The 115,343-nt window shown below is 45.7% G+C and carries 109 protein-coding genes, 1 tRNA gene and 2 pseudogenes (1 of these 112 running past the window's edge); 65 read left to right on the forward strand and 47 right to left on the reverse strand.

Going from position 1 to position 115,343, the window contains the following annotated elements; all coding sequences use genetic code 11:
• Together ICN21_RS05000 and mscL are read right to left on the reverse strand one after the other, a co-directional pair.
• Window positions 1–485: tetratricopeptide repeat protein (locus ICN21_RS05000; protein WP_216177145.1), on the reverse strand; the 485-nt coding region annotated here is incomplete at its 3' end.
• Window positions 486–705: 220 nt separating this feature from the next.
• Window positions 706–1,128, reverse strand: coding sequence for a large conductance mechanosensitive channel protein MscL (gene mscL / locus ICN21_RS05005; protein WP_216177146.1), 423 nt, complete (start codon window positions 1,126–1,128; stop codon window positions 706–708).
• A gap of 137 nt (window positions 1,129–1,265) precedes the next feature.
• Here mscL and petA point away from each other — a divergent pair, with 137 nt between their 5' ends.
• From petA to ICN21_RS05040, 7 genes are all read left to right on the forward strand, one after another.
• Entirely contained in the window at window positions 1,266–1,868 is a 603-nt protein-coding gene (gene petA / locus ICN21_RS05010; protein WP_216177147.1) for a ubiquinol-cytochrome c reductase iron-sulfur subunit, read from the forward strand.
• A 10-nt stretch (window positions 1,869–1,878) separates the two neighbouring features.
• Window positions 1,879–3,279 (forward strand): cytochrome bc complex cytochrome b subunit, encoded by a 1,401-nt coding sequence (locus ICN21_RS05015; protein ID WP_216177149.1) that lies wholly within the window; start codon window positions 1,879–1,881, stop codon window positions 3,277–3,279.
• 41 nt (window positions 3,280–3,320) lie between these two features.
• Window positions 3,321–4,094: a cytochrome c1 gene (locus ICN21_RS05020; RefSeq protein ID WP_216177150.1), complete on the forward strand. Its 774-nt coding sequence runs from the start codon at window positions 3,321–3,323 to the stop codon at window positions 4,092–4,094.
• A 95-nt stretch (window positions 4,095–4,189) separates the two neighbouring features.
• A complete protein-coding gene (locus tag ICN21_RS05025; protein WP_216177152.1) occupies window positions 4,190–4,801 on the forward strand; it encodes a glutathione S-transferase N-terminal domain-containing protein in 612 nt (203 codons plus the stop codon).
• Between the two features lie 29 nt (window positions 4,802–4,830).
• Window positions 4,831–5,238, forward strand: a complete 408-nt coding sequence (locus tag ICN21_RS05030; protein ID WP_216177154.1) for a ClpXP protease specificity-enhancing factor — start codon at window positions 4,831–4,833, stop codon at window positions 5,236–5,238.
• Between the two features lie 17 nt (window positions 5,239–5,255).
• Window positions 5,256–5,331: transfer RNA gene (locus ICN21_RS05035), tRNA-Thr, on the forward strand.
• Window positions 5,332–5,445: 114 nt separating this feature from the next.
• On the forward strand, window positions 5,446–6,360 hold the full coding sequence (locus ICN21_RS05040; RefSeq protein WP_216177156.1) for a glycosyltransferase family A protein: 915 nt from the start codon (window positions 5,446–5,448) through the stop codon (window positions 6,358–6,360).
• Here the strand turns inward: ICN21_RS05040 and ICN21_RS05045 are convergent.
• From ICN21_RS05045 to ICN21_RS05090, 10 genes are all read right to left on the reverse strand, one after another.
• On the reverse strand, window positions 6,357–7,727 hold the full coding sequence (locus ICN21_RS05045) for an MFS transporter (RefSeq protein ID WP_255534214.1): 1,371 nt from the start codon (window positions 7,725–7,727) through the stop codon (window positions 6,357–6,359). The two genes, ICN21_RS05040 and ICN21_RS05045, sit on opposite strands and share 4 nt — an antisense overlap.
• Entirely contained in the window at window positions 7,702–8,976 is a 1,275-nt protein-coding gene (gene rmuC / locus ICN21_RS05050) for a DNA recombination protein RmuC (RefSeq protein WP_216177158.1), read from the reverse strand. Before rmuC ends, ICN21_RS05045 begins: the two co-directional genes overlap by 26 nt.
• 14 nt (window positions 8,977–8,990) lie before the next feature.
• Window positions 8,991–9,299: a Grx4 family monothiol glutaredoxin gene (grxD, locus tag ICN21_RS05055; RefSeq protein ID WP_215296161.1), complete on the reverse strand. Its 309-nt coding sequence runs from the start codon at window positions 9,297–9,299 to the stop codon at window positions 8,991–8,993.
• A gap of 90 nt (window positions 9,300–9,389) precedes the next feature.
• Window positions 9,390–10,241: a peptide chain release factor N(5)-glutamine methyltransferase gene (gene prmC / locus ICN21_RS05060; RefSeq protein ID WP_216177160.1), complete on the reverse strand. Its 852-nt coding sequence runs from the start codon at window positions 10,239–10,241 to the stop codon at window positions 9,390–9,392.
• Window positions 10,242–10,258: 17 nt separating this feature from the next.
• A complete protein-coding gene (gene prfA, locus ICN21_RS05065; RefSeq protein ID WP_216177162.1) occupies window positions 10,259–11,338 on the reverse strand; it encodes a peptide chain release factor 1 in 1,080 nt (359 codons plus the stop codon).
• Window positions 11,339–12,655 carry a glutamyl-tRNA reductase gene (gene hemA, locus ICN21_RS05070; RefSeq protein ID WP_216177164.1) on the reverse strand — a complete coding sequence of 439 codons (1,317 nt, stop codon included), beginning with the start codon at window positions 12,653–12,655 and terminating at the stop codon, window positions 11,339–11,341.
• 229 nt (window positions 12,656–12,884) lie between these two features.
• Window positions 12,885–13,718, reverse strand: coding sequence for a uracil-DNA glycosylase (locus tag ICN21_RS05075; RefSeq protein ID WP_216177166.1), 834 nt, complete (start codon window positions 13,716–13,718; stop codon window positions 12,885–12,887).
• On the reverse strand, window positions 13,718–15,514 hold the full coding sequence (locus ICN21_RS05080; RefSeq protein WP_255534216.1) for a M61 family metallopeptidase: 1,797 nt from the start codon (window positions 15,512–15,514) through the stop codon (window positions 13,718–13,720). Before ICN21_RS05080 ends, ICN21_RS05075 begins: the two co-directional genes overlap by 1 nt.
• Window positions 15,515–15,525: 11 nt before the next feature.
• The gene (locus ICN21_RS05085) at window positions 15,526–16,254 is read right to left on the reverse strand and encodes a DsbC family protein (protein WP_255534217.1); all 729 of its coding nucleotides are present in this window, start codon (window positions 16,252–16,254) and stop codon (window positions 15,526–15,528) included.
• Window positions 16,247–17,521, reverse strand: a complete 1,275-nt coding sequence (locus ICN21_RS05090; RefSeq protein ID WP_216177168.1) for an FAD-dependent monooxygenase — start codon at window positions 17,519–17,521, stop codon at window positions 16,247–16,249. Before ICN21_RS05090 ends, ICN21_RS05085 begins: the two co-directional genes overlap by 8 nt.
• A gap of 40 nt (window positions 17,522–17,561) precedes the next feature.
• Here ICN21_RS05090 and ychF point away from each other — a divergent pair, with 40 nt between their 5' ends.
• Window positions 17,562–18,656 carry a redox-regulated ATPase YchF gene (gene ychF, locus ICN21_RS05095; RefSeq protein WP_216177170.1) on the forward strand — a complete coding sequence of 365 codons (1,095 nt, stop codon included), beginning with the start codon at window positions 17,562–17,564 and terminating at the stop codon, window positions 18,654–18,656.
• An 81-nt stretch (window positions 18,657–18,737) separates the two neighbouring features.
• Here ychF and trpC read toward each other — a convergent pair whose 3' ends face one another.
• The 5 genes from trpC to rpe are packed head-to-tail and all read right to left on the reverse strand — an operon-like array spanning window position 18,738 to window position 23,381.
• Window positions 18,738–19,541, reverse strand: a complete 804-nt coding sequence (gene trpC / locus ICN21_RS05100; protein WP_216177172.1) for an indole-3-glycerol phosphate synthase TrpC — start codon at window positions 19,539–19,541, stop codon at window positions 18,738–18,740.
• A gap of 10 nt (window positions 19,542–19,551) precedes the next feature.
• Window positions 19,552–20,577, reverse strand: coding sequence for an anthranilate phosphoribosyltransferase (trpD, locus tag ICN21_RS05105; protein ID WP_216177174.1), 1,026 nt, complete (start codon window positions 20,575–20,577; stop codon window positions 19,552–19,554).
• A 23-nt stretch (window positions 20,578–20,600) separates the two neighbouring features.
• Entirely contained in the window at window positions 20,601–21,167 is a 567-nt protein-coding gene (locus ICN21_RS05110) for an aminodeoxychorismate/anthranilate synthase component II (protein WP_216177175.1), read from the reverse strand.
• Window positions 21,151–22,656 (reverse strand): anthranilate synthase component I, encoded by a 1,506-nt coding sequence (gene trpE / locus ICN21_RS05115; RefSeq protein WP_216177177.1) that lies wholly within the window; start codon window positions 22,654–22,656, stop codon window positions 21,151–21,153. Before trpE ends, ICN21_RS05110 begins: the two co-directional genes overlap by 17 nt.
• The gene (gene rpe / locus ICN21_RS05120) at window positions 22,656–23,381 is read right to left on the reverse strand and encodes a ribulose-phosphate 3-epimerase (RefSeq protein WP_216177179.1); all 726 of its coding nucleotides are present in this window, start codon (window positions 23,379–23,381) and stop codon (window positions 22,656–22,658) included. The genes trpE and rpe overlap by 1 nt, the downstream gene beginning before the upstream one ends.
• A 49-nt stretch (window positions 23,382–23,430) precedes the next feature.
• On the opposite strand from rpe, the gene apaG reads away from it, so the two are divergent.
• The 3 genes from apaG to ICN21_RS05135 all read left to right on the forward strand — a co-directional run bounded on the left by apaG (window position 23,431) and on the right by ICN21_RS05135 (window position 25,875).
• Window positions 23,431–23,805 (forward strand): Co2+/Mg2+ efflux protein ApaG, encoded by a 375-nt coding sequence (gene apaG / locus ICN21_RS05125; RefSeq protein ID WP_215296174.1) that lies wholly within the window; start codon window positions 23,431–23,433, stop codon window positions 23,803–23,805.
• Window positions 23,806–23,942: 137 nt separating this feature from the next.
• The gene (locus ICN21_RS05130; RefSeq protein ID WP_216177181.1) at window positions 23,943–25,073 is read left to right on the forward strand and encodes a murein transglycosylase A; all 1,131 of its coding nucleotides are present in this window, start codon (window positions 23,943–23,945) and stop codon (window positions 25,071–25,073) included.
• A 25-nt stretch (window positions 25,074–25,098) separates the two neighbouring features.
• On the forward strand, window positions 25,099–25,875 hold the full coding sequence (locus tag ICN21_RS05135; RefSeq protein ID WP_215296176.1) for an enoyl-CoA hydratase: 777 nt from the start codon (window positions 25,099–25,101) through the stop codon (window positions 25,873–25,875).
• A gap of 12 nt (window positions 25,876–25,887) precedes the next feature.
• Here ICN21_RS05135 and ICN21_RS05140 read toward each other — a convergent pair whose 3' ends face one another.
• From ICN21_RS05140 to bioA, 4 genes are all read right to left on the reverse strand, one after another.
• Window positions 25,888–27,084, reverse strand: a complete 1,197-nt coding sequence (locus ICN21_RS05140; protein ID WP_216177183.1) for a M20 aminoacylase family protein — start codon at window positions 27,082–27,084, stop codon at window positions 25,888–25,890.
• Window positions 27,085–27,164: 80 nt separating this feature from the next.
• Entirely contained in the window at window positions 27,165–27,884 is a 720-nt protein-coding gene (bioD, locus tag ICN21_RS05145) for a dethiobiotin synthase (RefSeq protein WP_216177185.1), read from the reverse strand.
• Window positions 27,884–29,116 (reverse strand): 8-amino-7-oxononanoate synthase, encoded by a 1,233-nt coding sequence (locus ICN21_RS05150; protein WP_216177187.1) that lies wholly within the window; start codon window positions 29,114–29,116, stop codon window positions 27,884–27,886. The genes bioD and ICN21_RS05150 overlap by 1 nt, the downstream gene beginning before the upstream one ends.
• Entirely contained in the window at window positions 29,109–30,458 is a 1,350-nt protein-coding gene (gene bioA / locus ICN21_RS05155; RefSeq protein ID WP_216177188.1) for an adenosylmethionine--8-amino-7-oxononanoate transaminase, read from the reverse strand. The genes ICN21_RS05150 and bioA overlap by 8 nt, the downstream gene beginning before the upstream one ends.
• 89 nt (window positions 30,459–30,547) lie before the next feature.
• Here bioA and bioB point away from each other — a divergent pair, with 89 nt between their 5' ends.
• The 19 genes from bioB to lpxC all read left to right on the forward strand — a co-directional run bounded on the left by bioB (window position 30,548) and on the right by lpxC (window position 51,557).
• Window positions 30,548–31,585, forward strand: a complete 1,038-nt coding sequence (bioB, locus tag ICN21_RS05160) for a biotin synthase BioB (RefSeq protein ID WP_216177189.1) — start codon at window positions 30,548–30,550, stop codon at window positions 31,583–31,585.
• A gap of 10 nt (window positions 31,586–31,595) precedes the next feature.
• Window positions 31,596–32,228, forward strand: coding sequence for a 2-polyprenyl-3-methyl-6-methoxy-1,4-benzoquinone monooxygenase (coq7, locus tag ICN21_RS05165; RefSeq protein ID WP_216177190.1), 633 nt, complete (start codon window positions 31,596–31,598; stop codon window positions 32,226–32,228).
• Window positions 32,229–32,526: 298 nt separating this feature from the next.
• Window positions 32,527–32,955, forward strand: coding sequence for a division/cell wall cluster transcriptional repressor MraZ (mraZ, locus tag ICN21_RS05170; protein ID WP_215320707.1), 429 nt, complete (start codon window positions 32,527–32,529; stop codon window positions 32,953–32,955).
• Between the two features lie 12 nt (window positions 32,956–32,967).
• Complete coding sequence (gene rsmH / locus ICN21_RS05175; RefSeq protein ID WP_216177191.1) at window positions 32,968–33,918, forward strand: 16S rRNA (cytosine(1402)-N(4))-methyltransferase RsmH; 951 nt, start codon at window positions 32,968–32,970, stop codon at window positions 33,916–33,918.
• Entirely contained in the window at window positions 33,915–34,181 is a 267-nt protein-coding gene (ftsL, locus tag ICN21_RS05180) for a cell division protein FtsL (protein ID WP_215296187.1), read from the forward strand. Before rsmH ends, ftsL begins: the two co-directional genes overlap by 4 nt.
• Window positions 34,178–35,950, forward strand: a complete 1,773-nt coding sequence (locus ICN21_RS05185) for a penicillin-binding protein 2 (RefSeq protein ID WP_216177192.1) — start codon at window positions 34,178–34,180, stop codon at window positions 35,948–35,950. The genes ftsL and ICN21_RS05185 overlap by 4 nt, the downstream gene beginning before the upstream one ends.
• A 14-nt stretch (window positions 35,951–35,964) precedes the next feature.
• Window positions 35,965–37,497 (forward strand): UDP-N-acetylmuramoyl-L-alanyl-D-glutamate--2,6-diaminopimelate ligase, encoded by a 1,533-nt coding sequence (locus ICN21_RS05190; protein ID WP_255534218.1) that lies wholly within the window; start codon window positions 35,965–35,967, stop codon window positions 37,495–37,497.
• A complete protein-coding gene (gene murF, locus ICN21_RS05195; protein WP_370624061.1) occupies window positions 37,494–38,936 on the forward strand; it encodes a UDP-N-acetylmuramoyl-tripeptide--D-alanyl-D-alanine ligase in 1,443 nt (480 codons plus the stop codon). The genes ICN21_RS05190 and murF overlap by 4 nt, the downstream gene beginning before the upstream one ends.
• A complete protein-coding gene (mraY, locus tag ICN21_RS05200; protein ID WP_215319530.1) occupies window positions 38,927–40,096 on the forward strand; it encodes a phospho-N-acetylmuramoyl-pentapeptide-transferase in 1,170 nt (389 codons plus the stop codon). Before murF ends, mraY begins: the two co-directional genes overlap by 10 nt.
• Window positions 40,097–40,110: 14 nt before the next feature.
• Complete coding sequence (gene murD / locus ICN21_RS05205) at window positions 40,111–41,733, forward strand: UDP-N-acetylmuramoyl-L-alanine--D-glutamate ligase (RefSeq protein ID WP_216177194.1); 1,623 nt, start codon at window positions 40,111–40,113, stop codon at window positions 41,731–41,733.
• A complete protein-coding gene (gene ftsW, locus ICN21_RS05210) occupies window positions 41,730–43,001 on the forward strand; it encodes a putative lipid II flippase FtsW (RefSeq protein WP_216126262.1) in 1,272 nt (423 codons plus the stop codon). Before murD ends, ftsW begins: the two co-directional genes overlap by 4 nt.
• On the forward strand, window positions 42,998–44,071 hold the full coding sequence (gene murG, locus ICN21_RS05215) for an undecaprenyldiphospho-muramoylpentapeptide beta-N-acetylglucosaminyltransferase (protein ID WP_370624050.1): 1,074 nt from the start codon (window positions 42,998–43,000) through the stop codon (window positions 44,069–44,071). Before ftsW ends, murG begins: the two co-directional genes overlap by 4 nt.
• Window positions 44,068–45,504 (forward strand): UDP-N-acetylmuramate--L-alanine ligase, encoded by a 1,437-nt coding sequence (murC, locus tag ICN21_RS05220; protein ID WP_216177196.1) that lies wholly within the window; start codon window positions 44,068–44,070, stop codon window positions 45,502–45,504. The genes murG and murC overlap by 4 nt, the downstream gene beginning before the upstream one ends.
• On the forward strand, window positions 45,497–46,504 hold the full coding sequence (locus tag ICN21_RS05225; RefSeq protein WP_216177198.1) for a D-alanine--D-alanine ligase: 1,008 nt from the start codon (window positions 45,497–45,499) through the stop codon (window positions 46,502–46,504). Before murC ends, ICN21_RS05225 begins: the two co-directional genes overlap by 8 nt.
• Complete coding sequence (locus ICN21_RS05230; RefSeq protein WP_216177200.1) at window positions 46,501–47,358, forward strand: cell division protein FtsQ/DivIB; 858 nt, start codon at window positions 46,501–46,503, stop codon at window positions 47,356–47,358. Before ICN21_RS05225 ends, ICN21_RS05230 begins: the two co-directional genes overlap by 4 nt.
• Window positions 47,359–47,368: 10 nt before the next feature.
• Window positions 47,369–48,598: a cell division protein FtsA gene (ftsA, locus tag ICN21_RS05235; RefSeq protein WP_216177202.1), complete on the forward strand. Its 1,230-nt coding sequence runs from the start codon at window positions 47,369–47,371 to the stop codon at window positions 48,596–48,598.
• Between the two features lie 47 nt (window positions 48,599–48,645).
• The gene (ftsZ, locus tag ICN21_RS05240) at window positions 48,646–49,986 is read left to right on the forward strand and encodes a cell division protein FtsZ (RefSeq protein WP_216177204.1); all 1,341 of its coding nucleotides are present in this window, start codon (window positions 48,646–48,648) and stop codon (window positions 49,984–49,986) included.
• Window positions 49,987–50,098: 112 nt separating this feature from the next.
• The gene (locus ICN21_RS05245; protein ID WP_216126270.1) at window positions 50,099–50,599 is read left to right on the forward strand and encodes a peroxiredoxin; all 501 of its coding nucleotides are present in this window, start codon (window positions 50,099–50,101) and stop codon (window positions 50,597–50,599) included.
• Between the two features lie 43 nt (window positions 50,600–50,642).
• The gene (gene lpxC / locus ICN21_RS05250) at window positions 50,643–51,557 is read left to right on the forward strand and encodes a UDP-3-O-acyl-N-acetylglucosamine deacetylase (RefSeq protein WP_216177206.1); all 915 of its coding nucleotides are present in this window, start codon (window positions 50,643–50,645) and stop codon (window positions 51,555–51,557) included.
• Window positions 51,558–51,565: 8 nt separating this feature from the next.
• On the opposite strand, the gene ICN21_RS05255 is transcribed toward lpxC, so the two are convergent.
• Complete coding sequence (locus ICN21_RS05255; protein ID WP_255534219.1) at window positions 51,566–52,099, reverse strand: hypothetical protein; 534 nt, start codon at window positions 52,097–52,099, stop codon at window positions 51,566–51,568.
• 24 nt (window positions 52,100–52,123) lie between these two features.
• Here ICN21_RS05255 and secA point away from each other — a divergent pair, with 24 nt between their 5' ends.
• From secA to ICN21_RS05275, 4 genes are all read left to right on the forward strand, one after another.
• Entirely contained in the window at window positions 52,124–54,889 is a 2,766-nt protein-coding gene (gene secA / locus ICN21_RS05260) for a preprotein translocase subunit SecA (protein WP_216177207.1), read from the forward strand.
• A 143-nt stretch (window positions 54,890–55,032) separates the two neighbouring features.
• Window positions 55,033–56,268 (forward strand): bifunctional glutamate N-acetyltransferase/amino-acid acetyltransferase ArgJ, encoded by a 1,236-nt coding sequence (argJ, locus tag ICN21_RS05265; RefSeq protein WP_216177210.1) that lies wholly within the window; start codon window positions 55,033–55,035, stop codon window positions 56,266–56,268.
• Between the two features lie 13 nt (window positions 56,269–56,281).
• On the forward strand, window positions 56,282–57,139 hold the full coding sequence (locus ICN21_RS05270; protein WP_216177655.1) for an ATP-binding protein: 858 nt from the start codon (window positions 56,282–56,284) through the stop codon (window positions 57,137–57,139).
• Between the two features lie 15 nt (window positions 57,140–57,154).
• Window positions 57,155–57,571 (forward strand): NUDIX domain-containing protein, encoded by a 417-nt coding sequence (locus ICN21_RS05275; RefSeq protein WP_215296207.1) that lies wholly within the window; start codon window positions 57,155–57,157, stop codon window positions 57,569–57,571.
• Here the strand turns inward: ICN21_RS05275 and zapD are convergent.
• From zapD to ICN21_RS05305, 6 genes are read right to left on the reverse strand one after another with little or no spacing between them, the layout of a single operon-like run.
• Window positions 57,568–58,320 (reverse strand): cell division protein ZapD, encoded by a 753-nt coding sequence (gene zapD / locus ICN21_RS05280; protein WP_216177213.1) that lies wholly within the window; start codon window positions 58,318–58,320, stop codon window positions 57,568–57,570. The genes ICN21_RS05275 and zapD overlap by 4 nt on opposite strands.
• A gap of 32 nt (window positions 58,321–58,352) precedes the next feature.
• Entirely contained in the window at window positions 58,353–58,997 is a 645-nt protein-coding gene (coaE, locus tag ICN21_RS05285) for a dephospho-CoA kinase (RefSeq protein ID WP_216861660.1), read from the reverse strand.
• On the reverse strand, window positions 58,973–59,473 hold the full coding sequence (locus ICN21_RS05290; protein WP_216177216.1) for an A24 family peptidase: 501 nt from the start codon (window positions 59,471–59,473) through the stop codon (window positions 58,973–58,975). The genes coaE and ICN21_RS05290 overlap by 25 nt, the downstream gene beginning before the upstream one ends.
• Window positions 59,473–60,519 (reverse strand): type II secretion system F family protein, encoded by a 1,047-nt coding sequence (locus ICN21_RS05295; RefSeq protein WP_216177219.1) that lies wholly within the window; start codon window positions 60,517–60,519, stop codon window positions 59,473–59,475. Before ICN21_RS05295 ends, ICN21_RS05290 begins: the two co-directional genes overlap by 1 nt.
• Window positions 60,510–61,592, reverse strand: a complete 1,083-nt coding sequence (locus ICN21_RS05300; protein ID WP_216177222.1) for a GspE/PulE family protein — start codon at window positions 61,590–61,592, stop codon at window positions 60,510–60,512. The genes ICN21_RS05295 and ICN21_RS05300 overlap by 10 nt, the downstream gene beginning before the upstream one ends.
• Window positions 61,589–62,878 (reverse strand): HlyC/CorC family transporter, encoded by a 1,290-nt coding sequence (locus tag ICN21_RS05305; protein ID WP_216177225.1) that lies wholly within the window; start codon window positions 62,876–62,878, stop codon window positions 61,589–61,591. Before ICN21_RS05305 ends, ICN21_RS05300 begins: the two co-directional genes overlap by 4 nt.
• Before the next feature lie 130 nt (window positions 62,879–63,008).
• Here ICN21_RS05305 and ICN21_RS05310 point away from each other — a divergent pair, with 130 nt between their 5' ends.
• Entirely contained in the window at window positions 63,009–63,521 is a 513-nt protein-coding gene (locus ICN21_RS05310) for a methylated-DNA--[protein]-cysteine S-methyltransferase (protein ID WP_216177228.1), read from the forward strand.
• Window positions 63,522–63,524: 3 nt separating this feature from the next.
• Here the strand turns inward: ICN21_RS05310 and ICN21_RS05315 are convergent, their stop codons facing one another.
• Window positions 63,525–64,505 (reverse strand): squalene/phytoene synthase family protein, encoded by a 981-nt coding sequence (locus tag ICN21_RS05315; protein ID WP_215319544.1) that lies wholly within the window; start codon window positions 64,503–64,505, stop codon window positions 63,525–63,527.
• A gap of 107 nt (window positions 64,506–64,612) precedes the next feature.
• Between ICN21_RS05315 and ICN21_RS05320 the strand changes: the two genes are divergently transcribed.
• Together ICN21_RS05320 and ICN21_RS05325 are read left to right on the forward strand one after the other, a co-directional pair.
• Entirely contained in the window at window positions 64,613–66,028 is a 1,416-nt protein-coding gene (locus tag ICN21_RS05320) for a sodium:solute symporter family protein (RefSeq protein WP_215296215.1), read from the forward strand.
• Window positions 66,029–66,131: 103 nt separating this feature from the next.
• Entirely contained in the window at window positions 66,132–67,151 is a 1,020-nt protein-coding gene (locus ICN21_RS05325) for a 2-dehydropantoate 2-reductase (protein WP_216177232.1), read from the forward strand.
• Between the two features lie 77 nt (window positions 67,152–67,228).
• Here the strand turns inward: ICN21_RS05325 and ICN21_RS05330 are convergent, their stop codons facing one another.
• Window positions 67,229–67,996 (reverse strand): fumarylacetoacetate hydrolase family protein, encoded by a 768-nt coding sequence (locus tag ICN21_RS05330; protein ID WP_216177235.1) that lies wholly within the window; start codon window positions 67,994–67,996, stop codon window positions 67,229–67,231.
• A 55-nt stretch (window positions 67,997–68,051) separates the two neighbouring features.
• Here ICN21_RS05330 and ICN21_RS05335 point away from each other — a divergent pair, with 55 nt between their 5' ends.
• On the forward strand, window positions 68,052–68,987 hold the full coding sequence (locus tag ICN21_RS05335; RefSeq protein ID WP_216177238.1) for a hypothetical protein: 936 nt from the start codon (window positions 68,052–68,054) through the stop codon (window positions 68,985–68,987).
• A gap of 6 nt (window positions 68,988–68,993) precedes the next feature.
• Here ICN21_RS05335 and ICN21_RS05340 read toward each other — a convergent pair whose 3' ends face one another.
• A complete protein-coding gene (locus ICN21_RS05340) occupies window positions 68,994–69,998 on the reverse strand; it encodes a polyprenyl synthetase family protein (RefSeq protein WP_216177240.1) in 1,005 nt (334 codons plus the stop codon).
• 76 nt (window positions 69,999–70,074) lie between these two features.
• On the opposite strand from ICN21_RS05340, the gene rplU reads away from it, so the two are divergent.
• From rplU to proB, 4 genes and pseudogenes are all read left to right on the forward strand, one after another.
• On the forward strand, window positions 70,075–70,386 hold the full coding sequence (gene rplU / locus ICN21_RS05345; RefSeq protein ID WP_215296220.1) for a 50S ribosomal protein L21: 312 nt from the start codon (window positions 70,075–70,077) through the stop codon (window positions 70,384–70,386).
• Between the two features lie 19 nt (window positions 70,387–70,405).
• Complete coding sequence (gene rpmA / locus ICN21_RS05350; protein ID WP_216177243.1) at window positions 70,406–70,666, forward strand: 50S ribosomal protein L27; 261 nt, start codon at window positions 70,406–70,408, stop codon at window positions 70,664–70,666.
• Between the two features lie 87 nt (window positions 70,667–70,753).
• Window positions 70,754–71,848, forward strand: a complete 1,095-nt coding sequence (gene cgtA, locus ICN21_RS05355; protein WP_216177245.1) for an Obg family GTPase CgtA — start codon at window positions 70,754–70,756, stop codon at window positions 71,846–71,848.
• Between the two features lie 26 nt (window positions 71,849–71,874).
• Window positions 71,875–72,645 (forward strand): annotated as a pseudogene (gene proB, locus ICN21_RS05360) (glutamate 5-kinase); the annotation flags it as partial.
• A 26-nt stretch (window positions 72,646–72,671) separates the two neighbouring features.
• On the opposite strand, the gene ICN21_RS05365 reads toward proB, so the two are convergent.
• Window positions 72,672–73,235 (reverse strand): CNP1-like family protein, encoded by a 564-nt coding sequence (locus ICN21_RS05365; protein ID WP_216177250.1) that lies wholly within the window; start codon window positions 73,233–73,235, stop codon window positions 72,672–72,674.
• Window positions 73,235–73,834 carry an RNA pyrophosphohydrolase gene (locus ICN21_RS05370; protein WP_215296226.1) on the reverse strand — a complete coding sequence of 200 codons (600 nt, stop codon included), beginning with the start codon at window positions 73,832–73,834 and terminating at the stop codon, window positions 73,235–73,237. The genes ICN21_RS05365 and ICN21_RS05370 overlap by 1 nt, the downstream gene beginning before the upstream one ends.
• A 48-nt stretch (window positions 73,835–73,882) precedes the next feature.
• Here ICN21_RS05370 and ICN21_RS05375 point away from each other — a divergent pair, with 48 nt between their 5' ends.
• Entirely contained in the window at window positions 73,883–75,631 is a 1,749-nt protein-coding gene (locus tag ICN21_RS05375) for a proline--tRNA ligase (RefSeq protein ID WP_216177252.1), read from the forward strand.
• Window positions 75,632–75,639: 8 nt separating this feature from the next.
• On the opposite strand, the gene ffh is transcribed toward ICN21_RS05375, so the two are convergent.
• Window positions 75,640–77,022, reverse strand: a complete 1,383-nt coding sequence (gene ffh / locus ICN21_RS05380) for a signal recognition particle protein (RefSeq protein WP_216177254.1) — start codon at window positions 77,020–77,022, stop codon at window positions 75,640–75,642.
• Window positions 77,023–77,042: 20 nt separating this feature from the next.
• Here ffh and ICN21_RS05385 point away from each other — a divergent pair, with 20 nt between their 5' ends.
• The 5 genes from ICN21_RS05385 (at window position 77,043) to ICN21_RS11130 (ending at window position 83,741) form a co-directional block, all read left to right on the forward strand.
• Window positions 77,043–77,894, forward strand: coding sequence for an inner membrane protein YpjD (locus ICN21_RS05385; protein ID WP_215297250.1), 852 nt, complete (start codon window positions 77,043–77,045; stop codon window positions 77,892–77,894).
• A gap of 3 nt (window positions 77,895–77,897) precedes the next feature.
• Entirely contained in the window at window positions 77,898–78,716 is an 819-nt protein-coding gene (ampD, locus tag ICN21_RS05390; protein ID WP_255534220.1) for a 1,6-anhydro-N-acetylmuramyl-L-alanine amidase AmpD, read from the forward strand.
• 330 nt (window positions 78,717–79,046) lie between these two features.
• On the forward strand, window positions 79,047–81,974 hold the full coding sequence (locus tag ICN21_RS05395; RefSeq protein ID WP_370624062.1) for a ribonucleoside-diphosphate reductase subunit alpha: 2,928 nt from the start codon (window positions 79,047–79,049) through the stop codon (window positions 81,972–81,974).
• Window positions 81,975–82,019: 45 nt separating this feature from the next.
• The gene (locus ICN21_RS05400; protein ID WP_216177259.1) at window positions 82,020–83,201 is read left to right on the forward strand and encodes a ribonucleotide-diphosphate reductase subunit beta; all 1,182 of its coding nucleotides are present in this window, start codon (window positions 82,020–82,022) and stop codon (window positions 83,199–83,201) included.
• A 333-nt stretch (window positions 83,202–83,534) separates the two neighbouring features.
• Window positions 83,535–83,741 carry a hypothetical protein gene (locus ICN21_RS11130; RefSeq protein WP_304609660.1) on the forward strand — a complete coding sequence of 69 codons (207 nt, stop codon included), beginning with the start codon at window positions 83,535–83,537 and terminating at the stop codon, window positions 83,739–83,741.
• Between the two features lie 205 nt (window positions 83,742–83,946).
• Here the strand turns inward: ICN21_RS11130 and ICN21_RS05410 are convergent, their stop codons facing one another.
• From ICN21_RS05410 to ICN21_RS05435, 7 genes and pseudogenes are all read right to left on the reverse strand, one after another.
• The gene (locus tag ICN21_RS05410; RefSeq protein WP_216177262.1) at window positions 83,947–84,906 is read right to left on the reverse strand and encodes a carbohydrate kinase family protein; all 960 of its coding nucleotides are present in this window, start codon (window positions 84,904–84,906) and stop codon (window positions 83,947–83,949) included.
• Window positions 84,907–84,954: 48 nt separating this feature from the next.
• Window positions 84,955–85,593, reverse strand: coding sequence for a DUF3426 domain-containing protein (locus ICN21_RS11090; RefSeq protein WP_255534237.1), 639 nt, complete (start codon window positions 85,591–85,593; stop codon window positions 84,955–84,957).
• Window positions 85,585–86,502: pseudogene (gene prmA, locus ICN21_RS11095) on the reverse strand (50S ribosomal protein L11 methyltransferase); the annotation flags it as partial. The gene ICN21_RS11090 and the pseudogene prmA, both read right to left, overlap by 9 nt.
• A gap of 27 nt (window positions 86,503–86,529) precedes the next feature.
• Window positions 86,530–87,894, reverse strand: coding sequence for an acetyl-CoA carboxylase biotin carboxylase subunit (accC, locus tag ICN21_RS05420; RefSeq protein WP_215296233.1), 1,365 nt, complete (start codon window positions 87,892–87,894; stop codon window positions 86,530–86,532).
• Window positions 87,895–87,941: 47 nt separating this feature from the next.
• Entirely contained in the window at window positions 87,942–88,403 is a 462-nt protein-coding gene (accB, locus tag ICN21_RS05425) for an acetyl-CoA carboxylase biotin carboxyl carrier protein (RefSeq protein WP_216177267.1), read from the reverse strand.
• A gap of 35 nt (window positions 88,404–88,438) precedes the next feature.
• Entirely contained in the window at window positions 88,439–88,888 is a 450-nt protein-coding gene (gene aroQ / locus ICN21_RS05430) for a type II 3-dehydroquinate dehydratase (RefSeq protein WP_216177270.1), read from the reverse strand.
• 259 nt (window positions 88,889–89,147) lie between these two features.
• Window positions 89,148–89,675 carry a TlpA disulfide reductase family protein gene (locus ICN21_RS05435; RefSeq protein WP_216177272.1) on the reverse strand — a complete coding sequence of 176 codons (528 nt, stop codon included), beginning with the start codon at window positions 89,673–89,675 and terminating at the stop codon, window positions 89,148–89,150.
• Window positions 89,676–89,701: 26 nt separating this feature from the next.
• On the opposite strand from ICN21_RS05435, the gene mpl reads away from it, so the two are divergent.
• The 6 genes from mpl to mtgA are packed head-to-tail and all read left to right on the forward strand — an operon-like array spanning window position 89,702 to window position 96,542.
• Entirely contained in the window at window positions 89,702–91,099 is a 1,398-nt protein-coding gene (mpl, locus tag ICN21_RS05440; RefSeq protein WP_216177274.1) for a UDP-N-acetylmuramate:L-alanyl-gamma-D-glutamyl-meso-diaminopimelate ligase, read from the forward strand.
• 43 nt (window positions 91,100–91,142) lie between these two features.
• A complete protein-coding gene (fabG, locus tag ICN21_RS05445) occupies window positions 91,143–91,877 on the forward strand; it encodes a 3-oxoacyl-ACP reductase FabG (protein ID WP_216177276.1) in 735 nt (244 codons plus the stop codon).
• A 2-nt stretch (window positions 91,878–91,879) separates the two neighbouring features.
• Window positions 91,880–93,916 (forward strand): ribonuclease catalytic domain-containing protein, encoded by a 2,037-nt coding sequence (locus ICN21_RS05450; protein WP_216177278.1) that lies wholly within the window; start codon window positions 91,880–91,882, stop codon window positions 93,914–93,916.
• Window positions 93,900–94,787: an energy transducer TonB gene (locus ICN21_RS05455; RefSeq protein ID WP_216177280.1), complete on the forward strand. Its 888-nt coding sequence runs from the start codon at window positions 93,900–93,902 to the stop codon at window positions 94,785–94,787. The genes ICN21_RS05450 and ICN21_RS05455 overlap by 17 nt, the downstream gene beginning before the upstream one ends.
• Window positions 94,788–94,838: 51 nt before the next feature.
• Entirely contained in the window at window positions 94,839–95,744 is a 906-nt protein-coding gene (gene aroE, locus ICN21_RS05460) for a shikimate dehydrogenase (protein ID WP_216177282.1), read from the forward strand.
• Between the two features lie 30 nt (window positions 95,745–95,774).
• Complete coding sequence (gene mtgA / locus ICN21_RS05465) at window positions 95,775–96,542, forward strand: monofunctional biosynthetic peptidoglycan transglycosylase (protein ID WP_216177284.1); 768 nt, start codon at window positions 95,775–95,777, stop codon at window positions 96,540–96,542.
• Here the strand turns inward: mtgA and pyrF are convergent.
• The gene (gene pyrF, locus ICN21_RS05470; RefSeq protein WP_216177287.1) at window positions 96,535–97,374 is read right to left on the reverse strand and encodes an orotidine-5'-phosphate decarboxylase; all 840 of its coding nucleotides are present in this window, start codon (window positions 97,372–97,374) and stop codon (window positions 96,535–96,537) included. The genes mtgA and pyrF overlap by 8 nt on opposite strands.
• Window positions 97,375–97,447: 73 nt before the next feature.
• On the opposite strand from pyrF, the gene corA reads away from it, so the two are divergent.
• Window positions 97,448–98,413, forward strand: a complete 966-nt coding sequence (gene corA, locus ICN21_RS05475; RefSeq protein ID WP_215296244.1) for a magnesium/cobalt transporter CorA — start codon at window positions 97,448–97,450, stop codon at window positions 98,411–98,413.
• A 1-nt stretch (window position 98,414) separates the two neighbouring features.
• Here the strand turns inward: corA and ICN21_RS05480 are convergent, their stop codons facing one another.
• Genes ICN21_RS05480 through thiL form a run of 3 tightly spaced genes read right to left on the reverse strand, consistent with a single transcriptional unit; the run spans window position 98,415 to window position 100,497 of the window.
• On the reverse strand, window positions 98,415–98,909 hold the full coding sequence (locus tag ICN21_RS05480) for a CinA family protein (protein ID WP_216177290.1): 495 nt from the start codon (window positions 98,907–98,909) through the stop codon (window positions 98,415–98,417).
• Window positions 98,910–98,911: 2 nt separating this feature from the next.
• Entirely contained in the window at window positions 98,912–99,481 is a 570-nt protein-coding gene (locus ICN21_RS05485) for a phosphatidylglycerophosphatase A (protein WP_215296246.1), read from the reverse strand.
• Window positions 99,478–100,497: a thiamine-phosphate kinase gene (gene thiL / locus ICN21_RS05490; RefSeq protein WP_216177294.1), complete on the reverse strand. Its 1,020-nt coding sequence runs from the start codon at window positions 100,495–100,497 to the stop codon at window positions 99,478–99,480. The genes ICN21_RS05485 and thiL overlap by 4 nt, the downstream gene beginning before the upstream one ends.
• A 94-nt stretch (window positions 100,498–100,591) precedes the next feature.
• Here thiL and ICN21_RS05495 point away from each other — a divergent pair, with 94 nt between their 5' ends.
• Together ICN21_RS05495 and ICN21_RS05500 are read left to right on the forward strand one after the other, a co-directional pair.
• Entirely contained in the window at window positions 100,592–102,913 is a 2,322-nt protein-coding gene (locus ICN21_RS05495) for an NADP-dependent malic enzyme (RefSeq protein WP_216177298.1), read from the forward strand.
• Window positions 102,914–103,041: 128 nt separating this feature from the next.
• Window positions 103,042–103,662 (forward strand): barstar family protein, encoded by a 621-nt coding sequence (locus tag ICN21_RS05500; RefSeq protein WP_216177302.1) that lies wholly within the window; start codon window positions 103,042–103,044, stop codon window positions 103,660–103,662.
• A gap of 32 nt (window positions 103,663–103,694) precedes the next feature.
• Here ICN21_RS05500 and ICN21_RS05505 read toward each other — a convergent pair whose 3' ends face one another.
• On the reverse strand, window positions 103,695–104,456 hold the full coding sequence (locus ICN21_RS05505) for a 16S rRNA (uracil(1498)-N(3))-methyltransferase (protein ID WP_216177304.1): 762 nt from the start codon (window positions 104,454–104,456) through the stop codon (window positions 103,695–103,697).
• 44 nt (window positions 104,457–104,500) lie between these two features.
• On the opposite strand from ICN21_RS05505, the gene tkt reads away from it, so the two are divergent.
• Window positions 104,501–106,513, forward strand: a complete 2,013-nt coding sequence (tkt, locus tag ICN21_RS05510) for a transketolase (protein ID WP_216177660.1) — start codon at window positions 104,501–104,503, stop codon at window positions 106,511–106,513.
• A gap of 40 nt (window positions 106,514–106,553) precedes the next feature.
• Entirely contained in the window at window positions 106,554–107,582 is a 1,029-nt protein-coding gene (gene gap, locus ICN21_RS05515) for a type I glyceraldehyde-3-phosphate dehydrogenase (protein ID WP_216177307.1), read from the forward strand.
• A gap of 113 nt (window positions 107,583–107,695) precedes the next feature.
• Here gap and fur read toward each other — a convergent pair whose 3' ends face one another.
• Window positions 107,696–108,151, reverse strand: a complete 456-nt coding sequence (fur, locus tag ICN21_RS05520) for a ferric iron uptake transcriptional regulator (protein ID WP_215297255.1) — start codon at window positions 108,149–108,151, stop codon at window positions 107,696–107,698.
• 124 nt (window positions 108,152–108,275) lie between these two features.
• On the opposite strand from fur, the gene ICN21_RS05525 reads away from it, so the two are divergent.
• From ICN21_RS05525 to ICN21_RS05550, 6 genes are all read left to right on the forward strand, one after another.
• Window positions 108,276–108,926 carry an outer membrane protein assembly factor BamE gene (locus tag ICN21_RS05525; RefSeq protein WP_370624052.1) on the forward strand — a complete coding sequence of 217 codons (651 nt, stop codon included), beginning with the start codon at window positions 108,276–108,278 and terminating at the stop codon, window positions 108,924–108,926.
• Between the two features lie 79 nt (window positions 108,927–109,005).
• A complete protein-coding gene (gene dapB, locus ICN21_RS05530) occupies window positions 109,006–109,806 on the forward strand; it encodes a 4-hydroxy-tetrahydrodipicolinate reductase (protein WP_216177662.1) in 801 nt (266 codons plus the stop codon).
• Window positions 109,807–109,854: 48 nt separating this feature from the next.
• Window positions 109,855–112,527, forward strand: a complete 2,673-nt coding sequence (gene leuS / locus ICN21_RS05535; protein ID WP_216177314.1) for a leucine--tRNA ligase — start codon at window positions 109,855–109,857, stop codon at window positions 112,525–112,527.
• A gap of 32 nt (window positions 112,528–112,559) precedes the next feature.
• Window positions 112,560–113,087, forward strand: a complete 528-nt coding sequence (gene lptE, locus ICN21_RS05540) for an LPS assembly lipoprotein LptE (RefSeq protein ID WP_216177317.1) — start codon at window positions 112,560–112,562, stop codon at window positions 113,085–113,087.
• 17 nt (window positions 113,088–113,104) lie between these two features.
• Complete coding sequence (gene holA / locus ICN21_RS05545) at window positions 113,105–114,166, forward strand: DNA polymerase III subunit delta (protein WP_216177320.1); 1,062 nt, start codon at window positions 113,105–113,107, stop codon at window positions 114,164–114,166.
• 17 nt (window positions 114,167–114,183) lie between these two features.
• Window positions 114,184–115,343, forward strand: partial view of a glutamate-5-semialdehyde dehydrogenase gene (locus tag ICN21_RS05550; protein ID WP_216177323.1) — the 5' portion only. It continues 118 nt past the right edge of the window; only the first 1,160 of its 1,278 coding nucleotides appear in the window; its start codon is at window positions 114,184–114,186; its stop codon lies beyond the right edge, outside the window.

Below are 115,343 nucleotides of genomic sequence, written 5' to 3' on the forward strand. Positions count from 1 at the left end.
GCCTCTTCGTACCGCTTGAGCTCATTGAGAGTCGCACCTTTATTTGACCAAGCCTCTGCATAGTCGGGTTTGAGACTTAGGGCTTTATCAAATGCAGTAATTGCTTCTTCATAGCGCTTGAGTTCATTGAGAGTCGCACCTTTATTTGACCAAGCCTCTGCATAGTCGGGTTTGAGACTGAGGGCTTGATTAAAAAACTGAATGGCAGATTCAAATCTCTTGAGTTCCCTCTCTATGAGACCCAAATTTAAATATGCTTCACTACTGCAACCCTCTAATAAGATTGCTTGATTTGTACTGATCTGAGCGTCAGAATATTTTTTTTGTTTCAATTGTGCTACGGATAAGTTTATTAAAGTTGAAGCCCTATCAGGGATGAGCTCAAGAGATTTTTTAAATTTATTTTCTGCCTGACAAAAATTTTCTGCTTCTAAAAAAATGCAACCATCTAAAAAATATTCTTTTGCTAATTCAAAATTATTCATAGTGGTCAATTTTTATGATTTAAATATGAAGCTGGGATACTAGATGCATCTGATATTTTTCCTAAGGGGCAGATTAATTATTTGCTAAAGAAATACTATGAATATTTGCTTGCACTTAGTTAGTGTGCCGATATGTCCTAATTAAACTAACCTTGCTGACGATTTGTAATTTATTAAGTTGCAAAGAGAGATTTTTTGCTGAAGGTTGGCTTGGGCTAAATTATTTTTTAAGACTGTCTCGTATTTCGCGAAGTAAAGTCACTTCTTCTTGAACCGGAGGTGTGGACGGTAAATCCAAAATCCGCACCCTATTCACAAGCTTTACCATTTGAAAAATTACGAAGGCTAGTAGGATGAAATTAATTGAAATAGTGATGAAATTTCCATAGGCAAAAATCGGCACCCCTGCCTTTTTCAGGGCGTCAAAGGTTCTCGGTACCCCCTCCGGAATATGTCCAAGTACGACGAAGAGATTGGTAAAGTCAATATGACCTCCCAAAAGGGTAGAGATGACCGGCATAACGATGTCATTTACGAGGGAATCCACGATTTTTCCAAAAGCGCTGCCAATAATGACGCCTACCGCCAAATCAATCACGTTACCCTTGACTGCAAAATCCCGAAACTCCTTTAAAACGCTCATAAACGCTTCCTTTTATAGTCGAACACTAGTTAACCCGAGATTAACCCCATAACTTTCTTGCTTACCCCACTTTTTACTTTAAAATACTAGGTTTAAGCAATTTCCACCTCTAAATACCCTTTCTAGGAATTTTGTAAATGAGTGACAAGCCCTGTATGGACAAGGATCGCCGTAACTGGCTAATCGCCACATCGGCGGTTGGTGGCGTAGGTGCAGCCGCAGCCCTTTACCCTTTTGTGGACAGTTTTGAGCCTTCCGAGCGCGCTAAGGCTGCTGGCGCCGCTGTTGAGATTGATATTTCAGGAATGAAGCCAGATGAAATGCGCATGGTTGAGTGGCGCGGCAAGCCAGTGTGGGTTGTGCGTCGTACTCCAGAGCAGGTTGCTGAATTGTCAAAAATTGATAGTGAGTTAGCTGATCCAGATTCATTGCGCGACCCAGCGCAATTTACCCCTTCTTATGCCCAAAACCAATGGCGCTCAATCAAACCTGAGTACCTGGTAGTGGTGGGTATCTGTACTCATTTAGGTTGCTCTCCAACGCCTAAATTTGAAGCAGGTGCACAACCCTCTTTACCAAATACTTGGCCGGGCGGCTTCCTTTGCCCTTGCCATGGTTCGACTTTTGACATGGCAGGCCGTGTCTATAAAAACAAACCAGCCCCAGACAATCTTGAAGTTCCGCCACATATGTATTTGAGCGATACCAAGATTCTGGTTGGCGATGATAAGAAGGCCTAAGGAGAAATAAATGGCATTTCAAGAAAAACAAGTCCCAGCAAACGCTCCTGTAGCTCAGAAGCTGTTGGCATGGGTTGACTCCCGTTTGCCCGTTACTGAGGCGTTTAAGCGTCATATGAGTGAGTATTACGCTCCGAAGAATCTGAATTTTTTCTACATCTTTGGAGCTCTAGCTATTGTTGTTTTGGCGATTCAGATTATTACCGGCATTTTCTTGGTCATGAACTACAAGCCTGATGCTGCAAAAGCATTTGAGTCTGTTGAGTACATCATGCGTGAAGTGCCGTGGGGCTGGTTGATTCGCTATATGCATTCCACTGGTGCTTCAATGTTCTTCGTAGTGGTGTATCTGCATATGTTCCGTGGCTTGATCTACGGCTCATATCGCAAGCCACGTGAGCTTATTTGGATTTTCGGTTGTGCGATCTTCTTGTGCTTAATGGGCGAAGCTTTCTTTGGCTATCTACTCCCATGGGGGCAAATGTCATATTGGGGTGCCCAAGTCATTGTGAACTTGTTCTCTGCGATTCCACTCATTGGTCCAGACCTCTCATTATGGTTACGGGGCGATTATGTTGTGGGTGACGCAACGCTTAATCGCTTCTTTGCATTCCACGTGATTGCGATCCCATTGGTATTGATTGGCTTGGTTGCAGCCCATATTCTTGCGCTACATGAAGTAGGCTCCAATAATCCAGATGGCGTAGAAATTAAAAATACGCTGGATGAGAATGGGCATCCTGTGGATGGTATTCCATTCCATCCTTTTTATAGCGTACACGATGTGATGTATCTGGGTGGCTTCTTGATGGTGTTTGCTTGCATCGTATTTTTTGCGCCGGAAATGGGCGGATATTTCCTAGAAGCAAATAACTTCATACCAGCAAACCCATTTGTGACCCCAACGCATATTGCACCAGTTTGGTATTTCACGCCGTTCTATTCGATGTTGCGTGCTACTACTTCGAACTTCCTATTGCCTTTATGGATCTTCTTAGCCGTCATTCTTGGAATGTTTGCTATGAGCGCCAAAGATATCAAAATCAAAGGTATTTGCGCTGCTATTGCAGTGGTTTTGGCTGCAGGTTTCTACGCGCTTGACGCAAAATTTTGGGGTGTGGTGATCATGGGCGGCTCAGTAGTGATTATGTTCTTCTTGCCATGGTTAGATCATTCTCCTGTGAAGTCGATTCGCTATCGCCCTCAGTTTCATAAATACATCTATGGCATCTTTGTCGTGACCTTTGTGATCTTGGGTTATCTAGGAATCCAGCCACCATCACCAGTATTTGAAAAGATTTCTCAGATCTGCACGATTTATTATCTGGGCTTTTTCTTGGCAATGCCTTTCTGGAGCAAACTTGGCACATTTAAGCCAGTTCCAGACCGCGTTACTTTTGAGTCCCATTAATTCACGCCTGAGATATCAGCTAAGAGAAATTAGGAACTAGTATGAAACGAATTCTGCAAACTTTGATGGGCATCTGCCAAGTAACAGTATTGGTTACCGCCTTTGGCTTTAGTCTTAACGCCAATGCAAATGAAGGTGGCTTCCCATTGGATACTGCCCCTAACCGTGTCAGTAGCAATGCCTCTTTGCAAAATGGTGCGAAGATATTTGTGAACTATTGCTTGAACTGCCATGCAGCTGCGAGTATGCGCTATAACCGTTTGCGCGATATAGGTCTGACCGATCAACAAATTAAAGATAACCTGATTTTGACTGATGCAAAGGTCGGTGATTTGATGACTATTGCAATGACGCCAAAAGAAGGTAAGACTTACTTTGGTAAGACGCCACCAGATCTCTCTGTTGAGGCTCGTGCGCGAGGTACAGATTGGCTTTATACCTACTTCCGCACTTTCTATAAAGATGATGCTACGCAAACCGGTTGGAATAATATGGTTTATCCAAACGTAGGTATGCCACACGTGCTCTGGCAATTACAGGGTGAGCGTGCTGCTAAGTTTGAGGAGCGCAAAGATCCTCATGACGAGAGTAGAACTGAAAAAGTATTCGTTGGCTTCGAGCAGTTAACTCCAGGTACCATGAAGCCGCAAGAGTATGACGACAACATTGCTGATTTGGTTGCATTTATGTCTTGGATGGCTGAGCCTGTTCAACTCGAACGCAAGCGCCTAGGCGTAGTAGTTCTCTTGTTCTTGGCGATATTCACTATTTTGGCCTGGCGCTTGAATAAAGCCTACTGGAAAGATATTCACTAAATAATTAAATGGGGTTAGATACCCCATTTATAAGTTAAAGCCGCTAGTTGTTGTGCGTTTGTTGTATTGAAATAGAAATTTAAGGAAATAAATTTATGATGGTGTTGTACTCGGGTACTAATTGCCCTTTCTCGCAACGCTGCCGTTTGGTGCTTTTTGAAAAAGGCATGGATTTTGAAATCCGTGATGTTGACTTGTTTAATAAACCAGAAGACATCTCAGTAATGAACCCTTACGGCCAAGTGCCGATTTTGGTTGAGCGCGATTTAATTTTGTATGAATCTAATATCATCAATGAATATATTGATGAGCGTTTCCCCCATCCACAATTGATGCCACCTGATCCTGTGGCACGCGCACGCGCACGCCTTTTCCTCTTTAATTTTGAGAAGGAGTTGTTTGTTCACGTGGCAGCTCTGGAAAATGAAAAAGGCAAAGCTGCTGAGAAAACCCATGAAAAAGCGCGTTTAGCTATTCGTGATCGTTTAACTCAGTTGGCGCCAATATTCGTCAAGAATAAGTATATGCTCGGTGATGACTTCTCAATGCTTGATGTTGCCATTGCTCCGTTGCTATGGCGTCTAGAGCATTACGGTATTGATTTGTCTCGTAATGCAGCAGCCCTCCTTAAATACGCTGAACGTATTTTTAGCAGGCCAGCCTATATTGAAGCATTAACACCGTCAGAAAAGGTAATGCGCCGCTAAGCAGTTCTAGTGGCTCATTTCTAGTCAGCATGCCTGACGTCCCAAGCAATAAACCCTATCTAATCCGTGCGCTACATCAGTGGTGCACGGATTTTGGTTTTACACCCTTCATAGCGGTGTTTGTAGATGCTAGGGTGGAGGTGCCGATGGAGTTTGTGAAGAACGATGAGATCGTTTTGAACCTCTCCTTAGAGGCGTGTCATCAGCTCGAGATCGAGAATGACTATATTGCCTTCCAGGCTAGGTTTGGAGGGGTCCCAAGGAAAATAATGGTTCCCGTAAGTCATGTACTGGCTATTTACGCTCGAGAGAATGGCCAGGGGATGTCATTTCCATTTGACGCCTCAAAAATTGACGATTTAAATCTTACTAATAACTCTGATGGGTCTTCGGATAAGCCTAAAACTGGCAGGCCAAGCTTAAGAGTTGTGAAATAGGCTAAAATATTCCTTGTGCCCCTTTAGCTCATCTGGTAGAGCAACTGATTTGTAATCAGTAGGTGGTCTGTTCGAGTCGGACAAGGGGCACCAATATATTTTATTGCTTGGCAAATAATTTTCTCAATATTTATTGGTGACAATGAACTAATTTACCAATTATAAAAATAACAACCAAGCATTAATTCTCTAAATGAGAATTAATGCTTGGTTGTTATTGAAAAGTTAAAGGGTTTATTTGTTATGCAGAATAGCCGTGATGGGGCAAAAATCATCTTTGCTGGTGTTGGTCGAGATTGTGCAAGGTATTTGCCAAGTGTATTGAGGGGAGTTGATCAAATCTCCTCTAAATTTTCTGAATCAGCATTTGTGTTTATTGAAAATGACTCTAAAGATTCGACTAAATCTATCCTGCAATCATGGGGTTCAAATAAGCAAAATTTTAATCTTATTAATTTAGATGGCTTAGCTAGAATACCCCAGAGAGGTTTGCGACTAGAAGTTGCTAGAAACACCTATTTAGAATTTATTAGGGGGCATAGTTTTTTATCTGGGTATGATTACTTAGTTGTTTTGGATATGGACGATGTCAATACTAGGGGCGTATGTCCAGAGAAGTTTAAAGATGCTTTAGATTTTTTGGCTAGCGAACCACAAAACGCTGCAGTTTTCTCAAATCAAGAGGGAACTTACTATGACATGTGGACCTTGAGACACAAGGATTTATGTCCTGGTGACCTTTGGGAGGATGTTTTGAGTTATGTTCACAAGCATAAGGTATCTGATCAAGAGGCATTTAACAATACATTTGCCAAGCGTATTATTTCTTTGGAGCAAACTGGGGAAATGCTCGAGGTTGAATCAGCTTTTGGTGGATTTGGAGCCTATAAATTAAACTATGCATTAAGAAATCAACATTCATATTTAGGTTCAAAAGTAAAAGTGTTGCCTGAAGACAATTCTCAAGTCATCGTATATAGACAGGAAGTCTGTGAGCATGTTCACTTTAATATGGGCATTCGAAATTTAGGGGGGCGTCTTTTTATTAAGACAGATATGATAAATGCCTCTAATACTGGGATGCAATTTTCAGCATCTTTTTTTAGGCAAATTATTTTTTAACATAAAAGGCAATTTTTTGTTTCTGGAAGGTATAGAAATGAAACAATTGCGGCAATCAATAGAAATATAGTTGGATACCAGAGCCCTGCAAGGCCATTGCCCCAAGCTTGGTTTAACCAAGTCACTATGAGTGGCAGCAAACCCCCTATCCAGCCAGCAGCTAAATTATGTGGAAGAGTTGCAGCACTATTTCTATTCTTGGCCGGAAATAGTTCTGCCAAGAGTGCAGTCTGTGGCCCCACTACTAATCCAAGGGATAACGCAAGTACCATCAATATTGATCCTATTCCCAGTAGTGAACTGAAAGCCGGAGACTGAATATATAGATTGCCCAAGACCTGAAGTAATTGAAAGGCGGGTTGTATAAAGATTACTCCAAGAATAATGCCGCTCAAAATAATAGGCTTTCGGCCAACTCGATCCGAAAGCCACCCGGCAAAGATTATTAGAGGAAAAAGCACGATGGTAGCGAAGATGCTGAATTGATCAACTAATGCTGGATTTAGTCCTACAGATATTTTCAAAAAAATCGCTGTGTAAACCTGAACGCAAAAAAATAGAATTGCTCCGCTAGAGGAGATGCAAAAAAATAACAAAAACATTCTCTTGCGTATTTCTGGATCCCTGAAATTATTAATTAGTTGAGATTCATTTTTTGTAGTCTGCTTGGTAAGCTCCAAAAATATAGGGGTTTCTTCTAATGATTTACGAATATAGATGGCAATAATTAGCAGTAACAGCGAAATCCAAAACGGCACCCTCCAACCCCATAGCTGAAATTCTTCTGGTGAAAGCCATTGCTGTAGGAAGGCAATTTGTATTGTCGATACTAAAATCCCCAATGGCCCCATTAGTTGCAGGAAGCTAGTTTTAAATCCCCTATGTTCGTTTCCAGCATGTTCGGTAAGATAGACGGCACTGCCGCCAATCTCACCCCCAGCAGAGAGCCCTTGAAGTAGTCGTAAGCCAACTAAAAGTATGGGCGCCCAAATGCCAATTTGGGCATAGGTCGGTAAAAAGCCCACGCTTACGGTTGCTATACCCATTAAGGCAATTGTGATCATAAAGACCGGTTTTCGGCCTATGCGATCCCCCAAAGACCCAAATATGGCTGATCCAATAGGCCTCACTACCATTCCAACCCCAAAAGTTGCCAGGCTGGCTAAAAGACCCGTATTAGGGTCATTGGAGGGAAAAAATAAAGGACCAAGAACAACTGCTAGGGTTGCAAATGTTAGGAAGTCGTACCACTCTAGAAAAGTCCCAAAACAAGCGGCAATAGCTACCTTTATGTAATGCTGTGAAGCTCTTACTTCTTCTATCTTTTTTAGATTGTTCAATTTATTCAGAATCTGATGAAGATTCAATTAGGGGGGCGGATAGATTTTTGCTGGGTTTAACGCCCAGTTCACGTACCCTCTCTGCAGAGCGAATCAAATTACCTTTGCCAGTCTTCAGTTTATTAAAGGCATCGTGGTAGCTAGTTTGAGCCTGGTCCAATCGCTGACCAAGTTTTTCAAGATCATCTACAAAGCCTACGAATTTGTCGTATAGACTGCCGCATTGTTTTGCTATCTCAAGTGCATTGCGGTTTTGGTGATCCTGCCTCCAGAGATGGGCAACTGTTCGCAGAGTAGCCATCAAAGTGCTTGGACATACCAATACAATATTTTTAGCAAGCGCCTCCTGATATAAATTTGGAGCAGTTTTTAGTGCCAATAAAAATGCAGGTTCAATCGGAACAAACATGAGCACAAAATCTACAGATCCTGCGCCATAGAGAGAGCTATAGTTCTTTCCAGATAACCCTTGGATATGCTGCCGTAACGATTGAATATGAGCAGCTAGCTCTTGCTCTGCAGTATCTGCATCGGTGGTTTCTGCATGGCGGGCATAAGCCGTAATGGACACTTTGCTATCGACTACCAAGCACCTGCCTTCGGGAAGTTTGATTACTACGTCGGGCTGCAGGCGGGAGCCATCGCTTTGCGTATGACTGTCCTGGACTACATACTCTTCACCTTTACGAAGGCCGGATGACTCCAGAATGGATTCAAGCACTAGTTCACCCCAGTTGCCTTGAACTTTGGAGTCACCCTTTAGGGCTTGAGTCAAAGAGCGAGTCTCATCTGACATGCGTAAATTGAGATTTGCTAGGCGCTCAATTTCACTTTTGAGTGCAAAGCGTTCACGGGCTTCATTCCCATAGGAGGTATTAACTTGCTCTTTGAATTCAGTGAGCTTGGTTTGCAATGGTTTTAAAAGAGCATCAAGGCTAGCAGCGTTTTGTTCTGTGAAACGTTTGGATTTGTCTTCCAGAATTTCACTAGCCAAATTTTTGAATTGGCTAGTGAGTGCTTCTTTAGCTTCATTGAGCGACTCAATCCGTCCAAGTCCTTGTTTGCGTTCTGAATCAAGTTCTGCTTCAAGCCGAATGGCGTTTTGTAATGCTTGATCCCGTTCATTTCTGAGGCTTAGCGCTATAGCAATTTCTGTTTTGGCTTGAAGTTCAGCTCTAGCAAGACTGGAGCGCAAATTCAGTGCATAAACCAAAAGGCCTGCACACAATCCGAGTGGCAGGCCAAATAGTAGAAGGGAACTTAGATCAAAGGTCACCAGCAAAAGCGAAATTAAGCTTTAACTAATTTTTGAAGTTCACCAGACTCGAACATCTCTGACATGATGTCTGAGCCACCGATGAATTCACCATTGATATAGAGCTGAGGAATTGTTGGCCAATTGGCAAATTGCTTAATGCCTTCGCGAATTCCGGCATCTTCCAATACATTGACAGTATGGAGTGTTTCAACGCCGCTGGCGCGAAGAATATTGATAGCGTTGCCAGAGAAGCCGCATTGTGGAAATTGAGCGGTACCCTTCATAAATAAAACAACGGGATGGCTAGTAACGATTTCTTTGATTTGAGCTTGAGTATCCATAAATTCTTTCTATAAAAACGATAACGATAGTTTCACGCCTGCTATGGGTTTGATTTTAAGACTTAATGCAAAAAAGGGTGATTTAAGGTCTCATTTTCGGGCTGATACCGCCCGGTTATGACCAGCCAAATCTTGATGGGTTTGAATATCGCGCAATCCTGCATCTTTCATCAGGCTGACCACCGCCTCTGATTGATCAAACCCATGCTCCACGGCAATCAGACCCATGGGTTTTAAGTAACATGAGGCCCTGCGGATGATTGTTTGAAGGCAGGTGAGCCCATTGGCATGGTCGGTTAATGCAGAAATGGGTTCAAAACGCAGATCGCCTTGATTGAGATGGGGATCCTCGTTGGCGATATAGGGAGGGTTGCTCAAGATGACGTCAAACAAGGTGTTATCTCCCAAGGCTTCATACCAGCTCCCTTGGCCAAATTGCACCCGAGATTCAAGATCTAAGTGCTTTGCATTGGCTTTAGCAATTGCGAGGGCCTCAGGAGACTGATCTGTTGCAGTAACGATGGCATCTGGAGCTGCATGAGCAATTGCTAATGCAATCGCGCCAGAACCCGTTCCCAGATCAAGTAACTTAGGGGTGGAAACCTCATTTTCAATTCGCCCAATCTCACGAAGTCCAATGTCTACTAGTAGCTCAGTTTCTGGTCGTGGTATCAATACCCCTGATGCAACCTGTAGTTCAATATTGTGGAAGCCTCGTTTACCGATGAGGTAGGCAATAGGTTCACCTTTTAGTCGCTTCAATTCAAGTACTTTCCAGTCCTCAAGGGCATTGGCATTCAGCTCCATATCATCACGCGATAGCAGGGCAGAGCGCGGAAGTTGGTAGTGCTTATCCAGTACATTTGCCATCAGAATGCGCGCTTCATTTAGGGGAAGAGGCGAAGTGCCCAACAAAGAGCGCAGACTGAAATCTTGACTCATGAAAGTGATGCTATCGCTTAATTGTCACCAAGAGCGGCAAGTAATTCTGCTTGATGCTCAGATGCAAGGGCATTGCAAAGATCATTAATATCGCCATCCATCATGGCATCAATTTTGTAGAGCGTAAGATTAATGCGGTGATCGGTAATACGACCTTGTGGAAAGTTGTAAGTCCGAATGCGGTCACTACGATCGCCTGAGCCAATCAAGGATTTCCTAGTTTGTGCTTCGAGCTGATGTTTCTCGCGCTCACGTGCATCCATGATGCGTGAAACTAATACTTTCATTGCCTGCTCACGGTTGCGGTGTTGGCTGCGATCGTCCTGACATTCCACTACGGTGCCTGTTGGTAGGTGAGTAATACGAACAGCTGAATCCGTCTTATTAATGTGCTGGCCACCAGCACCAGAAGCGCGGAAGGTATCGATGCGTAATTCGGCAGGATTGATTTTGACGGCTTCAAGTTCATCTGCTTCCGGCATGACTGCAACCGTGCAAGCTGATGTATGAATACGTCCTTGGGTCTCTGTTTGGGGTACACGTTGTACGCGATGACCGCCCGACTCAAATTTCAGGCGCGAGTATACAGATTGACCTACCAAGCGCAGGACAACCTCTTTATAGCCCCCTAAATCTGATTCAGCCGCACTGACTACTTCTACTTTCCAGCCTTGGCGTTCTGCAAAGCGGGTGTACATCCGCAAAAGATCTCCAGCAAACAGAGCACTTTCATCGCCGCCAGTCCCTGCACGAATCTCTAAGAACACGTTGCGCTCATCGTTTTCGTCTTTGGGTAATAAGAGCTTTTGCAGTACTGCCTCAAGCTCTTCCATAGTTGACTGAGCTTGTTTCTGCTCTTCGTCCGCAAAGTCCTTCATATCGGGATCTTTGCGCATCTCTTCTGCAGCTTGCGCGTCCGCCTCAGCCTGTTTGTAAAGGCCAAATTGCTCAACGACAGTTGCAATATCTGAATGCTCACGCGTGAGCTTCCGATAAGCATCCATATCTTTGGTTGCTTCTTCGGACGTTAAAAGGGAGTTGAGTTCGGCTAAGCGCGTGTCTAGATGATCTAGCTTAGCCCGCATGCTGGGCTTCATCTAATGGTCTTCTGGTTTGGAATGTGAGGCGAATAGTTTTGGTAACAATTTAATCAAAGCATCACGCTCAGCACCGTTTGAGTGCTGCAAAGCATGGAGTGAGCCATGCAAGAATTTATTGGTAAGACCTTGTGCCATTGCATTAAGGACTTCTTGTGGATCATCACCACGTATTAAGCGTTTCATGGCACGCTCTAACTCAAGTTGTCTTAAACGTTCGCCTTGCTGCTGAATATCTTGAATTATAGGAACGGCATTACGGCCTTGCATCCAATGCATAAAGTTACCAACACGATCTTCGATGATCGCCTCTGCTTGGCTCACAGCCGCTTGGCGCAAACTTGCTCCTGTTTGAATCATGACGCCTAAGTCATCAACTGTATAAAGATACACATCACCCAGTCTAGAAATTTCTGGCTCAAAGTCACGCGGCACTGCTAAATCAATCATCACCATAGGCTTTTGGCGGCGCTGCTTGAGAGCGCTCTCTACCATCCCCAAGCCAATGATAGGCAAAGATGAGGCAGTGCTTGAAACAATAATGTCAAACTCATGTAAGCGGCTAGGGAGTTCAGAAAGCTTAAAAGATTCAGCCTGGATATTTTGCTCAGCAATCGAGTCTGCTAATTCTTGTCCGCGTTCGATGGTTCGATTGGCAATAGCTACATTTTTTGGTTTACGAGCAACAAAGTGAGTTGCGCATAATGTGATCATTTCACCAGCACCAATGAATAAAACTTTTTGATTGGATATTTTTTCAAAGATCCGCTCTGAAAGTCGCACTGATGCAGCAGCCATAGAAATCGAGTGCGCGCCAATTTCAGTAGAGCCGCGAACTTCCTTGGCAACAGCAAACGTTTTTTGAAATAACTGATTGAGGTAAGTGCCCAAAACACCTGCATCATTTGCAGTACGGACAGCATCTTTCATCTGACCCAAAATTTGGGTTTCACCAATCACCATCGAATCTAAACCACAGGCTACTCTAAAAGCATGACGCACGGCATCGGATTGGGGAAGAGAGTAGATGTGCGGTTCAAGACTGCTTGGGGCAAGCTGCTGAGTTTTGGCTAGCCAATCAAACGTCGCTTCGTGAAGAATATCGGCAGCATGAGGATCATTGGCGGCGCAATAGACCTCGGTGCGGTTGCAAGTTGATAGGATGGTGGCTTCGGGCAAGCCGGATTGATTCGCCCCAAGCAAGTGTTGGCGAAGATCGTGCAACGCTTCTTGAAGAAATTCAGGATCAAAGGCGACCTTTTCCCGAATGGCGACCGGCGCTGTGTGATGATTGATGCCGAGTGTCAACAACTTCATAATGGTGATTATAGATTTGATGACGTCATTATTGGGGGTAAGAATGGGGTTTTTGGCTTTTCTGCTAATTGGGGGTTTATCTGGGGCTTCTTCCTGGATTTTTTACCCTGGTCGATCCAGAGGCCCAAACACTTTAGGCTTCCTCATGGCTGCATTGATGGGCTTTATTGCAGCGGCAGCAAGCTCTTACTTGGGTCAATACACCGGTTTTTTTCAATCCGGCCAAATGCTAGAGTGGCTTGTGGCTATCTTGTCCTCTTGCACCATCGGGTGCATCTATACCGCTTTCGCTAAATAGATCGACTTGCCCCCCTCTTCTTGGGGCTTTCGCAGAGCTATGAATCCATTCAATAGGAGCAAGCTTATTTGCTAGTAGCCATTCATTGGTTTTGGTGAAGTGATTACAACTACCAGCGCCACCCGGATCTAAAAACGGCTTATCGGTTTTATAGACCCCTAGCCCTGAAGGATGTGAGGATTGCAAAATCAATTGATCTTTTCCTACTTCAATGAGGGGTAACTTAGATTGAGCATGCCCTCCCCAAAGCATCCAGACTAAGCATGACTTTTCTAGAGCAAGCGACGAAATTAAGCGATCAATTAGATCTTGCCATCCGAGCTTAGTATGACTACCGGCTTCACCTAATTGAACGCTGAGAGCCGTGTTGAGCAGCAGCACTCCTTGCTTGCTCCAAACGTGTAAGTCACCATTGGGGAGGCTACCAAAGCCCTCAAGCATTAGTGCCTTGCTGATATTGCGCAGCGAACTCGGAAACGCACGAGAATTTGTTGGAATGCTCTCGGGAATCGAAAATGCAAGCCCTTGAGCAAGCCCGGGTGAGTGATAGGGATCTTGTCCAATAATCACCACCTTTACTGAATTTAATGGGGTTAACCTGAGCGCTTTAAAAAAATTCTGTGGCTGGGGGCAGACACTTGCAAAATCAACATCTAAGACTGCTTGAATATTTTTTTCTAAATTACTCCAAGCCGGTGAAGCGAAATAGTCACCCAATAATTTACGCCAGTCCTGCGGGATATCATCTTTAGAAAAAGAGGGCATTAGTTTTGTTTGAAGCTAGTGTTCGCCGAAATCAGCTCATATTGTGCTGGGAGCTGAGTAGGTTCTAGAACCAAGATACGTTCATGTTCGAGATCGTCGCGATAAAACGATATGCTGATGCTCTCGTTTTCTGAAAGACCCTGGAGTACCTTATCCCAGCGTGCATTCGTGATGCGTTGACCATTGGTGCTTGCTACTAAGTCACCTGCTGCTAAGCCTGCTGCTTGTGCTGCACCACCATCTAACACATGAGTGACTTTAAGCCAGCCATTGACATCAGTGTGGCGTATACCTAGCTGCAACTTTATTATCTCAAGCTTAGACTGGGTTTTTGGTTTGACTGAAATGATCTTTGAAGTAATCCATGTCTGAATTGGAATATCTTCGACGCCAAAAACGTAGCGAGACTTGATGTCGCTCCATATTTTTCTAAAGTTACTTCCTAGTAGCTCGTATATCAATTCATCTAAACCATCTTCAGAGATACCATCCAGCGTGACGCCATGTCTTTGCCAAATGAGTCGCATGAGATTGTCTAAAGATTTTTTGTTTTTCGAGAATCTGCGAATTTGTAAATCCAAGCCTAGGGCTAGCAAAGCACCTTTGCCGTAATAGCTCACAACAGTATTGGGAGTGTTCTCATCTGCTTGGTAGTACTTGGTCCAAGCATCAAATGAGCTATCAGCCAAGCTTTGCTTTAATCTGCCTGGCCCACGTAAGACGCCGTTCCAATTATCAGAAACCAGCTTCAAATACGTGCTTAGATCAATGCGTTTGCTACGGAATAGTTGCAGATCATCATAGTAGCTAGTAAAGCCTTCAAATAACCAAAGAAGGTGAGTGTGATTTCTATCTCCTAGTGCGTAGGGTTGGAAAGCCTTCGGCTGGATACGCTTTACTAACCATGCATGGAAATACTCATGACTACATAAGCCTAAGAATTCACGATAGCTTGCTTCATCTAAGGGAATATTCTTCTGCGGGATTTGATCTCGACGACACAATAGTGCAGTGCTATTGCGATGCTCAAGACCACCATAAGCATTTAAAACAGCATTGACTAAAAATAAGTAGTTAGTGAATGGCGCCTTTTTTGTTTTGGGCTCGAAAAGATTGATAGTGCAAGAACAAATTGCTTGCAAGTCACTTGCTAGGCGTACTGCATCAATTGGATGTATGCATCCTTGAATCGCCATGCTATGAGACGTATTATTTGATTTCCAGTGCACCATCTGAAACTCGCCCATAGCCACTGGGTGATCAATCAGATCATCATAGTTTTGGGCAAGATAAAACCCAAAACCACGCTCATCAGTTTTTGCAGATCGCAAAGTGGTTTGCACAGTCCAGTGATCAGCAAATCCACCTTCAGGCGACACGATTGCTAAAGAGCAGGGAATATTTTCTTGCCCTTTGACTGTCAGGCAGAGACTGGTTGCGTTGAAGAATGCACGTTCTGTATCAAGGTAAGCTGCTCGAACAGAGTTATCGAAAGCATAAACTGTTGTCAGGATATCTACGGCACCAACCGCTGTTGGTAAAAGCCATTGATTGTTATCAATGCGCTCCAGAGCAATTTTTTTCTTAGTGGATTCTGCGCTAAACGCCTCGATGGTTTCAATATGTTTTGAAAAGTCCCGAATCAAATAGCTACCCGGTATCCATGCAGGCATTTGCAGAATTTGTCCTTGAGGATCAGGGTGAGCAATATGAAGCTTTACTTGAAAACGATGGCCATGAGGGTCTGCAGGCCAGACAGTGTATTGAATTGCGGGCAGATCGGTTTTATTCATCATTCTTTAATTCGTTATTTCAGAGACGCAAATTTCTTTTCAATATCGGCAATCTGAACTGCGCCTGGGAAGCGGCTGCCATCGGTAAAGAAGAGCGTAGGGGTACCGGTGATGCCGTAGGTTTTGGCAAAGGTCAGATTTTTATCTAGTGGATTACTACAGTCCGTTTTCCCGGTAGGCGCAATACCATTGACCATCCAATCAATATAAGCTTTATTAGGATCGGCTGAGCACCATATCTGCTTGGATTTTTGTGCGGAGTCTGCCGAAAGAATCGGAATGAGATAGGTATAAATAGTGACATTGTCTAATTGCTGCAACGATTTCTCGAGGCGCTTGCAATAGCCACAATTTGGATCTGAAAAAATAGCTAATTGGCGAGTGCCATTGCCCCGCACTACCTTGAAGGCATTAGCTTGATTAAGATCAGCCCATTTAATTCGGTTTAAGTCAGTCTGTCTTTGCTCAGTAATGTTTTTACCAGTAGCGATCTCAATGATTTCACCTTGGATTAGGTATTTTCCTGAGCTGTCAGTGTAGAAAATATCATTACCCACCAGCACCTCATATAGCCCGGGTACTGGTGCAGGCGTAACGCTGCGTACTTTAGCATTTGCACCTAGTTTTTTCTGGATATCTGCCTTGATTTGCTGATCAACTTGGGCTTGAACTGATCCAGAAAAAATCATGTTGGTGCACATGAATGCAAAGATGGATAAGGCTACAGATAAAAATTTATTCAAAATCAATTTCTCCTAATGCGCGCTCAATGAGGCGCTGTTTAATGAAGTGACTTTTATTCACCAAGCCTAGCCCCCAATTACGTAACTGCTTTTCAGTGCTGCTGCTACCAGAGAACAATTTTTTCAACTTATCGGTAACCCATAAAAGTGCGCTAGTGTCGCCTTGTCGCTGACGTTCATAGCGACGTAATAAGTTCAGGTCGCTTAGTGAGCGAAAAGATTCCCGTTTGCTAAAAATATTGAGTAGAACGGCTACATCTCTCAATCCCAAGTTGAGGCCTTGGCCTGCTAGTGGGTGCATAACATGAGCCGCATCGCCAATCAATACCACTTTTGGATTTGTCTCTGGGCCAATAAAGCGCGTAGCCCGAATCTTTCTTAGTGGATACGCGGCAGGAGCGGAGTTAAGGGTGAGCTCGCCCAATTGTTTGGTAATCGCACCATTTGCAATGGATGAGAATCGCTCAAGCCACTCAGGGGGACTCAGTTGCAAGAGTTCTGCAGCCAGCTCCGGTGAAGTAGACCACACCATAGATACTTGTTTATTGGGCAAGGGGAGCATGGCGAAAATATCACCACCTGGTAGGAACCACTGAAAAGCAGTTTCTAGGTGGGGATAAGTACAAGTCCAATTGGCTACAACAGCACTTTGTGAATAACTTTCTTCGCTAGCACTGATACCAATCTCAGATCGAATCGGTGAGTTCGCGCCATCAGCAGCGATCACGAGCGATGCGCGAATAATGCCACCATTTTTTAAATGTAATGAACTTCCTTCTGTATCAACTTCAATTTTTTCTACAGTATCTGAAATCCGCTCTAATTTATTTTGAAAACGCGATGCTTGATCTAGTGTGTGCTCGATCAAATTCGATTCACCAATCCATGCGAGTTGTGGTGTGCCAGCTTCAAATGCAGAAAGATGAAGCTGATCATTTTTCTCGCCGCGATCACCGTATATCCGCATATCGCGAACCACTTGTAGGCGACTATGGTCTAGTGCATCCCAAATCTGTAAATGGGCCAGGAGCTTTTGGGTGCTCGGTGAAAAGGCATAAATTCGTTGGCCCCATTGACTTCCTTGAGGGTTAGGGACGGTTTGCCCTAAATCAGGGGCAATTTCTAGGGTCTGAAGCCCAAGTTGAGCCATGCCAAGGGCACAAGCCTTGCCAGTAATGCCTCCACCGACCACAACAACATCAACAGAGCGAATTTTTGGCGAATGGGAAGGCATCTTAGATAAATGATTTGAGTGAGCTTCTGACATAACTCGATGATATCGAAACCAGCCCCTTTACAATAAAGCCATGTCTTTAAAATGTGGCATCGTCGGCCTGCCTAATGTCGGCAAATCTACCCTCTTTAATGCGCTTACCAAGGCTGGGATCGCAGCGGAAAACTATCCTTTCTGCACGATTGAGCCTAATGTAGGTGTAGTTGAGGTTCCTGACCCCCGTCTGGCTGCTTTGGCTGAGATCGTGAAGCCTGAGCGCATTCTGCCTGCCGCAGTGGAGTTTGTTGATATTGCAGGATTAGTGGCGGGCGCCTCAAAAGGCGAAGGTCTTGGCAATCAATTTTTGGCCAATATTCGGGAAACTGACGCTATTACCCATGTGGTGCGCTGTTTTGAAGATCCTAACGTGATCCACGTCGCAGGCAAGATTGATCCGATTGCTGATATTGGTGTCATTGACACTGAGCTAGCACTCTCTGATTTGGCGACAGTGGAAAAGACACTCAACCGTTCTACTAAAGCTGCAAAGTCAGGTAACGATAAAGAGGCTGCTGCTTTGGTGGCAGTCCTAACAAAAGTTCAATGCCATCTAGACTCTGCTTTACCGGTGCGCAGTATGAATTTATCTGATGACGAAAAACTCCTCATTAAGCCCCTGTGCTTGATTACCGCCAAGCCTGCGATGTATGTGGCTAACGTAAAAGAAGATGGCTTTGAAAATAATCCTCATCTTGAGGCTGTCAAGCAACATGCTTCTAAAGAAAAAGCCCCGGTTGTGGCTGTATGTGCAGCGATTGAGGCTGAAATTGCCGATTTAGATGATGCAGATAAAACGGAGTTCTTGGCTGATTTAGGCATGGATGAGCCAGGCCTAAATCGTGTCATCCGTGCGGGTTATTCATTATTGGGTCTACATACTTATTTCACGGCAGGTGTTAAAGAAGTACGCGCTTGGACTATTCACCAAGGCGATACTGCTCCACAAGCCGCTGGTGTGATCCATACCGATTTTGAGCGTGGTTTCATTCGGGCGCAAACTATTGCTTATGATGACTTCATACAATTTAAGGGTGAGTCAGGCGCTAAAGAAGCCGGCAAGATGCGCGCTGAAGGGAAAGAGTATGTTGTAAAAGATGGCGATGTCTTGAACTTCTTGTTCAATGTATAAATCTTGACGCATTACTCGTTTGAGCTCTAAATAAAAAAGCCCTTCTTGAAGGGCTTTTTAACAATGAAATTCAAAAGCAGCCTAGGAAAATAGTTCGCTGAGGGCGGCGCCAGGATCGGGTGAGCGCATAAATGCTTCGCCAACTAAGAATGCATTTATATGATTAGCACGCATGAGTTGAACATCTGCGCGACTCAGTATTCCCGATTCAGTGACTAATATTTTATTGCTTGGAACAGAAGGTAGGAGCGAGAGAGTAGTTTGTAGTGTTACTTCAAATGTTTTAAGGTTGCGATTATTGATTCCTAGCAATGGGGTCTTGAGTTCTAGCGCTTGATCAAGTTCAGCAGCGTTATGCACCTCCACTAAGACATCAAGACCTAATTCATGAGCGCAAGCTTCAAGCTCTTTCATTTGGTTTAACTCAAGACAAGCCACAATCAGCAAAATAGCATCCGCACCAATCGCTCGCGCTTCATAAACTTGGTAGGGATCAATCGTGAAATCTTTCCGCAATACTGGAATGCTGCAAGCATCACGCGCTTGCTGAAGATAGTCATTACAGCCTTGAAAGTAATCGACATCCGTTAAGACGGATAAGCAGGCTGCACCATGTTTTTCATAGGACTTAGCAATGTTGGCTGGAATAAAGTTCTCACGCAAAATACCCTTACTTGGGCTTGCTTTCTTGATTTCGGTGATCACACCAGCCCTACCTGCTGCGATTTTCTGCTCAATGGAACGAATAAAGCCTCTAGGCTTTAACGCTGTATCTTGATTATTTGCCTGCGCTTGATCGCGTTGATTTGCGAGCGAGAGTTGTTTTGAGTTTTGTGCAATCTCTATCTTCTTAGTTGCAACAATTTTTTCGAGAATATCGCTCATGAACAGTGATTTATTTAGATTGAGTTGCTGCAACGAAGGCATCTAATTTTTGCCGGGCAGCGCCTGATGTAATGGCAGCTTTAGCTTTTGCAATACCGCTGGCAATATCAGGGGCAACGCCAGCTACATACAGTGTGGCGCCTGCATTAAGGCAGACAATATCACTTGCTGCACCAGGCTTATTGTCGATGACATCAAGCACAATGTTCTTGGATTCTTCAGCATTAGCAACCTTGAAACTACTCGTGAGAGCGGTATTTAATCCAAAGTCTTTTGGATGAATTTCATATTCACGCACAAGCCCGTCTTTAAGCTCGCCTACAAGAGTAGGGCCTTCAAGTGAAATTTCATCAAGGCCATCACGACCATACACTACTAAAGCATGTTCCATGCCGAGTGCCTCTAATACGCGCGCCTGAATGCCAACGAGATCTGCATGGAATACACCCATCAAAATACGTTTAGCATCTGCTGGATTAGTTAATGGTCCCAGGATATTAAAAATAGTGCGCACACCCAATTGCTTACGAATCGGTACAACATTTTTCATGGCAGGGTGATGATTCGGTGCAAACATGAAACCAGCGCCAACTTGAGAGATACACGCTGCCACTTGCTCTGCGGAAAGCGCCAGATTAACGCCAAGCGCCTCTAATACGTCAGCGCTACCAGACTTACTGCTTACGCTGCGATTGCCATGTTTAGCAATTTTTGCACCTGCTGCCGCTGCAACAAACATCGCTGCAGTAGAAATATTGAATGTATGGGCTCCATCGCCACCAGTACCCACAACATCAACTAAATGAGAGCGGTCATCCACATAAACCGCAGTAGCAAACTCACGCATCACTTGTGCGGCGGCTGCGATTTCACCAACGGTTTCTTTTTTAGTACGTAGAGCAACTAAGAGACCAGCTACAAGCTCAGGCGACATTTCGCCACTCATGATGAGGCGCATCATTGCCGTCATTTCATCATGGAAGAGTTCGCGATGTTCGATGCAACGTTGGAGGGCTTCTTGTGGAGTAATGGGCATGACGTTTTTATATGTTTGCTGAGTTATTTGTTTTCTAGAAAATTCTTGAGCAGGGCATGACCATGCTCAGACAGAATCGATTCTGGATGAAACTGAACACCCTCCACCGCTAACTCTTTATGACGCACACCCATGATCTCTCCATCAGAGGAGGTGGCAGTAACTTCCAAGCATGCTGGCAAAGAGCTTTTTTCAATTGCCAAAGAGTGATAGCGAGTGACCTTGAATGGGTTTGGTAGGTTTTTAAATACACCAACGCCAGTGTGATGAATGCTATCCGTCTTGCCGTGCATTACTTTCTGAGCGCGAATTACCTTGCCTCCAAAAGCTTCACCAATCGCTTGATGACCTAAGCACACGCCCAAGATAGGAATCTTTCCAGCATATTGCTTGATAGTCTCTACAGAGATACCAGCTTCTGCTGGGCTACATGGTCCCGGTGAAATGCAAATGCGTGCAGGATTGAGTTTTGCAATCGCTTCAACGGTAAGTTCATCATTCCGAAATACTTTGACGTCTTCACCTAGCTCAGCAAAGTACTGCACGAGGTTGTAGGTAAATGAATCATAGTTATCAATCATTAGGAGCATCGAGTCCTCCTTGTACTAAATCGGCTGCTGTTAATACTGCGCGTGCCTTAGCTTCGGTTTCTTTCCATTCAGCTGTGGGATCTGAGTCAGCTACGACACCAGCGCCAGCCTGCGAGTGCAGCATACCATCGCGAATGACCCCAGTACGAATCGCAATTGCTACATCCATATCACCGGAGAAAGAGAGGTAGCCTACTGCGCCACCATAAACACCGCGCTTCACAATTTCCATTTCATCAATGATTTCCATTGCCCGAATTTTTGGTGCGCCCGATAAGGTACCCGCAGGGAAAGTGGCACGCAAAACATCCATATTGCTCATATTGTCTAAAAGATCACCCTCAACCGAGCTCACAATATGTTGTACGTGAGAGTACTTTTCAATAGACATAGAGTCAGTCACCTTGACCGAGCCTGTTTTAGCAATACGACCGACGTCATTGCGAGCAAGATCAATCAGCATGACGTGCTCAGCAATTTCTTTTGGATCTGCCAATAGCTCTTTGGCTAGGCGCTCATCTTCTTCTGGGTTGGCGCCACGGGGACGTGTTCCGGCTAGCGGCCGAATCGTCACAATTTTTTCTGCTGCACGTTTTTCTTGGCGTACTAAGATTTCTGGGGAAGAGCCGACGATCTGCATATCACCAAAATCATAGAAATACATATAGGGCGATGGGTTCAATGAGCGCAATGCTCTGTAGAGCGCAAGCGGTGAATCGGTAAAGGGTTTGCTAATGCGCTGACCAATGACAACCTGCATGCAATCGCCAGCCAAAATATATTCTTTAGTTTTACGAACGGCATCTTCGAAATCTACCGCTTTGAATTTACGAATCAGATCGGTTTTACTGCTTGCCAAAGAAGGCGGCATGTTGACTTGCTTGCTCAGACAGGCAAGTAATTCTTTCAAGCGAGCCTGTGCTTTTTCAAAGCCATCAGTCAAGCTTGGATCAGCATAGACGATGAGATAAATTTTTCCCGCGACGTTATCAATGACTGCCAACTCTTCAGTGAGCATGAGTTGAATATCAGGAACACCCAGCTCATCTGGTAGTGAATGTTTGGCAAGACGTGATTCGATATAACGAACTGTGTCATATCCAAAGTAGCCAGCTAGACCTCCACAAAAGCGCGGTAGCCCCGCCTCTACTGAAACCTTAAATCTTTTGAAATAAGCATCTACAAAATCTAGTGGATTATCTGTATTGGTCTCAACTACTTTGCCATCAGTAAGCACTTCGTTAACGGGTTTAGATGGCGTGCCTACTGTACGAATAACAGTCCTGGCAGGCAGACCAATAAAGGAGAAGCGACCAAAACGCTCACCACCTAAAACTGATTCCAAAAGGTAGGTATTTTTTTTGCCAAAAGCTTGGCTCAACTTGACGTAGAGCGATAGCGGCGTTTCTAAATCCGCCAAAACCTCTTTCACCAGAGGAATGCGATTGAAACCCAGCTTTGCTAGGGCATTGAAGTCCTCGCGCAGCATTAGGCTTTTCCTGACTTTCCTAACTCTGCGCGCATTGCGTCAATGACTTGGGCGTAATTCTCTTGACCAAAAATAGCTGAGCCTGCAACAAAGGTATCTGCACCTGCTTGTGCAACTTGTGCAATGTTATCGACCTTAATCCCACCATCTACTTCAAGACGAATGTGACGACCTGTCTCTGCTTCGTAGCGATCTAAACGGGAACGCACTTGAGCAATCTTTTGAAGAGTGCTTGGAATAAATGATTGACCACCAAAGCCAGGATTGACTGACATGAGTAGTACGAGATCTAGCAGGTCTAAGGTGTGATCCATATGATCAAGTGGTGTTGCGGGATTGAAAACTAGCCCTGCTTGACAGCCTTGATCACGAATTAAATTCAATGTGCGATTCACATGAGGGCTTGCCTCTGGATGAAAGCTAATCAAATTGGCGCCAGCTTTTGCAAAATCAGGAACGATACGATCAACCGGTTCAATCATTAAGTGAACATCGATAAGCGCAGACGTGCCATTTTTATTTGCATAGGGGCGAATGGCCTCACATACTAAGGGGCCAATAGTGAGATTAGGCACATAATGGTTGTCCATCACATCAAAGTGAATCCAGTCAGCTCCAGCCCCTAAAACATCTTGTACTTCCTTGCCAAGGCAGGCAAAGTCAGCCGACAAAATGGAGGGGGCAATCAGAAATTGACGATCAGATGGTGTTTTTTGGCTTTCCATCCCTAGATTCTAGCTTGCAGTTGGCCTTGGGATGGAGCAGAATTCGAGCATGAATCCCCATGAAATCAGCATTACGGTTAAGACCCAGTACCTTCCAGACCAATCTGACCCAGATAATCGCCAATTTGCCTTTGCCTATACGGTCATCATCCGCAATACGGGATCAGCCAGTATTCAGTTGATTGCCCGCCATTGGTTCATTACAGACGGGGACAACGACGTCCAAGAGGTGCGCGGTCTTGGGGTTGTTGGTCAGCAACCTCTATTGCGCTCCGGTGAGCATTTTGAGTACACCAGTTGGGCTACCCTGCCAACGCCCGCCGGAACGATGCGGGGCGAGTATTTTTGCGTAACCGAGGATGCGCAGTTTTTTCAGGCGCCCATCCCAGAATTTGCACTGGTAATGCCCCGCACCCTCCACTAAGCAAGGAACCTTATTTTCTGGAGGCTTACTTTTTGCCTTTGCCAGTCCAAAGGACGATGAATAATAAAAGTCCTAAGGCAATAGCACCCTCAAGGACAAACAGTAGCATTGGGTATTCATCGAGTAAATTGGCAATCATGATTTCTAAAGTTAAATTGTTCCAGACAAGTGTATTCGCTATTGTTCTTGCCAGCTTGCTGGTTGCTTGTTCAACGCCTCCTACTCGAAGTACCGGATATCGATCCAGTGGGTCGGGTGTTGCACCATCCACCTATAGCTCATCCATTGCTAGTTTTAGCCCCGTCTCTTGGCAAGCCTTACCGGGTTGGCAGGAAGATGATATGGCGCTGGCATGGCCAGCTTGGCTCAAGAGCTGCGAGGCCTTGCGCAGACGTAGTGGCGAAATCAACTGGCGCCAAGTCTGTAATCAAACTAACGGTGTCTCGAGCAGCGATGGCCAAGCGATTCGTCGCTATTTTGAAAATTATTTTCAGGCTTATGAAATTCGCAATAGCTTTGGAAGCGAGACAGGCTTGATCACAGGTTATTACGAGCCAGTCATGAATGGTTCGCAAACGAGAACCGGTATGTATAGCGTGCCGCTCTATGCCTACCCCAATGCTTGGAAAAAATCTAAGCCAAATCCAGGACCATCGCGAGCAGAGTTAATGAGCTCAGGAATGCTGAAGGGATCTGAAATTGCATGGGTGCAAGATCCTGTTGCGGCTGCGTTTATGCAAATACAAGGCTCTGGAAAAATTCGCCTTGAGGATGGTCGCGTTCTGCGTTTAGGTTACGCGGGTACTAATGACCAACCCTTTAAATCTTTTGCACAATGGTTGCTTGATCGCAAAGAAATTACACGCAGCGAGGCAACGATGCAGGGAATTTTGCAATGGACCAAGCGTAATCCAGAGCGTGTGAATGAAATGCTCAACGCTAATCCTCGGTTTGTCTTTTTCAAAGAGCTGCCAGGCAATGTAGAGGCTGATTTGGGCCCCAATGGTGCGCTAGGAGTACCTTTAACGAGTGAGCGGAGTGTTGCGATCGATCTTCAGGCAATGCCTTTAGGCGCGCCTGTATTCTTGGCCACCACCAAACCCTTAAGTAGCCAGCCCCTGCAAAAGCTGGTAATGGCGCAGGATACTGGCAAGGCAATTGTGGGCGGCGTCAGAGCTGATTACTATTGGGGATCGGGTGAGGCTGCCGGAGAAATGGCGGGGCGCATGAAACAAAATGGCAAGATGTGGTTATTGTTGCCGCGTTAATGAATGTCACATTAGAAAGAAAACTATGAGCTACAAAACTATTTTGACTGAGGTAGATGGCAAGGTTGCCACCATTACTTTGAATCGTCCTGAGGTACTCAATGCACTCAACGATCAACTAATGGATGAGCTTGGCGCTGCATTATTGAGTTTTGACGCGGATGACAATATTGCTTGCATCATCGTTACAGGCAGTGAAAAAGCATTTGCTGCTGGCGCTGATATTGCATCAATGGCAAAGCGTAACTTGCAAGATGTCTATCGTCACAATTTTATTTCGCGCAACTGGGAGCATATGCAAAAAGTTCGCAAGCCTGTGATTGCTGCGGTATCAGGCTATGCGCTAGGCGGTGGTTGTGAACTGGCCATGATGTGCGACACCATCATGGCGGCCGATAACGCTAAGTTTGCTCAGCCAGAAATTAAATTAGGCATCATCCCAGGCGCTGGTGGTACACAACGTTTGCCACGTGCGATATCTAAAGCGAAGGCGATGGATCTTGCGTTGACAGGTCGCATGATGGATGCAGCAGAAGCTGAACGTTCAGGCTTGGTATCCCGCGTCTTTCCCAAAGCGGATTTATTAAAAGAGGTGAAAGCAATTGCTAAAGACATTGCTGATATGCCTTTATTGACCACAATGATGGTGAAAGAGGCAGTGAATACCGCTTACGAAACTACACTGTCACAAGGCATTCATTTTGAACGCCGTTTGTTCCATACCTGCTTCGGAACAAATGATCAAAAAGAAGGCATGGCAGCATTTATTGAAAAACGCCCTGCCAAATTTACGAATTCTTAATGATTCAATTGCTTAATTTTTTTCTAGGTAGCGTTGAGCTAGTTTGACCCAATAGCTCACACCTACTGGTATCAAAGCGTCATTGAAGTCATATGAAGGATTATGAAGATGGCACGGTCCCATGCCATGTCCTACTGAGCGATGATCACCATCGCCATTGCCTAAAAAAACGTAGCAACCAGGCTTATCTAGCAACATAAAAGCAAAATCCTCTGCACCCATGGTTGGGTCAATCGAGGTATTTACATTTTGCTTGCCAACTAACTCGCTCATCACCTCGCTGGCAAATACGACTTCCTTTTCATGATTGATTAATGGCGGATAGTTTCTTGAGAACTGAATTTCCGCCTGACAATCAAATGCAGCTGCGACCTGATGGGTGATTTCTCGCAAGCGTTGCTCAATTAAATCTAAGACCTCAAGCGTAAAGGTGCGGACAGTACCGCCAATGAACGCACTATCTGGAATGACATTGCTGGTCTCGCCTGCATGAAATTGTGTGACTGAAAGCACGGCTGCGTCTACAGGTCGTTTATTACGGGTAATGATGCTCTGTAGGGCCAGCACTACTTGTGCACCCGTAAGCACGGGATCAGCGCTGTTGTGCGGCAAGGCGGCATGACCACCTTTGCCAGTGATAGTAATTTCAAAAGCATTACTCGATGCCATCATTGGGCCAGCAGTCACGCCAAAATGACCTTCAGCCAAACCGGGCCAATTGTGCAATCCAAATACAGCATCACACGGAAACTGCTCAAACAAGCCATCTTTGATCATTTCGCGAGCACCGGCACCACCCTCTTCGGCCGGCTGAAAAATAAAAATCACCGCACCTTTAAAGTCGCGATGATTCGATAAATATTGTGCTGCGCCCAAGAGCATGGCAGTGTGACCATCATGACCGCAGGCATGCATCTTTCCAGGATTACGAGAGGTGTGCGCGAAGTTGTTGTGTTCCTGGAGTGGGAGTGCATCCATGTCTGCACGCAAACCAATCATCTTACCTGCGCCTAAATCTCCATCTAGTCGTCCAACCACCCCGGTTTTGCCCATGCCACGAAAGACAGTAATGCCCCAGCTTGATAAAGCTTCTGCAACAAGATCAGCTGTGCGGTTTTCTTCGAAACGCAATTCAGGATGAGCATGAATATTGCGACGAATATCTTGGATTGCTTCTGTGGATGCGACGATTTCAGGAAGTAAATGCATGCCTTTATCTTATCTGAAAGTGGCTCTAGGCGCACCCTAGCTGGGCTTAATGGGGCGATTACAGATAGCTATGAATGTATTTATGCATTGGGTAGTTGAATGTGCTGTGCAGCAAATTCGAGCGCTTCTACAGAGTAGGGGCTGTTATCAGGCTTTTGAATTGCAGCGGGCAATTGAGGGATCAGCCCTAAAAAAGGAGCATCTATCTTAGATTGCAGCGATTCGATATTTTCAGTGAGTAAATGCATTTTTTGAGAAAGGGTATTCGCAACCCAGCCAGCAATTTTTAAGTGGCGCACCTTGATTGCTTCTATGGTGAGTAAAGCATGATTCATGCAGCCTAATTGCATGCCTACAACCAGAATGACCGGTAAATTGATTCGCTCTGTGAAGTTTCCCAAATCTTCATGATCATTTAGTGGGGTTAAAAAGCCACCAGCCCCCTCCACCACTACACAGTTGCTTTGCTTCTGAATCTCACTGTAAGCTTTCATCATTATGTCAAGCTCAAGCTGAATATTTTTAGATTTGGCAACTAAGTGGGGTGCTGCTGGAGTATCTAAAACATAAGGACATAGAGTTAGTTGACCTGGGGCTAAATTCGAAGCGATACGTAAAGTCTCTACATCTTCATTGAGCCATTGACCTTCATTGCTTTGATAGGTACCAGCAACCACAGGCTTAAAGCCAAGAACATGTTTACCTTGCTTACGCAATTTGAGAATCAAGGCGCCGCTGACTAGCGTTTTGCCAACTTCAGTATCCGTGCCGGTAATAAAGAACCCAGGATGTTGATTCATCAAAGACTCTTTTCAATCACTTGTTGTTCGATTGACTGTAGTGTGTTGATCAGGGCGCGCAGATCATCTTCGCTATGGTTTGCAGAAAACGTAATACGCAAGCGTGCACTGCCTACGGGAACGGTGGGAGGCCTAATTGCCGGAATCCAATAGCCTGCATCATCCAATAACTGAGCCGCTAATAAAGCATTGGCATTGCTACCAAGAATTAGTGGCTGAATAGGTGTGCTTGAAGAAATCTTTTTCCATGCTGAGAAATGCATTTCTTTTTGCCAGATATCAATCAGTTTATCTAAGTGAGTGCGACGTTGTTTGCCTTCGTCTGTTTCAATGATCTCTAGGCTTTTGAGAAGTGCATGGGCAATCGCAGGGGGCGTAGCTGTGCTGTAGATATATGGACGACCCTTTTGAATCAGCCACTCGATAAAAGAGTCTTGTGCGCAGATAAAAGCACCACTGACGCCAGCAGCCTTGCCTAGTGTGCCGATATAGATGATGCGATCCGAGCAAATATTCTTTTGCTCCAAAATACCATGACCCTGTTTACCTAGCACTCCAAATCCATGAGCATCATCTACCATCAAGAGGGCATCGTATTGCTCAGCAATAGCTAGCAGTTCTTTGATAGGCGCGAGATCACCATCCATACTGAACACGCCATCAGTCACAATCAATTTAAAAGGCCTGGCATCCTTTTTGATTGTTTCAATTAAAGAGTCTAGTTGTGTGTGATCAAACAGCGTCACTACAGCGTTGGTTTGTGCGCTCGCTAAGCGAACACCATCAATCAAAGATGCATGATTGAGTTTTGCTGAATAAATACTGGCATTACCCGGAGAAGCAAGCCTTACCAAGCCAGTAATAGCCGTGAGGTTTGCAAGATAGCCGGTACTAAAAAATAATGTACGCGGCTTAGGAATGTGGTGGCTCTGAAATGCAGCCAGTCTTTTTTCTAGTAGCTCATGGGCAATGCTATGGCCACTGATGAGGTGGGAGGCACCACTTCCTACGCCGTATTTTTGAGCGCCCTCAGACCATGCATTGGCAATCTCAGGGTGGTTTGCAAGACCAAGATAGTCATTACTACAAAAGGCTTTCAGTTCTCGTTCTTCTATCAATACTTTGGAATCACAAGGGGATGAAGTAATACGCAGCTTGCGCTTAAGTAATTGCAGATCTAAATCTGCAATTTGCTCTTCTGCTAATTTGAGCGCATTAAAAGATTTAGACATTTACAGCCTGATTGAGTGCACGTTGTACTGACTGACCCATTTGCTCAGTTTCTTGTGCAGACAAAATATAGGGAGGCATTACATAAACGGTATTACCAATTGGTCTTATCAAAATACCTTCATTCAAACTCTTTGCAAACATCTCGCGAGGAAAAGCATTGGCATTTGTGAGCTTAGAAGCTTTGACATCAAACGCCAAGATCATCCCTTGTTGGCGCCAATGCTCAATGCGGGCATCTGATTTAGCCCAAGCAAATGCATTGGCTAAATCTTGTGAGCGAATCATATTTTTTTCAAGAACTTGTTCTGTTTCAAAGAGCTCGAGACTGGCCAGCGCTGCTGCGCAAGCCAGTGGGTTACCGGTGTAAGAATGCGAATGTAAGAATCCATGCTTGGTTTGATCGTTGTAAAAGGCTCGATAAATTTTATCGGTAGTCATGCAAAGCGAGAGGGGTAAATACCCTCCGCTAATTCCTTTGGAGAGCGTTAAAAAGTCAGGCCAAATTCCAGCATGTTCGCAGGCAAAGAACTTTCCGCTGCGACCGCATCCTACCGCGATCTCGTCCGCAATTAGGTGGACTTGATAGCGTTCACATAAATCTTTAATGAGTCGTAGATATTCGGGGGAATACATCGCCATTTGGCCAGCACATTGCACGAGCGGTTCAATAATGATTGCGGCAATCTGTTCATGCTCTTTTGCAAATAATTGCTCGAGCTCATTCGCTGCCTGTCTTGCAACATCCTCTGCGCTTTCACCATTTTTTGCTTTACGCACATCGGGTGAGCTTACTGTGTAGACATCCTGCAAAAGCGATCCGTAAGCCTCTCGGAAAATCGCAACATCGGTAACCGCAAGTGCACCAAGCGTTTCTCCGTGATAGCCATTTTCAAGACAAACAAACTTTTTCTTTTGTGGTTTGCCATTGAGTTGCCAAAAGTGGTGACTCATCTTTAATGCAATCTCCACTGCGGAAGCGCCATCAGATGCGTAGAAGACGTGACCTAAATTCCCTTTGGTCAGTATTGCTAGTTTTTCAGACAACTCTATTACTGGAGGATGTGTGAAGCCGGCAAGCATGACATGCTCAATCTTTTCTAGTTGTCTAGTGATGGCTTGATTGATGTGAGGGTTCGAGTGTCCAAAGAGATTGGTCCACCATGAGCTGATGCAATCGAGTAGGGCATTTCCATGCTCGTCATAAAGCCAGGCCCCTTTGCCTTTAGTGATCGCCACCAGCGGAAAAGATTCATGATGCTTCATCTGGGTGCAGGGGTGCCAAACAGCAGCTAGGCTGCGATCTACTAAGCTAGTTTGATTTAAATCAGAAATAACCTTCATGTTTGATATTTGACCACTAGTTTTTCCTAATTCAGGCTTGTATCTGTTATGTTTATGCCTTGGATTGACCTATTTTTTGGAATTTACCGATGCAGTACGCTCAAACCGTAGAAAAACCCCTGACCCAAGTCAAATCGAAGGCTGATTTGCGAAAAGAGCTTGATGTATCTGGTAAGTGGTCGGTTGCTCAGGTTGAGGCCCTATTTGCCTTGTCTTTCAATGAGTTGATGCTTAAGGCCCAAGAGACCCATAAAGCTTATTTCCCTGAGGGTGATGTGGAGTTAGCCACTTTGCTGTCGATTAAGACTGGTGGCTGCCCAGAGGATTGTGCATATTGCCCCCAAGCTGCTCGCTATGACACTGATGTGAAGGCTGAAAAGCTTATGGGCCTAGAGGAGGTTTTAGAGGCGGCTAAGGCGGCTAAGGCGGCTGGTTCGAACCGTTTCTGTATGGGCGCTGCTTGGCGCGAACCCAAAGATCGTGACATTGAAAAAGTGACCGCCATGATTAAGGGGGTTAAGGCTTTGGGTCTTGAGACTTGCGCCACCTTAGGCATGTTGGAGGCTGAGCAAGCCCAGGCCCTGTCAGATGCGGGCTTAGATTTTTATAACCACAATCTTGATACGAGTGAAGATTTTTATCGCTCCGTGATTTCTACCCGCGACTATCAAGATCGCTTAGATACGATTTCTCATGTTCGTTCAGCAGGCATGTCCGTTTGTTGTGGCGGCATTGTGGGGATGGGCGAATCCCGTGAACAGCGTGCCGCATTTTTGACCCGTTTAGCTAACTTGAGCCCTTATCCCGAGTCAGTGCCAATCAATCATTTAGTGCCAGTTGCAGGTACACCATTGGCGGATCAAAAGCCTCTAGACCCCCTTGAATTTGTCAGAACAATTGCAGTTGCCCGCATCACGATGCCTCAGGCACGCGTGCGTTTATCTGCTGGTCGACAAGAGCTTGGCAGGGCTGTTCAGGCTATGTGTTTCTTGGCCGGCGCCAATTCCATTTTCTATGGTGAGCAACTACTCACTACCGCTAATCCTGAGGCTGAGCAAGACCTTGCGCTCTTGGCTGAGCTGGGCCTCAAGACCAAGCAAAGCTGTAAAGCCGAGGTTTTAGTTTAAGTTTATGGCCATGACCTCGCCCATTGATAAGCTGATTATTGAGTTTGATACCGCCTTGCGATCTGTCTTTGGTGGGGCAAATGCTGGGCGACCAACACCAGGGTCAGCAGTGACTCCAAGCCATTCTTTGGATGCAGCGGAACGTAAACATGCTGCAGGTCTCATGCGCGTCAATCACGTTGGCGAGGTGTGCGCGCAGGCGCTCTATCAATCACAAAAATTAGTTGCCAGAAATCCGCAAATTCAAGAGATGTTCAATCATTCCGCTCAAGAAGAAATGGATCACTTAGCATGGTGCGAAACTCGCCTGCAAGAGCTTGGCTCGCATACCAGTTATCTCAATCCATTATGGTACGCAGGATCCTTTGCAATCGGCTTGGCAGCTGGCTTAGCGGGTGATCAATGGAGTCTAGGTTTTGTGGTTGAAACAGAAAAGCAAGTTGAAAATCATCTTCAGAGTCATCTTGAAAAATTACCACCAGAAGATCACCGCTCACGCGCGATTGTTGATCAAATGCGGATCGATGAAATTGAGCACGGACAAGCTGCCTTGCATGCTGGCGGAGTAAGCTTGCCTGAGCCAGTTCATAAAATGATGCAGGCCGCATCTAAAGTGATGACTACAACCGCTTACAAAATTTAAGTTGCCTGATAGTGGTACTGAAGAGTTTGAAAATAATTTTTTTTGATTTATTTTTTACAGATACTGTTTATAAAAACAGTATCTTTATCCATTATCCAGCTCTATAGCTAAGATGTATTCTTAAGTATATTTTCCAAGCCATTGTTTCAAGTAGCTATTTTATTATCACCATTTTATGAACATACGACGCTAAGTGTTTGTAAACACTAGAGAAATTCCCAAAAAATAGCCAAAAACACTTGACCCCCCTATTGCAATCCTCTAAAGTGGGAGGAAGTGTGAAAAAGTGGGGTAAATGGTGTTTCAAGGTGCGTCAGCTCTCAATTTAGATGCAAAAGGTCGGATGTCGATTCCGGCAAAGCATCGTGACGCCCTAATGGTGCAGGGTGACGGCCGTGTCACGCTCACAAAACACCCCGATGGCTGCCTTCTTTTGTTTCCAAGACCAGAGTGGGAGAGCTTCAGAGCTAGGGTTGCGCAACTGCCCATGGACGCTCATTGGTGGCGCAGAATTTTTCTTGGCAATGCTGCTGAGATTGATCTTGATAGCGCAGGTCGTGTTTTGGTCAGTCCAGAATTACGTGCTGCCGCAGGAATCGAAAAAGAAGTGATCTTGCTCGGTATGGGCAGTCACTTGGAATTGTGGGACGCAGCTACATACGCCGCAAAAGAACAGGCTGCGATTGCGCAAGGTATGCCTGAAGCGCTCAAGCAATTTAATTTTTGATGACAGGGTGCTATGAACATAACTCATCGCCCAGTGTTACTGGCCGAGGCGGTGACGGCGCTAGTCAATGGTCCGCTCATTCAGAATCAAAGCGCAACCCAAAACATGCTAGTCATCGATGGAACGTTTGGGCGCGGCGGTCATACACAAGCACTGCTCAAGCAATTACCAGCCTCAGCTCGCATGATTTCATTCGACAAGGATTTGGATGCGATTGCCGTAGCACAACAAATCAACGATCCACGCTTAACGATCGTGCACGACAGTTTTGCGCAGATGGATCAGTACGCAGCACCAGAATCAGTCGATGGAATTTTGTTAGATCTGGGGATCAGTTCGCCGCAAGTGGACGAAGCGCACCGGGGATTTTCTTTTCGGCGCGAAGGTCCACTCGATATGCGGATGAACACCAATCAAGGTTTGACGGCTGCAGAGTGGTTAGAGCAAGCACCGCAGGAGGAAATCACGCACGTGATTAAGACTTACGGGGAAGAGCGTTTTGCATTTCAAATCGCAAAGGCGATTGTGGCTAAGCGAGAAGAGGGCCTGTCGCCGCAAACGACTACGCAATTAGCAAGTCTCGTTGCAGGTGTAGTGCGTACCCGCGAGGCTGGACAAGATCCTGCCACTAGAACTTTTCAGGCCTTGCGTATCTTTATCAATCGTGAGCTGGAAGATTTGGAGTTAGGCCTAAAGGCGGCCCTGAAATTATTGAGGCCAGGCGCAAGGCTTGCAGTGATTAGTTTTCACTCATTAGAAGATCGGATTGTTAAACAATTTTTACAGGCTCATGCAAAAGTAGAAATACCTCGTGGGTTACCGGTGCGTGAAAAAGATTTACCCCAAAGTATGATTGAGATTATTGGACGCATAAAGCCCAGTGATGAAGAGGTTGCGGAAAATCCGCGCGCTCGCTCAGCCATTATGCGAGTAGCAGAAAAGCGATTTGGGGCATTCGCATGAATCGCGCAACCTTGACCTTATTAGCTTTGTTATTGCTTTGCGCACTATCTTTGGTCGCTGCGCAGCAACGTGCTCGTCAATTATTTATCGCCCAAGAACGTGCTCAAATTGAAGAGCGTAAGTTGAATCAAGAGTGGTTGCGTTTGGAATACGAGCAGCGCAATCTTTCAAAATCCGCGCGTATACGAAGCGTAGCGCGTAATCAATTGCATATGGCACCGATTTCTCCTGAACGTACTTTGTACATCAAGGAGGCCCCATGAGAACGGTTGGATTTTCAACGACGCCAAACTTAGTATTGCGTCTGCCTATGTGGCGGTCGCGCTTGATGCTATTTCTTTTGTTTTTTGTCTTCATGTTGCTGTTGCTGCGCGCGTTCTGGATTCAAGGTCCGGGTAATGCCTTTTATGAGGCAAAGGGCGTGAGAGGTACACAGCGTGAGTTAGAGTTGCCAGCTAGTCGCGGAAAGATCTTGGATCGCAATGGGCAGGTGATTGCAACTAGCCTTGAAGCAAAATCGGTGATTGCATACAACGATACTGTGCCAGATGACTTAGCTGCGGATAAGGTAAAAAAACTGGCTGGCTTATTGCAAATTAGCGAAGCTGAATTGCGTAAAAAGCTAAAAGACGATCGCAAGCAAGTCTTCTTAAAGCGTCAAGTCGATCCAGAGATTGCGCTACAGATTAAGCAACTAGAAATTCCAGGCATTGGTCTGAATAATGAATATCGACGCTTTTATCCTGAAGGCGAGGCAATGGCTCACGTTGTGGGATTTACTAACGTTGAGGATAAGGGTCAAGAAGGAATGGAGCTCTCTAGAGAAAGAGAGCTTGCAGCTCATCCCGGTCAAAGACGTGTAGTAATCGATCGCCTAGGACGTGTAGTAGAGGACATCGCTATTGAGCAGTTGCCGCAGAATGGTAAAGATTTGCAATTATCGATCGATAGCAAAATTCAATATCTTGCTTATAACGCGGTAAAGAGTGCAGTAGAGCAACATCATGCAAAAGCGGGTGGTGCCGTTGTTCTAGATACGCAGACCGGTGAAATCCTGGCTTTGGCAAATTACCCAAGCTACAACCCAAATGACCGCCGGAATTTAAGTGGCGAGCAACTGCGTAATCGGGTGCTGACAGATACTTTTGAGCCTGGCTCAACAATGAAACCTTTGACGATTTCCATTGCTCTAGAAAAGGGAGTAGTTAAACCAAATACCAATATGGTGATTGGTGCAAAGTATTTAGTTGGACCTAAGCCAATTACAGATTCACACCCTTTTGCTAACTTAACTGTTTCCCAAGTAATTCAGAAGTCAAGCAATATTGGCACTGCAAAGATCGCATTGAATAATCTCTCCGCAGAAGAGATGTGGGATTTTTATACATCAGTAGGTTTAGGACAAGCGCCAAAAATTGGTTTCCCAGGCGCCGTTGCTGGCACAGTGCATCCCTTTAAAAAATGGGTGCCCACTGATCAGGCACGTATCGCTTTTGGATACGGCATTTCTGCTTCACTCTTTCAAGTTGCGCGTGCATATACGATATTTGCGCGCGATGGTGAGTTGATTCCACTAACCATCGAGCGTAGTCCGGGCGTGAAAAATGGTACGCAAGTGCTTTCAGCAAAAACTGCCATTGAAATGCGGGAAATGATGGAAACGGTAACTGAGACTGGCGGCACAGCTGTCAAGGCGCAGACTGAAGGTTATCGGGTTGGCGGTAAGACAGGCACAGCGCATAAGCTTGTTGGCAAGGGGTACGGAAATTCTTATCGTGCTTACTTTGCTGGACTTGCCCCTATTAGCGCACCGAGGATTGTTGTGGCGGTCATGATTGATGAGCCTACTGGTGGTAGCCACTACGGTGGAGATGTGGCAGCCCCTGTTTTTTCTACGATTGTTGGTGAAACATTGAGGGCTTTAAATGTTGCGCCTGATACGAGACCAAATTTAATGGCATTAGATGATAAGAGCTCTACAGAGGTTCGTACTGCTAATGTACAGATACAGCATGTGGTTCTGAAAAGATGACGGTGGCATTGAATATGAAACCCAATCATTTGATTGACCACTTGCACACCCTAGCAAATTCTTCAGCAAAGGTGAGCGCGGATAGTCGTCAGATTGAATCTGGCGATATCTTCTTTGCATACCCTGTTGGCCACGGAAACGCCTTGCGTGATGGGCGCCAATTTATCGATGCTGCTTTACAAAAAGGCGCAGCAGTAGTCGTATTTGACTCTGTTGGCGCTGATGCTGATTATTTAGATCATCCCCAATGTATTGCGATTGAAAATCTTGCAGAGAAAGTAGGTAAGTTTTGCGCCCAATGGTATGGCGAGCCAAGCAAGCAATTACAAGTGATCGGGGTTACGGGTACTAACGGTAAGACCAGTATTACTCAGTGGTTAGCTAACGCATTGGATCAACCGAATCACCGTACAGCAGTACTGGGCACCTTGGGAACGGGTTTTCCAGGTTCGCTGGAGAAGACTGGATACACAACCCCAGACGCGCCAAAGCTACAGACTCAGTTAAAGCAGTTATTAGATGCTGGTGCTAAACAAGTGGCAATGGAAGTGTCATCTCATGCATTGCAACAGGAGCGCGTTGCAGGAACTACATTTCATTGCGCAGTATTTACCAACTTAAGCCAAGATCATCTCGACTACCACGGAAGTATGGCTAACTATGCTGAGGCGAAAGCAAAGTTATTTAGTCAGCCTGGTTTAGAGCATGCCGTCGTAAATTTAGATGATCCTTTTGGTCGTGAGCTGGCGATGAATCTGTTGGCTAGGGATGAACTGAGAGTTTGGGCTTACGCTTTAAATCTATCAGCTTTCAAGGGCTTTGAAAAATTTGGTGACCGTCTACAATGTATTTATGCAGTAGATAGTGTCTTAAATGGCTTTGGATATGATTCTGTTTTCACATACGAAGGTGTGGGTAAAAATTCTCTCCATATTCCTCTGCTTGGCGAGTTTAATTTAAGCAATGCGCTGGCAGTGTGGACAACGCTATTGACGCAGGGCCTCACTCGGGATGAAGCAAGTAAATGTGTCGGTCAATTGCAGCCAGTCATCGGCCGCATGGAGCTCATCTCATTAGGTAAGAGTCAAAAGTCTGAAGGTCCTTTGGCAGTTGTGGATTACGCACATACGCCGGATGCTTTGCAGAAGACTTTGCAGGCATTGCTCCCAATTGCCCAGCAACGCGGTGGCAAGTTATGGTGTGTATTTGGTTGCGGTGGTGATCGCGATAGTGGCAAACGTTCTCAAATGGGTACCGTTGTTGCTAACATTGCCGATCAAATCATCATTACCAGTGATAATCCGCGCTCTGAAGATCCTGAGGCGATTATGGAGATGATTCGTCAAGGAATTCACTCGTCTAGTGCAAATGTGCAGGCGATTGCAGATCGTGCAGTAGCAATCATGGCCGCTATTCGACATGCAGATATAAAAGATGTGGTGCTGGTTGCCGGCAAAGGTCATGAGACTTCGCAAGAGATTAAAGGCAAGCGTTTTGATTTTTCTGATCAAGAGCATATTCGTCTGGCTGCCGGAGGTCTAGTCTGATGATGACGACATTGGCCCAAGTACACACTATGTTGCCCGGAAGTAGATTGCTGAATGTTTCTGATGAGGCTGCAAGAGTTATTGCGCTATCGAGGGTTGGCACAGATAGCCGTCAAATTGATGCTGGTGAGCTATTTATTGCTTTGTCAGGCAAGCGGTTTGATGCCCATGATTTTTTAGTAGATGTTGCAAAGTCTGGTGCTGGAGCAGCACTAGTGAGCAGCGCAGAGAAGTGCCCAGGAAATTTACCGGCAGTTTGTGTTGCGGATACACGCATTAGTTTGGGTGATTTAGCCAAAGCTTGGCGCGCAAATCATGAGATTCCATTAGCTTTGGTTACCGGTAGCAATGGTAAGACTACAGTTAAGGAGATGATTGCCTCTATATTTAAAGTGGCAGCCGGCGAGACTCATACCTTAGTCACGAAAGGTAATCTCAATAATGAGATTGGCTTGCCCTTGACCTTGTTGAAGCTGCGTTCGACAGATCGCCTTGCAGTAGTGGAGTTGGGTATGAATCATCCCGGCGAAACGGCACAACTAGCGGCGATTGCTCAAGCGAATATTGCCCTCATTAATAATGCCCAACGCGAGCATCAAGAATTTATGGCAACAGTTGCTGCGGTTGCTGAGGAGCATGCCGATGTGATCCGCGCTTTACCTAAAGATGGTATTGCTGTGTTTCCCGCAGACTCCGAGTTCACTTCGGTATGGCGTGTAGCTGCGGGCGTAAGAAAGGTGATTGATTTCGCTGTGTTGTCTGCTCAAGCAGATACGAATGCTTCAGTAAGGGGTCGTTTATTAAACAATGGTCTCGTAGAGGTGATTACCGATATGGGATCAGTTGAAATTCAGCTGAATACTCTTGGTAGCCACAATGTACGTAATGCTTTGGCTGCAAGTGCTGTAGCTTTAGCTGCTGGACTTAGTCTTGAAAAAATCAAGCAAGGCCTGGAGGCTTTTGCGCCCGTGAATGGCCGCATGCAGCCTAAAAAGATTCATCCAAATTACACATTGATTGATGATAGCTACAACGCTAATCCAGATTCAGTGCGGGCTGCCATTGATGCGTTGAAGCAGTCTGGAAATATTGCTTGGTTGATTCTGGGTGATATGGGAGAGGTTGGTCATCAGGGTCCTGAGTTTCATCGTGAAGTAGGTGCTTATGCGGCTGAGCAGGGAGTTACTCAGTTATTTGCTCTTGGTGAGCAATGCCAGTTTGCGATTCAAGGTTTTGATGGCGTCGTAAAAACCAATCCAGCATCAAAAGCCATACATTTTTCCAATATAGATAGTTTGATTGCTCAATTAAGAGATGCATTGCATGCACAGAACGCAGGTAGTAATCAGCATCTCAATATTTTGGTTAAGGGTTCCCGTTTTATGCGCATGGAACGTGTAGTACAAGCCTTGTTAGAGGAGGCTAAGACATGTTCATAATTTTGGCGCAATGGTTACAAGAGGATTTCGGCTTTTTCCGAGTAATTAATTACATCACCTTTAGAGCGGTAATGGCGACCGTTACTGCATTGTTAATTGGCTTGGCTGCAGGTCCCTGGGTGATTCGGAAGTTAACTGCATTGAAGATGGGGCAGGCCGTCCGTACGGATGGTCCAGAAACCCATTTAGTGAAATCTGGAACGCCAACGATGGGTGGCGTATTAATTCTCATTGGTATTTTTGTCTCTTGCATGCTCTGGGCTGATCTCAGTAATCGCTTTATATGGATTGTGATGATCGTGACTTTTGGTTTTGGGGCTGTGGGCTGGGTGGATGACTATCGCAAGGTCGCACGCAAAGATCCTAAGGGCATGGCATCAAGAGAAAAGTTTTTCTGGCAAACCTTGATTGGTTTGTTTGCAGCGATTTACCTAGCGTTCTCAGTGTCTGAGGTGAATAACCTCAAGGTATTGCAATTGTTTTATGAGTGGCTCAAAAGTGGCTTTGCTTTAGATCTCCCAGCCAAAACGAATTTGCTAATACCTTTTATGAAAGAAGTGAGTTATCCCTTGGGCATGATGGGCTTCATCATCTTAAGTTATCTCGTCATTGTCGGCAGTAGTAATGCCGTCAATTTGACTGATGGCCTTGATGGCTTAGTAATCATGCCAGTGATTTTGGTAGGCGCTGCATTGGGTGCTTTTGCCTATGTGATGGGTAATGCTATCTATGCCAAATATCTATTGTTTCCGTATATCCCAGGTGCTGGTGAGTTATTGATCTTTTGTGGCGCTATGGGCGGAGCAGGTCTAGCTTTCCTTTGGTACAACGCGCATCCAGCGCAAGTATTTATGGGTGATGTGGGTGCCTTAGCTCTCGGTGGCGCGCTTGGAACAATTGCAGTGATTGTGCGTCAAGAAATTGTTCTCTTTGTAATGGGCGGCATTTTTGTGGCTGAAACGCTTTCAGTGATGTTGCAAGTCTTTTGGTTCAAGCTGACTAAAAAACATTTTGGTGAGGGTCGTCGTATCTTCCGGATGGCGCCTTTACATCACCATTTTGAATTAGGCGGTTGGAAAGAAACACAAGTGGTGGTTCGTTTTTGGATTATCACGATCCTCTTGGTATTAATTGGTTTATCAAGTTTGAAATTACGGTGAACCACAGAGTAAATATGCTGACTATAGAAAATACTTTCGCTAATCCCACTGCCGTAGCTGATACTAGCTACGTAGCCCCACATCGCTTTTTGATTTTGGGTCTCGGCGAGTCTGGCGTTGCCATGGCAAAGTGGTGCTTGCGTAATGGTGCAGTAGTGCACTTAGTTGATACACGCGATCGTTCCCAGTTATCTGAGCGTCAGCTAGCATGGCTTGCCGAGCTTGAGTTGGCAGGATTACAGGCCTCTCAGTTTGGTCCTCTCAGTGATGAACTGCTGACGGATATTGATGTGATTGGTATTAGCCCCGGACTTTCGCCCTTACAAGAGCCAACAGAATCATTCTTGGTCAAAGCACGTAAAGCAAGAGTAGATGTTTGGAGTGAAATTGAATTTTTTGCCCGCGCAATCGCTGCTATATCGCGCATGGCAGTAGATAAGCAATCTAGTTATATAGCTTCAGTGTTGGCTATTACAGGTACCAATGGCAAAACAACTACGACGGCATTAACCGGTCAGCTCTGTGAGCGCGCTGGTAAGAGAGTAGCGGTTGCTGGCAATATCAGTCCTGCAGCACTTGATAAGCTCATGACATGTTTGAATGGTGCTGATCAGATTGAGGATTTGCCAGACGTTTGGGTATTGGAGCTTTCAAGCTTCCAATTGGTTTACACCTATTCTTTAAATGCTACTGCGGCAACCGTTCTGAATATCACCCAAGATCATTTAGATTGGCACGGGGATATGGGCGCCTATGCAGAGGCTAAAGCCAAAATATTTGGCTCTGACACGATATGTATCTTGAATCGCGATGACCCAGCAGTGATGGGTTTGTTGACTGATGAGCAAAAAGTAGAAAAAGCGCTTGTCACTTTTGGTTCGAATCGCCCTGACGAACAAGGTGCATTTGGCATTGAGCACGATTTGCGCGCTGGTGGCATTGATTGGTTGGTATGGGCTGAGGTCGATGAAGATCTTGATCCCAAACCGAAGCGTCGTCGCAAGTCTGCTGCGATTCAAGAGGATGAGCCATTGCGTTTGAGGCGTTTGATTCCTGCAGATGCATTGCGCATTCGGGGTCGTCATAATGCTTTGAATGCGCTTGCTGCTCTAGCATTAGCACGCGCAGCTAATTTGCCGATGAATGTATTGCTCCATGGTTTGCGCGATTACCATGGCGAGCCGCACCGTGTACAAAGTATCGCAATTGTGAATGATGTTGAGTATGTGGATGATAGTAAGGGTACTAACGTTGGCGCTACAGTCGCCGCTTTAAATGGTTTGGGTAGCAACGAAGCTGGTAAGAGAATTTGGCTCATTGCAGGGGGTGATGGCAAGGGTCAAGACTTTAGTCCATTGCGCGAGCCCGCATTACGTTTTGTTAAGGGCGTTTTCTTAATTGGGAAAGATGGTGAAAAGATTGCCCAAGCAATCGGTGGCGATGTCTCTTTTACCAATAGTGGTAATTTAGCAGGGGCCGTGCAAGCGGCTGCAGCAAAGGCGGTCTCTGGTGATTTGGTTTTACTATCGCCAGCATGTGCGAGCCTCGATCAGTTCCGAGACTATAAGGAGCGGGCACAGGTATTTGCATCAGAGGTTGAAGAATTGGGAATGCGTTTTGAAGGGGTTCAGGTATGAACTTTAGAGAAAAGCTATCTCCTGAAAACCGTCTTGGCTTAGATCGCTTTTGGAATTTTTCTAGGGGCGGTATTGATAATTTCCGAACTGGCTTAAGAGACGCAGTCTCTGGCGTAGAGCAAACTCGTTCACGCATGATGGAATATGACCAATTATTGGTGTGGGCAGTGTTATCGCTCATGCTGATTGGTTTAGTCATGGTTTATTCGGCATCGATTACTTTGGCTGATGGTCCTAAATATGCCAACTACAGTAGTAACTATTTTTTGATTCGCCATTTGATCTCGTTAGCTATCGCTGTTGTTATTGGCATTACAGTTTTTAAGATACCGACCAAGGTTTGGGATCGCTATTCACCGGTCATTTTTGGTTTTACCGTTCTATTACTGATTTTGGTTTTGATTCCTGGCATTGGTAAGGGGGTGAATGGTGCAAGGCGCTGGATATCCTTAGGCGTGATGAATTTCCAGCCATCTGAATTAATGAAATTTGCTGCGGTGATCTTTGCAGCAAGTTATACGGTGCAGCGACAAGAGTATCTACATTCTTTTTCTAAAGGAATGCTGCCAATGGGTATTGCAGTTGCGCTGGTTGGTGGACTCTTAATGAAAGAGCCAGATATGGGCGCCTTTGTAGTGGTTGCCATTATTGCATTCGGTATTTTATTTTTAGGTGGCATCAACGCAAAATTATTTGGGGGTTTGATTCTGGTCGGCTTGATGAGTGGTGCAGCCATGATTGCGCTCTCACCATTCCGGCGTGGTCGTATGTTGGCATTTATGGATCCATGGCAAGTGGATAACGCTGCTAATAAAGGCTATCAATTGACGCATTCGCTGATGGCTTTTGGTCGAGGTGAATGGTTTGGTACTGGTCTAGGCGGAAGTGTGGAAAAACTTCACTATCTTCCGGAAGCGCATACCGACTTCATCATGGCGGTGATTGGTGAAGAACTCGGCTTTGTCGGTGTTGTCGTGATGATTTTCTTGTTCTACTGGATTGTGCGTAGAGCCTTCATCATTGGCCGAACTGCTTTGCAATTAGATCGAAGCTTTGCAGGCTTAGCAGCAAAAGGAGTGGCCATCTGGATTGGTTGGCAGGCATTTATCAATATGGGTGTGAACTTGGGTTTACTCCCCACAAAAGGCTTAACTCTGCCATTAGTGAGTTATGGCGGATCTGGAATTTTGATGAATGCAGTGGCGATTGCGATGCTATTGCGAATTGATTACGAGAATCGCATTCTGATGCGCGGAGGGAAGCTGTGACTAAACCCTCAATATTAGTCATGGCTGGCGGTACTGGTGGGCATATCTTCCCAGGACTTGCCGTGGCTGAATATTTGCGGATATGTGGTTGGAATGTGTCGTGGTTGGGTAATCAAAGTGGCATGGAGTATCGGCTCGTGAAGTCTTGTGATTTTCCGTTTGAAGCAGTTGAGTTTGGCGGTTTGCGTGGTAAGGGCTTGAGGGCCAAGCTCATGTTGCCGATCAATTTGATACGAGCATGCTTTCAGAGCTGGAAGATCATACGCCGTTTAAAACCAAGCGTTGTTTTGGGGATGGGTGGATACATTACTTTCCCAGGTGGCTTGGTGACAAAAATCTTGAAGCGCCCATTGGTGCTACATGAATCAAACTCTGTAGCGGGAAGCGCTAATCGTGCGCTGACAAAAATTGCCATGCGTACCTTAACAGGCTTTCCTAACACCATGGAAAAAGCAGAGTGGGTTGGTAATCCTATTCGTGAAGAATTTGACCATATACAAAAACCAGATCTACGTTATCAGCAACGCCAAGGCCCTTTATCTATTTTAGTTGTTGGCGGTAGTTTGGGGGCAGCAGCGCTAAATGAAAATATTCCAGCTGCTTTAGCGTTGATTCCAAAAGATGCTCGACCAACAGTGATCCACCAGGCGGGAGATAAGCATTTAGTCGATTTACAAAAACGTTATGCGGAGTGTGGCGTTGAGGCTGATATTCGTCCGTTCATTGACGATATGCCAACTGCGTACGCGCAGGCGGATTTAGTGATTTGTCGATCTGGTGCAATGACAGTTTCAGAGTTGGCAGCATGCGGTGTAGCTTCTTGCTTGATTCCCTTCCCCTATGCGATTGATGATCATCAAACCGCTAATGCTAAATTTTTATCAGATGCTAATGCAGCAGTCCTGTTACCTCAGCAATATCTCAATCCTCAGGATTTGGCTTTGATGATTCAAAACTTCAATCGTGGTGATCTTCAAGAAATGGCCTTGCGTGCTCATGCATTGGCTAAGCCACATGCAACTCAGCGCGTAGCTGAAGTGTGTGCTGATTGTGCGGGGGTGGGCGTATGAAACATATCGTTCAACAAATTCATTTCATTGGTATTGGCGGCGCAGGTATGAGCGGTATCGCCGAAGTACTTTTGAATTTAGGCTATCAAGTCTCGGGCTCTGATTTGGCCGAGAGCGTTACAACAAAGCGCTTAAAAGACTTGGGCGCGGTGATTCATATTGGGCATGACCCAAAAAATGTAGGTACTGCAGAAGCGGTGGTTATTTCTACGGCAGTAGCTGGGAATAATCCTGAGGTATTGGCTGCACGCGCAGCGAAAATTCCTGTGATCCAGCGTGCTGTGATGTTAGGTGAGTTAATGCGTTTGAAGCAAGGTATTGCGATTGCTGGCACGCATGGCAAGACAACGACAACAAGTTTAGTAGCCTCTGTACTGGCTGAGGGCGGCCTGGATCCAACCTTTGTGATTGGTGGCAAGCTGAATTCTGCTGGTGCCAATGCCCGTTTAGGCCAGGGTGATTTCATTGTCGTTGAAGCAGATGAATCCGATGCTTCGTTCTTGCAACTATTCCCCGCAATGGAAGTAGTGACCAATATTGATGCTGATCATATGGACACCTATCAGCACGATATGGCGAGATTGAAACAAGCTTTCGTGCAATTTATCCAGCGGATGCCTTTTTATGGCGTAGCTGTTTTATGTATTGATGATGCAAATGTACGCGACATCATTCCTTTTGTTTCGCAGCCTGTATTACGCTATGGCCTCTCAGAAGATGCAGACATTCGTGCAAGCAATATTCGTGCTGATGGCACCAGCATGCACTTTACGGTTGAGCGTCGTACTGTTCGGCGTCATGGCAACAAACCTGGACCACTCAATGTGACGCTGAATTTGCCTGGCTTGCATAACGTGCGAAATGCGCTTGCGGCAATTGGTATTGCTACTGAATTGGGTGTTGGCGATGAAGCGATCACAAAAGCACTATCTGAATTTGGTGGTGTTGGTCGACGTTTCCAGCGTTATGGCGAGCTTCCACTTGCCTCTGGAGGTAGTTTTACTTTGATCGATGACTATGGTCATCACCCGGTAGAGATGGCTGCTACTTTAGCCGCAGCACGTGGCGCATTTCCAGGTCGTCGCTTAGTTCTCGCATTCCAGCCACATCGCTTTACAAGAACACGGGATTGTTTTGGTGAATTTGTACAAGTAATTCGAAATTTTGATGCTTTGGTATTAACTGAGGTTTATCCCGCTGGAGAGGCGAAGATTCCAGGCGCAGATGGTAAGAGTTTGATGAAAGCTGCTTTAGCTGAAGAGAAAAATTCGAAAGCACCACTCAATTTTTCCGCAGTGGTATTTGCATCCAATGTTGCTGAGATGCCAGAAAAATTAAGTCAAGTTTTAAAAGATGGGGATGTATTAATTACGATGGGCGCGGGTTCAATTTCTGCTTTGCCTCACACCTTGTCGGAGGCAAAAAATGTCTGAGCATATTCTCAGCGCATGGGGTGGCCGTGTTAAATCAAGGCTAGCAAGCTTAGATGTGAAGTCTCTCGGTCGAGTAGGAGTTTTGCTTGGCGGGCGCTCTGGTGAGCGTGAAATTTCTTTGTTGTCTGGCAATGGTGTGCTGCAAGCCCTTCTATCTAAGGGAGTTGACGCCCATGGCTTTGATCCAGGATTGCGTAATCCGACAGAATTAGTTTCTGAGAAATTTGATCGTATTTTTATTTCCTTGCATGGTCGATATGGTGAGGATGGAACTATTCAAGGCTTGCTAGATCTACTTGATTTACCTTATACCGGTAGTGGTGTCTTGGCATCAGCCTTAGCAATTGACAAGATTGTCACTAAGCAAGTGTGGATTAGTAATGGGCTCGCTACTCCTGAATTTGAAGAGTTAACTGCCAACAGTGACTGGAATGCAGTAGTGAAGCATCTTGGTTTGCCTTTGATTGTGAAGCCTGCTCATGAAGGATCTTCACTCGGTTTAACCAAAGTGCAATCCGTCGATGAATTACCGGCTGCTTATCAATTGGCTGCAGGACTGGACAAGAAGGTTATTGCAGAAACATGCATCATTGGTGATGAGTTGACTTGCCCCTTAGTTGGTCAGGGTAGCAATGCCGAAGCTTTGCCAGTAATCAAAATTATTCCGCCGCAAGCCAATTACGATTTCCATAACAAATATTTTTCAGATGAAACGCAGTATCTATGCCCCACTGGACTTGCTTCAGAGGTAAACGAGCGAGTTCAAGCACTGGCTTTGGCTGCCTATAAAGCACTCAGTTGCCGTACCTGGGGTCGCGCCGATGTGATGTTAGATCAAAAAACCGGTAAACCTTATTTGCTTGAGATGAACACCTCTCCGGGCATGACTTCCCATTCTTTGGTGCCAATGGCTGCAAAAGCTGCCGGCATTGAGTATGCAGATTTAGTTCTTTGGTTACTCAGTCAAACCTTAGAACAAAAAGAAGGTGCCCTTGCATGAGTAATTTCATGGACCGGTTCGGTGAAATTTTCGGCATGTTGATGTCACCACTCTGGAATCATCCAGATCGGATGCAAAAGCTCAGTCGTTTCTTAATGAGTTGCTTCGTATTAATGATGGTGCTAGGGGCCTTGGTGTGGCTTAGTCAGCGCCCCGTATTTGCGCTAAAGCAAATTCAGATTGAACCAGTTGCTGGTCAAACACTAAAACACATCAATAAAGCTATTGTGAAGCGGCAGGTTTATGAAACTGTGCAGGGAAACTTCTTTAGTGTGCGTCTTGAGGAAGTAAAGCGCGGCTTTGAAAGTATGCCGTGGGTACGACATGCCAATGTGCGCCGAGTTTGGCCTAACGGCCTGATTGTGAGTATTGAAGAACAGAAACCATTTGGTACATGGGGCGGTTCCGATAGTCATGTGCTGATTAACAATCACGGAGAAATTTTTGCTGGTCGCGTTTCTGAGATTAGTGATGACATTCGATTGGTCGATTTCTATGGTCCGGATGATGCGAGTAAGGAAGTGATGAGTCTTTATGAGCGATCCAATAACTGGTTTAAACCTTGGGGTGCTGAGGTTGTCGGTCTTGCCTTGACTGAGCGCTATGCCTGGCATATCAAGCTATCCAACGGCATGAGAGTCGAATTTGGGCGTGACGAAGAGAATTCAGACAAAACATTAACGGAAGAGCGTATTGCGCGTCTTTTTAAGTATTGGCCACAAGTGCAAGAAAAGTGGGCTAATCGAATTGATGCCGTGGATTTACGTTATCCCAATGGTTTTGCAGTTCATCTGGCGTCTGCAAGTGTGAAAAAGAATGATGTTGATGGCAAGAAAAGCGAGTTGAAGCAATGAAGGAATGGGAATGAGTAAAGACAATCGCGACCTATTGGTTGGTTTAGATATTGGAACCTCCAAGGTGGTTGCCTTAGTTGCTGAATTAGCACCCGATGGCAAATTTAATGTGGTGGGTATTGGTCAAACTTCTTCAAAAGGGTTGAAGAAGGGCGTTGTCGTCAACATTGAAGCTACTGTTCAATCGATTCAGAAGGCTTTAGAAGAAGCCGAGATCATGGCTGATCGTCAAATCGTTCAGGCCTTTACGGGTATCGCAGGTAACCATATTGTGAGTTTCAACTCGAGCGGTATGGTGGCTATCCGCGATAAAGAAGTTACCGCAGGTGATGTGGAGCGCGTTCTAGAGACAGCCAAAGCAATCAACATTCCAACGGATCAACAAATTTTGCACATTCTTGTTCAAGAATTCATTATCGATGGACAGGAAGATGTTCGCGAGCCGATTGGGATGAGCGGCCTTCGCTTAGAAGTCAAAGTACATATTGTCACGGGTGCCGTAAGCGCCGCGCAAAATATTGTGAAGTGTGTACGTCGCTGCGGTCTTGAAGTCAATGACCTCATTTTGCAGCCTTTGGCCTCGAGCCTTGCAGTCTTAACTGAAGATGAAAAAGAGCTTGGGGTTGTCTTGGTGGATATTGGTGGCGGCACAACCGACATTGCAATCTATTGCCAAGGATCGATTCGTCATACAGCGGTAATTCCTATTGCTGGTGATCAAATCACCAATGACATCGCGATGGCATTACGTACGCCAACAATTGATGCCGAAGATTTAAAGATTGCTCACGGTATTGCACGTCAAGAAATGGCCGATCCAACCGCCATGATCGATGTCCCTGGTATGGGTGATCGTGACCCACGGCCAATGTCCAAACAAGCTTTAGCTGCGGTGATCGAGCCGCGGGTTGAAGAGCTATTTACTTTGGTTAGAGGAGTTGTGCGTGATTCTGGCTATGAAGACATGGTTTCTTCTGGAATTGTTTTGACTGGCGGTACTTCATTGATGCCAGGAATGGTTGAGCTAGCCGAGCAAGTGTTCTTAAGACCGGCTCGTATTGGCACTCCAGAATATCGCGGTCATTTGCATGAGGTCTTACGTAGTCCGAGATTTGCTACCAGCATCGGTTTATTAATGGAAGGTCAGGTGCAGTTATTGCGTGGCCGCCGTTTTTCTCAATCAGGCGCGTTGCAAGGTGTGATGTCACGCATGAAGGAATGGTTTGCAGGAAATTTTTAAGTTTTTCGTCGTCGTCAATGTAGTCCGTTTTTTACCTAGGAGGGTATATGGAATTTGAAATGTTAGATCAAGAAACAGCCGGTAAAACCATTATTAAAGTGGTTGGAGTCGGTGGGGCTGGTGGTAATGCAGTCCAGCACATGATCCGTCGCGGTGTCAATGGCGTAGAGTTCATTTGCATGAACACCGATGCTGGCGCATTACAGCGCTCTGAGGCATCTGTGAATTTGCAACTGGGCTCTAGCGGATTGGGTGCGGGCGCTAAACCAGAAATTGGTGCAGCTTCTGCAGAAGAAGCGCGTGCACGCATTGCTGATGTATTGCAAGGTGCACATATGGTATTTATCACTGCTGGTATGGGTGGCGGCACTGGAACAGGTGCGGCACCTATTGTTGCTCAAGTGGCAAAAGAAATGGGCATTCTGACCGTTGGTGTGATTAGTAAGCCATTTGATTTTGAGGGCGTCAAGCGCTTGAAAGTAGCAGAGAATGGGGCAGCCGAACTTGAGTCCTATGTGGATTCATTAATTGTGGTGCTCAATGAAAAGCTCTTTGAAGTGATGGGTGAAGACGCTGAGTTTGATAAGGCCTTTGCTTGTGCCGATGATGTATTGCACAACGCTGTTTCTGGTATTGCAGAAATCATCAATGTTCAAGGCTTAATTAACGTTGACTTTGAAGACGTGAAGACTGTTATGGGCGAGCAAGGCAAAGCAATGATGGGAACCGCAACGGTTTCAGGTATGGATCGTGCCCGCTTGGCTGCTGAAGCTGCAGTTGCTTCTCCACTGCTTGAGGGGGTTGATTTATCTGGTGCTCGCGGCGTTTTGGTCAACATTACTGCCAATCGTTCATTGAAGTTATCTGAAACACGTGAAGTCATGGCTGCTATTCGTGGATATGCTGCTGATGATGCAACTGTGATCTTCGGAACGGTATATGACGAGAGCTTAGGTGATGCATTGCGTGTCACGGTAGTTGCTACGGGTTTGAATAATCCACAAGCCCGCCAAAATCACCAACCAGAAGTGGTGTGGAGACAAGCGACTGGTACGCATGATGCAATGCCAACGATGGCAGATCTCAATAGCTTTGCTCCTGCTAGTGCATCAGCAGCGATGAGCAAGGTTAGCTTAGATTCTGCTTTGAGTACTAGCGCAGGTATGGCTTTGACAGGTTCTGGTAGTGCGCCTGCAACAGCTGCGCAACCAGCAAGCAGCGGTGTTGATTACAGTCAGTATGATTTGCCACGAGTATTTCGTAGCTCTCGTGAGGCAAGCGCTGCACCGACTTTAGGTGCCGATAGCTCCCCTCAAGCAAAGACCTTGCTTGATAAAGGGGCTGATTACTATGAAATCCCTGCTTTTTTACGTAAGCAAGCAGATTAATTGACTGCTTAATACAATAGGTCATTGCGAAATGCCAGCGCGGCGCCCCTCCGGACGACGAATCCCGCGCTTGCGTTGGCATGCTTACTAACAATCACCTATTGGAGACATCATGATTGCTGTTGGACAAAAATTACCAAATGCTACTCTTTATGAATTTTTTAACGAAGAGACTGAAGGCTGTGCGTTAGGGCCTAATGCTTTTGAAGTTGAAAAGCTGATGGCTGGCAAAAAGATTGTGATCTTTGCATTGCCTGGCGCCTTTACGCCGACCTGCTCTGCAAAGCATGTCCCTGGATATGTTGAGCACTACGATGCGATTAAAGCAAAGGGTGTGGATGAGATTTGGTGTATCTCTGTGAATGACCCATTTGTGATGGGCGCATGGGGCCGTGACCAAAAGGTAGGTAAAAAAATTCGCATGTTGGGTGACGGCAGTGCTGAGTTCACCAAAAAGGTAGGCTTGGAGCTGGATTTGACTGCCCGTGGTTTTGGTGTGCGTTCTGATCGCTATGCCATGATTGTGGAAGATGGCGTAGTAAAAACTTTGGAGCGCGAAGCGCCAGGTAAATTTGAAGTCAGTGATGCCGCTTCTATTCTGAAAAAACTGTAATTCAATTGATTAACTAACCGCCCCTGAATTTAGAGACGTCATCATGATGAAGCAAAGAACGATTGCCACTCCGGTTAAAACCGTGGGAATTGGTTTGCATTCTGGTAGCAAGGTGACGATCTCTATTAAACCTGCGCCAGTTGATTCAGGGATTCAGTTTGTCCGTGTTGATACTCCAGAGCAGTCGGTAGTACCCGCAACTGCTTTGGCTGTATGCGATACACGGCTTGCGTCTGTGATCCAAAAAGATGGTGTGAGAGTTTCTACAGTAGAGCACTTGCTCTCGGCTTGTGCTGGCTTAGGCTTGGATAATCTCTTGATTGAGCTTGATGGTGAAGAAGTCCCCATCATGGATGGAAGTGCCGCTTCATTTCTATTTTTGATTGAATCTGCTGGTATTGTTGAGCAAGCGGCTGCTCGTCAATTTGTAGTCATTAAAAAACCAGTTGAAGTACGTGATGGCGACAAGCTTGCTCGCCTTGAACCTTTTTTTGGGTTTAAGTTGGATTTCACAATCGACTTTAAACATCCCGCTGTTGATAAAACGGGTCAGCGATTTATTGTCGATTTTGCAGAGCATGCATATCGTAGTGAAATTGGACGGGCACGCACGTTTGGTTTTGCTCACGAAGTAGAGGCTTTAAGAGAAATGGGTCTAGCACGAGGCGGTAGCTTAGATAATGCGATTGTTTTGGATGAGCACCGTATTTTGAATAACGAAGAACTTCGTTATGAGGATGAGTTTGTGCGTCACAAAATTTTGGATGCGATTGGCGACCTCTACTTATTAGGTCATCCTATTGTGGGAGCTTATGTGGCTGAAAAATCAGGTCATGCACTCAATAATGCTTTATTACGTAAGCTCTTGGAAGATCCCAGTTCTTATGAAATTAGTAGCTTTGCTGAAAATAAGGCCCCTGAGGCTTTCTCTCAAGAAAGCCAACCTTTATTCTTTTGAGTGTTGAATTACTTCGGCTTATGCTGCAGTAATCGCTCTACCGTCTTCCGCAGTTCAGAGTCTGGAGCAAGCTTTTCTAGTAACTCTTCCCATGATTTTTTAGCAATGGCATTAAAACCTTGGGGTTTGCGATGCTGCTGATCGTTAGCGCGAGGTTTTACTTCCCACCCTGCGGGCGCTGGCTTCATTTTGACTTTAATAGCGCTGCATTTCAGCCCTAATTTTGATAACTCATTGATTAAGCTAGGTAAATTTTGTTGCAAACGACTGGCGATGCTGGCACTACTGACCAGTAAAAAGAGTTCATCTTGGCTTCCAGAGTGCCACCCAGCATCAATTTTGGGGCTGAGATGGCCCAAACCCAGTTTATCCAGCGCTATTCCTAAGGCGGACTTGATTCTGGCTAGATCTTCGGTCTTAGCCAGTATTCCCCCAAGACCATTGGATTTGCGTAGGTAATCAAGCCAGTCATAGGCCTTGTGCTTGCGGGATGGTTTAGGGACGGAGTTCATAAAAAATGGGGTTACGGGTGATAAACTCAAGGTCTTCATTTTCTTCAATATCCCATGGTAATCGGTCTTCTTAAAACCCTGGTCGGCAGTCGTAACGACCGCCTCTTAAAACAGTATCGCAAAGTCGTTGCCAAGGTTGGTGCTTTCGAGCCAAGCCTGCAATCTTTGGATGATGTTGCGCTTGCCGCTAAAACTGCTGAATTTAAGTCTCGACTGGCTGCTGGCGAGTCTTTAGATGACATTGCGCCCGAAGCATTCGCAGTAGTGCGTGAAGCTAGCGTACGCGTTATGAAAATGCGTCACTTCGATGCCCAGCTCATGGGTGGACTGGCACTTCACCAAGGCAAGATTGCTGAGATGGGTACGGGTGAGGGTAAAACTTTAACTGCCACACTCCCAGTGTATTTGAATGCTTTGACTGGTAAAGGTGTTCATGTTGTTACGGTGAACGATTATTTGGCGCAACGTGACGCTGAATGGATGGCGAAGTTGTATAACTTCTTGGGTATGAAGGTGGGTGTCAATTTATCGCAGATGGATCACAACACCAAGCAAGAAGCATACGCAGCCGACATTACTTATGGTACCAACAATGAATTCGGTTTCGATTACTTGCGCGACAACATGGTCCAAGATTTGGATCAGCGTGTGCAACGTGGCTTAGCTTATGCGATCGTTGACGAAGTTGACTCGATTTTGATTGATGAGGCTCGCACACCGTTAATTATTTCTGGTCAAGCGGATGATCACACCGATCTCTATATCAAAATAAATGCGCTGCCTTCTCATTTAGAGCGTCAGATTGGTGAAGAGAAAGCGGATGGTACTGGTGTTGAAAAACCAGGTGACTATTGGGTAGATGAAAAATCTCAGCAGGTCTATTTAACTGAGCAGGGCCACGATAAAGCTGAGCAAGTATTGGTTCAGATTGGCGCTTTAAATGATGGCGACTCTCTCTATGCGCCACAGAACATCACCCTGATGCACCATGTATATGCAGCCTTACGTGCACATACTTTGTACAACCGAGACCAACACTATGTTGTGCAAACCAAAGAAGTCATCATTGTTGATGAATTTACTGGTCGATTAATGCAAGGCCGTCGTTGGTCTGATGGTTTACATCAGGCAGTCGAGGCTAAAGAAGGTGTGCCGATTCAGAATGAGAATCAAACCTTAGCAACGATTACTTTTCAGAACTATTTCCGGATGTACGGCAAGTTGGCTGGTATGACTGGTACTGCTGATACTGAAGCATATGAGTTCAAGGAAATTTATAACCTTGAAACCGTAGTCATTCCACCCAATCGTATTAGCCAAAGAAAAGACAAACAAGATCAAATCTATAAGTCTTCTCGCGAACGTTATGACGCTGTTATCAAAGATATTGAAGATTGCTATGAGCGTGGTCAACCAGTATTGGTTGGTACAACCTCGATTGAAAACTCAGAATTAATCTCTGGCTTATTAGACAAGCGTAAGTTGCCGCATCAAGTCTTGAATGCAAAACAACATGCCCGTGAAGCAGAAATCATTGCGCAGGCAGGTCGTCCGAAGATGATTACGATTGCCACTAATATGGCTGGTCGTGGTACCGACATCGTGCTTGGTGGTAATGTGGGCAAGCAGTCCACCTTGATTGAAGCTGATGAGGCTTTATCAGATTCAGAAAAAGCGAGCAAGATTAAGCAGCTTCAAGATGAATGGCAAAGCATTCATGATCAAGTGTTAGCTGCAGGTGGTTTGCATATTATTGGTACTGAGCGCCATGAGAGTCGTCGTATCGACAATCAATTAAGAGGTCGCTCTGGCCGACAAGGTGATCCAGGCTCTTCACGTTTTTTTCTGTCTTTAGATGATCCATTGCTGCGTATCTTTGCTGGTGACCGCTTAAGGTCTGTCATGGAGCGCTTGAAAATGCCTGACGGCGAGCCGATTGAAGCGGGTATGGTGACACGTTCTATTGAGTCTGCGCAACGTAAGGTCGAGGGTCGTAACTTTGATATTCGTAAGCAGTTGCTCGAATATGACGACGTTGCTAATGATCAGCGCAAAGAAACCTATCGCCTCAGAAATGAAGTGCTTGAGAGCCAGGATATTGGCGAGCTGATTGCTAATTTGCGCGAGGATGTATTGCGTTCCGTTTGCTCTTTCTATGTTCCCCTAGAGTCTATGGAAGAGCAGTGGGATTTGCTTGGACTGGAGAATGCCCTAGCTAATGAGTGGGGTCTGGCGGTTGATTTGCAGAAATGGGTTGAGGGCGCGGAAAGTGTCGATGACGCAGAGATCGTGGAACGTGTATTAGCTGCTGCTAAAGAGTCTTATGATGCGAAGGTTGATCTCTCTGGACGTGAATCTTTTGCTGGCTTTGAGCGCTCTGTACTGCTCTATAGCGTAGATACCCATTGGCGTGAGCACTTGGCTGCTTTAGATCATTTGCGCCAAGGAATTCACTTGCGGGGCTATGCCCAAAAAGATCCAAAACAAGAGTATCGCCGTGAAGCCTTTGAGCTATATGGTGAACTTTTGAGCACTATTAAGAATGATGTTGTTAAGAGCATCACGACGGTACAGATTCGTAGTGCGAGTGAATTAGATCGCGCAGCAGAATCGATGAATGAAGATTTAGCTAAGTTAAAAGATCTTCAGTACCAGCATGCAGATGCCGATATGGAAGTTGCTGGCTCTACTGGTGATCGCGGCGCTGCAATTGATATTCAACCAGCGCCAGTCCGAACTGGTCCGAAGATTGGTCGAAACGACCCTTGTTCTTGTGGTAGTGGCAAGAAGTATAAGAACTGCTGTGGTGCATTAACTTAACCATCGCCCTGAATGCGTTAATAATCAAATGGCTCGGCTAATGCAGAGCCTTTTTTTTGGCTATTTTTATTTCAATGCCGAAATGGGAGATAAATTGATATCTCCCCCTGTTTTTGATACGCCTCATCTACAATTATCGGACTATGACAGTTAATTTACCTCTCCCCCAAAAAGCCGATCTGAAGCCTGTTAAAGGTTTTGAGATGGGTATCGCTGAAGCTGGAATTAAGAAGGCCAATCGTAAAGATTTATTGGTGATGACTCTTGCTCCTGGCTCACAGGTTGCTGGTGTTTTTACCTTGAATCGTTTTTGCGCCGCTCCTGTTCAAGTTTGCCGCGAGCATCTGGCGCAAGAGGGTCGAAATGGCGAAATTCGGGCCTTAGTTGTCAACACTGGTAATGCAAACGCGGGCACAGGTGAGCAGGGTATGAAACATGCTTTAGAAACATGCGCTGCTTTGGCCAAGGATCTCAAGATCAATCCAGAACAGATCTTGCCATTTTCAACAGGGGTGATTCTAGAGCCTTTACCGATTCAGAAAATCATTACGGCGCTTCCCAAGGCGGTAGCTAATTTGGGTGAGGACAACTGGTTTGATGCGGCCCAAGCAATCATGACTACTGATACTCAGCCAAAGGCGAGTTCTGTCACGGTTCAAACGCCAGCGGGTCAAGTTGTGTTGACGGGTATTTGTAAGGGCGCAGGAATGATTCATCCCAATATGGCAACCATGTTGGGATTTATCGCCACTGACGCTGGTTTTGCCCCTGGCTTATTGAGCGAACTCACTCGCGAGGTTGCTGATCTTTCGTTTAACGCTATCACGATTGATGGCGATACCTCGACTAATGATTCCTTCATCATCATGGCGACTGGTCAATCCTCAGTACAAATCAAGACGACTAGCGAACCCAGTTACACCATCGTGCGCGAGGCTTTAATTACCCTTGCTAGAAAATTAGCGCAGATGATTGTGCGTGATGGCGAAGGTGCCACCAAGTTCATGACAATTGAAGTGGTCGGTGGCAAGACTGCTGAAGAATGCCGTCTGGTAGCAAAAGCAGTAGCACATTCACCATTGGTTAAAACCGCATTCTTCGCGAGTGATCCTAATTTGGGTCGTATTCTTGCGGCTATTGGCTACGCAGGCATAAAAGACTTAGACGTTAATCATGTCCAAATGTGGCTGGGTGATGTTTGGGTTGCTAAAGATGGTGGGCGCAATCCAAGTTATCAAGAGGCAGATGGTCAAAGAGTAATGCAGGCTCCAGAAATTACAGTCAAGATTGATCTAGGGCGCGGAACTGCTGCTCAAACAATGTGGACCTGTGACTTGTCGCATGACTATGTTTCGATTAATGCGGATTATCGCTCTTAAAGATATCAATCATATGAATGAAAAATTAGACCGTCTTTTAGATCATCTCGAAACCTTTTTACCCAAGCCATTAACTGATGAACAGTGGAAATCTTCCACTGCATTTAGATGGCGTCGTAGAGACAGTATCTTTGGCAGTATTGGATTTTTACAGCCAGTCAAGCATGTGTCTGATATTACCTTTGAAGACCTTCAAAACATTGATCGTCAAAGAGATGCGATTCGGGATAACACTAAAAATTTCATCCAGAAAAAACCGGCTAATAATATTCTGCTTACTGGCGCCCGAGGAACGGGTAAGTCTTCCTTGATTAAAGCCAGCTTGCACGAGTTTGCAAGCCAAGGCCTGCGTCTGGTAGAGGTGGAAAAAGAGCATCTTGCCGACTTGGCCGATATCACGGAGCTTCTGGCTGATCGTCCCGAGCGCTTCATTATTTTCTGCGACGATCTCTCCTTTGAAGATGGTGAGTCAGGCTATAAGGCTATGAAATCTGCTCTTGATGGCTCAGTATCGGCTCAAGTCGACAATATTTTGATCTATGCCACCTCTAATCGTCGTCATTTATTGCCGGAGTATATGAAGGATAACGAAGGTTATGTACACGGAGATGATGGTGAAATTCATCCTGGTGAGGTGGTGGAAGAAAAGATTTCTTTATCAGAGCGCTTTGGTTTGTGGCTCTCGTTTTATCCACCTAAGCAAGATGAATATTTGGCAATTGTGACTCACTGGTTGGCACATTTTGGTTTGAGTGCGGAGCAAATTGCGGCTGCTCGTGCAGAAGCGCTCGTTTGGGCTTTAGAGCGCGGTTCTCGTTCTGGCCGTGTGGCTTGGCAGTTTGCAAAACATTGGGCTGGATCACACGCCTAAGATGGATTGATTCTGGTGAGTGAAATTAATCGACCCGTTACTGAAGTAGCCGCTGGAATATTGCTGGATCAATCCGGTCGCTATCTATTGGGACAAAGACCAGAAGGCAAGCCCTATGCAGGTTATTGGGAAGTACCTGGCGGCAAGATTGAAAAAGGCGAATCTGTTTTCGAGGCGCTGAAACGTGAGCTACAAGAAGAGCTTGGTATCGACATTCATGCGAGTGAAGAATTAACTATCCTCGAGTATGACTATCCGCATGCTTATGTACGCTTACATGTGAGTATTATTCGAGAATGGATAGGTACTCCAAAAGGCTGCGAAGGCCAGTCCCTGTCCTGGCAATTATTAAGCTCAGAAAAGCCTAGTGTGGAACCGCTATTACCAGCCGCTTGGCCAATGCTGGACAGGCTGAAAGCCCTTTTGACCTAGAAGTGGCAGAGCGTCAGCTTGAATGACACATCCTTATTTGCAGGCTGTGATTTTTTATCACGATCTGTTTGCATAAAGCGCACGGATAGTAAATATTTATTGGCGCTAATCTCGGAGAAGATCGTGTCATCTTCTACCGCAACTCGCATCAGCTGATAAATTTTCCCAGAAGGTGCCTGCTGGAATGAGCCGTTATGAGCCAAGACATCTTTTGCTTCACCTGACTGACGTAGTAAGCGTAAAAATAATTGACAGGCATCTTGCCATGGTAACAAGGGGTGTGCAAAATTTTCTAGTAGCTTGCGACGCTCATTCGATGGACTATTTTTCCAAGCATGATAGCTAGGCAAATCAATCGGACTTGTACCGCCGGGAATATTTAAGCGTGTACGAATACTATTGAGCCACTCGCTCTCAGAAATTGCTAAGTTTGGTCTGCCGGTTGATTGATTAATCTTGCTAGCAACAGAATCTATTTCTGCTAGTGTTTGAGAAAGAGTTTCTTGATCTACTTTTTGTGAGGTCTTTAGTCCATTGAGGGCATATTTTTGACGCTCAAATTCTTTTAGTAGTAGTGATTTGATATCGCCACGTGCACCAATATCTCCCAGGTCAAACAACATGGCGATTGCATTGTGATGAAGTTCGGGGTCATCGGAGCGTACGAAATGATTGAAGCGGGCGAACAAGTACTCCAGTCGAAGCATGCTTCGAACTAATTCATTGAAGGGGTATTCGTAGACAATCACAAGCCCATATTCTATGACGAACTGAGCTGTTCTTACTTAATCTGTAGGATTTTTTCGTGCAAATGGTTTGCTTCAGCTTTCAACTTCTCAAAGCTAGCTTGATTCTCAATAACGATATCCGCACTAGCAAGACGATCTTTTCTGGCTGCTTGAGTCTGCATAATTTTTTCCACCTCTGCCCGGGGTAAATTGCTGCGCTGCATCACTCTGGTAATTTGGACTTCTTCAGGGCAGTCCACCACCACTAACTGGTCAATCAGTCCTTGCCAAGAGCCTGATTCAAGCAGGAGAGGAACGACAAAGACTAAGTAGGGCACTCCTTCAGCAGCTAATCGCTTGGCTTGCTTGATAGTTTCCAGGCGGATCAGGGGGTGGGTAATCGCCTCTAAGTTCTTTCTCGCCTCAGGCTTGGCAAAGACTAGGGCGCGCATCTTGCCCCTCTTTAATGCCCCGTCTGCATCAAGATAGTCGGCGCCGAATTGTTCCTTTATAGCTTCTATTGCCACTCCCTTTGGCGAGGTGATCTCATGGGCTATGAGATCCGTATCCACAATCCCTGCTCCTAAGCTGCCCAGTAAATCGCTGACTGCAGTTTTGCCTGAGCCAATGCCTCCGGTTAGACCGATCAGGGGAATGCGCCCCTTGAGTCCGCTTAAACCGGATTGTTCAGAAACCATGTTTGGAGGATCTGTGGCCATAACAACTCAATGATGCCAGCAACAGCCAGGAATGGTCCAAAAGGAAATGCTGAGCGAATAGATTGCTTTTGGTATCGAAGCCAGATGAGCCCCCCAAGCAGGCCGCTGATGGATGCCACTAATAAAATTCCTGGTAAAGCGCTGAGACCAAACCATGCTCCAAGTGCAGCTAGTAGTTTTGCATCGCCCATGCCGACCCCATTTTGCTTTTTAGCCCATCTATAAATGAAGTTGAGCCCCCATAAAAATGCATATCCAAGGAATGTACCTGCAATCGCATTTGGAAAGCTGGTCAATCCTAAATTTGGAAAGTAATTAAAGACTAAGCCAGCGGCAATCATGGGAATAGTCATGGCATCAGGTAGGCGAAAAGTTCGCAGATCGATATAGGCTAGATATACCAAAGCCAAGATCAGCAAGATGCGAACTAAATCAATCATCGTTAAAGCATGCATTAAACGATTTGCCCTAAATTAAATATTGGTAGATACAGAATAATGACTAGTCCACCAATGATGATGCCAATTAGCATGATGAGCAAGGGCTCTAGAGTCTGGCTAAGACTATTGAGGCTGCCGCTGAGTTGAGAGCCTAAAGTGTTGGCGCGCTTACTTAGCATCTGTGCAAGAAAGCCACTTTCTGCTCCAATATGAAGCAATTGCAAAGTCTCAGTATCGAAAAAAGAATGTTTTGGATCAGCCTTTTTCAAGGACGCACCTAATGGCCAGCCTCGGGTCAGGTGTTTAAAAACTTCTGCACTGAGATCATGACTGAGCCAGTGATTAGAGGATTGCGCGGTGACGCGTAGCGCATCAGGGAGTGGTAAACCTGACTCTAGAAGATGGCCCAGAGTTCGACACCAGTAAGTCAGGGCAGCCAAGCGAAGCAATTTGCCCAATAGCGGTATCCGAAAGCTCCATTGGTCACACATTTTTTGTAAGTAAATAGATTTTATCCAAGCAAGTAAGCAGATGAGAGTGCTAGTAAGAAGGCAGGCACAGATTTCTATAAAGAAATGATTCATGATGGACGATATTTGAATGAGTGCTTTGGTCGGCGGCGGTAATTCTGCTTGAAAGTGACCAAAGACATCTTTAAATACTGGCACTACCCAAATCATCATGACGATGACCAATAGAAGCGAGCTGCTTAAGGTAATGATGGGGTAGCTTAGTGCTTGTTGTACTTTGCGCCTTAATTCAATTTGAGCTTCTAGTTGTTGGCAAATAGTCTTGAGTGCAAGCTCAATATCTCCTGTACGTTCACTCACACGGATCAGATTAATGAACTCCATCGAAAACAGATTGTGTTGTGCCATGAGGCTTTGAGAAAAACTGTTACCTTTCTTTAAATGAGCCTGTACATCCCTGAGCCAATGCTGCCAGTCCTTAGGCGCTGAAGACTGAATGAGTTCAATGGCATTCAAGAGGGCTAGCCCAGCATTAAACAAGGTCAGTAATTGCTGAGCGAAATCTAATTGCGATTGCTTGTTTAGTGCCATGTACATACCTCAGTATCTAAGGTGGCTTGATCAATGTTCCCCTTTTTGACATGATGTAATCCAGCTTCAGCCATATTGAGGTAGGGCAAGGATGGGTCAAATAATTGCTGACGACCTAGAACCTCATGTACTCCGATGCGACCAAAGTAACCAATGCCCTTACAAACTCTACAAACTTCAGAGATATTGCCTGCAGTGCAGTTTTTACATTCACGGCAGAGTGTTCGAACTAAACGCTGAGAGCTGACACTTTGCAAACAAGATTCAAGCGATTCTTGATCTATCCCGAGACTTTTGAGTCTAGTGAGTGCAGCTCTGGCATCGCGCGTGTGTAAGGTGCTTAAAACAAGATGTCCTGTTTGTGCAGCCTGAATTGCAAGTGCCGCAGTAGCACCATCCCGAATCTCTCCAATCATGATGACATCAGGATCTTGTCTGAGGAGTGCTTTGATAATGACTGGAAAATCAAGGCCTGCGCGTGGGTGATACGCCACTTGATTAACGCCAGGGAGACGGATTTCGATGGGATCCTCAATCGAACAAAGGTTGCGATGGCTTTGATTGAGTGCGTGCAGGCAGCTATAAAGCGTACGCGTTTTGCCGCTGCCTGTCGGGCCCGTTACCAGTATTAAGCCATTAGGTCTTGCAATCGCTTTTTGAAAAATATGCAGTTGCTCAGGTAGTAAACCCGTTTGCTCTAGGGAGAGTTCCTCAAGACGATTGGGAAGGATGCGAATAACTGCTTTTTCACCATGAAGGGTTGGAAGTATTGAGACGCGACAATCAATGGTGGGTTTTGAAAAATCTAAGCCAATGCAGAGACGACCATCTTGAGGAATGCGTTTTTCTGCAATATCTAAACGCGCCAATATCTTGATGCGCGTAATGAGACGCTCATGCAGTTCGGCAGGGTATTGTGACTGAGCTTGGAGTAAGCCATCCACTCGAATGCGAACTTGAGTTCCTAGGGCGCACGCTTCAATGTGAATGTCACTAGCCCTGGCGTGAAGTGCATTTGCTGCGATTTCATACCAGGTGCGAATAATGAGTGAGTCATCTTGAGAAAGGTTCAATCTTGATCTTGATTGAGGGTAGGACGATAGAGTTTGACAGTCTTCACTCCTTGATCATCAAACTGTACGATTTCCATGACAATGCCAGCAATTTTGATACTGACATCGTGGTCAGGAATCGCTTCAAGGTTTTCTAAAATTAGTCCATTTAAAGTTCGTGGCCCATCGAGCGGTAGATTCAAATTCAAAAGACGATTGAGGTCTCGTAAGGATGCTCCGCCACTAGCCAGATAGGTTCCGTCTGAAAGCCAGCGCGGATCGGTTGAGAGGCTGGAGAATGAGGTTGTAAATTCGCCAATGAGCTCCTCCACAATATCCTCAAAGGTAACTAGACCAAGAACCTCGCCATACTCATTCACTACTAGACTTAAGCGTTGCTGGTTGTCTTGGAAAAATTGCATCTGCTGTAATACCGGTGTACCGCTCGGTATGAAGTAAGGCTCATTAACCAAGGATCTAAAGTCCTCATGCTTTAGGTCTGAATCACCCAACAAAGACAAGGCTTTCTTAACTGATAGGATGCCTACAATTCTTTCGGAGTCGCCATCGCAAACCGGTAATTTGTTGTGATAACAAGTTTCTAATTGCTGAACTACTTCATCAATGGGTCTAGCAAGATCCAAAATTTCTATTTTTGACCTTGGTGTCATGACATCATCCACTGTGATGTTCTCTAGGTTAAATAGGTTGAGCAAAATATTGCGATGGTGATTAGAAACAAAGCGATTGGATTCCAAAACCAAGCTACGCAACTCTTCTTTGCTCATCGTTCTACTATCTGAGGATGATTGCAGGCCAGAAACCTTCATCAAACCAGAAACAAAACTGTTAATCAGCCAGAGCAAGGGCTTTAATAAGAAAGTCAGCGGCAGAATGAGCCAGCCGACATTAGAGGCAATCTTTTCGGGAAAGGCGGCGCCAATGACCTTGGGAGTAATTTCGCTAAAGATGATGATCAATAATGCAACTACCAGAGTGGCAATTGATAGAACCAGTCCACTATCACCAAATAGATGGAGAGCAATACCAGTTACCAGAATAGGGAGGATGGTATTGATGAGATTGTTGGATATCAGTAGGACTGATAAAAGGGAATCAATTCGCTTGAGAAGTCTTTCTGCTAGAGCGGCGCCTGCATTACCGCTATTGGCCATGGCGCGTAAGCGATGGCGGTTCGATGACAACATACTAGTTTCAGCCATCGAAAAGAAGCCAGAAAGCGCGAGCAAAAATAGGACTAAGGCAGCCTGGCTATAAAGGGGCCAATCGTCAAAAAAATTGTCCATGGTGTTTGCCTGCAAAAATTAAGGATGATTCAATATAGCAAAGTAGGCTTTCACAAGCCATATTCACAAGCTATAGCTAGGGTAGAAAGGCTTGTAATCTGCCTTACCGAATTATGTGAGAATTATCCCCATGCCCTCCTCTAAAAAATTACCTCTTTCAGAAAGTGCGCGTTATTGCGTCATCGACGCCCCTTTTGGAAAATTGGGGATTTTGACTGAATTAGTCGATGGTAGTCTCATGCTATCGAAGATCGACTACCTGCCAGCTAAAGCCGCTTTATCAAAGCCTCAGAATGAGCTGGCTAAGGAGGTGGCTAAGCAATGTACAGCCTACTTTAAGGACCCACAGTTCCAATTTGATTTACCTATGAAGCCTATGGGTACTGTTCACCAGCAAAAGGTATGGCAACAGATTCGGGAGATACCGGCCGGAAAGGCAAAAACCTATGGTGAGGTAGCTAGCGTTATCAAGAGTGGTCCCCGTGCGGTGGGCACTGCATGTGGCGCCAACCCTTTTCCTTTGATCACACCCTGTCATCGCGTCGTTTCCGCGCAAGGTATTGGCGGATTTATGAAAGAAAATTCACCAGGTCTTTTTCGCCAAATAAAAATATGGCTTTTAAAGCACGAGGGAGTGCTTTAAGTTTTAAAGGGCTTTTCTAAGTGGGCTTGATGCATTATGAAAAAAGAGCTTCATGAGGGCATCGCTACCAACAGCTACTTTGGTAAAAGCATAAAAAGCCATTACTGTTTTTCTAGAAAGCTTTACTTCATCTTTGTGATCAAATTGTTTACGAGCAGCTATTTTGGAGAGTGTCATCACTGCTAAGCCAAAAGCTAAAAAACAAAAGCGTCTTACCCCAGCCTCTTCCTTTGGAATTAGAAGAATGTAACTCATCGAATCTTGAAGTTTTTGATACGCAATCTTGAGCAGCTCAACTTGAGTCATATTGCCTGGCTTCCATGAGACGCCTCGTGCATTGTCCTCGGGCGAGTCTTTGAGAATGTTAGTCATTTGCAGAGCTTGACCAAAAGCAACCGAGAGGGCCTCATGTCCCTGAATATTTATTGCAAACTTAGCAGAGTGATTACTAAAGATGCTTGTCAGGAGTTCGCCAACAACTCCAGCGACCACATAGCAATATTTCTCAAACTCTTGCAGATCCCTTAAACCTGATTCAGTTTGCTTCCCATGAAAATGCGACATGCCTTCAGACATGATGGAAATGCAGTGACTCACTGCCACTTGATCTGCACTAGAGCAAGTATGCAAAATTCTGAGGACGGTTGGGGTATGCGTAATTAAATCAAGCTCATCTTGATTGTCATAGCCCTTTAACTCTTGGAGACAGGGATCGACAAATAACTGTACCGGTAATTTATCCAGAACAGCATCGAGAAATAATTTAGATAATGTTTGCTTAGTCTCTGGGCTGAGGTCTGCGGCATCTTCAATCGTATCGACAATGCGGCAAAGCAGGTAGGTATTGCCAACGACCTTTTCCATCTCTGGTGGTAGCAAGGGGATAGTGAGCGCAAAGGTTCGCGATACCGAGCCCAAAATGGCTTTTTGGTAGGCTAGATCAATATCTAGATTCTCGATAGGGTTAGATTTAGGTGATTGCACCCGTCAATTATGTCAGACGAACTTGCCCTGAATTGGGACTTATTTCCTTAGTAACAAAAGTGACATAGCCATATAATTTCACCAAATTCTGCAAGGAGAAATCAGGCGTGCTGATTTGGTTCGTCATCATTTACTGGGTTATATCGGTTGGCATCGGCCTATGGGCTGCATTGCGCGTAAAAAATACTGCGGACTTTGCAGCAGCAGGTCATAGCCTTCCAATGCCAATTGTGACGGCCACTGTTTTTGCTACCTGGTTTGGATCCGAGACAGTTTTAGGCATTCCTGCCACCTTTTTGAAAGAAGGCTTGGGGGGCGTTGTCTCTGATCCATTTGGCTCCTCTCTTTGTTTGATTTTGGTTGGCCTCTTTTTTGCGCGACATCTCTACAACCGTCGCATGCTCACCATTGGCGATTTCTTTCGGGAAAAATATGGTCGCACTGTAGAGGTCTTGGTAACCCTTTGTATCGTTGTTTCGTATTTGGGTTGGGTTGCTGCTCAGATTAAAGCCTTGGGTTTAGTTTTTAACGTGGTGTCTGAGGGCAGCATTTCTCAAACAGGTGGCATGATGATTGGTGCTGCCAGCGTTTTGATCTACACCCTCTTCGGCGGCATGTGGTCAGTAGCCATTACCGACTTTATTCAGATGATCATTATTGTGATTGGCATGCTGTACATCGGCGGCGAGATGACAGCGCAAACAGGTGGTTTTAGCGTAGTCATTGAACATGCTGCTGCAGCGGGGCAATTTAGTAATTTCTGGCCGGAGATGAATTTGGCATCCATTCTCGGGTTTGTTGCAGCGCTTTGCACCATGATGCTAGGCTCCATTCCACAGCAAGATGTTTTCCAGCGTATTACCTCGAGTAAGAACGTCAACATTGCCGTCAATGCTGCCATTCTCGGTGGTGTGCTTTACTTTATTTTTGCTTTTGTACCGATGTACTTGGCCTATTCGGCGACCTTGATTAATCCTGATTTGGTAAAAGAATACTTAGATACCGATCCACAAATGATTTTGCCAAAACTGATTCTGAATCATGTCCCCATCGTTGCACAGGTGATGTTCTTTGGCGCTTTACTCTCGGCAATTAAGAGTTGCGCCAGTGCAACTCTATTGGCACCTTCAGTGACCTTTGCAGAAAATATTGTGAGAGGCTTTTTCAAGCATCTATCCGATCAAGATTTACTAAAAATCATGCGAATCACAGTGTTGTGTTTTGCCGTAATAGTCACTTTCTTTGCAGTGAATTCTGAGTTGTCTATTTTTAAGATGGTGGAGAGCGCTTACAAGGTGACTCTAGTGGCAGCTTTTGTGCCCCTTGCCTTCGGGGTCTATTGGTCTAAGGCTAATTCTTTGGGCGGTCTATTGGCCGTGGTTGGCGGCCTGACTATTTGGATTAGCTGTGAAATCTTGGCCCCTAATGCCATCATGCCGCCTCAGTTGGCCGGCTTACTGGCCAGTATTGCTGGCATGATTTTGGGTAGTCTAGTACCCAAAGACCTCTTAAAGGCAGTTTAGCTTCAGTATTGCCTAAAAATTAGGCACTCAAATGTGTTGTAGCCCAAAATGTTCTCCTCTAATATGACAGTAATACTAAATTTTCTATTCTTCTGGGGTTCCTATGAAAATCTGTGTGATCGGAGGAGGTGGCGCCATTGGCGGTTACCTAGCTGTCATGTTGGCGCGATCGGGTAATGATGTAACGGTTGTTGCGCGCGGTGCAACTTTAGCGGCAATTAAAGAGCGTGGCTTGGCATTAATTATGGATGACCAACCTGAGCCTTTAGTGGCAGAAGTAAAAGCAGTAGAAAAAATTAGAGATGCTGAAACACCAGATGTTGTGATCTTGGCAGTGAAGGCCCATCAAGTTGAGCCGATTATTGATGACTTAGCTGCGATCATGGGCCCAGAAACGATTTTGATCCCGATGCAAAACGGAATTCCTTGGTGGTATTTCCAAAAACTGGGTGGCGAATTTCAAGACCATTCTGTTGAAACAGTCGATGCTGGCGGTCAAGCAAAGAAGGCCATTAATCCAAACAACATCATTGGTTGTGTTGTGTATCCAGCAACTTTTACTCAAGCTCCGGGTGTGATTCGTCACGTAGAAGGCAATCGTTTCCCATTGGGCGAGCTGGATGGTAAGGTAACTGAACGTATTCAGAAGATGTCTGAGATGATGGGTGCAGCTAGCTTTAAGTCGCCCATTTTGGAGGATATCCGTTCCGAAATTTGGCTCAAGCTGTGGGGCAATATGACATTCAATCCAATCAGCTCATTGACTCACGGCACTTTGGAAGGCATTTGCCAATATCCATTAACCAAAGAATTAGCGCGCAGCATGATGGCTGAAGCACAAACGATTGCTGAAAAACTCGGTGTTACTTTCCGCGTGGATATCGAGCGTCGCATTGCGGGTGCTGAGAAGGTGGGCAAGCATAAGACTTCAATGTTGCAGGACTTGGAGGCTGGTCGTAGTTTAGAAATCGATGCACTCTTGGGCTCAGTAATTGAGTTAGGCAAGATTACTCAGACACCTACACCTTGTTTGAATACGGTATTTGCTTTAACGAAATATTTGGATGAAAACGTGCAGACCTCTAAAGGTAGCTTGGCATTGCCATCGGTATCAGGTTACTAAAAACTTTTAACTCTTTCAGTAAATAAAAAACCCTTGCTACTTAACATAGCAAGGGTTTTTGTCTTGTAGAGAGTCAACTATTCGAAGCGATTATCGAGTCGACCCACGCCATCAATGATGATGCTGACATTGCTACCAGGTTTCATGGAGCCAACGCCTACTGAAGTGCCGCATGCAATGATGTCACCTGCCTCTAAAGGCACATCTTGGGAAATTAGGCTTACCAATTTGGCTGGTGGGAAGATCATGTCTGATATTGGGTAATTCTGACGCTCTTGATCATTGAGAATAGTTTTGATAGTTAATTTGCTTGGGTCAACATCGGTAGTGATGTAAGGGCCAAAGACACCAAAAGTGTTGAAGCTCTTGGAGCGGGTCCACTGTGCATAACCAGGATCACGATTCAGAATCTCAATGGCAGTGACATCGTTAATACAGGTGTAACCAAAAATCGCTTTTGCTGCCTCAGCCTCATCTGCTTCATGGATGCGCTTACCAATCACGATACCAAGTTCTCCCTCATAAACTACTTTTCCTGAATAGGACTTGGGAGCGCGAATCACTTGATTGGTAGCCAGAAAGGAATTATTGCCTTTGAGGAAATACAGCGGCTCGGCAGGTACGGCGTGCTCAAGCTTAGTTACGAGCGCATGAAAGTTATCCACCATGGCAACCATCTTGGATGGGGTGCATGGGATGTCAATGGTGACATCGGCCAATTTCACGGTTTCGCCAGTCGGTTTTGGGTTTTGAAACAAGTCGCCTGAGTACACCGCAATTTGATCACCCTGTACTTGTCCTAAACCACTTTTACCTTGATGTTGAAATTTGAGCCATTGAGCCATAATGAGTTCCTATGAATTAAATATTTGATAATCAATATCTTACAGGGGTGAGTTGATGTCTAAGACTTCTGAGCTCGTTTTTGCACCAGAATTAGATCAGCCCGTTCGTTACATGGAACGCACCCGTAGCTATTATTTGGGTTTGGGATACGAGAATCCCTATGTGTGGGCTCACTATATTGATGCGCCATTTACGCCGCTCAAGAAACCCCTCAATCAATCTATTTTGGGTTTAATTACTACCGCAGTACCCTTTGATGCTAGCAAAGGGAATCAAGGTCCTGGTGCCCCTTATAACGCGGCAGCAAAGTTTTATCAGCCCTATCAACATTCAATAGATGGCGATATCGATTTAAGAATTGCGCATGTCGGTATTGATCGTAAAAATGCCAATATGGAAGATATGCCTTGTTGGTTTCCATTGTCAGCAGCTCAGCAGGCTGTAAAGGCGGGCAGGATCCAAGCACTTTCTCCCCATTTTTATGGTTTACCTACTAATCGCAGTCAACGTCATACTTTCGAGATAGACGCCCCAATCATTTTGGACATGTTGCGTGCAGATCATGTTGAGATCGCTGTTTTGATTCCGAATTGTCCTGTCTGCCATCAGAGCCAAAGTTTATTGGCGAGATATCTGGAGGCAGCAGGTATTTCAACAGTAGTGATGGGTGCAGCAAAAGATATTGTTGAGTATTGTGGCGTTCCCAGATTTTTGTTTAGCGATTTCCCATTAGGAAATGCCGCTGCAAAACCCAAGGATCCCGAGTCTCAGATTCTCAATTTTGAATTAGCACTGCGCCTATTGGAGTCTGCTCCTGCAGCTCGAACCACGATGCAATCACCCCTCGTTTGGTCGGTGGATCCTAGTTGGAAATTGGACTATTCCAATCTGGAAAAGTTATCTAAGCAAGAAGTTGAAAGATTGAGAGATGAAGCTGAACAGGCGCGCATTACAGCGCGTGAACTTAGAATGAAAAGCGTTGGAAATTAAGCGTTTTTAGGTCTGGCGCGAGAGCGAATATTCGCAGAGGGCTTGCAGTGCAGATGTCGCCTCGTTCGCTGGAAAATCCTGAATGCAGTCCAAAGCCAAATCTGCTTCACGCTTTGCTGCGGCCTGGGTGTAATCAAGCGCACCAGAACTTTGCACTGCGTTCAGAATTTGTGCAAATACATCATCAGGTAAATCTTGGTTTTGCTCCACCGCTGCGCGGACCAATAAACGTTCTTCATTGCTGCCATTTTCTAGCAGATAGATAAGCGGTAAAGTGGGCTTACCTTCGCGCAAATCATCGCCAGCGTTTTTCCCCATCTGTGAGGCATTGGCTGTGTAATCTAAAAGATCATCCATCAACTGGAATGCAGTGCCAATGTGCCGCCCAAATGCTGCTGCTTGTTCACGTTGAACGTCTGTGGCATTTGCCAAAATGGCGCCAAGCTCAGTAGAAGCCTCAAACAATTTGGCAGTTTTGTAGCGAATGACTTGTAGGTAGCTCGCTTCGTCAACTTCAGGGTCATTCATATTCAGGAGTTGCAGCACCTCTCCTTCAGCAATCGTATTGGTTGCGTCTGACAGAATTTGCATCACCCGCAGATCGTTTGGCTTGACCATCATCTGAAAGGCTCTGGAATATAAAAAATCGCCCACTAATACGCTAGCGGCGTTGCCAAAAGCGGTATTTGCTGTCTCACGACCCCTTCTCAGCGTGGATTCATCGACTACATCGTCATGTAAGAGGGTGGCAGTATGGATGAATTCAACTACAGCAGCCATTTCTTGGGTATGAGGAGATACTTTGCCATTGCTAAGAGCTTTAGCAACCAACATCAAGAGCGCAGGCCGCACGCGTTTGCCGCCAGCCTGAATGATATAAGCCGAAATTTGGTCAATTAAGGCTACTTTTGAGGCTAAACGCTCACGAATCACCCCGTCTAAGTCCTTGAATTCTAAGGAAATAGGGGCCAGGATTTGGCTTAACTCATTGATTTTGACAGTGCTGGTCATGCAAGATATAATAATCGGCTTAGCTTATCCAGGGTGGATTAGCTTAAATGTTAAATATTAATTGAGGTTTCAAACCATGTACGCGGTCATAAAAACCGGTGGCAAACAGTATAAAGTTGCCGCAGGCGAAAAATTGAAAATAGAACAGATACCAGCGGAAATCGGCAGCGAAATCACTCTTGACCAAGTCCTCGCCGTTGGCGAAGGCGCTTCACTGAAGTTAGGTGATCCAATGGTTAATGGTGCAGCTGTGATGGCCACTGTCGTCTCCCAAGGACGTCACGATAAAGTGACAATCTTTAAGATGCGCCGTCGCAAGCATTATCAAAAGCACCAAGGCCATCGTCAGAATTTCACTGAAATTTTGATCAATACGATTAAAGCCTAATTCAGGGTAGGAGAAAGATATGGCACAGAAAAAAGGCGGCGGCTCAACACGAAATGGTCGCGACTCGGAATCGAAACGCTTAGGCGTTAAGGTATTTGGCGGCGAGCATATTAATGCTGGCAGCATCATTATTCGTCAACGTGGCACACGTGTTCATCCAGGTGCTAACGTTGGTATTGGTAAAGATCACACTTTGTTCGCCTTAATTGACGGTCAAGTGGAATTTGGCGTTAAGGGTGCTTTGAAGAAGGCCCAAGTTTCAGTTTTGCCTCGTTTATAAGGCGCCTGACTGAGACTCGTTTGATTCAGATTCATTCCGAATTTAACTCTTAGGAACAGGCCTCGCTAAGCGAGGCCTTTTTTATTCATGAAATTTATAGACGAAGCTCGTATTGAAGTCATAGCTGGCCAGGGTGGCGCCGGGAGTGCTTCCATGCGCCGCGAAAAGTTTATTGAATTTGGCGGACCCGATGGCGGTGATGGTGGTGAGGGCGGGAGCGTTTGGGCAACGGCTGATCGAAATATCAATACCTTGATTGATTACCGCTACGCTAAAACACATACTGCAAAAAATGGTGAGCCAGGCCGAGGCGCTGATTGCTATGGTCGTGCAGGTGATGATATTGAATTGCGCATGCCAGTAGGCACCATCATTTCTGACTATGAAACCGGTGAGCCGATTGCAGACTTAACAACTCATGGTGAGCGTTTGTGTTTGGCACAAGGTGGTGTTGGTGGTTGGGGCAATATTCACTTTAAGAGCAGTACAAATAGAGCGCCACGTCAAAAGACCAATGGCAAGCCTGGTGAACGTCGCAAACTCAAACTCGAATTAAAAGTATTGGCTGATGTGGGTTTGTTGGGCATGCCAAATGCTGGTAAGTCTACTTTAATTACCGCCGTATCCAATGCGCGCCCAAAAATTGCGGACTATCCATTCACAACGCTTCATCCTAATTTGGGTGTAGTGCGTGTCGGTAATGAGCGGAGCTTTGTGATCGCAGATATTCCTGGGTTAATTGAGGGTGCGGCAGAGGGTGCAGGCCTAGGCCATCGTTTCTTACGTCACTTGCAACGTACTGGAGTTCTCTTGCACCTAGTTGATCTAGCCCCATTTGATGAGAATGTAGATCCAGTAGCGGATGCCAAGGCGATCGTAAATGAATTACGTAAATACGATGAGGCTTTGGTTGAAAAGCCACGCTGGTTGGTCTTAAACAAGGTCGACATGATTCCTGAAGAGGATCGTCAAAAAGTTGTTGCTGACTTTGTCAAAAAGTTTAAGTGGAAAGGTCCTGTATTTGAGATATCTGCTTTAACTGGGCTGGGTTGCGACAAGCTTTGTTATTCCCTGCAAGATTATTTGGATTCTGTACGTCGTGATCGTGATGATGCTGAGGAGCGCGCAGCAGACCCACGCTATCAAGATCAAGCGCAAGACAAAGATAAAACTCCAGATTAAAAGTTAATTGAGCATCTTCATTTGCTATGAACCTTAAACAAACTAAACGTATCGTTGTCAAAGTTGGATCTAGCCTAGTCACAAATAATGGTGAGGGCTTAGATCATGTTGCTATTGGCATGTGGGCAGAACAAATTGCGGGTTTATTAGAGGCTGGTCATGAAGTTTTAATGGTGAGCTCGGGCGCGATTGCTGAAGGTATGCAGCGTTTGGGTTGGCCTAAGCGTCCACAAGAAATTCATCAATTACAGGCTGCTGCTGCGGTTGGTCAAATGGGTTTAGTGCAGGTATATGAGAGCTGTTTTGCACGCTTTAATTTGCGTAGTGCCCAGGTTTTACTTACCAACGCAGACTTAGCCCATACTGAACGTAATGCGAATGCAAAAGGTACCCTAGACACCTTGTTGAAATTAGGTGTAGTGCCTATCATCAATGAGAATGACACCGTCGTTACTGACGAAATTAAATTTGGTGATAACGATAGTCTCGCTGCCTTGGTGACAAACCTAGTGCATGCAGACCTCTTAGTGATTCTCACTGATCAGGGTGGTTTATTTACCGCTGATCCTCGTCAAAATCCGGATGCAACCCTCTTGATCGATGCGATTGCTGGCGATCCTGCCCTAGAAAAAATGGCGGGTGGGGCTGCAAGTGAGCTTAGTAAAGGCGGCATGCTGACTAAAGTATTAGCGGCAAAAATTGCAGTCCAAACTGGCGCATCTACGGTGATTGCTTCAGGTCGTGAGCCAGAGGTGTTAACACGCCTTCTAGCTGGCGAGAAAATTGGTACTTGCCTAAGCCCTAAATAAACTGCATTGCCACTTTATTGAATACCAAATGAGTTGGTTGGCTTGGTGCCACCTGTGAATCCATTGGGATTTAGAGATTGAAGAATAGTCTTGGTATTCTTTTCTTGCGAGTTGAAATTGCAAAATGCACCTTGCGCTAAAGCCGCTTGGTAGCGATTGGGAACATTGTTTTGGATCCCTCTCCAACTAGAAAGTGGGTTTTCTCTCCAAGCATTATTTTCCAAGTTGCCATATAGGCGCCATTGGAATGAATCACAACGGATGCCCTCATATTGTGCTTGTTGACCACCGCTGGGATTTGTCATCACAACAATGTAGCGAGTTACGCCATCGGCACCAATCAAAATCGAGTCGGTGTCGACCGCAAATTTAAAAATAGTGTGTTGTGACACGTAAAAAGGGAGCAGAGTTGATGGATTGGGCGGGTTCAGGGGCATTTTGGTCGTACCTTCTTTAAACACCATCGGTGCGAAAGGATCAAGACCGCTTTGTATGGGATCACCAGCACAGGCCAGTAAAGTTAAGGCAACACAAATACAAGAGACATATTGGCTAAGGGTGCGAAAGAAAGAACTCATTATTTTTGCTTATCCGATTTAGTAGACTCTTGATGAATCTCGTCGCCCTTGGAGTAAAAAGATTGTAGGAGATCTAAAGGCGTTCCCCAGGCTAATTGTTGCATGCGGACTCCTTTAGCAAGATAGCGGGCAAGCTCAGATAAAGCCAGTTGATAAACTTCGCGTTTAAAACCAATAACAGCATCAAGCTGAATCCAAAATGGAACCCAGCGCCAAGCATCAAATTCAGGATGTTCCGTAGCTCTTAATTGAATATCGCTATCTAAGCCAACTAGACGAAGTAGAAACCAGATTTGTTTTTGACCACGGTAGGCGGCACGGTGAACGCGGGTGGCATGTTGACGACGTAAATACTCCTCAGGGACGTCGTAACGAAGCCAGTCCCTGGTTCGTCCAATAATCTGGACATGTTCCGGTAGCAAGCCAACCTCTTCATGCAATTCGCGGTACATTGCCTGTTCAGGACTCTCGCCATGCGCTATTCCGCCCTGCGGGAACTGCCACGAATGCTGCCCAACGCGTTTTCCCCAGAAAACCTCGTTACGGCTGTTAAGGAGGACAATGCCGACATTGGGTCTATACCCTTCACGGTCAAGCATGATCGTGCCCCAAATCCTTTAAAATCAATGATTTGATTATATCCATACATGAAAGCATCACAATCATTTCTCGCCACGCTAAAAGAAGCCCCCTCTGACGCTGAGGTGGTTTCGCATAAGCTCATGGTGCGAGCAGGTTTAATTCGCAAGCTGAGTGCCGGTATTTACAACTACTTGCCGCTGGGATTAAAAGTGATCCGCAAGGTTGAAAATATCATTCGCGAAGAAATGAATCGTGCTGGCGCAATCGAATTGCTAATGCCAATGATTCAGCCTGCTGAATTATGGCAAGAGACTGGTCGATGGGAGAAGATGGGGCCTGAGTTGCTCCGTATTAAAGATCGTCACGATCGCGATTTTTTAATTCAGCCAACCTCGGAAGAAGTTATTACCGATTTAGCTCGCAACGAGATCAAGAGTTACAAGCAGTTACCAGTCAACTTCTATCAAATACAAACGAAGTTCCGCGATGAGCGTCGCCCACGTTTTGGAATCATGCGTGGTCGTGAGTTCAGCATGAAAGACGCTTACTCATTTGATCGAGATGCTGAAGGCTTAAAGAAGTCCTATCAAATCATGTTTGATGCTTATACCCGTATCTTTAAGCGAATGGGACTCAAGTTCCGTGCGGTGACAGCAGATAACGGCGCGATTGGTGGCTCCGGTAGTCAAGAGTTTCATGTGATTGCTGATACCGGTGAAGATGCTATTGTCTATTGCCCGAGTTCAGATTACGCAGCCAACCTAGAGGCAGCAGAATCCCTTGCATTGATTGCTCAGCGTGCTGCTGCAAGTACTGCATTGAATAAGGTTCCAACACCGAATAAGAGTACTTGTGCTGATGTTGCCCAGTTTCTTAAGCTTCCATTAGAAAAGACGGTCAAGACTTTATTGTTTTCTGCTGATCAAGAAAAAGGTCCAGCCAAACTCTTTATGTTGTTAGTGCGTGGGGACCATGAGCTTAATGAAGTGAAGGCAAGCAAGATTCCAGGGATGGCCGAATCTCGCTTTGCTACTGAAGCAGAAATTAAACAAGCTTGTAATACACCTGCCGGCTACTTGGGTCCAGTTGGCGTCAGTGCTGATGTCACAGTGGTCGCAGATCGTACGGTTGCCAATATGGCTGACTTTGTCTGTGGCGCAAACGAGGCTGGCCACCATTTAACTGGGGTGAACTGGGGCCGTGATTTACCAGAGCCACTCGTCTTAGATATTCGTAATGCGGTCATTGGCGATCCTTCGCCTGACGGTAAAGGTGTTGTTGATATCTGCCGCGGCATTGAAGTCGGTCACATTTTCCAGTTGGGCACTCGTTATTCCGAAGCTATGGGTTGTACATACTTGGATCAACAAGGTAAAGCACGGCAGATGGTGATGGGTTGTTACGGTATCGGCGTTACTCGATTGCTTGGCGCTGCAATTGAACAAGGTCACGATGAGCGCGGCATTATTTGGCCGATCTCGATGGCGCCATTTGAAGTCGTGATTTGCCCAATGGGTTACGAGAAATCTGAACAAGTAAAAGTAGCATGCGATCAGTTGCATGATGAATTGCTTACGGCTGGGATCGATGTGATTTTGGATGATCGTAATGAGCGTCCGGGTGCAATGTTTGCTGACTGGGAATTGATTGGCGCGCCATTCCGCGTTGTTATTGGTGATCGTGGCTTGGCAGATTCTCAAGTGGAATTCAAAGGGCGTACTGATGCGGAATCACAAAATATCCCACTAGCGCAAATCAAAGAGAAAGTAATTACTGCGGTTCAAGCGGCAAAGAGTTCAGTTAATTCACTTTAGTTAGTGATTTATTTTTTGAAGAGCCCGCCGATACCCTTGGCGGCGCCTTTAGCAGCCATCGTTGCCATGGTGCGCGCCATCTTCCCGCCTTTGAATTGCTTCATCATGGTTTGCATTTGCTCAAACTGAGCAAGTAGACGGTTTACTTCTTGCACCTCTACGCCAGCACCTGCAGCAATACGCCGTTTGCGACTCGCTTTGAGTAACTCAGGTTTACTGCGCTCACGCGGAGTCATACTGTCGATGATTCCACGCATCCGCTTGGTTTGTTTATCGGCGTTACTCAGATTGGTTTTGGTTGCCGCTTGAGCTACTTGAGTTGGGAGTTTGTCCATCAAGCTAGCCATACCACCCATCTTTTGCATTTGCAGAAGTTGATCACGAAAATCCTCGAGATCAAAGCCGCCTTTAGAAATCTTGCTAGCTAATTTTTCTGCTTTAGCAACATCCACGTGTTGCTGGGCTTGCTCAACCAAGGCCAGGATATCGCCCATACCAAGGATGCGGTTAGCCATCCGCTCAGCATCAAAGGCTTCTAGGCCATCCATCTTTTCTGCCACCCCAATAAATTTGAGTGGCACACCAGTCACCTGACGAACAGAGAGGGCTGCACCGCCGCGTGAGTCACCATCTAACTTAGTGAGGATGACGCCGGTAAGTGGGAGCGCTTCATGGAATGCTTTAGCAGTATTGACGGCATCTTGACCAAGCATGGCATCCACCACAAATAAGGTCTCGATCGGATGTAAGCTCGCATGCAAAGTTTTGATTTCTTGCATGAGTGCCTCATCAATGCCCAGGCGTCCTGCTGTATCAACAATGACTACGTCAAAATAATGACGGCGTGCCCAATCGAGTGCAGCAGTTGCAATGTCATTTGGTTTTTGATTGATATTGCTGGAGAAAAATTCTGCACCAACTTGTTTGGTAACCGTTTCTAACTGTTCGATAGCAGCAGGGCGGTATACGTCGCAAGAAACGGTGAGAACTTTCTTTTTCTTTTTTTCTTGGAGCCATTTGGCTAGCTTACCGACGGAGGTAGTCTTACCAGCACCCTGCAAGCCTGCCATCAAAATCACGGCGGGCGGTTGAGTGGCTAAATTGAGTTCACCGCTTTGCTGAACATCGCCCCTCATGACTTGGGCTAGTTCGCGCTGAACTACGCCAACGAGCGCCTGACCAGGGCTGAGGCTTCCAACCACTTCCTCGCCAAGGGCTTTAAATTTAATTTGTTCCAGGAGAGATTTGACAACGGGGAGGGCTACGTCGGCTTCTAATAAGGCCAAACGGATCTCCCGCAGCATTTCTGCAGTGTTTTCTTCCGTTAGGCGGGCTTGACCCCGCATGGTTTTAACAACGCGAGATAGGCGGTCGGTAAGGTTTTGTAGCATTTATCGATTAGACTTTGATGATGAACATTTTAGATTACTTAAGTCTCGACGCCCTTATCCCCCTGTGCTATTTGATTCTGTTGATCTTTTTGGGCTTAAGGTCCAAGAAAAGAGAGAGCCAATCCTCTCAGTCATCTTTACTGGTGAGAGCGCTGATATTTGCATTACTGGTAGTGCATGGTATTCAGATTCATGAATCCGTTTTCACGCCAGAAGGCTTTGTATTTGGCTTTGCCCAAGATTTATCCCTGACTGCCTGGGTAGGCTTGGCATTTTATTGGTTCCAATCTTGGTTTTTACCAATCGCTAGTTTGCTCTGGATGTCGGTTTTATTTGCTTTATTTTGTTCCTTGCTGCCGCTCTTTTTCCCGGGTACCTTGATTTCTCCAGAGGCTGTTTCAGATCCTTGGTTTAAGGCGCACTTTATTGTGGCAACTGTTTCTGTGGGCTTATTAAGTTTGGCGGCAATGCAAGCAATGTTAATGAGTGCCTATGACCGCGCCTTACATCAACAGCTTGGGATCCTGCCCAATAGCCGCGTGGCTTTTTGGCTGGATGATCTACCACCTTTGATGACTATTGAAAGTCTCTTATTTAACCTGTTGTATGTTGGTTTTGGTCTGCTGACGCTCACTGTATTTTCGGGGCTATTATTTTCTCAAGCATTGTTTGGTAAACCGTTTGTTTGGGACCACAAAACAATTTTTGCCGTAGTGTCTTGGCTTCTATTTGCTGGATTAATTATTGCCCGTTGGAGAGTCGGGCTCAGAGGTAGACTCGCAATTCGTTTGGTCTTGAGTGCCTATGTTGCCCTATTACTCGCTTATGTTGGTAGCCGTTTTGTATTGGAAGTGATTCTTCAGCGAGCATGATCCTTGTTTAAGTGGCTTCTTTTATTTGCTGGCGCATATCTTTTTTATCTCTGGATAAAGGGTAAAAAGCGAATCAAGGCAAATCAGGCAGCTGCAGCGAACCCTAAGCCAGATAAAGCTCACAAGACCTTTGAGCCCGAGATCATGGTGCCTTGTCAGCATTGCAAAGTACACCTTCCAAAATCTGAAGCAATCGCTCATGAGCAACGTTTTTATTGCTCTCATGAGCATCTTAATTCACTGGATGTAGAAGGTTGGATTGGTTCTACTCAATGGCGTACTTCACCGCATCAAGATGTGAGACCAGATAGCACCCAACCAGATCTTGTGGTCATGCATCACATTAGTTTGCCGCCGGGACAATTTAAATCCCAAGACTGTAGCTCTTACATCGTGGATTTTTTCCAAAATAAGCTTGATCCAAATGCGCATCCTTATTTTGCGGAAATTGCCGAGCAAAAAGTGTCTAGTCACTTTCTGATTACCCGCTCTGGTGAGTTGATTCAGTTTGTTTCAACCCGAAACAAGGCTTGGCATGCTGGAGTCTCTTCATTTTTGGGTAGGGAAAAGTGTAATGACTTTTCTATTGGCATTGAGTTGGAGGGCGATGGAGATACGCCCTTTGAAGAAGTTCAGTACAAAACTTTGGCAGGCCTAATAAAAAAATTAGAAGTAAGTTATCCCCATCTTCAATTTGCAGGACACAGCGATATCGCGCCCGATAGAAAAACCGACCCAGGAATCTTTTTTGATTGGAAAAAGTTCCAAAATGAGACAGGCGTCTCTACCAAAAACCTTCCTTATGGGATTGCTTCTCGCTAGTCTGTTTTAAGTATGTAAGCGTACGCTTACTTTTTTAGCCTTTGCCTAAAAGGACTAAAAATCATGCACCAAATTGCCCCCAATATCATTGGATTCCTTAGTAAAAATACTTATGAATTTTTGTTAGAAAAAGCTTACCAAAGGGTAAATATTTCCCTATACTTAGTACCTAATGCCCTTCGAGACACTAGATGTAGTGTTTGAATCCAGCAATACACCATTGTTTTTTAACGATATTTTGTCCAAATAACTATATAGAGACGTAGGAATAACATGACATACGCAAATCCACCGACGGCAGGTCAAACACCGGGAGCAAATAACCCAGGAATGAGTCCTGCGGGGGCGATTAATCAGACCCCTTCTGCTAGCTTTGTAGCTGGCGGTGTTGGTGGAGCCCAAGCTACCCAGTTATCTGACTACAAAATTATTCGCCGTAATGGCTCAGTGGTAGCTTTTGAGCCATCTAAGATTGCGATTGCGGTAACTAAAGCATTTTTGGCGGTTAATGGTGGTCAGGGTGCGGCATCAGCACGCGTGCGCGAGCAAGTTGAGCAATTAACTCATGCCGTAGTGCGCGCTCTATTGCGTAGCCGTCCTAATGGCGGTACTTTCCACATTGAAGATATTCAAGACCAAGTTGAATTGGCTTTGATGCGTAGTGGTGAGCACAACGTTGCCCGTGCCTATGTTCTTTATCGCGAGAAGCGCAATCAAGAGCGTGCTGCCCAACAAGAAATCAATCAAGAAACGCAAGCGGCTCATCAAGCTGGTGAATCCGGCATTAAGGTGACTGATAACGGCGTTGAGAAGTATCTCGATATGGCAGCTTTGCGCACTGTGATTGAAGCCGCATGTGAAGGCCTGGGCAATCACATTGATGCAAGCCCAATCATTACTGAAACTATCAAGAACTTGTACGATGGCGTGCCTATGGCGCAAGTTTATGACTCCGCTATTTTGGCTTCACGTACCTTGATCGAAAAAGATCCTGCATATAGTCAAGTAACTGCACGCATCCTGATGCACGTGATCCGTAAGGAAATTTTTGGTAAGGAAGTATTGCAAGGCGATACCCAAGCTGAATACAGCACCTACTTTGCTAAGTACATCAATGAAGGTATCTCTGCAGAATTGTTAGACCCACGCATGCGTGATTTTGATTTGCCAAAATTGGCTGCTGCATTGAACGCGAGCCGTGATTTGCAGTTCAACTACCTTGGTCTCCAGACTTTGTATGACCGCTATTTCTTGCACATTGAAGATCGTCGTATTGAAATGCCACAGGCTTTCTTTATGCGTGTTGCAATGGGCTTGGCAATGAATGAGTTGGATCGCGAGCGTCGTGCAATTGAGTTCTATGAAATCCTCTCTACATTTGATTTCATGTCCAGCACACCAACTTTGTTTAATTCAGCAACGACTCGTCCACAGCTCTCTAGCTGCTATTTGACAACTGTTGAAGATGATCTTGATGGTATCTACGAAGCGTTGAAAGAAAATGCCTTGTTATCTAAGTTTGCTGGTGGCTTGGGTAATGATTGGACTAACGTCCGCGCCCTAGGAAGCCATATCAAAGGTACTAACGGTAAATCGCAAGGTGTTGTGCCATTTCTCAAAGTGGTGAATGACACTGCAGTTGCTGTGAACCAAGGCGGTAAGCGTAAGGGTGCAGTTTGCGCCTACTTAGAAACATGGCACTTGGATATTGAAGAGTTCTTAGAATTGCGTAAGAACACTGGTGATGACCGTCGTCGTACCCATGACATGAATACTTCTAACTGGATTCCTGACTTGTTCATGAAGCGTGTCATGGAAAACGGTGACTGGACTTTGTTCTCACCTTCTAATACTCCAGATTTGCATGATAAGTTTGGCAAGGCGTTTGAAGAGGCTTATGTTGCCTACGAGCAAAAAGCAGATCGTGGTGAGTTAAAGCCATTCCGCAGAATTCCAGCGCAACAATTGTGGCGCAAGATGCTTGGTATGTTGTTTGAAACTGGTCACCCATGGATCACTTTCAAAGATCCTTGCAACATCCGTAGCCCACAGCAACATATTGGCGTGGTTCACTCATCTAACCTGTGTACTGAAATTACTCTCAATACCAATGAGGAAGAGATTGCAGTTTGTAACTTGGGTTCTGTGAACTTAACTGCGCATATGACTACTGATGCAAGCGGTAAATTGGTCTTAGATCACGAGAAGCTCCAGAAAACTGTGCGCACTGCAATGCGCATGCTCGATAACGTGATCGATATTAACTACTACGCGGTTGCTAAGGCACGTAATTCCAATCTGAAGCACCGTCCGGTTGGCATGGGCATTATGGGCTTCCAGGATTGCTTGCATATGCAACGTATTCCTTACGCTAGCGATGCAGCCGTGAAGTTTGCAGATTCCTCTATGGAAGCAGTGTGCTACTACGCTTATCAAGCTTCTTGTGAGTTGGCTGAAGAGCGCGGTGTTTATAGCACCTATAAAGGCTCTTTATGGGATCGTGGCATCCTCCCACAAGATTCAGTGGCCTTATTGGCAGCTGAGCGCGGTGGTTATGTAGAAGTGGATAACTCATCCACTATGGATTGGAGCGGTTTGCGTGCCCGTATCAAACAACACGGTATGCGTAACTCCAATTGCGTAGCTATTGCGCCTACGGCAACGATCTCCAACATCATTGGTGTTTCTGCTTGTATCGAGCCAACATTCCAGAACTTGTTTGTGAAGTCCAACCTATCCGGTGAGTTCACGGTGGTAAACGAGTACTTGGTGCGGGATTTGAAGGATCGTGGTCTTTGGGATGAAGTGATGATTGCCGACTTGAAGTACTTTGATGGCACTTTATCGAAGATCGATCGTATTCCACAAGATTTGCGTGATCTGTATGCGACCGCCTTTGAAGTCGAGCCAAGTTGGTTGGTTGAGGCGGCTTCCCGTCGTCAAAAATGGATTGACCAGGCTCAGTCATTGAATATCTACATGGGCGGTGCATCTGGTAAGAAATTGGACGATACCTATAAGCTGGCTTGGTTGCGTGGTCTAAAGACCACTTATTACCTCCGCACGATGGCCGCAACCCACGTCGAGAAATCAACCGTGGCTAGTGGTCAATTGAACTCAGTATCGAGTGGTGGTGGCGTAAATGGAACTGATGCGACAGCTGCTGCAAATGCAACTGGTGCAGTAGAGGCTGATGGCCCAGTTTGCACAATGCGCCCAGGCGATGCTGGCTTTGAAGAATGTGAAGCATGCCAATAAGCCATTTGCTGATTGGTCAGGAATAGAAGAATTTAGGAGAAAGTTATGTTGAATTGGGAAGAGGAAGTTGCTCCAGCACTAGCGAAAGCTGGTCTTGCACCGCAGCCGGTTGCAGTGGAGCCACAACGCCCACAGCCAGATCAAGTAGCAATGGCAGCGCCTCAAGCAAGTGCGCCTGCACCAGCCGTCTCATTGGCTGGTGGTGCAGCCTTGCGTGTTAATGCTGCTGATAAGCGTGTGATTAATGCTAAGACTGACGTTAATCAGCTGGTGCCATTTAAGTACAAATGGGCTTGGGAGAAATACTTGGCTGGTTGTGCAAATCACTGGATGCCACAAGAGATCAATATGAACCGCGATATCGCGCTCTGGAAAGATCCGAATGGCCTGACAGAGGATGAGCGTCGCATTATTAAGCGCAATCTGGGTTTCTTTACAACTGCCGATTCTTTAGCGGCTAATAATATTGTTTTGGGTACCTATCGCCACATTACTGCTCCAGAATGCCGCCAATACTTATTGCGCCAGGCTTTTGAAGAAGCAATTCATACCCATGCATACCAATATATTGTGGAATCTTTAGGTTTAGATCAGTCCGAAATCTTCAACGCGTATCACGAGATTGACTCGATTCGCGCTAAAGATGAGTTCTTAATTCCGTTTATTGATGTCTTAACTGATCCAAATTTTAAGACTGGCACATTAGAAAACGATCAAAAGTTACTCCGATCACTCATTGTTTTTGCTTGCGTAATGGAAGGTTTGTTCTTTTATGTTGGTTTTACGCAAATACTTGCAATGGGTCGTCAAAACAAAATGACGGGTGCTGCTGAGCAGTATCAATACATCCTTCGTGATGAGTCTATGCACTGCAATTTTGGTATTGATTTGATTAACCAAATCAAGCTGGAGAACCCGCAGTTATGGACTTCTGCGTTCAAAGACGAGATCAAATCTATCTTCGAAAAAGCAGTCGAATTAGAGTACCGTTATGCCGAAGATACGATGCCTCGTGGAGTGCTCGGATTGAATGCTCCGATGTTCAAAGGGTACCTAAGATACATTTGTAATCGCAGATGTTTGCAAATAGGACTTGACGCGATGTTCCCAAATGAAGAGAATCCATTTCCATGGATGTCAGAAATGATTGATCTGAAAAAAGAACGAAACTTTTTTGAGACACGCGTTATTGAGTATCAAACCGGTGGTGCGCTGAGTTGGGAGTAGTTGGCAGTAAGTAAGCGCACAACTGGCTAAATAGGAGATTAGACGGTTGGATAGTTTAAGAAGTCAGCAGAAACAGACTCAAATCCGCAAACCCTTACTCAAGGGTGCCAGAGCTATTCTCTCCATTTTTTCCAGCACATTTAAGAAGCCGTTGTCCCTTGGGGCCACGGCTTTTTTTCCAGGATTCATTAGCGTGCAGCACTTAGCATCAAGCCGCGCGCCGATGAATGGCTCGCTCGTCAATTCCAAAAGGTTGCAAAACCAGGCGGAAATGAGTGGTCGGGTCTTCTTAATCGGTAGTTTGAATTAATCCTCACGTGAAGGAGTATGACTATGGCAATCGCCAAGAAAAAACCTGCTGCAAAGAAACCAGCTGCTAAAAAAGTAGCTAAAAAGAAGCCAGCCGCTAAAAAGCGTCCAGCTGCTAAAAAGAAGCCAGCCGCAAAAAAGCGTCCAGCTGCTAAAAAAGCTGCCGCAAAGAAGAAGCCAGCCGCTAAAAAGCGTCCAGCTGCAAAAAAGCGCGTAGCAAAAAAAAAGTAAGTAAGCCTGCTGCGAAGAAAGCGGGCTCTGCTGTAAAAAAGCCCGTGGCTAAGAAAGCTGCACCAGCGACTAGTGCGTTGAATCCTGCTGCTGCTTGGCCCTTCCCAACTGGCACACGTCCTTAATCAGACGGGTGTTATTAGAAGGGGTCTCTCACGAGACCCCTTTTTTATTGACTATAGGCTTTGATTATTTTGAATCAAGGTTAAAAGCTAAAGCCAAATGCTGCTTTAAATTGGTCTGCGATCTCTGCTTTGCTGAGTTGATGATTTTGTGGTCCTTGATGGGTAATCTTGATTGAACCCATTAGGCTGGCCAAGCGACCAGTGGTTTCCCAATCCATTTCATTCTCAAGACCAAACAAGAGTCCGCCACGAAATGCGTCGCCGCATCCAGTGGGGTCGACTACTTTTCCTGCCGGTACTGGAGGAATCGAGATACATTTGCCTTCGGTATAAATATCAGCACCTTCTGCACCCTTGGTCACGATCAGTGCTTTGACACGCTCAGCAACCTTTGACAAGCTCAAGCCAGTTCGCTGCGAAAGCATTTCGCCTTCATAGTCGTTAACCGCTAAATAGCTGGCGATATCAACTAGCTCTAAGAGCTCTGGCCCGTTAAACATTGGCAATCCTTGACCGGGATCGAAGACAAACGGAATATTGGCTTCTGCTAATTGATGGCAGTGTTCCCACATTCCTTGGCGACCATCAGGTGCAACGATGCCAAATTTAGCTGCCCCTTTGGAGTTTTTGCTTCTTTCGGTGATCACTGCAGAGACTAGATTAAGGTGCGACTCGTCCATCGCGCCTGGATGGAATGCCGTGATTTGGTTATTAGCTTGATCAGTGGTGATCATTGCTTGTGCCGTAAATGCATTTTCAATTTGGCGAATATGGCTCGCATCAATATTGAGTTGCTTTAAGCGGCTCATATAGGGTGCTGCATCGCCACCAACGGTTGCCATGATGATGGGATCTCCTCCCAAAAGGTTGAGGTTGTAGGCAATATTGCCTGCACAACCACCAAATTCTCGGCGCATGGTTGGTACTAAGAATGCCACATTCAAGATGTGGATCTGCTCAGGGAGAATTTGATCGGCAAATTTGCCTTCAAAATTCATGATGGTGTCGTAAGCGATAGAGCCACAGATCAAGCTAGCCATAAATTACTTTCTGTAATGGGTAAGGTAATAAAAATGAATAAAAGAAGATTATTCAGCATAAAGAATACGTACTCGATACCCAGCAGTATTCGGCGGCAGAACAATCGGCAGTTCTGCTTGAATTATTTCTCCAGCAGGTGCACCAATTTTCAAAAAATCAGGATGAGATTCTTGCCAAGATGATGGCAACCATTCATTTGGGCTGAACTGAATTGATTTCAACTCAGATTCTTCTGCATCAGTGAGAGAAATTTCTAAATTTGGCAACAAAATTGGAATTGCGAGTCGATTTTGTATTTCAATTTGTAATATTGATTGATTTAGAGCGTTTTTAAGGCCCTCTCCCGCGTTTTCTGGGGTTAGTGCGGCAGAAGTTATTTTCCATGCAGCAAAATCGCTTACAGGGCGATTAAAGCACTTCAGTGCGCTACACAATTTCTCATCAATCTGCTGCAATATCGAAAATGCGCCAACTGAAAATGAATTTGATGAGCCATCTACTCTTGGTGCTAGTAAAGGTAGCAGAGAATTCCTAGATAAATGCTCGCCAAAAATGAGGAGCAAAGTCAAAAGGCAAGCAAAAAGGATTCGCTTAAGACTTTTTTTTTGACAAGGCGCTGCAAGAGTGGCTACAGCATCGGGAATGGATTTAGTACTTTGTTTGTCTTGCTCGAAGATTCCGTGCAAACATACCCAGCCTTCACTTTCCTTCCAAATGGAAAGTTTGAGCCATTGACTATAGGTCGCAATTACATCATCCGCTTGTCGCGCCAGTACGCCAGACAAAATGATGTGTCCGCCGGCACGCATTTTATTGACTAGAGCAGGGGCAAGCACTTGCAAGGGATTGGCCAAGATGTTGGCCATCACGATATCGTATTTCGTTTCTGCCGCTAGCTCTGGTGCGTCTTCGGTTGGTAAAACAAAGCGAATAACCGTATTGTTAATTTCTGCATTACTGCGCGCTGCAATCATGGATTGGGGATCTATGTCCGTACCAACGACTGGATTGCAACCCAGTTTTGCGGCTGCAATCGCCAAAATCCCAGATCCACAACCATAATCAAGCAAACTCTGGTTCTTTAAATTGGAGTACTCCTCAAGCCAAAGTAAGCACAGGTGGGTTGTAGGGTGGCTACCAGTTCCGAAGGCAAGTCCAGGATCTACTGCTAAACAAATTGCGTTAGGATCAGTTGGAGCTTCATGCCATGAGGGTACAACCCAGATACGTTTTCCAATTTGGATCGGTGTAAATTGGCTTTGTGTCAGTCGGACCCAATCTTGCTCTTCAACGGTTTTTTCTTGGGGCGGTGCTAATTCAAAGCCTGCTTCATTTAGAGTGGCGAGCAGTTCGGGAATGAATTCTGCTCTGTCTGAGTGATCAATCTCAGGGTTAAAAAGAGCGGTAACGGCAGATCTATCCCATGCTTGGACTTTGGGCGAAAGACCGGGCTCTCCGTAAAGAGGGTTCTCATCGTTTCCCCCTGCGGCATCATCTTCTACGGTGACAGAGAGTGCTCCTATTTCGAGTAAGGCATCGCCTAAGGGCTCGGCAGTTTCAGCGGCTACCGTGAATACCAGTTCACGATAAGACATGGAGTGCTCGCATGAATTTGGAGTGAATTAGGATTTACCGCGACTTGCAGCTTGCTCTTCTAAGCGATGCTCTAAGTAGTGAATGCTGGTGCCACCTTCCATGAAGTTGGGATCAAGCATCAGTTCGCGGTGAAGCGGAACATTAGTAGTAATCCCATCAATCACCATCTCAGACAAGGCAATTTGCATGCGGCGAATCGCTTGCTCGCGAGTATTGCCGTAAGAAATTAACTTACCAATCATGGAATCGTAATTTGAGGGGACTACATAGCCACTATAGGCATGAGAATCTACGCGAATACCAGGACCGCCAGGCATATGGAATGAACCAATTTTCCCTGGACTTGGCGTGAACTTGAATGGGTCTTCTGCATTCAGACGGCATTCAATTGCATGGCCGCGGAACACAATATCTTTTTGGCGATAAGCCAATTTGAGACCAGCGGCAATTCGAATTTGTTCTTGAACGATATCTACACCAGTGATCATTTCTGTGACTGGATGTTCAACCTGAACGCGAGTATTCATCTCAATAAAGAAAAATTCACCGTTTTCATAGAGGAACTCAAAAGTTCCGGCACCACGATAGCCAATTTTTCTACAAGCTTCAGCACAACGCTCACCAATTTTGGCAATCAAGCGACGATCAATACCAGGAGCTGGTGCTTCTTCAATCACTTTTTGATGGCGACGTTGCATTGAGCAATCACGTTCACCCAACCAAATAGCATTGCCATGGGTATCGGCCAGAATTTGAATTTCAACATGGCGAGGTTTTTCTAAAAACTTCTCCATATAGACTTCTGGATTACCGAATGCGCGCCCAGCTTCCTCGCGAGTCATATTGACAGCATTGATTAGCGCAGCTTCAGTATGGACAACACGCATACCGCGTCCACCACCTCCACCAGCAGCCTTAATGATGACTGGGTAACCCACTTTTTTAGCGGTAGCAATAATTTCTTTTGGATCATCTGGTAACGCACCTTCAGAACCAGGTACGCAGGGTACACCGGCTTTAATCATGGCGCGCTTAGCCGAAACTTTGTCGCCCATCAAGCGAATTGAGGCAGCAGTGGGACCAATAAAGGCAAAACCAGATTTTTCAACACGCTCTGCAAAATCGGCATTTTCAGAGAGGAAGCCATATCCAGGGTGAATCGCTTCGGCATCAGTCACCTCTGCTGCAGAAATGATCGCAGGCATATTGAGATAACTTAGTGGCGAAGGCGCAGGCCCAATGCAGACCGCCTCATCAGCAAGCTTCACATACTTGGCTTCTTTATCTGCAGTGGAATACACCACCACCGTTTTAATTCCCAACTCGCGGCATGCGCGTTGGATACGGAGAGCAATTTCTCCCCGATTGGCAATCAGAATCTTATCGAACATTTAGGCTCTGAGTTAGGTAATAAAGATTGGAAAGAAAGGCAGAGAAATTAAGCAATGACAAATAAGGGCTGATCAAACTCAACGCCCTGACCATTCTCACAAAGAATTTCTTTAATGACCCCCGCTTGTTCTGATTCGATTTCGTTAAGCAATTTCATCGCTTCAATGATGCACAGTGTTTGACCAACCTTAACAGTGTCACCAACGTTGACGAAGTTAGGCGATTCTGGATTTGGGGCGCGATAGAAAGTGCCCACCATGGGTGAGCGTGCAATAAATCCGGCTTCAGCTGCAGGCGCATCTAGTACGGGTGATGCGGGAGCTGCAGCAGCAGGCGCTGCTTGCATCGTGTGTGTCTGAGCAGGATTGGTATAAACCACGTGTCCAGTAGGAACTGCAGTACCAGCATTCACAATACGAACACGGTCTTCACCTTCGTTGACCTCTAATTCGGAAATACCTGATTCAGAAACTAAGTCGATCAAGGTTTTGAGTTTTCTTAGATCCATATGAGTGAGTCCTCTCTTGAAATTCTTTAACTAGCTTATTTTTGTATGCGGGCGATCGCAGCTTGCAGGGCTAATTCGTAGCCAATAGCTCCAAGTCCACAAATCACACCGGTAGCGATGTCTGATAGATAAGAGTGTTTGCGGAACTCTTCTCTTTGGTGAATGTTTGATAGATGTACTTCGGTAAACGGAATGGCTACGCCAGCTAAAACGTCACGCAAGGCAACGCTGGTATGAGTAAATGCACCAGGATTAATGATGATGAAATCCACGCCATCTTGTTTAGCCTTCTGAATGCGGTCAATTAACTCGCCTTCATGATTGCTTTGGTAGGTGCTTAGATCGACAGACTGGGCTTTTGCAAGATCTCCCAGCTTTTGGTGGATATCTTCCAGGGTAGTTTTCCCATAAACCTCAGGCTCACGGGTTCCCAATAGGTTGAGGTTGGGGCCTTGAATGACCAGAATTGATGCTTTTTTAGACATAGATCCCTATTTTTAGAGGCAGTTAGGTGTCAATGGTTTAATTTGGCTTTAGGCCACTAATCTGTAAGTTGAGCAACTTGTTGCATCACCTGCTAAGGATGCGAGTATACCCTCTGGGGTCTTGAAAGTGCCCAAAAATGCCTTAGGGAAGCAAATTTTTTAGTGCTTTTCAGAGTAGATATAAAAATGATGGGTGTAATTGCTTAATATTTAAGCAATTTTCAATGGAATACTGAGTGTTAAAAGTCTTTAAAAATCTTTATAACTCTGAATTAATGACTTTTCTGAGCTCTTCTTCGCTTATCTTCCCTAATTTACTATAAATAGACTTACCTTTTGAATTGATGATGACTGTAAAGGGTAGGGCGCCTTGGGTATTGCCCATTTGTTTGGAGAGATTGCTGCCCTCTAACCCACCAATCACAATGGGATAAGAAACCGGGGTTTTTTCAAGAAATTCGCGTATGTTAGATGGTGAATCAATACCGATACCGACAATTAACACATTTTTAGTGGCAAATTCTTGGGCAATTTTGTCTAAAGCAGGCATTTCTTCTACGCAAGGGGGGCACCAGGAGGCCCAAAAGTTCACAACGAGTACTTTTCCTCGCCAATTTTCAGAATTTGCCGATTTACCATCGGGTGTTTGCCAAGGGTTGCCAAAGAAAGCTTTAATAGATGGGTCGTTCGCCAAGCCTGTTTGCGAAATCCACTGAGATGAAAAGACTCCAGCAAGGAGCGCCAGAAGACTAATTCCGCCAATCATGATCCACTGTCTTCGATTCATTACAACTCCTTCGCTAAAATTCGCTAATGCATATTCATATCTTGGGCATTTGCGGTACCTTTATGGGCGGCATTGCCGCAATCGCTCGGCAAGCCGGACATCGTGTAACGGGTTGTGATGCCAACGTGTATCCACCAATGAGCACACAGCTTGAAGCTCAAGGTATTGAGCTCATTGAGGGATTCTCGCCAGATCAATTATTGCAGTTTGAGACCATGCCCGATTTATTTGTGATTGGCAATGTCGTTTCTCGTGGCAATCCCTTAATGGAAGCCATTCTGAATCAAGGGCTGCCCTATATCTCTGGACCTCAATGGCTAGGGGAACAAGTTTTATATGGTCGACATGTTTTAGCGGTAGCCGGTACGCATGGCAAGACGACTACATCCGCCATGCTCACTTGGATTTTGGAATTTAATGGCTACAAGCCTGGATATTTAATTGGTGGAGTGCCACTGAATTTCACAGTATCTGCACGCTTGGGTGAAAGTCAATATTTTGTAATAGAGGCCGATGAATATGACACTGCCTTTTTCGATAAGCGCAGTAAGTTTGTCCATTACAGACCACGCACTGCTTTATTAAATAACTTAGAGTTTGATCATGCAGATATTTTTGCTGATCTTGTGGCTATCGAAACTCAGTTTCATCACTTTGTGCGCACAGTGCCTAGTGATGGCTTATTGGTAGTCAATGGCGAGGAACCTGCGCTAGAGCGGGTTATCACCCGCGGTGCTTGGTCGCCTGTAGAGCGTTTTGGACAGGATGCCGCTAACCAGTGGTCATTGATTTCACAAGAGGGTGATGGCTTTATTGTGCGTCAGTTAGGCAAAGAGGTGGCCACCGTGCAATGGGCTCCTGATTCGGGTGTGATGGGCAGACACAATCAATTCAACGCACTTGCTGCAATTGCATCTGCCAATCACATTGGTATTTCACCAGCAGATTCTGCACGCGCCTTGGCGGCATTTAAAAACGTGAAGCGTCGTCTTGAAACGATTGGTGTTGCAAACGACATTACGGTGTATGACGACTTTGCGCATCATCCAACAGCGATCACCACCACGGTTGATGGTTTACGTCGTCGAGTGGGTAAGGCGCGCATCTTGGCGGTTTTGGAGCCACGCTCGAATACGATGAAACTCGGTGTAATGAAGGCACAACTACCTGATAGCTTGCAGCAGGCTGATAAGGTCTTTGCTTATGGTGCCACTAGTGGCAAGGAATCTTTGGGCTGGGATTTGGCAGAAGTCCTAGCTCCACTGAATACAAAAGAGGCCGGTAAAGCCCATGCCTTCGATGACCTTAGTGCATTAGTGAATATAGTTGCCAAAGAAGCTAAACCAGGCGATCACATTCTAGTAATGAGTAATGGCGGCTTTGGTGGGGTGCATCAAAAAATATTAGAAGCCATATCTGTTTAATGTAACTTACCGCAACCTAATAAATAAACACTGAAAGCAAAATATGGGCAATCGATTAGAAGATAAGGTCGCCATTGTTACAGGCGCAGCAAAAGGGATTGGATTTGCAACGGCCCAGCGCTTTGCAGAAGCGGGTGCAAGAGTGATCGTTGCTGATATTAATCTTGCGGCAGTAAAGAGTGCTGCAGCCCAAATTCCTCATGCTGAGGCCTATGCAATGGATGTGACTGATCGTGCCAGCATTCAGGCGGTAGTTGATCAAGTCATCCAAAAACATGGCCGCATTGATATTTTGATTAATAACGCTGGTATTACGCAAGATGCACGTTTGATCAAGATGACTGAGGCGCAATTTGATACCGTGATTGATGTCAACCTCAAGGGCGTATTCAACTGCACCCAATTGGTAGTGCCACACATGCTGGAAGCTGGTACTGGCGCGATTGTGAATGCTTCTAGCGTGGTCGGTTTGTATGGGAACTTTGGTCAAACTAATTATTCAGCGACAAAGTTTGGCGTGATTGGCTTTACCAAGACTTGGGCTCGTGAGCTTGGTCCTAAAGGCATTCGAGTCAATGCAGTTTGTCCTGGATTTATTGCGACAGAAATGGTTAAAGCCATGCCAGAAAATATTCTGCAAGATATTGAGCGTCGCAGTTGGCTAGGTCGTTTGGGCACACCTGAAGAAATGGCCAACGTATATCTATTCCTTGCCAGCGATGAAGCGAGTTACGTTAATGGAGTTGCATTAGAAGCTAGCGGTGGGATTTCCCTCTAAGCATGAATCTCTTATATGAAGAGGGTGGCGATATCAAAATTGCTGCCGTACAGTCTGCAACAGGAACAGGCGATGCTGAATCCTGGCAGGCGACCAGTCTTTCTGGCAAGAAGATCAAACTCAAGGCAAAAGAGGTTTGGTTGCGCTTTGAAAAGCCCGAGGCACAAGCTGCGATGGATGAAGCGCTCGTTTTATCTAAAGATATTGACTTGCAATTGCTCTGGGATTGCGCGCCTGAAGAAGAGTTTGGTCTGGTAGATGTTTCTCTTGAATATTTTGGCTCGCAAGCAACGATCCCTCAGCAAGTAGCATTAGCGATTGCCTTACAAGATGCCCCAGTATTTTTCCGTCGCAAAGGGCGAGGGCGCTTTCAAAGAGCGCCCGTTGAGCAATTGCAAGCAGGCTTAGCTGCGCTGGAGCGCAAGCAAAAAGAGTTAGAGCAACAATCTGTTTGGCAACAAGATTTAGTCGCAGGTATATTCCCTGAAACCTTGAAGTCTTCAGCTAAGCAACTACTGTTCTCCCCAGATAAGAATTCTTCAGCTTATAAGGCCCTCATAGCCGCATGCACAGAAACAGGTGAATCCCCGGCGCAGTTGATGATTCGTTGTGCTGCAATTGAATCTCCATTGGCCTATCACCAGGGAATGTTCTTGAAAGCCCATTTTCCAAATGGCGCTGCTCATCATGCCAATATCGGAGTTGATCAAGTAGCCTATGATGCGGCGATTGCAGAACTGCCTTTGGCCGAAGTAAATGCTTTCTCGATTGATGACTCAGGAACTACTGAGATTGATGATGCACTTTCGGTAACAGAACTTGTAGAGGGTGGTCATCGCATTGGCATTCATATTGCAGCACCAGGTTTGGCGATTAGTAAAGATGATCCATTGGACCAAGTGGCTCGCAATCGTATGTCTACCGTTTATTTTCCGGGCAACAAAATTACGATGTTGCCTGATTCGGTCATTGAGCAATTCTCCCTGGATGCGGGCGCTCCTAGACCCGCGCTATCCATCTATGTAGATCTTGATGCGGATGGAATAGTAAACCGAGATACCCTGCAAATGCGGGCAGAGATGGTGCCGATGACTGCTAATCTTCGTCTAGAAGATGTGGAGCATTTGGTGAGCGAAGAGAGTTTGGTAGATGAAGGCGTTAGTTATCCCTATCGAAAAGAGTTAGCTATCTTGTGGCGTGCCGCAAAACTCTTGCATGCTGGTCGACAAGAAAAAAGAATTGCCAATGGTCTACGTGCTGAACAGTTGGGTGTGATTGATCCCAATGCTTTGGCAAGAGATTTTCATTTTCAAATTCAAGATGTGGATGGAGTTCAACGTGTAGAAATTATTCCGCGTCAGCGTGGTTCGATTCTCGATACGATCGTTGCAGAGTGGATGATCTTTTGTAATAGCGCATCTGGTCAATTGCTAGCGGATCATGGTTTGCCGGGTTTGTTCCGAACCCAAAAGGGTTGGGGACCATTGCGTACTCGTATGCAAACTACCCCGGGGCCTCATGAAGGCTTGGGGCTTGACTACTACGCATGGTGCACCTCACCGCTACGTCGCTACTCCGATCTCGTCAATCAGTGGCAGTTAATCGCCTTAGCAAAACATGGGGTGACTGCGAAGATGATGGCACCATTTCCACCACGAGATGCGACTCTGATGGGAATCGCTGCAGACTTTGAATCTTGTTATCAAGCTTATGGCGAATTTCAAGATCGCCTAGAAAAGTATTGGTGCTTGCGTTGGATTGCGCAGGATGGAGATTCCAAAAACGTTTATGTACGTCACTTAAAAGAGGGGATGTCTAGGGTAGAACTAGTACCTCTACACTTACCTATCCCAGAGTTGGCAAGTCACCCCCGGATGACTCGTGCAGAAGTCGCAGTGGCTGATGTCGACTTGTTGCAATTAAGTGCTGCTGTGAGAGTACTAGAGATTGAAGCCAAAGCAGAGCCAGAAGTAAAGACTGCAGAAGTATTGACCGATGCATTGCCCGAGGATGCAGAAGAAGATGCCAGCCCAGATTAATCCTGTTCAGCTTTCTCGCTCAGAAAAATTCAACCGAGCCGTGATCTTTTTTCAGAATGCCTGGCGACGCTATCCTTTTCGACTCGCACTATGTGTATCACTCATCATTCATGCACTGTTTCTATCGTTTCGTTGGGGTATTGGTGAAATTCAAAATCGCCGTCTCAATACGCCTTTGAGTGTTGTCCTCGTGAATGCCAGTAACAAGATGCCCCCAAAGCAGGCTAACAAATTGGCCCAGGCAGATCTACAGGGTGGCGGTAAGTCTGAAAATCAAGATGCCACAGCACTACATCGAGCCAGACTGGGAGCAGAGGCGCGTCTTGAAGTTTTAGAGAAACAGCAAAAACAGATGCTGGCCAAGTTAGATGAGCAGCGAGCTAAATCTGGTGGACGCAAAAGTGGGGACGATCAAAAGATTGCCCCCCAACTGAATTCTCTAGAGGCAGAGTTGGCGAAGCAGTTGCAAGCGGATGGACGTGAGCCTCGCCGCAAGGTGCTCACCGGCGCCAATACTAGGGCAGTGACTTTTGCCCATTACTTTGATGGTATGCGCCAAAAGATTGAGGCTTACGGTAGTACATTTTTTCCGCGTGCCAATGGTCGACCGCTATATGGCAGCTTGATTATCGTTGTGAGTGTCGATTCTCAAGGCCGAATTACTACTAATGCGCAAGGTAAAGATGGGGTGTCAATAGGGCGAAGCTCAGGTAATCCTGAATTGGATCGACAGGCCCTAGCCATTGTTCGTGCATCAGCCCCATTTGGCCCATTCCCTTCAGAAATGCGTAATCAAATTGATGTGCTCGATTGGATCTCCACCTTTGACTTTACTCGCGATGGGAATGATCTTCTGGAACTCAAACGTTAGTGCAGCACTCCTTATTCTTAAAATCGCAAATTCGCTTATTCTGTAGCCATCATGAGTTCAAACGCTTCCGTTGATTTGCATACCGATCCAAGTCTTCACCCGGGTCTAGATGTCTATGCGGTAGCGGGCAATCCAATAGGCCATAGTCAGTCGCCCGCCATTCACCAGCGCTTTGCAGAGCAAGCTAAACAAGCTATGCACTATGGCCGTTTACAGCCGGAGCTAGATGGTTTTGCTCAAGCTGCTAAAACATTCTTTTCTGCTGGCGGTAAGGGTATGAATGTCACCGTGCCATTTAAGTTATATGCCCAAGCTTTTGCTGATCAATTAACTAGTCGAGCCCAGTTGGCTGGTGCAGTCAATACGCTATGGATTCAGGATGGCAAGATTTATGGTGACAATACTGATGGCGCTGGCTTGGTGCGCGACCTATTGGCGCAGGGTATCGCCGTCCATGAGTCGCGTATTTTGCTTTTAGGTGCTGGTGGAGCAGCACGTGGAGTGATCGGGCCCTTATTGGAGCATTCACCTAAATGCTTAGTGATTGCTAATCGCTCAAGCATAAAGGCTGATGAATTGATCAAGTTATTTGCCAATGTAGCTGCTACGAAAGAGGTTGCCTTAGAGGCTCGCACATTAGCTCAATTAGAGAGTTCTGAAAAAACACCCTATCCATTTGACCTGGTGATTAATGCAACTGCTGCAGGACTAGCAGATGAGTCTCCTTTGAGCATTGCCGCTGTAGTAAACATCTTTACGCCAAGCTCATTTGCTTACGACATGGTCTACGGTAAAACAACGGCCTTTATGAAGCAAGCTTTACAGCGTGGGGCACGCATTAGCGATGGCCTTGGTATGTTGGTGGAGCAAGCTGCAGATGCATTCTTGTTATGGCGGGGAACCGATCTAGCAACACAAATTGATTCGCGAGCAGTGCTCGCTAAGTTGCGCAGTTGATCAAATTTACTTGCAGTTAATTTCTCACTCATGCGCTGGATTGCTTACCTAGTCAAATGTCTCTTGGCTGGTTTCATAGCCATGCAGGTATATTTTGCCGTTCAGATCGGCCTATGGATTAGTGTAGATCCCAGCAGCACAGCCTTTCAGAGAGCAGAGCGCTGGCGCTTGTGTTCCTGGCATTGGATTTGTTCCGTACAATCAAAGTGGACGCCTTACGATAAGATTTCAAACAATCTCAAACGTGCGGTTTTGGTTAGCGAAGACGACATCTTTTTTCAACACAAAGGGGTTCGTGTTGAAGACATGCAAAAAGCATGGCAAAAAAATCAACAGCAAAATCAGCAAAAACCTCAGGCGGGGGCTAAATCTAAAACCGTGCTGCGTGGTGGGTCAACCATTACTCAGCAGCTTGCAAAAAATTTATTCTTATCTTCCGAGCAAAATTATTTTCGTAAAGGGCAAGAGCTCATCATTACCGGACTCTTAGAGCTTACGCTGTCTAAGCAGAGATTGTTTGAGATCTACCTTAATTCAGTAGAGTGGGGTGAAGGCATTTTTGGTATTGGGGCTGCTTCTGAGCACTATTACGCAACTACGCCAGCAGGACTAGATCTAGATCAGGCTGCGGCTCTAGCTTCCGCTTTGCCAGCACCCAAGTGTTTTGATAAAGAGCAATATTGCCGCAAGGCCAGGATCCACTTTCCAACCAGACAAGAATTTATTTTGGAGAATATGGGGCGTGTCGCTTTAGCGCCGATAGCTCAGCCCAAGAGTTCGTCTAAGACTGCTAAGTAGCCGCTCTTAACGCATCACGCGTGGACTGTGCTACGTTTCGTGCAGCCTGCGCAAAATCATTTCCAGAGCTTGCATACAGAATAGCTCTTGAAGAATTAATGATCATGCCTGTTCCAGGTTTGCCTGGAATACTGCCCGCTTTAACGGTGGCTTCAATATCTCCACCTTGGGCTCCGATGCCGGGGATGAGTAAAGGCATCTCACCCACAATTGCTCGTACCTTTGCGATCTCTTCTGGGAAGGTTGCGCCCACGACAAGACCAATTTGACCCGAGCGATTCCATTGAGTGGCTGCAAGTTTGGCTACATGCAGATACAAAGGCTCCCCATTCGGGGAAGCCTTTAAGAACTGTAAATCTGAGCCACCTGGATTAGAAGTGCGACACAGGACAATGACACCTTTACCAGCATGTTTTAGATAGGGCTCAATCGTGTCAAAGCCCATATAGGGATTGACGGTGATGGCATCCGCACCATAGCGCTCAAAGGCCTCCAGAGCGTAGTGATCTGCGGTACTGCCAATATCACCACGCTTGGAATCGAGGATGACTGGGATGTGGGGGTATTTGTCTTTGAGGTGACGTACCAGTTTTTCTAGTTGGGCTTCAGCGCGTTGTGAGGCAAAGTAGGCAAACTGAGGCTTAAAGGCGCAGACTAAATCTGCGGTGGCATCAGCGATATCGCGACAGAACTCAAAGATCCCCTCAGGTTTCCCTTGCAGGGATGGGGGTAAGCGCTTGGGGTCTGGGTCAAAACCAACACACAGCATGCTGCCTTGGGAAGCCCATGCAGACTGGAGTTGCTGGTGAAAGGTATTTGAGCGAGGGTTCATTGGATTTAGCTTATTTTAGTGAAACAGTCATGATCTATAGGATAAACTAGCGCACATTCCTTAGGAGTTCACCATGATCAACTTGTTCGTCCTGCAAAATGGCCGCCTCTCTCAAGAGCAAGTGGAAGATCGCAATGAATTATTGCAATACGCTAATCCTATCTGGATTGACGTAGTTGATCCAGAGGAAGAAGAGCTCGTTTGGATTAAAGAGGCTTTTGGTGTGCTTTTGCCCGAGTTAGATGACTTGGGCGACCTAGAAGCCTCTGCTCGTTATTTTGAAGCGGATGACGGTCATCTCCATATCCGCACCGATTTTTTATTGGATGAAGAAGAGACTTCTCGCAACGTGCGTGTGGCGTTTGTGCTGACTAAGCAAGTGCTGTTCTCGATTCATGATGAAGATTTACCAGTATTCCGCTTAGTCCGTTTGCGTGCGCGTTTGCGCCCCGGCTCAGTCAGCAATGCAAAAGATGTCTTGCTTGACCTCTACTCCACGGATGCCGAGTATTCAGCCGACGCTTTGGAAGAGGTTTATGAAAACCTTGAGCAAGCAGGTAAGCGAGTGCTGTCTGATAGCATTAATGATGCCGATGCTGCAGAGGTTTTAGAGACGATTGCAAAGGAAGAGGATACCAACGGACGCATTCGTCGTAACGTGATGGATACCCGTAGAGCCCTGTCTTTCTTAATGCGCAGCAAGTTACTATCGGATGAGCAACAAGAGGAAGCGCGCCAAATTTTGCGTGATATTGACTCACTTGAAAACCATACAGCATTCCTATTCGACAAGATCAACTTCTTGATGGATGCGACAGTCGGTTTTATTAATTTGAATCAATCCAAAATTATCAAGATCTTCTCGGTGGTCTCCGTCGCCTTAATGCCACCTACTTTGCTGGCGAGTATTTGGGGTATGAACTACAAGCACATGCCTGAATTGGATGCGACTTGGGGTTACCCAATGGCAATCGGTTTGATGATTATTTCAGCGATTATTCCGCTGGGCTACTTCCATAGCAAAGGCTGGATGAAGTAATTTAATTCTCGAGTAGCTTGGCCAATTCGCTCAGTACGTAATTGCAAGATTGCTCCCGAATCGCTTGGCGGTCTCCAGTAAAGTGCATCGTTTTTGTAAGCACTCTATTTTCACCAGCTTCATTTTGAATTGACCAGCCAAAGCATACTGTTCCCACAGGTTTGCCTGCTGAGCCACCGTTGGGACCTGCAATACCGGTAATTGAGATGGCGGCATTGACATCTGCATTCAGCTGAGCGCCTTTAGCCATCGCTTTAGCAACTTCCTCGCTCACTGCTCCAAAGCTTTGAATAAGCTCTGCTGGCACTCCCAAGGATTCTTCTTTGGCTTGGTTGCTGTAAGTGATGTAGCCCCGCTCAAACCATTCGCTTGAGCCCGCTAATTCAGTGAGAGTGGCGCAGACCAAGCCCCCAGTACAGGACTCTGCAACCGTCATTTTCCAATTTCTCGAGCGCAAAATTTCTGCCAAGGTTTGGACGGTATCGAGTGAATGCATATTTAAATCCAACCCATTTGAGTGCTGACTACTTGCAAGAGAGTAATCACCAAGAGTGTGAAGAAAGCTGCCGCAAGATCATCCACCATGATGCCAAACCCACGCCACAGGAGTTGCAGGAAGTGTGAAGGGGTATCGGTATTCTCGAGCGTTTTAAAGTGGCGATCAATCATGCCGATAGGACCCGGTTTAGCAGCATCGAAATATCTAAAGAGAGCGAACGCAAGGATCTGCATCCAAATACTGGTCGGTGTAATGAATAACAGCACCAACCAAAAAGCCATCATTTCATCCCAAACAATACCGCCAAAATCTTTCTTACCTAACTCTTCACTGACATGGCCACAGATCCAACAGCCCAACAAAATACCGCCACCAGTGATCCATAGAAAATGTTCTATGGTGAGGAAATGCTCAGCAATCAAAAAGCTTGCCCAGGCCCAGAGAGTGCCTGCAGTGCCAGGCGCTACCCGGCTTAGACCGCTACCAAAGCCAAAGGCTAGAGTGCGACTTGGGCTCTGAAGCATCCACTGGAAACCAGGCTTCACAACTGATGGATTCTGATCAGTCATTTTGCGAAGTGGTCAAAAGAGTGGAGTAGTGCAGCGGTATCCGCATCACTAAGTAACTTACCATCAGTTCCCTGGATGCGAATCTGGATACTACTATTTTTCATGGACGTAATGCGGCCAATACATGTGAGGGGAAGTTTGAGTTCTTTGCTGATATTGAGAATCACATCACGTTTGCTACTAGGTGCAGTAAAGCAAAGTTCGTAATCATCGCCACCGCTGGCAGCAAATTGATTTTGTATTGCTTTACTTTGTTTTTGCAATGTTGCTGATGTGGGAAGTTGCTCCAAAATAATTTCTGCATCAAGCTGTGATTGTTTCAGGATGTGCTTTAGATCACCAAGCAAGCCATCCGATACATCTAAGGCGGCACTTGCCACTTCCCTCAGTGCCATACCAAGCCCAACTCTGGGTGTGGGTTGATGCATGCGATGGTCAATTGCTTTGAAGTCGCTTTCCGAGAGCGTGATTTCATGACGCAGTGCAGCAAGAGTGAGTCTTGCATCGCCAACAGTGCCTGAAACCCAAATCTCATCCTCAATCTTTGCCCCTGATCTAAGAATGGCTTTTCCAGTAGGAATGCTGCCAAATGCAGTAATTGAAATGGTGAGGGGGCCAGCAGTAGTGTCGCCACCGATGAGGGGGCAAGAAAATTGATTGGCAACCGCAAATAAGCCCTTAGAGAATGCTTCCAACCATCTTGTATCAACCTCAGGCAAGGCAATGGCCAATGTAAACCCCAGTGGCTTAGCACCCATTGCGGCAAGGTCAGAAAGATTGACTGCTAAGGCTTTGCCGCCTAATTTCTCAGGGTCAGCATCGGCAAAAAAATGTCTACCCGCAACCAACATATCGCTGGTAATAGCGATTTCTTCACCTGGCAGGGGTTTGATGAGTGCGCAATCATCGCCAATGCCCAAACTGAGGGTCGTATTTGAACCGTTTGAGGCACTACCCGTTTTAAAAAAACGTTCAATGAGATCGAATTCGCCGATTGGGCCGGATTGAGAATGCATACCTTATTTTATGACCCTTGGCAGTGCAATGCGAGAGAGGAATAGAATTAAAGCCTTAATAAGCATTAGACAAAACGAGTTAGCGAGTTAGTTGATGAGCATAGAAAATAGTAAAGAGCAACAAATTGCAGCTTTAAGAGAAGCTGCCCTTCAGTACCACGAGTTTCCGGTTCCTGGAAAGATCGAGATTGCTCCAACTAAGCAACTGACTAATCAACGCGATTTAGCGCTTGCCTATACTCCTGGCGTCGCAGCCCCTTGCGAAGAAATTGTGAAGGACCCAGCCAATGCTTTTAAGTACACCGCCCGTGGAAATTTGGTTGGCGTGATTACAAACGGTACTGCTGTTTTAGGTTTGGGAAATATCGGACCATTGGCAAGTAAGCCAGTGATGGAGGGTAAAGCGGTTCTCTTTAAGAAATTTGCTGGCATTGATGTTTTCGATATCGAAGTCAATGAAAATGATCCAGAAAAATTAGTCGAAATTATTGCGGCACTTGAGCCTACTTTTGGTGGCATCAATTTAGAAGATATCAAAGCTCCAGATTGCTTTATTGTCGAGCGCAAGCTGCAAGCTCGTATGAAGATTCCAGTCTTTCATGATGATCAGCACGGCACTGCGATTGTAGTTGCAGCCGCAATTATCAATGGTTTGAAGGTGGTTGGAAAAGACGTTAGCAATGTGAAGTTAGTTACCTCTGGTGCTGGCGCAGCTGCATTGGCTTGCTTAGACCTGTTGGTAGATCTTGGCATTCCTCGTAAAAATATCTGGGTAACTGACCTTGCTGGTGTTGCCTATAAAGGCCGTAAAGAATTGATGGATCCTGAAAAGGAGCCTTTCTGCCAAGAGACTGATTTGCGTACTCTCGATCAAGTGATTGCTGGCGCAGATATTTTCTTAGGTCTATCTGCTGGTGGTGTATTAAAGCAAGACATGGTGAAGAAGATGGCCGACAAGCCATTGATTTACGCCTTAGCAAATCCAACCCCAGAAATCTTGCCTGAAGAAGTAAAAGCAGTTCGTCCTGATGCGGTGATGGCAACGGGCCGTACTGACTATCCAAATCAAGTCAATAACGTTTTGTGCTTCCCATTTATTTTCCGTGGCGCACTCGATGTTGGCGCAACCACCATTACTCGCGGCATGGAAGTAGCAGCCGTGAAAGCCGTTGCAGAGCTTGCCCAAGCTGAGCAAAGCGAAGTGGTGGCATCGGTTTACGGAATTGAGAACCTTTCTTTTGGTCCTGAGTATTTGATTCCAAAACCATTTGATCCGCGCTTGATTACCGTCATTGCTCCCGCTGTGGCTAAGGCTGCAATGGATGACGGCGTTGCTTTACGTCCGATTAAAGATTTTGATGCGTATCGCAATCAGCTACAACAATTTGTGTATCACTCCGGTACTTTGATGAAGCCGCTCTTTAGTATTGCGAAGAGAGTTCTAGCAAATCAAAAACGCATTGTCTTTGCCGAAGGTGAGGATGAGCGTGTATTGCGTGCCGTACAAATCATCATTGACGAGCACTTAGCCACCCCAATTCTGATTGGTCGCCCCGAGGTGATTGAGCATCGTATTGAGAAGTTCGGCCTCCGGATGAAGACGGGTGATGATTTTGAGATTGTGAATCCAGAGCGTGATTCACGCTTTCGTGACTTCTGGCAAACCTATCTTGGTTTGACTGAGCGTAAGGGAGTGACAGAGTCATTTGCTAAATTAGAAATGCGCCGCCGCCATACTTTAATTGGCTCCATGATGATTGCTAAGGAAATGGCTGACGGCATGATTTGTGGAACGATTGGTAATGCAGCTACTCATCTGAAGTATGTTGATGAAGTAGTTGGTCGTGAGCCAGGTGCAAACGTCTATGGAGCAATGTCTGGATTAATTCTTCCAGGTCGCCAAGTGTTCTTGGTAGATACGCATATCAATCTAGATCCAACTGCCGAAGAATTGGCAGAATTGACTTTGATGGCCGCTAGCGAAATGCGTAAGTTGGGTTTAATTCCTAAAGTGGCATTACTCTCACACTCAAACTTTGGATCTAGTAATGCGCCATCTGCAATCAAAATGCGCGAAGTCTTGGCTTTAATTCAAAAGGCAGATCCCTCCTTAGAGGTTGATGGTGAGATGCATGGGGATAGCGCTTTAGATGAAACCATTCGCGCTGGCACAGTGACTTCATCGCCATTAAAAGGCGATGCCAACTTATTAGTTCTGCCAAATATTGACGCCGCCAACATTTCTTACAACTTGTTAAAAACAGCTGCAGGTAATGGCATTGCTATCGGTCCTCTGTTGCTGGGGGTTGCTAAACCAATTCATATTTTGACGCCAGCAGCGACGGTTCGTAGGATTGTGAATGTGACTACTTTGGCTGTGGTTGAGGCTGCCAGTAACGCAAGAGGCATCTCCTAAGCGCTCATCATTTATGTAAGTTAGCAGTTACTTGCATAAATTAATCCTATATTAATCAATAACTTATATAAAAAGCACTGTATTTGGGCTTGATTTGATGACGTGTTAAGGGTAACCTATTACCCATCATGAATAATCGCTCTGAAAATACCAATCTAGCAAGCTTCGAAGAACATAGCCGTGCTGAAAGTTGGGATAGCAATGATCGACTCGAGACCGAATCGTCTGCTGCCAATATTTATGCCCAAGGCGGTTTATCTCGTTTACAAACCTATGCAGCAAATCAAGTTACGGGGAAAAAAGTGACAGCTTCTTGGCGTGCCGCTTTGGCCGTTCGTGATGCCGGACCGCCGGCCATGTTGCGCAGTGTGCGCACTAATATCGTGCAATCTATTCGTGCTTTCCGTACACCAGATTTACAGGAAGCCGCTACAGAGCTCGGTCAACATTTCATTTATGCCAATTGCGTCAATGCAATGACAAAGGGTGAGGTTCTTGAAGCAATTGCCATTGCTTACACCTTTACTAAGCAACAAGCAAAAAACTTTGACCCTCTATTGGATGCGTTGACCACAACTACAGATAAGGCAGGTCAACAGCCCGGCTTTGTAGTGGTGCTCGAAGGTTTACCTTGCACTCAAAAGTTTGATAAAGAAGCACGCGAGACTCTGTTAGATGTCTTCCGCGATGCCGTAGATTATTGGGCTGAGCGTCGCACACCATATCGGGTTTTCTACTCTTTTGCTTAATCGCTAAAAGATCGCAAACCAATGAATCGCCTCTATTTGAGGCGATTTTGCATTTCAGGATTCCAAATGCTGTGTACCGCTGTAATGGCTACAAGGCCTGCGGTTTCAGTGCGCAATACGCGCTCTCCTAAAGAAACAATTTGGTATCCCGCGGCTTGAGCTTGCGCTTCCTCTTCTGGTGAGTGACCACCCTCTGGTCCGATCATGAGAACAATATCTTGAGGTGCATTTTCTATTAAGACGGAGTACATGCTTTTGCTAGCATCCGGACTCAGGAGAAGTTTGAGTGCAGGCTTTGAACTTGCTTTGAGGTAAGTTGCAAAATTTTGGATAGGTTCAAGCTGCGCCAATACTGTTCTGTCACATTGCTCACAAGCAGCTTGAATAATCCCACTCCAATGTGTTAAACGCTTTTGGACGCGATCCTGGTCACTTGAGCGGGTCAGTTTGAGAATGGAGCGTTCACACTGTAATGGCGCGATGATTTGGGCACCTGTTTCTATGGCTTTTTCAACAATCCAATCCATTTTGTCACCGCCTGCCAAGCCTTGGGCCAAAGTAATTGCATATGGGGCCTCACGGTGGGTATCAGTGCGGATATCGCTCAGTTGGGCTAAACCGCTTTTTCCACTGAAGGAAAGGAGCTCTGCCTTAGCGATTTGCCCTTTTCCATCAAATATGGGAAACGACTCGCCAACCTGAACGCGCCGAACCCGTAAATGGTGGCAAACCTCAGAGGTGAGGAGGGTGGGCTTTTGGGATTCCCATGGTCCGGGAAGATAAAATTGAGGCATTACTGAAATATAGCCAATTTATTTTCCTCGAGACCACTTTTACGATGTCAAACCTTCAAATTCGTATGGCGAATGCCATTCGCGCCCTATCCATGGATGCAGTTCAACAGGCAAACTCAGGGCACCCTGGTATGCCGATGGGAATGGCAGATATTGCTGTTGGATTATGGAATGAACATTTAAAACACAATCCGACTGATCCCCACTGGATCGATCGCGATCGTTTTGTTTTATCTAATGGTCATGGATCGATGTTGTTGTATTCACTGTTGCATCTCTCTGGATATGACTTACCCATTGAAGAGTTAAAAAATTTCCGTCAATTGCAAAGTAAAACCCCAGGACATCCTGAGTATGGAATTACAGCCGGGGTAGAAACCACTACAGGTCCATTGGGTCAAGGTATTTCAAATGCGGTTGGCATGGCACTTGCTGAAAAGTTACTGGCTGAAGAATTTAATCGTCCCGGTCACAACATCATCGATCACTACACTTATGTATTTTTAGGTGACGGTTGCTTGATGGAAGGTATCAGCCATGAAGTTTGTTCATTGGCTGGCACATTAAAGCTAAACAAGTTGATAGCACTTTGGGATGACAACGGTATCTCGATTGACGGCAAGGTAGTTTCTTGGTTTAACGAAGATACGCCAAAACGTTTCGAAGCTTATGGCTGGAATGTTATTCGTGATGTCGATGGTCATGATGCGGAAGCAGTTTCGAAGGCGATTGCTCAGGCTAAAAAGAGTGCTAAGCCAACCCTGATCTGCTGCAAGACAGCGATCGGCAAGGGTTCTCCTAATATGGCTGGTAGCGATAAAGTGCATGGTTCGCCACTAGGCGCTGCTGAAATCGCACAGACTCGCGTGGCCTTGAATTGGCCCTATCCACCATTTGAAATTCCAAAAGATATTTATGCTGCTTGGGATTTTAAAAAGCGTGGCCAAACTGCTGAACACGAATGGAATAAAGAATTCCAAAAATACAAAATCCAATTTCCAGAACTTGCTTCTGAATTACAGCGCCGTATGCAAGGCGATTTGTCAAAAGACTTTTCAGCCACACTCAATGCGTATTTAAAAACTTGCCAATCTAAAGCAGAAACGATTGCTACTCGTAAAGCGAGTCAAAATGCGATTGAAGCTTTAGCACCCGTTTTGCCAGAATTTATGGGTGGCTCTGCAGACTTAACCGGTTCAAACTTAACTAATTGGTCTGCATGCAAACCTGTACGCGGCGATCAATGGGGTAATCACGTTAACTATGGTGTGCGTGAGTTTGGTATGAGCGCCATCATGAATGGGATTGCCTTGCATGGCGGTTATATTCCATTCGGAGGCACCTTTTTAACCTTCTCCGATTACAGTCGTAATGCTATTCGTATGGCTGCTTTGATGAAGTTGCGTAGCATCTTTGTCTTCACCCATGACTCAATTGGTCTAGGAGAAGATGGCCCAACCCATCAATCTGTGGAGCACGTTGCTAGCCTACGTCTGATTCCAAACTTGATGGTTTGGCGGCCCTGTGACACTACCGAGAGCGCTGTTGCCTGGGGCGCGGCGGTTGAGCGTCAGAATGGTCCGAGCGCTTTGATCTTTAGTCGTCAAAACTGCCCATTTGTTGCTCGTAACAGCCAGCAGATTAAAGACATTGCACGTGGTGGCTATGTATTACGTGATCCTCAATCAGGAAAGATCGATGCAGTCATTATTGCTACTGGTTCTGAAATTGCACTTGCATTGCAAACAGCCGAACGTTTAGAAAAAGACAGTGCTGGAAAAATCGGTATTCGAGTGGTTTCGATGCCTTCGACCACGGTATTTGATCAGCAAGATGCCACCTATAAATCTAAAGTATTGCCGGCCAATACCCCACGCATCGCTGTTGAGGCAGGCGTAACGGATTTCTGGTGGAAGTATGGTTGCGCAGCCGTGCATGGTGTCGATACCTTTGGTGAGTCAGCACCCGCAGCTCAGCTATATGAATATTTTGGTTTAACGGTCGATCAAATTGCAAAGACTGTTAAGCAATGCATCTCGAAGAAATCAAATAAATAAAAGTTAGCGCAATAAATTTAATATTAGTAAGGGGAAATAAATGACAATTCGTGTCGCAATTAATGGTTACGGGCGTATTGGCCGTATGGTACTCCGCGCCTTGTATGAAGATCAGGTAAACGGCAAGCCACGTCGTGATATCAAGATCGTTGCGATTAATGCGATGGGTGATATTGCAATCAACGCCCACCTCACTCAATATGACTCTGCCCACGGCCGTTTTCCTGCCGAGGTATCTGTAGATGGCGATTGCATGGTGGTGAATGGTGATCGTATCAAGATGTTCTGTACACGCAATCCTGTTGAAACCCCATGGGGTGAGTTGGGCGTAGATTTAGTTTTAGAGTGCACTGGTAAGTTCACCTCTAAAGAAAAGGCGATGATTCATATTCAACAGGGTGCTAAGAAAGTATTGATTTCTGCGCCTGGCGAAAAAGATGTCGATGCCACCATTGTGTTCGGTGTGAACCAAAATGTATTAAAGCCAAATGACGTGGTTGTTTCTAATGCAAGTTGTACTACCAACTGTTTGGCGCCATTAGTTAAGCCATTGTTAGAAAAAATTGGTATTGAGTCTGGCTTGATGACAACGATTCATGCATTTACGAATGATCAGGTGTTGACCGATGTGTATCACAAGGATATGCGTCGTGCGCGCTCTGCTGTGAGTAGCATGATTCCAACGAAGACTGGCGCAGCAAAAGCAGTCGGCTTAGTTTTGCCCGCTTTAGCCGGTCGCTTTGATGGTTTTGCGATGCGTGTGCCAGTGATCAATGTCTCAGTGGTTGACCTCACGTTTGCTGCAAGCCGTGCAACGAGCATAGATGAAGTGAATTCTATTTTGAAGGCTGCTAGCGAGGGTGAGCTCAAAGGCATCTTGGGCTTTAATACTTTGCCTTTGGTTTCAATCGATTTTAACCATGATCCACGCCCGAGTATTTATGACGCCTCTCAAAGCCGTGTTTCTGCTGATGGCAAGCTAGTTAAAGTTTTAGCTTGGTACGACAATGAATGGGGTTATTCAGTACAAATGCTCAATGCGGCTGAAGCATTAATGGCGGTAAAGTAATTAAAAGTCATTAAATGTAGTTAAAAGTTGCTAAAAAGTAAAAAAGACCTCAATTTGAGGTCTTTTTTCATATCCGTAGCCCTGAGAATCAACTCAAAACCTCAGAAAAGTGTTTATTTTTGCTTATTTCGGCAGTTTTTCTTCTGGCAATGCCCGTACATTGCTAAAGAGTGTTCTTGAAGCTTAAAACCGAGGTTCTTGGCAATATCCCGTTGCCGCTTTTCAATGGCCTCATCCACAAACTCTTCTACATGCCCGCAGTCTAGGCAAACCAAGTGGTCATGGTGGTTACCTTCATTAAGTTCGTAGATGGCCCTGCTATCACCCTTACTAGACTCAAAATGGCTGCGGAGCAAAAGCCCTGCCTGCTCAAACTGGGTAAGCACTCGATATACCGTGGCTAAACCGATTTCCTGATCTTCTTTAGTGAGGGCCATAAAGATGTCCTCAGCACTGAAGTGGGTGCCGCCATTTTGATGAAAAAAATCGAGAATTTTCATGCGTGGACCAGTGGCTTTGAGGCCAATATCACGCAAATTTTCAGGAGTAGGGTTTTGGTTCGTATTCATGGCTTTGGGAGCTAAAATCAATGTCTTAATGATACGGCCAGCCATGCAAAATTGCCTTGAACTTTTTAGTCGTTTTTTTAACCCGTTTCTGAAGAGGTATTTTGCCTCTTCAAGAGGGGGTGTATTGGCTCTTGCCTTGTTTGGCTTGCTAGGTATTGCGGGGTGTACTACCGCGGTAGATGAAACCCAGCGCGCCTGGATGAACAAAATTTTTAGACCTTATGTTCCTGACATTGTTCAAGGTAACTTTATCTCCAGTGAGCAATATGCCAAATTACAGTTAGGTATGACGCGTGAGCAGGTGCGTCAAATTTTAGGCACTCCATTATTAGCAAGTTACTTCCATGCCAATCGCTGGGATTATGTTTTTGAATTTAAACGCTCAGGTCAGCGTGTTGGCAAAGAGCGGCATGTCACCGTATTTTTTGATGGCGATAAAGTCGTGAAGTTTGAAGGCGATGCTTTACCAACAGATGTGGAGTTGGTGGCTGAGATTGATAACTACGCTAAGACGAAGCGTTCGTTTTGGGATGTGATGACGGGTTCAAATAAACCGCCAGTAACACCGCCTTTGCAACAACCAGAATTATTGGTGCCAAGTCCAACCGATAACTTGCCTAAGGGGGCTGCTATACCTCCAGTCCCTGCTGCAAGCACAGGATCTTTCTGGGACTATTTTACTTTTTCAAAGTCGTCAGATGGCAAAGTATCCCAGCCAGAAACTTTAGGCCCTGGCGCGATGAATACTCCGCCAGCGGCTGAGAAAAAGCAGTAGAAATGATTGATACATTGATGCCAGTTAAATAATCCTGGACGTCTCTAGAAACTTTTAATAAGAAGCGAAGAAATACATGATGAAGATTGCAATTGCTGGAGCAACCGGTCGTATGGGCAAGATGTTGATTGAGACTGTTCTTAATGCATCTGATGCGCAACTTGAAGGTGCTCTTGAGCATTCAGCTTGCCCTCAATTGGGAGAAGATGCGGGCGCTTTCCTGGGTAAAAAGACGGGTGTGCTCATTTCTGCTGATGTGTCTAAGGTATTAGCGAACGCTGATTTTCTGATTGATTTCACAAGGCCAGAGGGCACTATGGCGCACTTGGCTGTGGCAGAAAAAACGGGCACCAAGATGATTATTGGTACAACGGGATTGAGTGCGGATCAAATTGCAAATCTTAAAAAAGCTTCTGCAAAGTTAGCTATTGTGTTTGCGCCCAATATGAGTGTTGGCGTGAATGCCACATTCAAGTTACTGGAGATCGCAGCTAAGATGCTTAATCAAGGTTACGACATTGAAATCATCGAAGCCCATCATCGTCACAAAGTAGATGCGCCTTCCGGCACTGCTTTGAAGATGGGCGAGGTTATTGCAGATGCACTTGGTGAAAAGCTAGATGATCTGGCTGTGTATGCACGCGAAGGCCATACTGGCGAGCGCAAAGAGGGGTCAATTGGCTTTGCAACGATTCGTGGTGGCGATATTGTGGGAGACCATACTGTGCTGTTCGCTGGCGATGGCGAACGTATTGAGATTAGCCACAAGTCTTCAAGCCGTCAGTCTTATGCCCAAGGATCTTTACGGGCCGCGCGTTTCTTGCAGAACCAAACTTCAGGCCTTTATGACATGCAAGATGTGCTTGGCTTACGCAAATAACTACATTAATAAAAAACCAAAAAATAAGACAGAAAAGAGTTGTTTTGAATGAGTAAGGATTACGACTACCGCAGCATTGAAGCAGCAGCACAAGCTGATTGGGAAAGTGCGCAAGTCTATCAAGTAACAGAAAATGCTCTCGGCATAGATGGCAAGAAGAAGCCGAAGTATTACGCTTGCTCTATGTTGCCTTATCCTTCTGGTAAGTTACATATGGGTCATGTGCGTAACTACACGATCAATGATGTGATGGCGCGTCAACTCCGCATGCAAGGCTATAACGTCTTGATGCCAATGGGCTGGGATGCTTTTGGCATGCCTGCAGAAAATGCTGCCATTCAGAATAAAGTGCCGCCAGCGAAGTGGACCTACGACAACATTGCTTATATGAAAAAGCAAATGGCTGCGATGGGCTTAGCAATTGATTGGTCTCGTGAGGTTGCCACTTGCAGTCCTGATTATTACCGCTGGAATCAATGGCTCTTTTTGAAGATGCTGGAAAAAGGGATTGCGTATCGTAAGACTCAAGTAGTCAACTGGGATCCGATCGATCAAACTGTTCTAGCAAACGAGCAAGTGATTGATGGTCGTGGTTGGCGTTCAGGCGCCTTAGTTGAAAAGCGTGAGATTCCAGGCTACTACTTCAATATCACTGCTTACGCAGAGCAATTACTGACTGGCTTAGATGGTTTGGGTTGGCCTGAGCGTGTCAAAACCATGCAGCAGAATTGGATTGGTAAAAGTCGCGGTGTTCGCTTTGCTTTTAAGCATGAGGTCGCTGATGTCCATGGCAACTTTATTCAAGATGGCTTGCTATACGTGTTTACTACCCGGGCTGACACCATTATGGGCGTTACTTTCTGCGCCGTGGCAGCTGAGCATCCGTTAGCCACTAAAGCTGCCGCTAATAATCCTGCCTTAGCCGCATTTATTGAGAAGTGCAAAACCGGTAGCGTGATTGAAGCTGACCTAGCTACTCAAGAAAAAGAGGGTATGTTTACCGGTTTATATGTCACGCATCCATTGACGAATGAGCCAGTGCCTGTTTGGGTAGGTAACTATGTTTTGATGTCTTATGGTGATGGCGCCGTGATGGGTGTCCCAGCACATGATGAGCGTGATTTTGCTTTTGCCCTCAAATATGACTTGCCAATCAAACAAGTGATCGCCCTCAAAGGGGAATCACCCATGTTTAATGCAACGCGTTGGGAAGATTGGTATGCCCAAAAAGAAGATGTGATTTGCTTTAACAGCGACAAATATGACGGACTCTCACATGGAGAAGCAGTCAGTGCCGTTGCCAAAGATTTAGAGAAGATGGGTATTGGAGAGATCAAGACTACCTATCGATTGCGTGATTGGGGTATTTCACGTCAGCGTTATTGGGGCACTCCCATTCCGATTATTCATTGTGGTGATGAGAGTCACCCTGGTTGTGGAGCAGTACCTGTTCCAGAGGCTGATTTGCCAGTGGTGTTGCCAGAAGATTGTGTGCCCGATGGCAGTGGTAATCCTTTAAATAAGCGTGCAGACTTTTTGAATGTGCAGTGCCCCAAGTGTGGCAAGCCTGCAAGACGTGAGACTGACACGATGGATACCTTTGTAGATTCGTCCTGGTATTTCATGCGCTATACCGGTCCTGACGCGAAGACGATGGTGGATGGGCGCAATGAATACTGGATGCCAATGGATCAATATATTGGCGGTATCGAGCATGCGATCCTGCATTTACTGTATGCGCGCTTTTGGACCAAGGTCATGCGTGATCTGAACTTGATCACTTTTGATGAGCCTTTCCAAAATCTGTTGACGCAAGGCATGGTACTCAATGAGACCTATTACTCAGAAGAGGCTTCTGGTAAAAAGACTTGGCTTAATCCCTTGGACGTAGAGTTAGAGCTCGATGAAAAAGGTCGTCCTCAAGGCGCGAAGCTAAAGGGCGATACCTCAGGCACACCGGTCATGATTGGTGGCGTTGAGAAGATGTCTAAGAGCAAGAACAATGGCGTTGATCCGCAGGCTTTGATTGATCAATACGGTGCAGATACTGCACGTTTGTTTGTGATGTTTGCAGCACCACCAGAGCAACAGTTGGAGTGGTCGGGTGCTGGGGTTGAAGGCGCTTCCCGATTCTTACGACGTGTTTGGATGTATTCAAGCAGTCAAGCTAATGGGATTCGTGATGCGCAGGACGCTTTACCGAGTAACCTGAATGATGCTGAGAAAGAATTGCGTCGCGAAGTCCATTCGATTTTGAAGCAGGCAAATTTTGACTACCAGCGTCGCCAGTACAACACAGTGGTATCTGCCGCCATGAAGATGCTCAATGTGCTTGAACCCATTAAATTGGATCAAGCTGCTGCTATTAGTGCACCGGTTTTACGGGAGTGCCTTAGCATCTTATTGCGAGTGCTTTACCCAGTGGTGCCACATTTAACGCATGTGCTCTGGAAAGATATGGCTTATGCCAAGACCTTTGGCCCTCTTTTGGATGCCCCATGGCCTGCTGTAGATGAATCTGCTCTGGTTCAAAGTGAGATTATTTTGATGCTCCAAATTAATGGTAAGTTGCGAGGTGATATCAGGGTGCCAGCAGAGGCCACCAAAGAGCAAATTGAATCTTTGGCTTTGCAAACTGATTCAGCGGTTAAAGCGCTGAACGGCGGAGCCCCTAAAAAGGTAATCGTCGTGCCTGGCCGTTTAGTAAATATCGTTGCATAGCTGTATAGAGGCTAATGAGAGAAACTAAGGATATGAGCACAAATCGACTGCGACGTGCAATGCTTGGATTAATCGTCAGTGCGCCAATCGGTGGCTTGCTGGCTTGTGGCTATCGCTTACGCGGCATGGTGGACTTACCATTTCAGGCAATTGCCATTACTGGCAATCCATCACCACCCTTACGTGCCGATATTCAAACCTCTATTTTGACGGGTACAGACGTCAAGGTTGCGATTAATCCAAAAGATGCCGACTTAATTTTAGAGATTACGAACGACATTAGTGGTCGCGAGATATTGGCTTATAACTCTGCTGGTCAAGTTTCTGCATATCGCTTAAATATTCGCGTAGGTTTTAGAGCTTACGATCTTGCTGGCGCAGAGATTATTCCTGATAGCGAAATCTATATGACGCGTGATATGGACTTCTCAAATACGACTGTGTTGGCGACCGATGTTCAACAGCAACAATTCTTATCCTTGATGCGTAAAGACTTGGCAGTGCAGATCTTGCGCCGCGTCTCTGCTGCCACTAAAGCCCCACGCAGTAGAACTTTCTAAGGGTATGTAAAGCTCGCATGGTCAAAGTTGACGCCTTGCAAGTGCACCTCAAATCCTTAGGATCAGGGGGTGCGATGCTCCCCCTCTATGTCTTTAGCGGGGATGAGCCCCTCCTGATGATGGAGGCAATCGATCAATTACGTCTTACCGCCAAGAAATTGGGTTTTACTGAGCGCGAGGTGATGTTACAAGAGCGCGGATTTGATTGGAGTGCACTCATGAGCGCCGGTCAAACCATGTCTTTGTTTGGTGATAAGCGTTGGGTAGAGTTGCGGATACCGACTGGTAAACCAGGTCGTGATGGCGCTGATGCTTTAAAACAATTTGCCGCGCAAATAGGGTCACAGCCAAGCTCTCCAGATGGCCCGGACACAGTGGTATGCATTGTCCTGCCTAGATTAGATGGCAAGACGAAGACTTCGGCTTGGTTTAGCGCTTTAGATGATGCTGGTATGGCTATTCAGATTGACTCTTTAGATCGCAGTCACTTACCAAGATGGATTGCAGGTCGACTGAGGATGCAAAATCAAGAAGTGGAGAGCGGTACTGAGGGTCAACGTGCTCTGGAGTTTATTGCCGACCAGGTTGAGGGTAACCTCATTGCCGCTCACCAAGAGATTCTGAAGCTAGGACTCCTATATCCCACAGGCGTCTTAACTGAAGAGCAAATTCGGTCTGCCATTCTAAAAGTAGCTCGCTATAACGTTTTTGAGTTAACTGAGGCAATGCTTGCGGGTGATTTACCGAGGCTAAACCGCATGTTAGATGGTTTAAAAGGCGAGGGCGAGCCCTTAGTATTGATTCTGTGGAGCGTGACCGAAGAGCTTAGGCTACTATCTAAATTGAAGGTAGCTAGTGATGCTGGAGAGTCTGTGCAACAGCTGATGCGGGCAAATCGGATCTGGGGTAACAAAGAGCGTTTATACCCAGCTGCGCTCAGAAGAGTTCAGCCGCTGAAATTGCGCAGGGCAATGCAGGTTGCTGCAGGCCTAGATCGTCAGGTTAAAGGTCTTTATGCAGCTGAATTGCCTGCAGATCCTTGGGATGGCTTGCGTTTGGTTGGAAACTTATTACGGTAATTTAAAGAACAAAGTCAATGAGTAAAGAGATTCAAGAAATGATGCAGGACATTGGAAAGCGAGCACGAAGTGCGTCGCGTGCCATGGCTCGTGCATCGAGTGAGCAGAAGAACCAAGCTTTATTACATATCGCAAACTTAGTTCGTCTAAGGACAAGTGAAATCCAGAAGGTTAATCAGGTAGATGTTGATCGTGCAAAAGCAAATAGCCAAGACGCTGCTTTTATTGATCGCTTAACCATGACGCCTAAAGTGATTGAAACTATGGCATTAGGTTTAGAGCAAATTATTTCCCTAGAGGACCCAATCGGAAAAATGACTGCCTTGAAAAAGCAGGCCTCTGGTATCGAGCTTGCTCAGATGCGCGTACCACTTGGTGTCATTGGCATCATTTATGAGTCACGTCCCAATGTGACGATTGACGCGGCAGCACTGTGTTTAAAGTCTGGCAATGCAGTGATATTGCGTGGAGGATCTGAGGCAATTGATTCCAACACCGTGTTGGCCCAAATCATTCAAGAAGGTCTTGCTGCTGCGGGCCTGCCTAAAGATGCTGTCCAAGTGGTTACGACCACGGATCGTAGCGCTGTCGGTGAAATGATCACGATGACCCAATATATTGATGTCATTGTTCCTCGTGGCGGTAAGAGTCTGATTGCTCGGCTGATGGCAGAAGCACGTGTCCCAATGATTAAGCACTTGGATGGTATTTGTCATACCTATATTGATGCTGATGCTGATCTCGCGATGGCAGTCAGAGTTTGCGATAACGCCAAGACACAGCGCTATGCACCTTGCAATGCGATGGAGACGCTTTTAGTAAATAAGGCTATTGCCCCCAAGGTCTTGCCTGAGCTTTGCAAAATTTATCAAGATAAAGGTGTTGAGTTGCGCGTGGATACTTTGACGCGTTCAACTCTAGAGGCCAGTGGCTTTAAAAACTTAGTGGATGCTACAGAAGAAGATTGGCACACAGAGTATCTCGCTCCTATTTTGTCGATTAAGACCGTGGCCGATATCGATGAGGCCATGAATCATATCGAGCGCTATGGTAGTAAACATACCGACGCGATCATCACGAATAATAAGATGCAAGCCGATCGTTTTTTGCGTGAAGTCGATAGTGCTAGCGTGATGGTGAATGCTAGCACCCGTTTTGCCGATGGCTTTAAGTATGG

The sequence above is a fragment of the Polynucleobacter sp. AP-Feld-500C-C5 genome (assembly GCF_018882265.1).
In the GTDB taxonomy this organism is placed as follows: domain Bacteria; phylum Pseudomonadota; class Gammaproteobacteria; order Burkholderiales; family Burkholderiaceae; genus Polynucleobacter.

Bases quoted from the DNA above. Each gene is read 5' to 3' on its own strand.
- mscL (WP_216177146.1), bottom strand. From the start codon at position 1,128: ATGAGCGTTTTAAAGGAGTTTCGGGATTTTGCAGTCAAGGGTAACGTG.
- petA (WP_216177147.1), top strand. From the start codon at position 1,266: ATGAGTGACAAGCCCTGTATGGACAAGGATCGCCGTAACTGGCTAATC.
- ICN21_RS05015 (WP_216177149.1), top strand. From the start codon at position 1,879: ATGGCATTTCAAGAAAAACAAGTCCCAGCAAACGCTCCTGTAGCTCAG.
- ICN21_RS05020 (WP_216177150.1), top strand. From the start codon at position 3,321: ATGAAACGAATTCTGCAAACTTTGATGGGCATCTGCCAAGTAACAGTA.
- ICN21_RS05025 (WP_216177152.1), top strand. From the start codon at position 4,190: ATGATGGTGTTGTACTCGGGTACTAATTGCCCTTTCTCGCAACGCTGC.
- ICN21_RS05030 (WP_216177154.1), top strand. From the start codon at position 4,831: ATGCCTGACGTCCCAAGCAATAAACCCTATCTAATCCGTGCGCTACAT.
- grxD (WP_215296161.1), bottom strand. From the start codon at position 9,299: ATGGATACTCAAGCTCAAATCAAAGAAATCGTTACTAGCCATCCCGTT.
- prmC (WP_216177160.1), bottom strand. From the start codon at position 10,241: ATGAGTCAAGATTTCAGTCTGCGCTCTTTGTTGGGCACTTCGCCTCTT.
- prfA (WP_216177162.1), bottom strand. From the start codon at position 11,338: ATGAAGCCCAGCATGCGGGCTAAGCTAGATCATCTAGACACGCGCTTA.
- hemA (WP_216177164.1), bottom strand. From the start codon at position 12,655: ATGAAGTTGTTGACACTCGGCATCAATCATCACACAGCGCCGGTCGCC.
- ICN21_RS05075 (WP_216177166.1), bottom strand. From the start codon at position 13,718: ATGCCCTCTTTTTCTAAAGATGATATCCCGCAGGACTGGCGTAAATTA.
- ICN21_RS05080 (WP_255534216.1), bottom strand. From the start codon at position 15,514: ATGATGAATAAAACCGATCTGCCCGCAATTCAATACACTGTCTGGCCT.
- ICN21_RS05090 (WP_216177168.1), bottom strand. From the start codon at position 17,521: ATGTCAGAAGCTCACTCAAATCATTTATCTAAGATGCCTTCCCATTCG.
- ychF (WP_216177170.1), top strand. From the start codon at position 17,562: ATGTCTTTAAAATGTGGCATCGTCGGCCTGCCTAATGTCGGCAAATCT.
- trpC (WP_216177172.1), bottom strand. From the start codon at position 19,541: ATGAGCGATATTCTCGAAAAAATTGTTGCAACTAAGAAGATAGAGATT.
- trpD (WP_216177174.1), bottom strand. From the start codon at position 20,577: ATGCCCATTACTCCACAAGAAGCCCTCCAACGTTGCATCGAACATCGC.
- ICN21_RS05110 (WP_216177175.1), bottom strand. From the start codon at position 21,167: ATGCTCCTAATGATTGATAACTATGATTCATTTACCTACAACCTCGTG.
- trpE (WP_216177177.1), bottom strand. From the start codon at position 22,656: ATGCTGCGCGAGGACTTCAATGCCCTAGCAAAGCTGGGTTTCAATCGC.
- rpe (WP_216177179.1), bottom strand. From the start codon at position 23,381: ATGGAAAGCCAAAAAACACCATCTGATCGTCAATTTCTGATTGCCCCC.
- apaG (WP_215296174.1), top strand. From the start codon at position 23,431: ATGAATCCCCATGAAATCAGCATTACGGTTAAGACCCAGTACCTTCCA.
- ICN21_RS05130 (WP_216177181.1), top strand. From the start codon at position 23,943: ATGATTTCTAAAGTTAAATTGTTCCAGACAAGTGTATTCGCTATTGTT.
- ICN21_RS05135 (WP_215296176.1), top strand. From the start codon at position 25,099: ATGAGCTACAAAACTATTTTGACTGAGGTAGATGGCAAGGTTGCCACC.
- ICN21_RS05140 (WP_216177183.1), bottom strand. From the start codon at position 27,084: ATGCATTTACTTCCTGAAATCGTCGCATCCACAGAAGCAATCCAAGAT.
- bioD (WP_216177185.1), bottom strand. From the start codon at position 27,884: ATGAATCAACATCCTGGGTTCTTTATTACCGGCACGGATACTGAAGTT.
- ICN21_RS05150 (WP_216177187.1), bottom strand. From the start codon at position 29,116: ATGTCTAAATCTTTTAATGCGCTCAAATTAGCAGAAGAGCAAATTGCA.
- bioA (WP_216177188.1), bottom strand. From the start codon at position 30,458: ATGAAGGTTATTTCTGATTTAAATCAAACTAGCTTAGTAGATCGCAGC.
- bioB (WP_216177189.1), top strand. From the start codon at position 30,548: ATGCAGTACGCTCAAACCGTAGAAAAACCCCTGACCCAAGTCAAATCG.
- coq7 (WP_216177190.1), top strand. From the start codon at position 31,596: ATGACCTCGCCCATTGATAAGCTGATTATTGAGTTTGATACCGCCTTG.
- rsmH (WP_216177191.1), top strand. From the start codon at position 32,968: ATGAACATAACTCATCGCCCAGTGTTACTGGCCGAGGCGGTGACGGCG.
- ftsL (WP_215296187.1), top strand. From the start codon at position 33,915: ATGAATCGCGCAACCTTGACCTTATTAGCTTTGTTATTGCTTTGCGCA.
- ICN21_RS05185 (WP_216177192.1), top strand. From the start codon at position 34,178: ATGAGAACGGTTGGATTTTCAACGACGCCAAACTTAGTATTGCGTCTG.
- ICN21_RS05190 (WP_255534218.1), top strand. From the start codon at position 35,965: ATGAAACCCAATCATTTGATTGACCACTTGCACACCCTAGCAAATTCT.
- mraY (WP_215319530.1), top strand. From the start codon at position 38,927: ATGTTCATAATTTTGGCGCAATGGTTACAAGAGGATTTCGGCTTTTTC.
- murD (WP_216177194.1), top strand. From the start codon at position 40,111: ATGCTGACTATAGAAAATACTTTCGCTAATCCCACTGCCGTAGCTGAT.
- ftsW (WP_216126262.1), top strand. From the start codon at position 41,730: ATGAACTTTAGAGAAAAGCTATCTCCTGAAAACCGTCTTGGCTTAGAT.
- murC (WP_216177196.1), top strand. From the start codon at position 44,068: ATGAAACATATCGTTCAACAAATTCATTTCATTGGTATTGGCGGCGCA.
- ICN21_RS05225 (WP_216177198.1), top strand. From the start codon at position 45,497: ATGTCTGAGCATATTCTCAGCGCATGGGGTGGCCGTGTTAAATCAAGG.
- ICN21_RS05230 (WP_216177200.1), top strand. From the start codon at position 46,501: ATGAGTAATTTCATGGACCGGTTCGGTGAAATTTTCGGCATGTTGATG.
- ftsA (WP_216177202.1), top strand. From the start codon at position 47,369: ATGAGTAAAGACAATCGCGACCTATTGGTTGGTTTAGATATTGGAACC.
- ftsZ (WP_216177204.1), top strand. From the start codon at position 48,646: ATGGAATTTGAAATGTTAGATCAAGAAACAGCCGGTAAAACCATTATT.
- ICN21_RS05245 (WP_216126270.1), top strand. From the start codon at position 50,099: ATGATTGCTGTTGGACAAAAATTACCAAATGCTACTCTTTATGAATTT.
- lpxC (WP_216177206.1), top strand. From the start codon at position 50,643: ATGATGAAGCAAAGAACGATTGCCACTCCGGTTAAAACCGTGGGAATT.
- secA (WP_216177207.1), top strand. From the start codon at position 52,124: ATGGTAATCGGTCTTCTTAAAACCCTGGTCGGCAGTCGTAACGACCGC.
- argJ (WP_216177210.1), top strand. From the start codon at position 55,033: ATGACAGTTAATTTACCTCTCCCCCAAAAAGCCGATCTGAAGCCTGTT.
- ICN21_RS05270 (WP_216177655.1), top strand. From the start codon at position 56,282: ATGAATGAAAAATTAGACCGTCTTTTAGATCATCTCGAAACCTTTTTA.
- coaE (WP_216861660.1), bottom strand. From the start codon at position 58,997: ATGGTTTCTGAACAATCCGGTTTAAGCGGACTCAAGGGGCGCATTCCC.
- ICN21_RS05290 (WP_216177216.1), bottom strand. From the start codon at position 59,473: ATGCATGCTTTAACGATGATTGATTTAGTTCGCATCTTGCTGATCTTG.
- ICN21_RS05295 (WP_216177219.1), bottom strand. From the start codon at position 60,519: ATGGCACTAAACAAGCAATCGCAATTAGATTTCGCTCAGCAATTACTG.
- ICN21_RS05305 (WP_216177225.1), bottom strand. From the start codon at position 62,878: ATGGACAATTTTTTTGACGATTGGCCCCTTTATAGCCAGGCTGCCTTA.
- ICN21_RS05310 (WP_216177228.1), top strand. From the start codon at position 63,009: ATGCCCTCCTCTAAAAAATTACCTCTTTCAGAAAGTGCGCGTTATTGC.
- ICN21_RS05325 (WP_216177232.1), top strand. From the start codon at position 66,132: ATGAAAATCTGTGTGATCGGAGGAGGTGGCGCCATTGGCGGTTACCTA.
- ICN21_RS05330 (WP_216177235.1), bottom strand. From the start codon at position 67,996: ATGGCTCAATGGCTCAAATTTCAACATCAAGGTAAAAGTGGTTTAGGA.
- ICN21_RS05335 (WP_216177238.1), top strand. From the start codon at position 68,052: ATGTCTAAGACTTCTGAGCTCGTTTTTGCACCAGAATTAGATCAGCCC.
- ICN21_RS05340 (WP_216177240.1), bottom strand. From the start codon at position 69,998: ATGACCAGCACTGTCAAAATCAATGAGTTAAGCCAAATCCTGGCCCCT.
- rplU (WP_215296220.1), top strand. From the start codon at position 70,075: ATGTACGCGGTCATAAAAACCGGTGGCAAACAGTATAAAGTTGCCGCA.
- rpmA (WP_216177243.1), top strand. From the start codon at position 70,406: ATGGCACAGAAAAAAGGCGGCGGCTCAACACGAAATGGTCGCGACTCG.
- cgtA (WP_216177245.1), top strand. From the start codon at position 70,754: ATGAAATTTATAGACGAAGCTCGTATTGAAGTCATAGCTGGCCAGGGT.
- ICN21_RS05365 (WP_216177250.1), bottom strand. From the start codon at position 73,235: ATGAGTTCTTTCTTTCGCACCCTTAGCCAATATGTCTCTTGTATTTGT.
- ICN21_RS05370 (WP_215296226.1), bottom strand. From the start codon at position 73,834: ATGCTTGACCGTGAAGGGTATAGACCCAATGTCGGCATTGTCCTCCTT.
- ICN21_RS05375 (WP_216177252.1), top strand. From the start codon at position 73,883: ATGAAAGCATCACAATCATTTCTCGCCACGCTAAAAGAAGCCCCCTCT.
- ffh (WP_216177254.1), bottom strand. From the start codon at position 77,022: ATGCTACAAAACCTTACCGACCGCCTATCTCGCGTTGTTAAAACCATG.
- ICN21_RS05385 (WP_215297250.1), top strand. From the start codon at position 77,043: ATGAACATTTTAGATTACTTAAGTCTCGACGCCCTTATCCCCCTGTGC.
- ICN21_RS05395 (WP_370624062.1), top strand. From the start codon at position 79,047: ATGAGTCCTGCGGGGGCGATTAATCAGACCCCTTCTGCTAGCTTTGTA.
- ICN21_RS05400 (WP_216177259.1), top strand. From the start codon at position 82,020: ATGTTGAATTGGGAAGAGGAAGTTGCTCCAGCACTAGCGAAAGCTGGT.
- ICN21_RS11130 (WP_304609660.1), top strand. From the start codon at position 83,535: ATGGCAATCGCCAAGAAAAAACCTGCTGCAAAGAAACCAGCTGCTAAA.
- ICN21_RS05410 (WP_216177262.1), bottom strand. From the start codon at position 84,906: ATGGCTAGCTTGATCTGTGGCTCTATCGCTTACGACACCATCATGAAT.
- accC (WP_215296233.1), bottom strand. From the start codon at position 87,894: ATGTTCGATAAGATTCTGATTGCCAATCGGGGAGAAATTGCTCTCCGT.
- accB (WP_216177267.1), bottom strand. From the start codon at position 88,403: ATGGATCTAAGAAAACTCAAAACCTTGATCGACTTAGTTTCTGAATCA.
- aroQ (WP_216177270.1), bottom strand. From the start codon at position 88,888: ATGTCTAAAAAAGCATCAATTCTGGTCATTCAAGGCCCCAACCTCAAC.
- ICN21_RS05435 (WP_216177272.1), bottom strand. From the start codon at position 89,675: ATGAATCGAAGACAGTGGATCATGATTGGCGGAATTAGTCTTCTGGCG.
- mpl (WP_216177274.1), top strand. From the start codon at position 89,702: ATGCATATTCATATCTTGGGCATTTGCGGTACCTTTATGGGCGGCATT.
- fabG (WP_216177276.1), top strand. From the start codon at position 91,143: ATGGGCAATCGATTAGAAGATAAGGTCGCCATTGTTACAGGCGCAGCA.
- ICN21_RS05450 (WP_216177278.1), top strand. From the start codon at position 91,880: ATGAATCTCTTATATGAAGAGGGTGGCGATATCAAAATTGCTGCCGTA.
- ICN21_RS05455 (WP_216177280.1), top strand. From the start codon at position 93,900: ATGCCAGCCCAGATTAATCCTGTTCAGCTTTCTCGCTCAGAAAAATTC.
- aroE (WP_216177282.1), top strand. From the start codon at position 94,839: ATGAGTTCAAACGCTTCCGTTGATTTGCATACCGATCCAAGTCTTCAC.
- mtgA (WP_216177284.1), top strand. From the start codon at position 95,775: ATGCGCTGGATTGCTTACCTAGTCAAATGTCTCTTGGCTGGTTTCATA.
- pyrF (WP_216177287.1), bottom strand. From the start codon at position 97,374: ATGAACCCTCGCTCAAATACCTTTCACCAGCAACTCCAGTCTGCATGG.
- corA (WP_215296244.1), top strand. From the start codon at position 97,448: ATGATCAACTTGTTCGTCCTGCAAAATGGCCGCCTCTCTCAAGAGCAA.
- ICN21_RS05480 (WP_216177290.1), bottom strand. From the start codon at position 98,909: ATGCATTCACTCGATACCGTCCAAACCTTGGCAGAAATTTTGCGCTCG.
- ICN21_RS05485 (WP_215296246.1), bottom strand. From the start codon at position 99,481: ATGACTGATCAGAATCCATCAGTTGTGAAGCCTGGTTTCCAGTGGATG.
- thiL (WP_216177294.1), bottom strand. From the start codon at position 100,497: ATGCATTCTCAATCCGGCCCAATCGGCGAATTCGATCTCATTGAACGT.
- ICN21_RS05495 (WP_216177298.1), top strand. From the start codon at position 100,592: ATGAGCATAGAAAATAGTAAAGAGCAACAAATTGCAGCTTTAAGAGAA.
- ICN21_RS05500 (WP_216177302.1), top strand. From the start codon at position 103,042: ATGAATAATCGCTCTGAAAATACCAATCTAGCAAGCTTCGAAGAACAT.
- ICN21_RS05505 (WP_216177304.1), bottom strand. From the start codon at position 104,456: ATGCCTCAATTTTATCTTCCCGGACCATGGGAATCCCAAAAGCCCACC.
- tkt (WP_216177660.1), top strand. From the start codon at position 104,501: ATGTCAAACCTTCAAATTCGTATGGCGAATGCCATTCGCGCCCTATCC.
- gap (WP_216177307.1), top strand. From the start codon at position 106,554: ATGACAATTCGTGTCGCAATTAATGGTTACGGGCGTATTGGCCGTATG.
- fur (WP_215297255.1), bottom strand. From the start codon at position 108,151: ATGAATACGAACCAAAACCCTACTCCTGAAAATTTGCGTGATATTGGC.
- dapB (WP_216177662.1), top strand. From the start codon at position 109,006: ATGAAGATTGCAATTGCTGGAGCAACCGGTCGTATGGGCAAGATGTTG.
- leuS (WP_216177314.1), top strand. From the start codon at position 109,855: ATGAGTAAGGATTACGACTACCGCAGCATTGAAGCAGCAGCACAAGCT.
- lptE (WP_216177317.1), top strand. From the start codon at position 112,560: ATGAGCACAAATCGACTGCGACGTGCAATGCTTGGATTAATCGTCAGT.
- holA (WP_216177320.1), top strand. From the start codon at position 113,105: ATGGTCAAAGTTGACGCCTTGCAAGTGCACCTCAAATCCTTAGGATCA.